Source organism: Falsiphaeobacter marinintestinus, from assembly GCF_007923355.1.
Lineage (GTDB): Bacteria > Pseudomonadota > Alphaproteobacteria > Rhodobacterales > Rhodobacteraceae > Phaeobacter_A > Phaeobacter_A marinintestinus.
In genome coordinates this window covers 1-115,343 of record NZ_VOGO01000004.1, presented here as the reverse complement: position 1 = coordinate 115,343, position 115,343 = coordinate 1, and the positions used below count along the sequence as shown (strand labels likewise).

The window sequence follows — 115,343 nt, the reverse complement described above, 5'->3', positions numbered from 1 at the left end:
GAAGCTGTCCGCGTCCAGAACGTTCTCTTTTTCCTTGCGCGGTTCGTCATCCGAGCCTGACAAAGTGAAGGTCTCAAGCCCTTCGATGGCCGTCGGGATCTTGGGCTCTGCGTCCATTTCCAACGATTGTTCGGTCGACACCAGCTTGCGACGCTCATCATCGCTCATGACGTTGCCATCAGCGGCTTTCTTGGCAGCGGCCTTTTGAACGGCAGCATCCAGTTCGGACTGTTTGCACAAGCCCAACGCCACCGGATCAATCGGCTGCATGTTGGAAATGTTCCAATGGGTGCGTTCGCGAATCGACTGGATCGTCGGCTTGGTGGTCCCCACCAGCTTGGCGATCTGGCCATCGGTCAACTCAGGATGGAACTTGACCAGCCACAGGATCGAATTGGGCCGGTCCTGACGCTTGGACAGCGGCGTATACCGTGGCCCGCGTCGTTTTTCTTCGCCCGTGGCTGCAGCATTGAATTTCAGCTTCATCTTGTGAAGCGGGTTTTTCTCGGCAGCATCGATTTCGTCCTGAGTCAGCTGGTTGTTGGCAATCGGGTCGAACCCTTTTACGCCCACAGCCACGTCACCATCGGCGATGCCCTGCACTTCCAGCTCGTGCATGCCGACGAAATCCGCGACCTGCTTGAACGTGATTGTCGTATTGTCTACCAGCCACACGGCGGTGGCCTTGGCCATCAACGGTTTTGCCATGCACGTCGTCTCCTTCAAACACATTTGTCCCGTCGCCTGGAGCCGGCGGTCCCGGTCTAAGCCGGAACGGGTCACCTTGTCGGGGAACATCTGGGCTATATAGTGCGCCAAAACACATAAGGAAAGAGAGAATGCGCGGGTTTACATTGTGGGTTCTGGCCATGGTTCTGGCCTGTCCGGTCTTCGCCGATGGCGAAAAATCGGGTGATTTCGACTACTATGTCCTCAGTCTCAGCTGGTCGCCGAACTGGTGCGCCACCGAAGGCGACCGGCGCGACTCGGATCAATGCGACGACCGCCATGATTTCGGATGGACGCTGCATGGCCTCTGGCCGCAATACCATCAGGGCTGGCCATCGTTCTGCCGTACCCCGCACGCCCCGCCGTCGCGCGGAATGACCTCCGAGATGGCCGATATCATGGGCAATTCCGGCCTGGCCTGGCATCAGTGGAAGAAACACGGCACCTGCTCAGGGCTGACAGCCCCGGCCTATTATGCCCTGTCCCGCCATGCGTATGAGCAAGTCAACCGCCCCGATGTGTTTCGCAAACTCGACCGGACAGTGAAATTGCCCGCCTCGGTTGTCGAAGAGGCGTTTCTGAAAGAAAATCCCCAGCTTGAGCCGAATATGCTGACCGTGACCTGCAAAGACGGCCACATCCACGAAGCCCGGGTTTGCCTGTCACGTGACCTGACACCGGTGCCTTGCGGTCGGGATGTGATCCGCGATTGCACGATGACAGACGCGCTGTTTACACCGGTCAGGTAAAAGCCGGTCAGCTGCCCATTTCGGCCTGACAGCTGCGCACATACTCCAGCGCCTTGGCGGTGCCGTGCAGATCAATCGCCATAACCTTTTGCCCGGTTTGGCCATAAACGGTCATCACCTTCTTCTGCGCGATGGCATGAACAAAGTTGCGATCCGTGAAAAACACCACGGCGCCGGGGACTTTGCCCTGCTTCATGCCAATCGCCACAGCGTCGAAAACCTGCCCATCCAGATCGAACTTGATGTTGTATTGCGTCCCCTGCTTGATCTGCCCCCAGGCCCTGTTCATAACCGCAAAGTATCCGCGATCATTCTGCGCATCATAGCCCAGGCGCACCACCGAGAGATCTTCATAGACCGTCTGAATCAGGCACCCGTTGCCAAACGCCGGGTCAACCATAAGGTTCCACCCGGCAATAAACCCCTTGTCGATCAACGTCTGCGCCGCGGCCTGCCCGGCACCAAATGCGATTGCCACGGCAACCGCGCATCCAGCTAAAGATCTCATTCTGCCACCCATTTTTCCGTTCACACTCAACCTACAGCGCGGCCCACAAGAGGAAACCCCGTTCTGTCTTTTGCCGCCAACAACACGTCTTCCCCAACGACATCCTCTGCAATTGCAGAGCCGACAGCGGCGCGGGAGGCGGGCTGGGCGCGCTGCGCCCAGCCCGCCTCCCGCGCCGCCTCCCAGCCTCAACCGTTACGCAACTTTCAGAACGATCTTGCCGATATGGCCCGAACTCTCCATCCGGGCATGCGCCGCAGCAGCCTCTTCCAAAGCAAATTCACTGTCCATGACCGGGGCTACTGTCCCGGCATCCAGCAATGGCCAGACCGCTTCGGCGAGGTCGGTCGCGATCCGGGCCTTGGCGAGATCGCTTTGCGGTCGCAACGTTGATCCTGTGATCATCAGACGGCGGGTCATGACCTGCGCGAAGTTCATCTCGACTTTCGGCCCTGTCAGGAACGCGATCTGTACCAACCGTCCATCGTCAGCCAACGTCCTGATGTTTCGTGGAATGTAATCGCCGCCGACCATATCCAGAATCAGGTCTGCGCCACCCATATCTTTGACGACCTCGACAAAATCCTCTTCGCGATAGTTGATCGCACGCTCGGCACCAAGGTCCAGGCAGGCCTGACATTTCTCGGCAGATCCGGCAGTCGTAAAGACCCGCGCACCAAAGGCATTTGCCAGCTGGATTGCGGTTGTCCCGATCCCCGATGATCCGCCATGCACCAGAAACCGCTCTCCGGCTTTCAGCCCGCCACGGTTGAACACGTTTGAAAAGACAGTGAAAAACGTCTCGGGCAGACATGCGGCTTCTTTCAGGCCCATACCTTTGGGAAGCCGCAGACAATGCGCTGCAGGGGTTGCCACGTATTCGGCATATCCACCACCGGGAAGCAGGCCGCAGACCTGATCACCGACCGCCCACTGGGTCACACCGTCGCCCACGGCATACACTTCGCCCGAAGCCTCAAGTCCGGGAAGATCGCTGGCACCGGGGGGCGGTGCATAGGCCCCTGCCCGTTGCAGCGCGTCCGGACGGTTGACGCCCGCATAGGCGACGCGGATCACGATCTGGCCGTGCTGCGGTTCAGGTATTGGGCGTTCCGTCACTTTCAGAACATCCGGGCCACCGGGTTCGGTGATTTCTACGGCGCGCATGGTTTTGGTCATATCAGTCTCCTTCGAAGCGGCACGCGCCGCCAGTTTGGTCGGGGAAATGGGGAGGGTTCAGAATCTGGTGTTATCGATCCCGGCGTTAGTCGGAACGGCTTGTGGTGCCCGGCAGGTCGTCGCCGAAGTCCCGACGGGGTGGGCGGATCTTTTCGGCCAACCAATCGGGCCCGGCCAGCAGCGGTTTCAGCAACGGGTTGCGGCGCACCTGCGCCTTGAAGCTTTCGAACTGCATCACATTGTCGATCCGGCGATCCAGAAACTCCCACGTTGCCTGATGGTCGGGGCTGTCGTCACCCAACCAGTAGAGCACCGTCGAGGAATAAACCGCCGACAATGTTCCGCGTTTGGTGTACCAATTGATATCATTGGATGAATCGCCCAGAGCGGTCCAGATCTTGTCGCAGGTTTCCCACATTGCGCGGGCACCGTCCGGTGCGTGTTGCGGCAAGGAAAACAGGGTCACACCGCGCCGCACGGCCTCTTTGTCCGGCACCGCTTCCAGACGAAAGCGCACGGCAGCAGCGATCTTGTCGCGAAACCGCATGCCCTCCAGATCCGCAGATTTCAACCGCTCAAGCATGGCGGCGTCGCCACGGCGATGAAAGGCAAGCGCCAGATCCACCGCGCCTCGTGGGCAGATTGCCCGGGCCACAACCGGATCAAGGCCGGTGTCTTGAAGGGCGGCCTGGAACGTCGCATCGCTCCACCCGTCGAAAACGACATGGGTCAGAGCGGCGTCAAGAAGCTGGTTTTTCACCTCTTCATTGGGCTTGGTCATCGAAATCTCCGCTGCGTCTCAGAGTACTGGACAGGTAGGGTAGGCTTTGCTATACGGCCCCTTCCTGCAAATCCTTGCAACTCTTACTCTAGAAAGGTGGTGACAACCACATGCAGGTTAGTGTTCGCGACAACAATGTCGATCAGGCGCTTCGTGCCCTGAAGAAAAAGCTGCAGCGCGAAGGCGTTTTCCGCGAAATGAAGCTCAAGCAACATTTCGAGAAACCGTCCGAGAAAAAAGCGCGCGAGAAAGCTGAAGCGATTCGTCGTGCCCGTAAACTGGCACGTAAGAAAGCACAGCGCGAAGGTATGCTCTAAGCACACCGCGGCTGATTTCAGACGCTAGAATTTGACGACCCCCGAGGCCCGGCCGCGGGGGTTTGTCGTTTTTTGGGGCCCTGTTTTGACCGTTTTGTACACGCCCAAAACCCCCGATTGACCGTTTTGTACACATCTTTTGCACGGCGGTTCCCTGTTCCCGCGCGCCCCTTGATCGGGTAGGCTTCGACGGATGGGACTTCGCAAGGCGGCGCCTGACCCCGTCACATCCAAAACCGAATCCATCAAGATACCCTCTGGGGTCAAGCGCCTGTGGCGGCGGTTTTCCTATTCCGACGACCCAACACTTTCGCCGCGCCACAAACGGGCGGTGTTGTTGATGGCGGCGTTTGTTCCGATCGCCACGTTGTCGTTCTGGAACTACGCCGTCTTCTATCTGATCTATGACGCGGCCAATCTCTGGCCTGCCACATTGACCTGTTTTGTGGCCGGAGTTCTCTTTCTGGGGCTGCCATCGTTTGTTCGGCGCAACGTCGTTGTCGGTTGCTTTGCGATGTTGCTGATCGGAGGCACCATTTTCGCGATATTGTGCTATTTCTTTGGCGCCGGATCGGGATTGAATCTTGGTTTCTTCACGGGTGCTGCGCTGGCTCTGATGATCCTTGGAACACGACGCCTGCGCGTTCTTGCCGCCGTGGCCGGACCCGCGCTGGGTCTGGCATTGATACTGCCGTTCGTGTTTCCCGACCCCGCTCTGCCCGGTGTCACACCCGATCTGCTGCGATTCATTTATCAATCGAACGTTGGGGCAATCATCAGCCTGACAATTCTGGCGCTGGTCCTTGCGGTTCGCCAAGTGGAAATCGCCGAATCCGCATTGGAAGTGGAACACGCCCGATCCGAGGCGTTGCTGGATAACCTGTTGCCACATGAAATCGCGGCCCGTTTGAAGATAGAGCCGGACAGGACCATCGCCGACAACCTGCCGCAGGTGGCGATCCTGTTTGCCGATATCGTCGATTTCACCCCACGCTCGGCAAAAATGGCACCTGAAGAGATCGTTAAATTTCTGAACCGGATTTTCAGCGCTTTTGACGCGTTGGCCGAGAAACACGGGCTGGAAAAGATCAAGACCATCGGCGATGCCTATATGGTGGCCGCAGGCATGCCCGAGCCTTGCGCAGATCCGGTGCACAAGGCAGCCGAGATGGCGCTGGACATGCTGGCCGCCACCGAGGGGCTGCCCGATGATGTTCAGGTTCGGATCGGGCTGCATGCCGGGCCTGCGGTGGCGGGCGTGATTGGCAACAAGAAGCTGTTTTACGATGTTTGGGGAGAAACGGTGAACACGGCCAGCCGCATGGAAAGCCATGCTGAGCCGGGCCGGATACAGGTGACGGCTGCCGCGAAATCCGAGCTGGACGGCAACTATGAATTTGACCGGCGCGGACCGGTCGAGATCAAGGGCATGGGCGCGGTCGAGACATGGTGGCTGAAGGGGCCTCTTGCCCCAAAGGCAGAGGAAACTGGACAGACTCCCGACGCATCGCCATCGTGACCTGAACATATTTCAACACAGAAAGATTTAGCATGCCGATCACTGCCCAAGCACTGACCCTAAAAGCCACCGAATATACGGCGGCCTGGAACTCGAAAGACCCATCCGCCGTTGCCGACCATTATGCCGAGGATGGCGCGATTGTGATCAACCGGGGCGAGCCGTCTGTCGGGCGGGCAGGTGTTGAGGCGATGGCGGCCGGGTTTCATGCCGATGTGCCGGACCTGACGTTGACCTGCGATTCGATTCGTCTGGCGGGGACACATGCGATTTATGTCTGGACCTTTACGGGCCACGACGCCACGACCGGCAACCCGCTGAGCATCGAGGGCTGGGAGGAGTGGGATCTGACCGATGATCTGCTGGTCAAAGCCTCGCGCGGGTGGTTCGACGCCGACGATTATGCCCGACAGGTTGAAGGCGGCTGATCGTTGTCGGCGGCGGCGCGTTTTGACCACTGCTGTCGGAAATACGGCATCTGACCGGCCGGGGTTCGCTTAGACTGATCTCATCAAGATCAGCAAAAGCGAGGATAGTCCGGACCATGCTTGAGGAAGCAAAAGCAAGAACCACGGTGCTTCAGGCCCGGTTGAAAGAGCTTGGCATCAGCCATGCGGTGTTCACCTCGGAAAGCTCTATCGCGTATCTCGCCGGTTTCTGGGGATACCTCGGGATCGAATTCGGTCGACCGACAATGTTGGTCGTGCCAGCGGATGCGGCTCCGATCGTCATCACGCCGTTGATGGAAAGCGAAATGGTGGCCGAGATGACCTGGGTCGAGGATGTTCGAACCTGGGAAGATATGGGACAGCGCAGTTGGGGCCGTGCGTTGGCCGGTGCGTTACCCGAAAGCCCATCCGCGCTTTGGATTGAGCGATCCGATATTCCGGCAATTGTGCGCAATTTTCTGGATGAACGGTATCCCAGTGTTCCCCTTGAGGATATCGGGCCGGTTCTGGGCGAACAGCGGATGATCAAGTCATCGCTGGAGATTGAGGTCATGGCGCAGGCCGGTCAGATCGCCGGGGCGATGATGAAGGCGGCGCATGGATCGCTGCAAGAAGGTGCTTTGGAGTACGAAAGCGCGCTGGCCGTGATCGACGCCGGAACCCGGGCCGCTGCGGGGTTTCTGACCGACAAGGGGTGGCACCGGTTCGTGTCGCCGATGATCCATAACCTCCAGATCCTGCAAAGCGGTAAGGACACGTCGATGGTGCATCGGCGGGCGTCTGTGAAACCATATGAACGGTTTGATCCGGTTTATTTCTGCTTTTGCAACATGGCGCAGTTTCAGCAGTACAAGCTGGGGTTTGACCGGATGTTCCACGTTGGCGCTGTGACAGACGAGGCCGCACGCGTTCAGCAGGCGGCCATTGATGCCCAGCAGGCCGCGATTGCTGCCATTCGGCCCGGTGTTGCGGCGCAGGATGTGGCGGCGGCAGCCAATGAGGTTTACGCCGAACGCGGGTATCAGACCGGGTATCGGACCGGGCGGTCCATCGGCATGGCGTATCTTGAGGCACCTGAACTGAAGACCGGCGACGCCACCATTCTGCAACCGGGCATGACATTTGCGGTGGATGGCGGGATTTCGATTGATGGCGTGACGGCGGGCCGGATTGGCGACAGCATCGTGGTGACGGATACGGGGTGCGAGTACCTGACCAGCTATCCGCGCGAATTGCTTGTGACGGAGCGCTAAATGCGGCTGGCGGTTGTTCAGGCCCCTGCGCAGTTAGACGGCAGCGCGGCGCGGTTGAATTGGCTGGAGGGGTGTCTTGGCGAGATCGCGCAGCAGGGGGCCGATCTGGTCGTGCTGCCCGAATTGTTTGCCTGCGGGTATAATATCGGGGACGCGTTGATCTCTGAGGCCGAGGCGGCGGATGGGCCGGTTTTTGCGGCCATGTCAGAAATGGCATCCCGGTTTGGAGTGGCCATCCATTATGGATTTGCAGAGCGCGACGGCGACAAGCTGTTCAACGCCGCCATCTGTGTGTCGCCTGACGGGGAAGTGCTGTGTCACCACCGCAAGCTGACCATCCCCCCCGGGTTCGAGTGCGATTATTTTACGCCCGGGCAAGGATGCCAGGTGTTCACGTATCGCGGGCTCAGGATCGCGACACTGATCTGTTATGATGTCGAGTTTCCCGAGACCGTCCGCCATGTCGCGGCAGAGGGGGCCGAGCTGGTTCTGGTGCCGACGGCACTGGGGGCGGATTGGTCCTGGGTCGCGCATAGCATGATCCCGACCCGGGCTTATGAAAACGGGGTGTTTCTGGCCTATGTGAACAGTGCGGGGGTCGAGAACGGCATGGAATTTCTGGGGGCCAGCGTGGTTGCGGCCCCGGATGGAGTCGAGGTTGTCCGGGCCGGGCGGGCCCCGGACATTGTCTATGCGGATCTGGACAAGGCGCGTGTCACCGCTGCTCAGACACTGTTGCCTTATCTGGTGGATCGCAAAGCAATCAGGTTCTGAAAAGCGGATCAGTTGCGGATGCGGCCAAACGTCGACAGGCGATTGATTTCGTCGAGACGGTCAAGGTTGACGACGGTCGACAGCATCAGGCGATCCTGGCTCCAGTCTCCGGGGCGTTGGATGGCAACGGTGGTCAGGGCCAGAACGGCGACAAGCGGGACCACGGTGGCAAAGAAGGTCAGCCGCTGATAGGCCAGCCGCTTGGCGTTGAGCACGGACATGATCCGGTGTTCCAGAAAGCTGTGCTTGCCATTGCCCGGAGAGGTCCGATCCGCGGTGACCAGCGTCACCTTGGGCACGGCGATCACAAAGGCGCGGTCGCGGCGCAGGGTTTTCTGGCACACGGACAACAGCGTGTCGCAATAGGCGCGCACGTCGATGCGGCCATGGGACAGAACCTGACTGTCGCAGTTGAGTTCGCGCAGGTGTTCGACCTGACGTTTCCACGCGTGATAGGCGGGGTTCAGGAAGAACAGCGGTTTCAGCGCCTCAAGCACGATCTCCCATTCCAGATCACCCTGCCGGATGTGCTGGAATTCATGCGCGAGCGAGACCTTGAGTTCGTCGTCCTGCCCCAGCATGTGCGAGGGGATGACCACGTAGTAATTGCGCAGGCCGCGGGTTGAGAACGGGACGAGGGTCCGGTCAGACAGGCGGATTCGCATACGGCCAAAGCTGCGCCAGTCATAGCCGTTGGCGACGATGCGCCAGAGGCAGAACATCGAATAGAACAGCCGCGAAAGGCCCAACGCGGCGCCAAAGACGAAGATGGCAATCACGGCTTGCGCAATAAATCCGTCGCCGTTCAGCACGTTGCGCGTAAAGGTGTCGCGCAGCATGATCAGGCCTTCGAAATCCGAGGCTTTCATTTCAAGCCCGCCGTTCAGGTAGTAGGACACCACCATGTCGGACAGGTTGACGTGCATGCCCTTGGCGACGCCGGTGTTTTGCAGCGCGTTGACGGCCAGCACCAGAAGCGGCGCGCAGAGAATGGCCACAAAGACCGCGTTCAGAAGTTTGAGTTGCGTCCCATAGGCATGTTCCAGTCCGACGCGGCACATCATGGCGCGCACGAGACGCCACAGAACAAAACCTATGCAAAACAGAATATTGGCATTGATGAATGCATCAAGCAGCGCTTCACCCGCTATCATGTTTCAACCTCCGATCAACAAGTGCCCGGATTTGCCCCAATGCTTCTTCTGTCAGTTCGTCATCATCGACAAGACGCGCCACCAGCGAGGCGGGCGTGTCGTCGAACAGCTTCATCGACAGGTCTTTCAGTGAGCGTGTCTGATAGGTGTCCTTGGACAAGGTCGGCCGGTAAACGTGGCTTTTGCCTTCTTTCCGGCTGGTCGCAAAGTCTTTCTGTTCGAGGATGCGCAGGATGGTGGCGCCCGACGTATACGCAAGGTTGCGGTCGTCCGGCAGGTTGTTCAGCACATCGCGCACGGTTCCTTCGCCCAGGGCCCAGAGTTCGGTCATGAACTCAAGTTCGACTTCGGTCAGCAGTTCGCTTTTCTTCTTTTTCATCGCTGTCCCATCCCGGGTGATCGCTCACTCGTCGCGCAAAATAAGTAAATACTAAGCATTTCGTTTTCCAAAGCTAAATTTCACACTTTCCGGAAACAGAATATACCCCAGGCGATGCTGATGGCCACAGGCCACCACACGGGCTGGCCGATGATGCCCAGCCACGCGAGGAAGATATAGGCGGTTCCCAGAAGCGAGATGAACAGGCGGTCACCAAGGGTTGTGGTCAGGCCAAGGATGCCTTTGCGTTCGATCCCATCGCGGTATTTGAACACCTCCAGCACGCCGATCAGGGCGATGGCGCTGAACAGCGCGCAGAACAGGGCAAAGGTGGCCGGGGTCCAGGCCATCCAGAAGCTGGGCCAGAGCGGGGCTGTCCAGGAGAAGCCGGTTTCTTCCTCTTTCTTGGCGACATTGCCCCAGCCTTGCGCGGTGGCGGAATTGGCCATCAGGGCGGCGGGGATCAGGATCAGACGGAACATCATACCCTTCCCAGGGCAAAGCCCTTGGCGATGTAGTTGCGGACGAAATAGATGACGATGGCACCGGGGATGATGGTGAGCGTGCCAGCGGCGGCCAGCAAACCAAGTTCGTACCCTGCCGAAGACGCGGTTTTGGTCATGGTCGCGGCAATGGGTTTGGCCGCCACGGCGGTCAGGGTCTTGGCAAGCAGCAGTTCGACCCACGAGAACATAAAGCAGAAGAACGCGGCAACGCCGACGCCGGCTTTGATCGTCGGCAGGAAGATCGTCGCGAAAAAGCGGGGGAAGGAATAGCCATCAACATATGCGGTTTCGTCCAGTTCCTTTGGGATGCCGCCCATGAAGCCTTCCAAAATCCACACCGCGAGCGGGATGTTGAACAGACAATGCGCCAGCGCCACGGCGAGGTGGGTGTCAAAAAGTCCGACCGAGGAATAGAGCTGGAAGAACGGCAGGGCAAACACGGCCGCCGGGGCCATGCGGTTGGTGAGCAGCCAGAAGAACAGTTGCTTGTCACCCAGAAAGCGATAGCGCGAGAACGCATAGGCTGCTGGCAGGGCAACACTGACCGAGATCACGGTGTTCATCGAGACATAGATGATCGAGTTGATGTAACCCCAGTACCATGTCGGATCGGTAAAGATGACGCGGTAGTTTTCCAGCGTGAAGGTTTGGGGAAACAGGCTGAAGCCTGACAGGATCTCGTTCGTGGTCTTAAAGCTCATCGCGACCAACCAGTAGATCGGCAGCAACAGGAACGCGATGTAGAGGATCGGGATGAGAGAGCGTTTTTTCATTGCGCATCATCCTTTGTCATCAGGGTGTAGAACAGCCACGACACCAACAGGGTGATCGCGAAATAGATCAGCGACATGGCGGCGGCGGGACCAAGGTCAAACTGGCCGAGGGCGATTTTCACAAGGTCGATCGATAGCAGCGTGGTCGAATTGCCGGGGCCGCCTCCGGTCAGCACGAAGGGTTCGGTGTAGATGTTGAAACTGTCCATGAACCGCAGCAGGACGGCGATGGTCAGGACGGTTTTCATCTTGGGCAACTGGATATAGCGGAACACTTTCCACGGGCTGGCACCGTCGATCTTGGCGGCCTGGTAATAGGCATCCGGGATCGACACGAGGCCCGCATAAGACAGCAGCACAACCAGCGAGGTCCAGTGCCAGACATCCATCACAACGATGGTGACCCATGCCGAGATCGGTTGTTGGGTCATGTCATAGTTCAGCCCGACGACATCGTTCAGGAAGTATCCAAGCAGGCCGATATTGGGCAGGGTAAAGATGTTCCACATCGATCCGACCACGTTCCACGGGATCAGCATGGGCAGGGCCATGGTGACCAGACAGACCGGCACCCACATCCCTTGACGGGGCATAGACAGGGCGACGATGATGCCCAGCGGGACTTCGATGATCAGGATCAGGAAGGTGAACAGGAACTGGCGGCCAAGGGCGGCGTGGAACCTTTCAGAGCGCAGGATCTGTTCGAACCAGTCCAGCCCCTGCCAGAAGAACACGTTGTTGCCGAAGGTTTCCTGTACCGAGTAATTGACGACGGTCATGATCGGGATCAGCGCGTTAAACGCCACAAGCGCCAGCACCGGCAGCACGAAAAACCATGCGCGTTGGTTTTCGGTTTTCATGAGAACGCCTCCGTTGTGATCCAGCCATCGCGGTAGAGCCGGGTCTGGTCAGGGCGGAAGGCAAGATGCACTTCGGCCCCCTGTTCGACATTTGCGCTTTCGACCACGGCCTTGACCGGGGTGTCGCCGACCATGGTTTCGATGACCGCGTGGCGGCCAACGTCGGACACTTTGCGCACCCGTGCGGCCACGCCGGTGTCGGCGAGCGCCACAAATTCGGGGCGGATGCCCAGTTCGGTTTTGCCGCCATCGCCCTGAACCGGGCCTTCGACGGTGACGGTCTGGCCGTTGAAGATCACCTGTCCGGCATCGACCGACGCTGGCAAGATGTTCATGCCGGGTGAGCCGATGAAATGGCCGACAAATGTGTGTTGCGGGCGATCAAACAGCTCAACCGGGGTGCCGATCTGGACGATTTCGCCATCCTGCATGACGACAACCTGATCGGCAAAGGTCAGCGCCTCGGTCTGGTCATGGGTGACGTAGATCATCGTGGCGCGCACCTTTTGGTGCAGTTCTTTCAGCTTTGAGCGCAGTTTCCATTTCAGATGCGGGTCGATCACGGTCAGGGGTTCGTCGAACATCACGACATTGACGTCATCACGCACCAGCCCACGCCCCATCGAGATCTTTTGCTTGTTGTCGGGTGACAGGTGCGAGGCGCGGATATCGAGCATGTCCTGAACTTCGAGCATCTCGGAAATCTCGGCCACACGTTCGGCGATCTTGGCCGGGCTGACGCCGCGGTTTTTCAGCGGGAAGGCGAGGTTCTGGCGCACGGTCATGGTGTCGTAGATCACCGGGAACTGGAACACCTGCGCGATGTTGCGCTGATCGGGGGGCAGATCGGTCACGTCGCGGTCATCAAACAGGATGCGCCCCTCGGACGGGGTCAGCAGGCCCGAGATGATGTTGAGCAAGGTGGATTTGCCACAGCCCGAGGGGCCAAGCAGCGCATAGGCGCCGCCATCTTGCCAGTCGAGGTCGATTTCTTTCAGCGCGTAGTCTTCCGGACCCTTGGGGTTGGGCAGATAGGAATGGCGCAGGTTTGAAAGGGTGATCTTGGCCATCAGGCAACGAGGCTCCCGTCCGGGGCGAAATAGAACGCCTTGCTGGTGTCCATGTAAAAGCGGTGGTCTTCACCGACTTGATAGGGGTGAACGCCGTGGGTCAGGGAAACCCAGCCGTCTTGTCCCATCTGGAAATGCGCGCTGGATTCCGATCCTGAGAGTTCTGTCACTTGCACGATCCCGTTCAGGGCGACGTCTTGCGGTGCGTTTTGCACGGGCAACACATGGTGCGGTCGGATCGCAACCGTGTAGGTGCCATCGGACAGGTTGGCCGCAGCGCCGGACATCTGCCATGTCACGCCCGTGGCAAGCCGGGCTTGGGTGCCGGTTTTGGTGATCTGGGCGGCATTGATCGGCGGGTCAGAGAACACACGTGCCGCCGTCAATGTGGTTGGGTGGCGATAGATCTCGGCTGTGGGACCGAACTGGGTGACTACGCCCCCATCCATCAGCGCTGTATGACCGCCCAGAAGCAGCGCCTCTTCCGGTTCCGAGGTGGCATAGACCACAACGGCCCCGCGCCCGGCAAAAAGCTCGGGCAGTTGTTCACGGAGTTCTTCGCGCAGTTTGTAATCAAGGTTCGCCAGCGGTTCGTCCAGAAACACCGCGCGGCTTTCTTTGGCGATGGCGCGGGCCAGAGCACAGCGCTGTTGCTGGCCGCCTGACAATTCTTGCGGGCGACGGTTCAGCATCGGGCCCAGTTGCAGGATATCGGCAGCCTCTTGCACGCGGGCTTCGAGTTCGGATTTCGCCATGCCTGCGACCCGCAAGGGGGAGGCAATGTTGTCGAACACGGTCATTTGCGGATAGTTTACAAAGAACTGGTGCACGAGGCTGATGTTGCGTTTCTGCGTCGACAGGCGCGACACGTCCTGCCCGTCCATGAAGATTTTCCCCGAGGCCAGCGGATCAAGCCCGGCCATCAGTTTGATCAGCGAGGTTTTGCCCGCTCCGGTCTGGCCCAGAAGCACGTTGAAGTGCCCGGTTTCCAACACCAGCGAGGTCGGTTTTATGTGGGTGATCCCACGGACCACTTTACTGGCCTCTTGCAACTCTACTGTCATGCGTTCCTAGCCCGGGTAGAAAGTGGCCGAAGCCCAGGAAAGCTTCGGCCTGAGGTTGGCCCCCCACAAAGAGAAACAGGGGGCCGGTGGGATACTACTGGTTCCAGCGCGCGACCAGATCGTCATAGTTGACGGTCTCGCCCTGAGGCTTTTCGTTATCCAGTTTCGCCTTGGCTCCACCTTTGCCGAGCCATTCCGAGGCGTCTTTTTCCGGGTTCAGACGCGGACCACAGCCACCATAGACACCGGCGGCTTCGTCAGCGGCCTGCATCCGGGCCATGGTGATGTCCATTTCCCCGGCCAGACGATCCATCGCCTGCTGTGGGGTGAACGCACCCGAGTTCACGTCGCCAATCTGCTGCCACCAGATCTGGGCCAGCTTCGGATAGTCCGGCACGTTGATGCCGGTCGGCGACCATGCCACGCGGTCAGGCGAACGATAAAACTCGACCAGACCCCCCAGTTTGGGCGCGCGTTCCGAGAAGCTTTCGTGGTTCACGGTCGAATCGCGGGTGAAGGTGAGACCCACATGGGATTTCTTCACATCAACCGTTTTCGACGTCACGAACTGCGCATACAGCCAGGCGGCCTGAGCGCGGTCTGTCGGAGTGGATTTAAGGAAGGTCCAAGAGCCCACGTCCTGATAGCCGACTTTCTGGCCTTCTTCCCAATAGGGGCCATGCGGTGACGGGGCCATCCGCCACAGAAGGTTACCATCGGCATCCACCGTGTTGTTGCCTTCGGACTGTGGTTTGACCATGTCGGCGGTAAAGGCGGTGTACCAGAAGATCTGCTGGGCCACGTTGCCTTGCGCCAGGGCTGGCAGCGACTGATAGAAGTCATAGCTTGCCGCACCGGGAGGTGCATAGCTGCGCAGCCATTCATCCCATTTGCGGATCGCATAGACCGCCGCCGGACCGTTGGCCGCGCCACCGCGTGACACGGATGCGCCTGCCGGATTACACGAGCCAGCCTCCATGCGGATGCCCCATTCGTCGATCGGTACGCCGTTGGGTTCACCCTTGGACCCGGTGCCCGCCATCGACAGCCACGCATCGGTCATCCGCCAACCCAGATCGGGCGCGCGTTTGCCATAGTCCATGTGGCCATAGATGCGGACACCGTCGACTTCTTTGACATCATTCGAGAAGAAATCGGCGATGTCTTCGTAAGCCGACCAGTTGACCGGCACGCCCAGCTCATAGCCGTACTTGGCCTTGAACGCGGCCTTGTTGTCAGCATCGTCGAACCAGTCCTTGCGGAACCAGTAGAGGTTGGCGAACTGCTGGTCGGGCAGCTGATACAGGTTGCCATCGGGGCCCGTGGTGAACTGGATGCCCATGAAGTCGTCCAGATCAAGCGTTGGTGACGTGGTCGCCGCCCATTCGCCGCCCATCTGTTCGGTCAGGTTATAGGCCAGCTGCAGGCGCGAGTGCGTGCCGATCAGATCGGAGTCATTGACGTAGCCGTCATAGAGGTTCCGCTGGGTCTGCATCTGGGTCTGCACGGCCTGCACCACTTCGCCCTCGCCGAGGATCTGGTGGTTGACCTTGATGCCGGTGATTTCTTCGAAGGCTTTGGTCAGCACTTCGCTTTCATATCCGTGGGTCGGAATGCCCTCGGACAGGACGTTGATTTCCATGCCCGCATAGGGCTGAGCGGCATTGATGAACCACTCCATCTCGGCCATCTGATCGCTTTTCGACAGCGTCGATGGCTGGAATTCCTGATCAATCCATTTCTGGGCTGCCGCTGAATCGGCAAAAGCAGTCCCAGACCCCGCGATGACGGCCGCAGCCGCAGTCGCGGAGAGCAGATACTTACGCATCGTGTCTCCTCCCAAAGATATAAGTGAGCCGGATTTCGCCAGCTTTCTTAACGCTATTCGGAGTCTCGCCGGGCTGTCAAACTAAATTTTTAGTAGACATATGGGAGGCTGACAGGATGAGCTGGCAAACAGCATATTGCGATGACGCGTGTCTTGGTGGTGGCCCCTGATCGATTTCTGTGCGGGCCTGCGTTATTGGATTTGGACTGTTTCAGAGCAGCGCAACAACCTGTCAAAAAATGCGAAACTGCTGTCTGATTGCGGCGTCTTGTTCGGGTGTAAGGTATTCTGGATGATGGGTTTTCAGGATCTCTTGCGCGCGCGCCCGGGCCACTGTCCAGGCATCCTTGGCCCCGTCTTCGGCCCAGGTCCGCGGCTCGGATCTGTCGGCCAGTGACGGGTAAAAATAATCCCGCTCCATCGCCGCAATGGTGTGGTCTCCGCCCAGGAAATGACCGGCCCCCAAAACCGCCTCGGTGATGGCGTCAAACCCAAGGTTTTCTTCGGACACTTCGATCCCGCGCAACGCGCGATAGGTGTTTGAGTGCATTTCGTCGTCCAGCACAAAGGCCTCGAAACTGGCGCCCAGCAACGACGCCATCATGCCTGAGCTTTCGTAAATCAGATTGCCGCCCGCCAAAGCCGCCGCCAGTGAGCTGATGCCTTTTTCGACACCGTATTGCGCATCAATGGCCTTGGCATCGGTCATCGAGCAGGCGACGCCGGACGGCAGGTTCAGCCAGTTCGACAATTGTGCCGATGCAGCGTTCAACACAGCGCCTTCCCCGCTGCCACCTGCAAAAGCGCCGGTGCGCAGATCGACCACCAGCGGCCAATTGGAAAAGACCATCGGATACCCGGGCCTGATCGCATGTACCATCACCAGGCTGGCAAGCGTTTCGGCCAAAGACTGCGCGAGAAAACCGGCCATCGTTGCCGGGGCGGTGGCGCCTGCCTGAGCGGCGGTAATGCACGATATCGGGATGTTGTGTTTGATACATTGATAGACCACGTCCACCGCATCTTCGCCGTAGCGCATGGGCGAAATGACCGGGCTGATGTGCGCCTTCATGAACGGGCGTTTTGAAAACGCGCCCTCTCCGCCCGCTGCGATATCCAGCATCTTGACGATTGGGTCGATGTTTTCTGCCAATGTGAAGGATGTGGCCGTCGGCTTGGTCGTATTGCGCAACAGCGCATAGGCCGTGTTGACGTCCAGATCGAAATTGTCAGACACGTCCGTGGCCACGCAGCACCGGGTGTACCAACTGACATTGGCGAGCGTGTCCTGAAGCCGCGTGAAATCATGCAGGTCGGCCAGCGTTGAGGGACGATATGTGCCCGTGTCCAGATCGAGGGTCTGAACCGCCGCGCCGCCTGTCCCGAAATAAACCCGGTTTCCGCCCACCTTGATCGAGCGGGCTTCATCACGGCCATGCAAGATGAACGTCTGGGCCGCTTGGGAAATCGCGTCTTCGACAAGGGGGCGGGGAAAGGTCAGCCTGCCATTGCCGCCGTCCTGCGCGCCGGCGGCCAGCAGGTCGCTTTGCAGCCGGCTGGGCACTTCGCCCATGCCCAATTCGGACAAGAGCCTGAGGGCCGTGTCGAAAATGCTGTGCAGATCGGGGTCAGAAAGCGGTTTGTAGGCCCCGCCTATTTGACCCGGGGGACAGGGATCAAAGCTTGGTTTCGCGGCACGTTGCGCATGTCGCGCCAGTCGGCCACCGCCGCGTCGTGTCATGTTGCAAGCCCTATGATTGCGTGACGCGCCAATGGTCCCAAAGCGTAAATCCCCTTGCGTGCGATCCGCGCTGTGCTTTGGATCGGCCAATTGCATCCGGATGGTTTAATCCGCACAGCGACCCTCACACGTCAGTATCGCAACATAAAGCCCAAAGCCGCCGCTGGCGCCAAGGCGTGCCCAAACTGCGCTCAGACACAACGCTATCTTGAATAGAAGAACGTCTTCAGTTCTTCGCGCATGCGCAACCGTTCGGGATAATCCCGCGCGAATTTTTCGGGTGGGATGCCTTCCCAAACCTGTGAAAAGACGCGCATCTTGTTGCCCCCATAAATCTTGGCCAGGTCTTCGTCCGTATACCCACGCGCCCAGAGATCGTCGGTGATGGCGGCAAGAATCTTGGCCAGTTCACCGCTACCGGTCGCGCCTTTGTTGAAGGCATCAATCATATAGCCTCCATCGTCGTACATGTCGGCATTGGCCGTGGCGAATTCGACCACGAGATCTTCAGTGAACATATCATCCGTTGCGATGCCGACGTGATCGACGCCAACCAGCTTGACGTAATAATCAATCATGTCGGCGGCCTGTTTGGGCGAGATGTCATCGGGCCAGATCCCGTCCATCATCCATTCGGTAAAGGTTGGTGACACATATCCACCAGACTTGGCGGCGCGCAGGGCCTCGTCATCCGGGATCGCGCGATAACAGCCGCGCGGCGTGGCGTTTGGTTCGTTCTTGTACAGACCGGCCGGGACGGAATGTGTGTAGACAAATGGAACCCCGGGATAGGTCTCTTCCATGTATTCCATGGCGTCGTTCGCAGTTTTTGACCCGGTGTGGCTGAGGTCAAGAAGAATGCCAAAGCGAACCAGTTCGTCGATCACCGATTTGCCCCAGGGTGTCAGGCCAATGTCGCGCCCGTTATAGGCGGCCAGCTGACCCGATCCGGTACGGAAAATATCATTATAGGCCAGGATCATGCTCTTGATGCCCATGTCCTTGAGCGTCGCCATCTTCTTCAGATCGCCATTCAGGATCGTGGCGGTCTGACTGTTCCAAAGCACGGCCGTTTTGCCATGAAGATGCGCGGCTTCGATGTCGCGGGTGTGGTTTACGATCTGGTAGTTTTCAGGCTGTTCCGCCATCGCCGCCCGGAAATGATAGTGCTGTTCCAGCAGCGTTTCGAACGACATGTCGGCGGCGCCCAACGTCATCTCATGGCCGGTCACGCCCGCGTCCCGCGCGCGCTGGAAATAGTCGTGCAGCTGACTGTATTCGGTCCATCCGGTGCCATAGGGGCTGGCCAACATGCCGATCACAATGGTGTCTTGGACGAATTGTTTTGCCTTGTCCGAGGCATCCCACGTCTTGCTGTTTTCGCTTGCGACGGATGCCGTTGCCAGCCCGATGGTCAGCGCGGCGGCGGACATAATGTGTCGTATCATGAAAACGTCTTCCCCCTGTGGCGCTGCCTGTTCAGGCTATGCGCTTCTTTTTTGCAGGCCCCCGGAAAGCAGGGCGAACCCGAATGCGGGTTGCCTGATTACCGACGATCTTCGGCTGTTGGGTCGTGATCTCAGTTTGCCCACCGCACGGGCATAGTCAACGGTCCTCGAAACGCCCAACCGCCGAAAGGCGTGTCTCCGTCAAGTTGCAGGTCGGGGATGCGATCAAACAGCATGGGCAGGGCGACGTCTCCGATCAGGGCCTTGGAGGCCCAGGCCCCGGCGCAGAAATGCGGGCCGGCGCCGAACGAGATCGCGGCGCTGCAGTTCTGGCTCATGTCGAAGGCATCGGGGTTGGTAAAGACAGCCTCGTCGCGGTTACCCGAGCCGAACATCAGGAACACGCGGTCTTCGGGGGCAAAGGTGACCGTGTCGACCTTATGGGGTTTCGCCACGCGGCGCGGCGACATGCCGATGGGCGACATCCATCGGGCGTATTCTTCGAACGCCTGCAGCCATGTGTAGGTGGCGTTGCGGGTTTGGGCAAGTTGGTCGGGATGGGTCAGCAAGGCCCAGACGGCCCCGGCGATGGCGTCACGCGGTTCGTTCTGACCACCCGAGATCGCCAGCTTGATATTGGCGCGCACCTGATCGTCCGGCAGACCGGCGCGGCGTTGAACGGACAAAAGCGAATGATCGGGGGCAGCATCGACAACCGGGATCATCGCGTCGATGTGGCGATCGATCGACGCGGTGCAGTCATGGCAATTGGCGGTCACAGCAGGGTCACCGGCATAGTTGGCACAGCCGTCGATCATGCCCTGACTGACGCGGTTCATTTCATGCGCGGTCATGTTGGTCAGGCCGGTCATCGCCTTCAGTGCCTCGGCAGAAACCGGCATGGCATAATCGCTTACCAGATCGCAGGCCCCCTTGGGCGCAAGGTCATCGAGGATTTTGGCGGTGGCGGCGCGGAACTGATCGGTCCAGACCCGATTCACAGTCTTTGGGGACACGGTGGGAAAGATCGCCTTGCGCTCGGCCATATGGGCGTCGCCATCCTTGCGCATCATGTTTTGCCCCATCAGCACGGTCATCAGGCCGTCGGGCTGATCGGACGAGAACACATCGGTCTTTTTCTCGTTGTCGAAAATCGCGTCGCGCCGGGTGATCAGGGTCGCGCCCAGTTGCGGAACGAAACAGATCGGGGTGTCGGCGCGCATCCGTTTGAGATCGGGATAGGGATCGGCCCAGAAGGTCGCAGGATCGATGTCATAGGCCGGGGCGTCGGACATGGGCTGGCTCCTTTGGCGTGCCTTGGAACGTTCGGAAATTGAACAGGGGCTGTCAACACGTGCGGAGTTTTGGCGCCCTGCCCTTTTGGAGTTGAGGGCCGCGAAAACCCGCCGATCTGGTCCACGCAGGCGGGCCGCGCAAAGGTCCGCGCATGCGGGCGCGCGGATCTGGCCTGATCCTGCCGAAAAGCGGTCACTGTGCTGACACCTGTGTCCACCAGTGTGCTGCAAGGGTTAATCGAATGTTCAGAATGCTGGATCATAAAACCGGCCAAGCAGGAGACACGACATGTCACAGGCAGACGACCTTGAACGCCAAATGCTGGACCTTATCAACGCCGAACGCGCAACGCGGGGGTTGGACCCGGTTCAGCTGGAATTGCGACTGAACGCTTCGGCCGAAGATCACAGCACATGGATGCTGGCGGTCGACATCTTTTCACATACCGGGTCCGGCGGATCGTCTGCAGGGGATCGTATGATCGATGCGGGGTTCGTGTTTTCCGGCAGCTGGACCTGGGCCGAAAACATCGCCTGGCAATCGGTGCGGGGCGCGCCGGGGCTGAGCGATGACGTCATCGACCTGCACACCAGCCTTATGAACAGTTCGGGCCATCGCGCAAACATCCTGAACCCGGACGTCACAGTCATCGGGATCGGCATCGAAATCGGCAATTTCGACGGCTGGAACGCGATCATTGTGACGCAGAATTTCGCGCGGACCTCGGCCCCAGTCGATCTGGATGTGATCGCAGGGCAGCCTCAGATCGTCCAGGCGGGCGCGAGCGGCACCGTTGGGGATGACTGGCTGGTCATGGCGGACGGCGTGGCCGGGCGTGTGTCGGGTCTGGATGGAAACGACACGCTGGAAGGGTCTGACATGGTCAGTATCCTGGTGGGCGGCACGGGAGATGACGACCTGTTCGGCCATGGTGGCAACGACCGGCTGTTGGGCGGGGCGGGGGCCGATACCGGCAACGGTGGGGCGGGAAGCGATACGATCCGCGGAGGCGCCGGGAACGATCGGCTGGAGGGCGGCGGTGGCAATGACCGGATCTGGGGCCAGAACGGGGATGATACCCTGTCGGGCGGCACCGGGAATGATGTGCTGAATGGCGGTGCTGGGGCGAACGTTTTAACGGGCGGCGACGGCGCGGATACGTTTGTGTTTACCCGGGGCAGCCAGCGCATCACGGATTTCGAAACCGGGGACAGGATTGATCTAGGATCAAGCGCAAGGATCGTGGATTACGGCGATCTGGTGGCCAACCACATGTCACAATCCGGATCGGACATGATCATCGATGACGGGGCGGGCAACCTGATGACGGTTGAAAACGCAAACCTGTTGACCCTGTCCGAAAGCGATTTTCTGTTCTGATCCTATGTCAGCAAAACGGGCGGCCAGGATCATCGGCCGCCCGCAGTTGTTTTTCGCTCAGACAGCTTAGCCGCCCTGATTGGTCTGCAGCTTGTCCAGAACCTGATCGATCGAGAAACTGCCCGGTTTCTGACGTGGCGGGTAGTCCTTGAAGGTGGCCAGGAACTCTCCCACAAAGGCCTGCGCAGGAACCAGCAGGAACAGCCGTTCAAAGCGCCATTTTCCGTAACTGATCGATTCATGATCGGCGAGCTCAAACGGATCGGAGAACAGGTCAAATATCTTCGGAAGTCTCAGAACTGTCAGCGGATCCTGCCACACGTTGATCCCGTGCGCACGCTGTTCGGCAAACACGATTTTCCACCGGTTATACCGCAGGTTCATCAGATTGCCGCCGTCCGAGAAATAGAAGAATTCGCGGCGCGGACCTTCGTCGACCTCGCCCTTCCAGCGCGGCAGGAAGTTGTAGCCGTCAAGATGCACCGGTTCGTTGCCTTCACCAAACGGGGCTTCGATCAGCATCCGCTCTTTCATGTCGGGATCACCATTGGCGGCCATCAGGGTGGGGAACCAGTCGAGATGACTGATGATGTCGCGCGACCGTGATCCGGGTTCGATGACGCCGGGCCATTTGACGATCAATGGAACGCGATAGCTGCCTTCCCAGTTGTCGTTTTTCTCGCCCCGGAACGGCGTGGTGCCGCCATCCGGCCAGGTAAAGACCTCGGCACCGTTGTCCGTGGAATACATGATGACAGTGTTGTCGGCGATGCCCAGCTCTTCGAGTTTGTCGAGAAGTTCGCCGACCATACCATCATGTTCGACCATGCCATCGGGGTAAATGCCCAACCCGGTCACGCCTTCGCTTTCCTCTTTGAGGTGGGTCCAGACGTGCATTCGGGTGGTGTTGTACCACAGAAAGAAGGGTTTATCCTGTTCTGCGGCTCGATCCATGAAGTCCAGCGCACCGGCGGTCACTTCTTCGTCGATGGTTTCCATCCGCTTTTTCGTCAGCGGTCCGGTGTCTTCAATCGATCCGTCAGCCGACGCTTTGATCACGCCGCGGGGGCCAAACCTTTCGCGAAATTCGGGGTCCTTGGGATAATCCGCGTTTTCCGGCTCTTCTTCAGCGTTCAGATGGTAAAGGTTGCCAAAAAACTCGTCAAAACCATGGTTGGTCGGCAAATGTTCGTCTAGGTCGCCCAAGTGGTTCTTGCCGAACTGGCCGGTCATATAGCCTTTGGATTTCATGTATTCGGCAATGGTCGGGTCTTTTTCCGACATGCCTTCCTTGGCGCCCGGCAGACCGACTTTCAGCAGGCCGGTACGAAACCCGGATTGGCCGGTGACAAACGAGGCCCGCCCTGCCGTACAGGATTGTTCGCCATACGCATGGGTAAAGATCATGCCATCTTTGGCGATCCGGTCGATGTTGGGTGTTTCATAGCCCATCATGCCCTGATTATAGGCACTGACATTCCAATATCCGATATCATCGCCCCAGATCATGAGGTAGTTCATCGGCTTGTCTTGGGCATATGCAGCCGAAGCGCTTAACAGCCCGACCGAAAGAGCCAAGCCAGCCGCGCGTCGCACGGCCCTTGTAAGTTGAAACATGAAATCCTCCCTTTGAAACGAAAACGGCATGGCGCATGGATGTGCCTGCTCTTGGTCCAGTCTGACCCAAGAGGGCAAACCGATCAATTGCCCCTTAGGGCAATACCGATCCGCAAGAAGGTCTCGCCCCCCTGCCGTGTCGATCAATAGATTTTCGGCACGTACAATTCGTCCGGCAGCACCTGACGTTCATATTCGGGGTTGTACTTGCGCTCGGGCAAATTGACCTTTTCGCTTTCCACGTCGGAATACGGGATCTTGGTCAGCAGGTGCTCCATACAGTTCAGGCGCTCGCGCTTTTTATCATTGCCTTCAACCACATACCACGGCGCTTCGGGGATGTTGGTGCGGGCAAACATGTCTTCCTTGGCCTTGGTGTAATCCTCCCACCGGATGCGGGATTCCAGATCCATCGGAGACAGTTTCCACTGCTTCATCGGGTCGTGGATGCGCATCAGGAACCGCATCTGCTGTTCTTCATCGGTGATCGAGAACCAGTATTTGAGCAGGATAATGCCGGACCGGACCAGCATACGCTCAAATTCGGGAACATCCTGCATGAACTGTTCGACCTGATCATCTGACGCAAACCCCATCACCCGTTCAACCCCGGCGCGGTTGTACCACGACCGGTCAAACAAGACGATTTCACCCGCCGCAGGCAGGTGCGGCACATAGCGCTGGAAATACCACTGACTTTGTTCGCGCCGGCTGGGCGCTGGCAGGGCGACAACACGGGCGACACGCGGGTTCAGGCGCTGGGTGATCCGTTTGATCACGCCCCCTTTGCCAGCGCTGTCGCGACCTTCGAACAGGATACAGACCTTGGCACCGGTTTCCTGCACCCAGTCCTGAACCTTGATCAGTTCGGCCTGCAGCCGCAGAAGGTTGCGGAAATAGGTCTTGCGATCCAGCATATCGGGATGCTGATCGCGATAAATCTTGCGGATTTCCAGCGACAGCATCGGCTCGGCAAATTCGATCTCGATATCTTCGTCGAATGTATCCTGCAGTTCGGCTTCCAGCCAATCCATTGCGTTATCGAGGGTGTTGTCGGTCAAAAATCCGCTCCTTGTTCCAAAAAAAATGTCGGGACAGCCATGCCGGAAGGTATTTTTCCGGCCTAGCCCGTCTTTGTAAATGATCTGTGTCAGACTCTAACGCGAGTCCTGCAAAATCATGGCACTGGCCTTTTCGGCAATCATGATCGTCGGCGCGTTGGTGTTCCCACTTGTTATAGCGGGCATAACGCTGGCGTCCACCACGCGCAGGCCGGACGCGCCGCGCAGCCGCAGGCGTGAATCGACCGGTGCGGCGTCATCGGCCCCCATCCGCACCGTGGCGACCGGGTGAAAGATCGTCGTGCCGATATCGCCGGCTGCGCGGATCAGATCATCGGTGTCATCCGACGCAGTGCCCGGCATGATCTCTTGCGGGCTGTATCGCTGCATCGGAGATTGCTGCATGATCGCGCGGGCCTGACGGATCGCATCGGCCGCCACTTGCCGGTCGCCTTCGGTCGACAGGTAATTCGGCGCGATGCGCGGCGCGGCCTTCGGGTCGGGCGAGGTGATCTGAACCGTGCCCCGACTTTCGGGGCGCAGATTGCAGACGCTGGCGGTAATCGCATCAAAGTCATGCAAGGGTTGCCCAAACGCCTCCAGCGACAGCGGCTGAACATGATATTCCAGATCCGGAGTCGCCAGATCAGGGCGCGAGCGGGCAAACGCCCCCAGCTGGCTGGGCGACATCGACATCGGGCCCGACCGTTTCAACGCGTATTCCAGCCCGATCTTGGCTTTCCCCCACAAGGTCGATGACAGGGTGTTCAGCGTTGTCGCCCCCTCCAGCCGCCAGGCGCAGCGCAGTTGCAGATGGTCCTGCAGATTGGCGCCAACCTGCGCCATGTCGTTTTCTACCGGCAGACCCAAGTCCTGCAACAAGGCCCCCGGGCCAAAACCCGAAAGTTGCAGGATCTGAGGGCTGCCAATGGCACCGGCCGACAGGATCACCTCCCCCTTCGCATAGGCCGTTTTTTCAACGCCGTTCTGGCGATAAACGACGCCGGTCACACGCCCGTCTTTGGTCACCAGCCGCTCGGTCTGTGCCCCGGTTTCAACCTTCAGCGTGTCACCGGTGGTGGTGCGCAGGAACGCCTTGGCGGTGTTCATCCGCCAGCCACCGCGCTGGTTCACCTTGAAATACCCCACACCTTCGTTGGACCCGGTGTTGAAATCGGTGACCTTCGGCAGCCCCCAGGCCGCCGCCGCGTCCATCCAGTGATCCAGCACGTCCCAATGCAGACGCTGGTTCTCAACCCGCCATTCGCCACCCACGCTGTGCATGTCGGACGGGCCATCGACATAGTCTTCGGATTTCAGGAAATACGGCATCACGTCGTCCCAGCCCCAGCCAGGATTGCCCATCTGCCGCCAGCCATCATAATCCGCCGCCTGCCCGCGCAGATACAGCATCCCGTTGATCGAACTGCACCCGCCCAGAACCTTGCCACGCGGATACAACAGCGACCGCCCGTTCAGCCCGGCCTCTTCAGCCGTGCGGAACTGCCAGTCCGTGCGTGGATTATCGATGCAATACAGATACCCGATGGGGATATGGACCCAGTGATAATTATCCTTGCCGCCCGCCTCCAGAAGCAACACGCGATGACCGGCTTCGCTCAGCCGCTTGGCCACCACACAGCCCGCACTGCCCGCCCCGACAATGATGTAATCCCAGTTCATGCCCACTCCTCTGTCGACCTCAGAATTTCCCACAACGCCGGCAACCGCAACCGACCTGCCCATTTCCTCTTGCTCCAAATATCCCGGGGGAGCACCGCAGGTGCGGGGGCAGAGCCCCCCTCCCGTTCAAACCGGCAAGGCCGTGGTCTTGAAAACGGTGCGCAACGCAAAGCTGGACTGCATCTGCGCCACGCCCGGCAAGCGCGCCAGATACTGGCGGTGGATGCGGGCGAAATCCTCGGTGCTTTCGGCCACCACCTTCAGAATGTAATCAGCCTTGCCGGCCATCAGATGACACTCCAGCACATCCGGGATGCGCTTGACCGCCGTTTCGAACGCCTCAAGCACGTCATCGGCCTGAGCCTGCAATGTAATCTCGACAAAAACGGTGGTGGGCACGCCAAGTTTGCGCGCATCCAATAGTGCAACATAGTCTTTGATATAGCCATCCGCCTCAAGCCGCTGCACCCGGCGATGGCAGGCCGAGGGTGACAGGTTCACCTTTTCCGACAGATCCGCATTCGACATCCGCCCCCGGATCTGAAGCGCCCCGAGAATCCGCCGATCAGTTGCGTCCAGTGTCATTCGCGCACATCCTTTGCGTAAACAGAACAGTTCTTCGAAGACCATTCGAACCACTCCCAGCCGGAAGAGGCAAGTTCGATGAATAATTTCACACAGCTTCGCCCAAAATATGGGCAATTTACAAACAGGGAGAACGGACATGAAAATCGGATGTCCTAAGGAAATCAAACCACAGGAATTTCGCGTCGGCATGACGCCCCATGCGGCGGCCGAAGCCGTGTCGCGGGGCCATGACGTCGTGATCGAAACCAGCGCAGGCGTCGGGGCGGGCTTTGCGGACGCCGACTATGTCGCGATGGGTGCGATGATCGCCGATACGGCAGAAGAGGTGTTCGCCACCGCCGACATGATCGTGAAGGTGAAAGAACCCCAGGCCAGCGAACGCAAGCGGCTGCGCGAAGGGCAACTGCTGTTCACCTATCTGCATCTTGCCCCCGATCCCGATCAGACCCGCGACTTGCTGGCAAGCGGCTGCACCGCCATAGCGTATGAAACTGTGACCGATGCCAACGGAGGCCTGCCACTTCTGGCACCAATGTCCGAGGTGGCGGGCAAGCTGGCCCCACAAGTCGGCGCCTGGACCCTGCAAAAGGCCAACGGTGGACGCGGTGTGCTTTTGGGCGGCGTGCCTGGTGTCGGCCCGGCCCGGGTGGTTGTGATCGGCGGCGGCGTGGTCGGCACCCATGCCGCCCGCGTGGCGGCCGGAATGGGCGCTGATGTGACCGTTCTCGACCGCTCCCTGCCCCGCATGCGCTATCTGGACGATGCGTTTTCAGGGCTGTTCAAAACCAAATTCGCGAGCGTCGGAAGCACGGCGGAAGAAGTCGCAATGGCCGATCTGGTGGTCGGGGCCGTGCTGATCCCCGGGGCTGCAGCGCCCAAGCTGGTCAGCCGGGCGCAACTGTCGACGATGAAACCGGGTGCGGCGATCGTCGACGTCGCGATCGACCAGGGCGGATGCTTTGAGACCTCGCGCGCAACAACTCATGAGGACCCGATCTATGAGGTCGACGGGGTCATGCATTACTGTGTCGCCAACATGCCTGGCGCTGTGGCGCGCACGTCGACCATCGCGCTTGGCAATGCCACGATGCCGTTTCTGATGGCCCTGGCGGACAAGGGCTGGCGACAGGCCTGCCAGGACGATCCGCACTTGCTGGCCGGTCTGAACGTCCATGCCGGGCAGTTGACCTATTACGCCGTCGGCAAGGCGCTGGGCATCGACGTGGTGTCCCCGTCTGTCATCGTCAAAGGCTAAACCCTCCCGCCCCCTTGTACAGCCGCTTGCGGGGCCGACAGGCGTTGGGCCAGGCACCGCGCGTCCCGCGCGGTGCGGTTTCGCCAGCCGAAACGGTCCTTTTAATCACACCCGCGCCGCGCGTAAGCGCGGCGCCCGGCCCAACCGAAGGCCGCGGCATCTTGATGCCGCAACGACGGGCGGGAGCGGCCCGTCGTCAAAAATCAGGCGGTTTTGTGGATTTCGACCGTATGCGGATAAGGGATCGAAATCCCTTTGGTATCGAAAGCTTCCTTGACCTGTTTGGTCAGATCGAACTTCAGATCCCAGTAATCCGCTGCCTGACACCACAGACGAGCGGTGATATCGACCGAGCTGTCGCCCAGATTGGTCACCCGGATCCACGGGGCCGGATCGCCCAGAACGCGTTCATCTGCACTTGCCAGATCCATGATCACCTGCATGGCGGCATCCGAGCTGTCGCCATAGTCGATGCCAAACACCAGATCAACGCGACGGGTGTCATGTGCCGAATAGTTGGTGATGACGGTGCCCCATGCCTGACCGTTGGGGACGATGATCTGCACATTGTCGGGAGTCGCCAGTTCGGTGGTGAACATCGAGATATCCTTGACCGTTCCCGCAGTCCCGCCGATGTCGACGAACTGGCCCAGTTTGTAGGGGCGGAAAATGATCAGCATCACACCTGCGGACAGATCGCTGAGCGTGCCCTGCAGTGCAAGGCCGATGGCCAGCGAGGCCGCGCCCAGGATCGCCACCAGCGACGTTGCCGGGATCCCGAAGATTCCCATAACCGCGACAAGCACAATCGCAAGGATCGCCCACTTGACCATGCTGGCAAAGAAATTGCCCAGCGTCGGATCAATCCGCGGCGTGGCATTGACCCGTCTGCGCACGGTACGCGACACGATCCCGGCAGCCATCCAGCCCACAATCAGAACCACCAGCGCCTTGGCCGCGCTGAAGATCAAGGGCGCAAAAGTGCCCAGTTGTTCCATCATATCTTCCATCGGTACTCTCCTGAACCAAACCTCAACATTATCGGGCCGATTAAAGAAAAAGGGCCTGCCGAAGCAAGCCCTTTCCCATTCGCGTGAGTGGTCTTTTTATTATTACGCTTTCTTCAGCGCGTCGCGAATTTCCGTGAGCAGATCAAGCTCCGAAGGGCCGGCTGGCTCTGCGGGGGCTTCTTCTTTCGGGGCTTCTGTGGCCGCCTTGGCCTTGTTGACGGCCTTCACCAGAAGGAAGACAACGAAGGCGATAATGAGGAAGTTGATGATGGCCATGATGAAGCGGCCCCATGCGAACACGGCGGCACCTGCTTCTTCGGCTTCGCCGATCGACGCGTATTCACCAGCGCCCAGCAGAACGTACTGACCGGCAAAATCGATGCCGCCCAGAAACAGGCTGATGATCGGGTTGATCAGGTCAGCGACCAGCGATCCGACGATCGCGGTAAAGGCTGCGCCGATGATGATACCGACGGCCATGTCCATGACATTGCCCTTGGCGATGAAGTCTTTGAATTCTTTGAGCATACTGTTGTCCCCTTCAGCCGGTGGAGCAGTTCGTCTGCCCACATTTTGTGCTTCGTGAGACCTATTGCCTCATTTCTGCAGGCAAACCGAGGGGAAAAACATCGCCACGCTCCCCTACTCCGCGATACGAATCGCAGGGGGTGTCGTTCTGGTTGAGACGGGTGGCGGCGTCAGGATCAGCGTTGCACTGATCAGCCTGGCAATGTGCCGGTCAGGACATAGCGCAGCATCTCGACCACCTGTGCGGGCTGTTCGGCAACGGCCAATGCGGCGGCGTGAACCTCTTTCAGGGCATGCTGATGTTCTGGAGGATTCAGCACAATCAGAGACTTGCCCAAAGCAGCGGCATAGCCCGCATCAAAGGCGGCATTCCACTGTTTGTACTTGTCGCCAAAGCGGATCACCACGACATCCGCGTCTTCGATCCCCTTGCGGGTGCGGATCGCGTTCAGCTTGGCGCCCTTGTGATCGTGCCAGAACTTGTTGTCTTCGCCGCCCAGTATCGTCACGCCGCAATCGTCGCTGGCCGCGTGATCGGTGACCGGGCTAGAAAATGCCACGTCAAGGCCTTTGGCCCCCTCGATGATCTGGTCGCGCCAGTCGGTGTGGATTTCCCCGGACAGATAGACGTTCAGAGTCATGGTGCGCTCCCTGCGTGTTCCTTTGGCCAAGGGTATATCGCAGCCGACACGGTTGGAAAACCGCGAAGCGCGCCTAGAACCCAAGATGCCAGAAAACCGGCTTGCGCGTGCCAAGTGACTTGCGCAATTCGCGGTGGCGTTTGCCCAGAAAGGCGGGGATATGCGTGGTTTCCCGGAAGCCGAAGGCTTTCGGCAGTGTAGAATACAACGATTTCGGCGGCTTGGCTCCGTGAATGTTTTTCAGGACGGCACCACTGTCGGGACGATGCATGTAAAAATCCGAGCATCCGACATGGTCGCGCATCAGTTCCAGCGCCACCAGCAGCATCACCTTTGGCCAAAGCTTGTCATATTGCTCGCGCAGCGCGGCCTCATACAGCATGGCCGAGCGGGTTTCGCGGGATCGCGGTTTGCGGGCGGCCAAGTCTTCGACCTCTTCGCGGACAAAGCGCAGCCAGTCTGACTGCACCTCTTCGATCAGCACGGTGCCGGTCTTTGGGTCCAGATCAACGCGGGCCCAGGCCAGCGTCGGACGACCGGTCAGGCGGATCGGGTGGGCCTCAAATTCGAACGCTTTGCGCCCGCCCGTGCTCAGATACCGCCCCATCAACGCGGCGTGATCAGAGGGAAACCCCAACTGGATCACCAGGTTGGTGCCCGGGCGGCTGGTCTGTTGCCAGGCGAAGTTTTCGGCATCACCCCAGGCTGAAAAGCTGAGTTCGAAATCAAGCCAGGGGTCGGCATAGATCGCGTTCAGTTGTGCAGCCCCCGCAGCGCTGAGGTTGTTCCAGTTCGGTGTATGTGTGGCATAGGCCAGCGCCAGCACATCCTGCAGCCGCAGGGTGCCGCCGCATCCGGCCACCAGAGGTTTGATCAGAGGGCGGTTCAACAGCTTGCCAAGGCCCATCCGGCGCAGATCGGCCACAGGCGTGTCACCGGGCATCAGGTGGGCCAGCAGCCATGCGTCTTCGCGCCCGGGGTAATAGGCATAGGCGATCCGCCGGGGCAGTCCGCGTAACAGGGTGGCGATGTCTTTGATCTGCATGGGCCGGGGTCCGTCGGGCGTTTCGCGCCCGCGGATCCGCGCGGGCAATTCAGGTCAGGTGGTGATAGCCGGTGTGTATCGGCTTGACTGTGAACTGGTTCATATTGAGATCCTTGAGGCGCAATGCGGCCTCTGGGTTGCGATGACGTTTGGATAGGACAGCGTCCGATTCGAGACAATCCCGTGTCTGGCAGGTCGCGTCGCCGGTGCATTTTCGCAACAAGGGGTGGGTTAGCCGCGCGACGCCTGCATCAGACGCACGACCTCGTCATCCGTCGTCTGCCCGAAGGTTTCATAATATGCGCCCACGGCGATGAAGGGATGCGGGACCTCAAGGCAGATCACAGTGTCCGCTTCGCGTTCCAGGACCTCAAGCGTGTCGGCCGGGGCGACTGGAACAGCCACCCAGATCGCTGCCGGGTCTTGACAGCGCAGGGCCTGAATCGCGGCCCGCACCGTAGCACCCGTTGCGACGCCATCATCGACAAGGATTGCTGTGCGGCCCCTGACGGGTGATGTCCGGTGATCTGACAGGTAAAGGGCACGACGTTGGTCCAACTCATCCTGAAGCTTGGCGATCTGCGAGTCGAAATCGGAACTGGCAAGACCGACCGAGTCAATCAGGTGCTGATTAAAAAGGATGGTCGGTTCCGGCCCATCAACAAGCGCACCCGCTGCGAGTTCGCGATTGCCCGGCATGCCGATCTTGCGAACCAGAACAAGGTCCAGCGGGGCGTTCAGACGCTGTGCCACGATGGCACCCAAAGGGACACCCCCGCGCGGAAGGGCCAGGACAACCGGGTCAATTGGTGCCGCAGCGGCCACGGCTTCGGCCAGCTTTGCTCCTGCGTCTGTGCGGTCCTTGAACATGGCGGCGCCCCTTGAATTGAAACGCCGTCATTATGCCATCGTCACAACGCAAGGGCGAGACCCAGCGCGGTGTAGGAGATTATTCGACGAATAATCTCTTGCGAAAATCTTCGTCGAAGATTTTCTAGCCGCGCAAGACGCCACCCGTGGCCTTGACAACCTTATCGACGATCTTCTGGCTGACAGCTTCGATCTCGGCTTCGGTCAGGGTTTTGTCGTTGGGCTGCATCCGCACGGTCACGGCAAGGGATTTCTTGCCGTCACCCAGCGAGCCGCCGATGAATTCATCAAACACCCGCACGCCTTCGATCAGGGTCTTGTCGGCCCCTGCAGCGGCGTTGACCAATGTGAGCGCTTCGACATCTGCATCGACAACAAAGGCAAAGTCACGTTCGACCGCCTGAAGGTCGCGCAACTGCAGCGCCGGACGGGATGCACCCGACTTGCGCGGTTGCGGCACCTGATCAGGCCAGATCGTAAAGGCCATTGCAGGGCCTTTGATGTCCATCGTCTGCAGCACTTTGGGGTGCAATTCACCAAAGATGCCCAGCACCTTTTTCGGACCCAAACAGATCTTGCCGTGGCGGCCCGGATGCCACCACGCATCGGCGCCACGCAGGATCTGAACCTTGGCGGGCGCACCAATGGCAGCCAGCAGGGCCTCGGCGTCAGCCTTGACGTCGAACACATCGACCGGGCGCGAAGCCCCGTGTACGTCTTTGGGGCCTGACCGGCCGACCAGCAGACCAGCGATCTGGTCGTGCTGTTGTTCTGGTTCGCCGCCATCAAAGGCCGGGCCGACCTCGAACAAGGCCAGATCCATATAGCCGCGCGCCTGATTGCGCGCTGCGGCCTGCAACAGGCCGGGCAACAGCGACGGGCGCATATGGCTCATCTCGGACGAGATCGGGTTTTCCAGCATGCTGCCGTCATCCCCGCCACCAAACAGCGCCGCGCTGGCCTGATCGATGAAGGTATAGCTGACGCATTCGTTGTACCCGAGTGCCGCACCGGTGCGCCGCGCCATCGCCTTGCGGCGTTGCTGCGGGGTCATCACCGGTTTGGTCACACCATCGGACAGGCGCGGCAGGGGTTTGCCCTGAAGCCCGGTCAGCGAGGCGATGCGCGCGACCTCTTCCACCAGATCGGCCTCGCCCTGCACATCAGGACGCCAACTGGGCACGTGGGCCATGTTGCCTTCCAGACGAAAGCCAAGGCGGGTCAGCGTCTGACGCTGGTCGCTTTCGGGGATATCCATACCGACCAGGCTTTGCACCCGTGCGGCATCCAGCTTGTAGGCGCGGGCATGGTTGGGCACATCCCCAGCGATCACGACCTCGGACGGCTCCCCCCCGCACAGATCGATGATCATCTGAGTGGCCAGTTCCAGCCCGTCCATAGTGAATTCGGGGTCGACGCCGCGCTCAAACCGATAGCGCGCGTCGGAGTTGATCTTGAGCGCCCGCCCGGTCAGAGCGATCTGGACGTTGTCCCAGAACGCGCTTTCAAGGAACACGTTCACGGTGTCTTCGGTACAGCCGGTTTCGGCCCCGCCCATGATGCCGGCGATGCTTTCGGGTCCGTTGTCATCCGAAATCACCATCATGCCGGGTTCAAGCGTGTATTCCTTGTCGTCCAGCGCAACGATCTGTTCGCCACCGGCGGCGCGGTGCACCCGCAAGGCGCCAGACACCTTGTCCGCGTCAAAGACATGCAGCGGGCGGTTGCGGTCATAGGTGAAGAAGTTGGTGATATCGACAAGCGCCGAGATCGGGCGCAGGCCGATGGCCAGCAGCTGATCCTGCAACCACTGCGGAGAATGACCGTTCTTGACCCCCCGGATCAGACGACCGGTGAACAGCGGGCAGCCATCCAGCGTGTTCTCATCAATGGTGACCTTGATAGGAGACGCGAAATCACCTGGCACCTGTGCGATGGGGCGCGATTTCAGCGTACCAAGACCACGGGCCGCCAGATCGCGGGCGATGCCTTCGACGCCCAATGCGTCGGGACGGTTCGGAGTGATCGCGATTTCGATCACGGGGTCGATCTTGGACGGGTCGTTTTCGGCCAGCCAGTCAACGAATGTCTCGCCGACTTCTCCAGAGGGCAGTTCGATGATGCCGTCATGTTCGTCTGATAACTCAAGCTCGCGTTCGGACGCCATCATACCGTGGCTTTCGACGCCCCGGATATTGCCGACTGACAGGGTCACGTCGATGCCGGGCACATAGTCGCCGGGTTTGCACAGGACGACAGTGATGCCTTCGCGTGCGTTGGGCGCGCCGCAGACGATCTGTTTTTCACCGTCGTTGGTTTCTACCTTGCAGACCCGCAGCCGGTCGGCGTCGGGATGCTGTTCCGCGTGCGTCACCTTGGCCAGCGTAAACGCGGCCAGCCGGTCGGCGGGGTTCACGATCTCTTCGACCTCAAGGCCAAGGTCGGTCAGGGCATAGGCGATCTCGTCCACGGTGGCGGTGGTGTCGAGGTGATCTTTCAGCCAGGAGAGGGTGAATTTCATAGCGCAGGGCCCTTTGGCAGACAGGATAGGTCGCCAGAGGCAATGACAAAGATTGGCGCAAGGTGCAAGCCTAGCGACTATGGCGCAGGGTTCGACGCGGAAACAAATCCGTTGCAGGTCGTTGGATCACTTGTCGAACCGGGTACCCTTGAGCAGTTTTCGTGTCTTCATCGTTTTCGCGAATTGATCTTTCCTGATCTCATCGCGCTTTGTCCAAACCTTACTGTGTGCAGGCATATAGATCTGAACACCGCCGATCACGACAACGAAATAGGAAACGAAAACCCAAATGGGTGCAAGAAACAGAGCAATTGCAAACCCTGAAAGTGCGATTGCGAGGATAGCGTTTCCATGCCACCGCGGGCTGCGTTCGGCGTGGTCCAGACACCGGTTGTAGATCCCGGTCATGAATGCACTGAGTTCATACATGGCCCGGCCTTAACAACTATTCCTTGAACTTGCGGGCCAGATCGTCGGCATCGCCCATATTGGCAAGCTTCAGTTCTCGTATCAGGCGCAGGGTTGGTTTCGCGGCGAACATCAGCGATCCGATCAGGAAAAGCCATGTGCCCGCATAGGTGAGGCTTTCATAGAAGAAAAAGATCGACCCCACTACGAAGAGTGCCGCCGCCGAAAAATCAATGATCGTATAGACGATTTCGAAAACCGCATACAGCCGCCGTTTTTCGGCGGTGTCATGTTGCGAGGTGTCTTCGAACAGCATTTATGGCCCCTTCGGAGTCAGTTCTTTTCGGAAACCGTGTTGGGCGTGCCCTCGGCCCCGGCGAACACGGCAAGGATGCGGGTGATCCCGTCGCCGGTATTCTGACCGTTATGTTCGCTTTCGAACGCTTCGACAAAACTGTCGCCGGTTTTATAGGTCTTGGTGCCGTTCGGGCCATAATCGACGGTGATCTCACCTTCGAGGATATAGGCAAACAGCGGGGCCTCGTGCTTGTGCCAGCCGGTTTTCTGACCGGGCTGCATGGTGACGATGGCGCCGGTGATCTTGGCCTGCCCTTCGGGATATTCAAAGGGCTGGCCAATGGTGGTTGTGGTGGTCGACAGCAGGACGTCAAGCGGCGGGTAGGTGTCTTTGGCGGTGGCCGTTGTGGCGGCAAAAGTCACTACCGACAGCGTGATGCCAACGTGCAAGGCGGCTTGGAACCTCATCGTGTTCTTCCCTTTTCGCAAGACCGGCTATGCGCCCGTCGTTATCGGGACAATCCCCCATGCAATGTCGGCACGTCCAGCGCCGAGAAGCCGTAGTGGCGAAGCCAGCGCAGATCGCTGTCGAAGAAGGCGCGCAGGTCGGGGATGCCGTATTTCAGCATCGCGATGCGGTCGATGCCCATGCCAAAGGCAAAGCCCTGCCATTCGTTCGAATCGATATTGCCCGCCTCAAGCACCTTGGGGTGGACCATGCCCGAGCCAAGGATTTCAAGCCAGTCGTCACCTTCGCCCACTTTCAGCGTGCCGCCTTCCCATGAACAGCGGATGTCGACCTCGGCCGAGGGTTCGGTGAAGGGGAAATGCGAGGCACGAAAGCGCAGTTCGACATCATCGACTTCGAAGAACGCCTTGACGAATTCTTCGAGCACCCATTTCAGGTTCGCCATCGAAATGTTCTTGTCGATGGCAAGGCCTTCGACCTGGTGGAACATCGGCGTGTGGGTCTGGTCGTAATCAGCACGATAGACGCCCCCCGGGCAGATCACGCGCAGCGGTGCACCGGCTTGCTCCATCGACCGGATCTGAACCGGTGACGTGTGGGTGCGCAGCACGTGCGGCGGGCGATTGTCGCCCTCGGCGCGGTGCATATAGAACGTGTCCATCTCGGCCCGCGCGGGGTGGTGGCCGGGGATGTTGAGCGCGTCGAAATTGTGCCAGTCGGTTTCGATGCGCGGCCCTTCGGCGACGGCAAAGCCCATCTCGGCAAAGATCGCGGTGACCTCTTCCGTCACCTGACTGACCGGGTGCAGCGTGCCCTGACGGGTGGCCCGGGTCGGCAGGGTCACGTCAAGCCATTCGGTGCGCAGGCGTGCATCCAGCGCGGCATCGGCCAGCCCGGCCTTTTTCGCGGCCAGTGCGGAATTGATTTCATCCTTCAGCGCGTTCAGCGCGGGGCCGGCCACCTGACGCTCGTCCGGGGTCATCTTGCCCAGTTCGCGCATCTTCAGCGACACTTCACCCTTTTTGCCGACGGCACTCACGCGGATGGTTTCCAGCGCGTTTTCGTCAGCGGCCTCGGCAATCTGGCCCAGATACTTTGCCTTAAGATCGTCCATGACGGTCCTCTGAAACTTGGTCACGTCCTGCTAGCCGGGCCTTTGCACGATTGCAAGCGGCGCAACGGCACATTGGACAGGATATCCTGCTCTGGCACAGGGTGAAGACCAGAGATTCGGGAGATTATCGAAATGACGAAGCTTGACGATGTGCTGGCTGATGCGGTCACAGCACGGCAGGTGCCCTTTGCGGTGGCGATGACCGGGACCGCCTCTGGCATCACCTATTGCGGGGCAGCAGGCGAAGCTGCGGCGGGGCGGTTGGCGGGCGAGGATACGGTGTTTCGCATCTATTCGATGACCAAGGCAATTGGATCTGTTGCCGCGATGATCCTGATCGACCGGGGACTGCTAAGCCCGGACACGCCGGTGGGGGATATTCTGCCCGCGTGGAACGATCTGCCGGTTCTGGACGGATGGGACGGCGACACACCTGTGTTGCGGCCTCAGAAAACCGTCGCCACGATCCGCCACCTGGCCACCCATTCCAGCGGGATGGCGTATGAGTTCTGGAACCCGGATGTGCTGCGCTATCTTGAGGCGACCGGTATTCCGACAGTGATGTCCGGGAAACGGGCCGGGCTGAATTACCCGCTGGCCAGCGATCCCGGCACGCAGTGGGGATATGGCGGGTCGATCGACTGGCTGGGGCAGATTGTCGAAGCCGTGGACGGGCGGCGGATCGATGCGTTCTGCTATGACGAGATCCTTGGGCCATTGGGCATGACGGATACACGATTTGAACCCGACGGGCTGGAGGATCGGCTGGCAGACGTGTCGATGCGGGTCGGGGCAGACGGGTTTCGTCCGACCAGAATGGGGCCGCCAAAGCACCCGGAATTCTATGGGATGGGCCACGCATTGTATTCCACGGCGCCGGATTACATGGCCTTTCTGAGGATGGTGCTGAACCGGGGAACGCTGAACGGGGTTCGGATCTTGTCGGACGACGCATGGGACCTGCTGGCAAACGACCAGATGCAGGGGCTGACCTTTGCCAAGATGACAGCGGCAGCCCGGGGCAGCACAGATGTGGATTATCCGGGCCGCACCATGACGCACAGCTTTGCATTCCTGCGCAATGAAGAGCCGTGGCGCGGCAAACGCAGTGCCGGTTCGCTTGGCTGGGCGGGTATTTGCAACACCCACTACTGGATCGATCCGGCGCGCGATCTATGTGCCGTGCTTATGACCCAGTCGCTGCCCTTTATCGAATCGCCCTTCCTGCAGGCCTATGACGCGTTTGAGCGGGCGGTATACGCCGAACTCTGAGCGGTCTGCGACTATGTGGATAGCGCCCTATACTATTGAACCCTTGAATATATGCGGTGTTTTCAAGAGAATTGACAAAACATGGCAGCAGACCAGCATGGGTTGCCTGTCGGCCCAGGTTGGCCCGGTACGAGTTTAAAATCGGATGTTCAGGACCAGCCCTTTGCTGCGATCTGAGCGGAAATGATCGGAAAAGACAATGAAGTCCATTTGGAAAACCCTTGCGTTTTGTGGTGCCGCTGTGATGGCCCTCAACCCCTCGTCCGTGCAAGCTTCGGATTGGGAGTATGAAGCCACAATTTACCTGTTCACTCCTGAAACCAAAACAGCCATCACATCACCCGCCGGGCGGCTGGAAGGGACTTTGAGCTTCAGCGATGCGCTGAGCAATCTGGACATGGCCTTTATGGGGGCATTCGGGGCCAGTAACGGGACATGGAGCGTGTTGGCAGATTACATGTTGACCGACCTGTCGTTCGGAAACGACACACCCGGCCCGGCGTTTTCGGGCCTGAACACCACGATGAAAACTCAGATCTTCAACGGCTATGTCGCATACCGGGTGTATGATACCCCGACCGTGCAATTGGATCTGGCCGGTGGTTTTCGCTGGTTCGACACCGAAACCGTTTTGACGCTGACACCCGGACTATCGCCCGGACGTACCAGCCGGGCACATGAGAACTGGATCGACCCGGTTGTCGGCCTGAGGGCGCGGTTCGACCTTTCAGACAGGTGGACGGCGACGGCGTTCTTTGACTATGGCGGGTTCAGCAGTGACAGTGAATCCTATCAGGTTTTGCTGACGGCCGATTATGCCCTGAACGATGCCTGGGTGCTGCGCGGCGGATATCGCTATATCTCGGTCGATCACACGATGGACAACGGCAATGATTTTGAGTTCAGCCAGTCCGGCCCGATCTTCGGCGCAACATTCCGGTTCTAAGCTGGCGGGTCTTTCAGGCGGGGGCTGGAAAACCGAGGGGCGGGTACTGTGCATAAGATTTTGTCTTTGAGGCGTCTTGCTGTGTTCCTTGGGTTCTGTGCCGGTTTTTTCGGTGTCTCGCATTCCGCGACAGCGCAGACCTATGGCGAACCCGCTTTCGGCAGCGAAACACGTCAGGACATTCTGGATGCGATCCGGCCCCAGGCGGAATGGAGCTTTGCGCCGCCCATCGCGTTTGTGGTTGGCGAAATCCGGGTGGCGGGTAACGTGGCCTTTGCAACCGTTCGCGCCCAACGCCCCAGCGGTGAACAGATCGACATCTTTACCACGCCCGATGCCCTGCGCGGCCAGTTGGACCCGCAGGCCGGCAACGGGCCGACGATGGAGGTCTTGTTGCAGAAATCCGGCCGGGTCTGGGTTGGGGTCCACTATGGCCTCAATTCGTCTGAAGGCTGGTGGTATGATCCGGTCTACTGCCCGATCTGGTCTGCCGTTCTTCCCGAAGTTTGCCAGTAACACTGTTGGCGTCACAGGACTGTGAATCCGGTATTGTTCAGGGAAAAGCGCCCAGTACCTTTTTCGCGGCGTTTTCAGCAGCGGCCCTGTCCTGATTGGGTGTCGGGCTGAAGATGAACATGACCCGACCCGCGCGATGCCACACGGTGAGCTGAGAGATATCGCCCGCCCACATGGCCGCATCGCCAAGATCAATCTCTTCGATGACAGCGGCAGCACCGATCGTCGTGCGCAACTCGTCGATTGCTTGGGCGCGCAGCGTCGTGGCATCGGGCACTTTGGCGGCCAGATTTTCGCGCACCATCAGCGTCATGCGCGCGGCCAGATCAGGCGTTTCGGCAGAGCACAGGCTCATGCGGACATATTTGTTTTCGTTGGCCGGACCTGGAACATAAGCCGCGTCTGCACCTAACGTTCCTGCCATATCGATGGCTTCGAGCACGTCACAGGCTCCGGGAATTGGCCCGGCAGCAGACGGTTTTCCCACGCCTGCCAAAGCCACGAACAAGATCAGAACAACAGCAAGACGTTTCATTGGATCACCTCTGCACCAGTTCGACGCGCCGGTTCAGCGCGCGCCCCTCTTCGGTCAGGTTTTCAGCGACCGGGGCCAACGGGCCAATCCCGGCGGCTTGCAGCCTGCTTGCTGCGACCCCGTACCGTTTGGTCAATGCCGTCACCACCGACGCCGCCCGCCGTTTCGACAGGTCGATGTTATAATCATAGCCACCGGTCATATCGGTGTGACCGACGATGAAAACCTGCCGGTCAGGGGTCGCGGCCAAAAACTTGGCGATCTCATTTAGCGTCGGATCGGACTCGGGCGTCAGCGCGTCGGAATCATGGGCAAACTGCACCCCGTAAAGAGAAACGCGCCCCTCCGCAGACAGGCTCAGGGCCATTTCCTCGGCCGAAACAAACTCCATCCGCCGGGTCAGCGGTTTACCGTCGATGACGTCCATCAGAACCAGCGTTTTCTCGTAGAGTTGGGGAAAGTGATCGAACGTTTCAAAGGCGGCATAGATCGACACAGATCGGCCGGTTTGGGGATGGGTGGCCAGCAGATACCGCTGATCATCGCGCGGCAGACTGAACACGGCTGCAGTCACGCGGCCCAGCGTTTTAAGCTGCGCATCGCGCGGATAAAGGTATTGCGACATCGCGCTGACAGGCCCGCACTCCTGCTTGCCGCAGCTATACAGTGTTTCATAGCCCGCCTCGGTCAGCTCAGCCTCGTAATTGCGGATGACTTCCAGCGGCGACCGGTCTCCGGGAACAAGGTAAATCACCCGCGTGCGCGGCCCCTCAAGCGTGGTGCTGCTTACCGGGCCGTCATAGGTGACCGTGCCGGTTGGGACTGACATATCGTCGAACCCGGATTGATCATAGCCGATGATCAGTGCGCCTTCGATGCGTTTCAGATCCGCCGGATCACTGGTTCCGGGTGCATCAGCCACAATGTCTTGCGCGAAAGCCGGGGTTGCCAGACTGGCGAGCAGGGCAAGTGTCGGGATAAGGCGCATGGCAGACTCCTTTAAGTCAAACACTGGTATCCGCAGATGCGGTTCAGGACGTCACAAAAGGCGCTGCGTCAGAGGCGTCGGGCGCAAGCCAGAACTGACGCACTGGATAGGACAGTACCAAGCAAGAAGAGACACGCAAGCGCGACAAGAGGCCCCGACTTCGGTGTCGCGTGATCCCGCTTATGACAGGTGAAGGACGCACGGGCCGTGCGCTTTGGCAGCCGGTCAATCCCGGTTCTGAGGCTTCATCGGACGATCCGGTTCGGTTCAGGTGTCCTTTGCCAAGCCTTCATCAGTTGGTTCGACCAACATCCAAAGCGCGTCGCGCGGCTTATTTCCCGCCCAGAAGCGCCAATGCCTCGGCTTCGACGTTTCGAACACGTCGCAACCAACCTTTGCCAAAGGTCGCAAAGGTGGGCAGACCCTGATAAAACTCTGTCCGCAGCTCGCTGAACCGGCGAATAATGTGTTCAGGGTCGACGGCAGCGACAGCCGCCAGGGTAATCGGGCCGACCACCCCGTCGTCCTTGACCCCGACCACACGCTGAAGCGTCTTCGCGGATCGTCCCGGTCCGGCATTGACGCAAAAATCAAACGCAACCAGATCGACCCCGTCCGGCAGGTCATCGCAGCTGAGCGCGTTCCAATAGTTCGCGCGGTAAATCTGCTTGGCTTCATCCTTTGTCAGGTTTCGGACGTCATCGACGGAAATACTGTCAGGGTGACGCCATGCTTTCAGCGTATTGAACGTGATGCCCATATTCGTCGCGCCGCCCGGGTCTTCCGGATGGTCCACGAACCCGCCTTCGGCCTCAAGAATTGGTTCGATACACCGCGAGAACCCCGTCTCATTCGCCAGTTTCCGTGTCCGCACCGTTGGTTGTGGCTGGGACAGCGGCGTTGGAATCTGGATGGTGGGGGCTTTTGCAACCTGCTCCAAAAGCCGTTGTTCGCGGCGTTCTTCCGACACCACGCGGCGGGATTCGACCGACATCGTGTCGATATCTTTTTGCTTCGACCCTTGCGACGAACCAAGCCAGAAACTGACAACAGTTGCAAACGCCGCCGTCAAAGCCCCAATCACAATATTAACAATTTGAAACAGGCGTTCGCCCTGAGCAGATTCAGCTTCAAGCAACGGCGTTTCGAAAAGCAGCAAAACCCCAAGGATCGAAAAAAATCCGGCCACAATGATTGTTGAAATGACCGGAGGTGCCCAAGCGAATTTGCTGCCGCTTATCGCAAGATCCTCGAAACCCCGACGGGCATCACGCACATCTGATAACCGTTCCTTGAATTCATTAAGCTCGTGTTGGCGCTTGGACTCGGCTGCGGCGAGGTCGGTTTTCAGCATTTCCATTGCCTGAGCATGCGATGCCTCAAGCTGGCCAAGCTCGAACTGCCGTTGATCCGCTTCCGCTTTACGTTCGGCTTCACGGTCAGCCTGCTCTACTTCGGCGGCAATTTCCGCCAAACGGATACGCAGGTCTGCGGCCACTTTGGGATTTTGCGCGATAACCTTGCTCGCACCGTCAGGATCGCCTGTGCTGGTGGCTTCTTTTACCGCATCCTCGATTGCAGTCGATACAACATCAACTGATCCGTGGTGTTTCTTTGAAAGTACAATTTTCAGAATTTCCGGCAGCACACTGCCGGCAATAGCAATAAATGGGCTCATCTCCAGCGTCCCTATTCAATTATTCTTTGAAAGCCCCTCAAGTAAAACACTTTTTTGCTTTTGAGTCACTTGCTTTCCAGCTTCGCTCGGGAAAGCAAGTGAAGACGTGATGGGGATTTATCAGGATTGGTCAATTTTCATTAAGCATTACAATATGATAGATTGAAGCTTAAATCAAATATGCACCTTCAGGTTGCAACACATAATCATACATTGGCTGCCTGACGAACGTACGCCTGCTGACGCTTGTGGGGCCTAACCCTCGGCCCCCCATTGGCCGATCAGGATCCCGGCTGAGGATTCCGAGCGTCGCATGGCAGTGACCCCGTCATCCGTCATGGTGACGCGGTTTTTGCGGCTGATCAGACGGTCAAGCAGGCGGGCATGCATGTCTTGTCGCTGGTCTTCATGGTCAGGACTGCGGCCCAAGTCGGTGAATTCGTCAGGGTCGGCTTTCAGATCGAACAGCTGTGGCGGGAACCCTTTGAAATGAATGTACTTCCACCGATCCGTGCGCAGCATATAGCCACGGGCGTCGGATGGTCCGACCTCCAGCGTTTCGCGGGCAGAATAAAACGCATAGTCGATTTCCGACAGGACGGCATCGCGCCAGTCGTCGGGCGTTTCGCCCTGCAGGATCGGCATCAAAGACCGGCCTTCAAGCCGGTGATCAGCGGTGGGGGCGCCGGTGGCGTCCAGAAAGGTCGGGACAAGATCGATCGCCTCGACCAGTGCGTCGCTCGACGTACCACGGGTGGCGTCGGCCTGCGCGCGCGGGTCGCAGATGATCAGCGGCACACGGACCGAGCATTCGTGAAACAGCTCTTTCTCGCCCATCCAGTGATCGCCCATGTAATCCCCGTGATCCGAGGTGAAGACGATCATGGTGTCCTTGTCCTTGCCGGTTTCTTCCAGCCAGTCGAACAGACGCCCCAGATGGTCATCGATCTGTTTGATCAGGCCCATATAGGCGGGCAGTACAGTTTCGCGCGCGCCTTGCATCGAAAACGTTTCGCTGACCTGCATCCCCATGAACGCCTCAAAAACCGGGTTGGGATCGGAGCGCTCGGATTCGTCGCGAACCACGGGCAGGAACGTCTCGGGCCCGTACATGTCGTGATAGGGCGCGGGCGCCATATAGGGCCAATGTGGCTTGATGAAACTGAGGTGGCAGAGCCACGGCGCATCGCCCATTTCAGAGATGAACTCTTTCGCGCGCATGGTCATATAGGCGGTTTCAGAGTGTTCCTCGCGCACGCGGGCGGGCAGGTTCGAGTTTTTCAGATGCCAGCCGGACAGCAATTCGCCGTCCTCGCCTTCGGCGCTGTTGGCATAATCGTTCCACGGGTTTTCGCCCTCGTACCCCATTTCGCGCAGCCAGTCGTTATAGCGCAGCTTGCCGCCTTTGCCGCGCAGCATCGGCGTGGGGTGCAAGCCATCGTCACGTTCATACGGATCAAAGCCGGGCTGGCTGACCTGAATGCCGATCTCGGTGCTGGCGTTCAGGCCCAGTCGCGCCATGCCATCGCGGTCAGGCACCATGTGCGTCTTGCCCACCACCGCCGTGCGCACGCCAAGTGGGCGCAGGTAGTCGCCGATGGTCAACTCTCCGATCGGCAGCGGCACACGATTCCACGTGGCGCCGTGGCTGAACACGGTCCGGCCCGTGTAACACGACGCCCGCGATGGGCCGCAGACAGGGGATTGTACATAAGCCCGGTCAAATCGTACGCCTTTGGCCGCAAGACGGTCTATATTGGGCGTGTCGAGATGCGGGTGGCCATAGCACCCAAGGTAATCCCAACGCAGTTGGTCAGCCATGATGAACAGGATGTTTTTCACATGGGTCATATGGCTTACCTCATCAGGTCGGGCAGTATTGGATCATACCATGTATGGCGAACCAGCAGTCAGAACGAAACCTTGTCCCCGCCTTTCAGTGCCAAAATATCCCGTGCTTCATCCGGTGTTGCGACTTCGCTGCCAAGCTCTTCGACGATGCGGCGGATCTTGGCGACCTGTTGGGCGTTGCTTTCGGCCAGCTTGCCGCGCGTGATGAACAGGCTGTCTTCCAGACCGACGCGGACGTTTCCGCCCATCTGCGCCCCGGTGCTGGCCAGCCCCATCTGCGCGCCCCCGGCCCCCAGAACCGACCAGCGATAATCGTCGCCGAACAGCCGGTCGGCGGTGCGTTTCATGAATATCAGGTTGTCGACCTCGGGGCCGATGCCGCCAAGGATGCCAAAGATGAACTGGATAAAGATCGGGGCTTTGAACAGCCCGGTTTCCATACAGAATTTCAGGTTATAGAGGTGGCCAACATCATAACATTCATGTTCGAACTTGATGTCATGCGGTGCCAGGGTTTCCGCCGCCTCGCGGATATCGCGGAAAGTGTTGCGGAAAATATTGCCGTCTGATCCGGCGACATAGTCCTTTTCCCAGTCGAATTTCCAATCGTCATAGCGTTTGGCCAGCGGGTGAAACGAGAAATTCATCGACCCCATGTTCATCGAACACATTTCCGGGCTGAACGTCTTGGCCGGTTTGATGCGGTCCTGGATCGACAGGGTCAGTGACCCGCCGGTCGAGATGTTCACGACAGCGTCGGTAGCCTGCTTGATACGCGGCAGAAAGGGCGCGAAATCGTCCGGATCGACCGAGGGCGCGCCGGTTTCGGGGTTGCGAGCGTGCAGGTGCAGGATCGATGCGCCAGCCTCGGCCGCATCGACCGCCTGTTTGGCGATGTCGTCATAAGTATAGGGCAGCGCATCGGACATGGTGGGCGTGTGGATCGCCCCGGTGATGGCGCAGGTGATGACGGTTTTCTTCTGGCGAGCCATGAGTCAGGTTCCCTTGTTTTGGGCGGGGGCGGAGTTCGAGGAAGGGGCGATCACGCGATAGCCCAGCGGAAAGAGTTGCAGATCAAAGCGGCTTCGTATCAGGCCCCAGATGCCTTTGGGGGCTTTCAGCATGACGACGATGGCGACCACGCCAAGCACGATCAGATAGATCGTGCCGAGATCGGCAAGTGTCTCACGCAAGGCGAAGAAGACCAACGTGCCGATAATCGGGCCTTCGATGGTGCCGATGCCGCCGATCACGACGATAAAGATGACAAACGCCGTCCAGTCATTGACGCTAAACGCCGCATCGGGCGAGATGCGCAGTTTTTGCAGGAAGATCAGCGCACCGATCATCGCCGTGAAGGCCGAGGTGACAACATAGACGATGAACTTGGTGCGCCAGATGTCGATGCCAAGGGATCCGGCGGCGAGTTCATTGTCGCGGATCGCTGTCAGCGCCAGCCCCTGACGCGAACGCAAGAACAGATACACGGCGGCGACAACCAGCACGGCGGCCCCCAGCGCCAGCCAATAGCTAAGCGATTCCCGCATCGCACGTTTGGACGCCAGCGATTTGACGATGGCCACCGGTAAGGACGACCCAGACCCGCCCCCCAGCGCCGTGACTTGCGCAAAGCCCAGCCGGAAGACCTCGGCAATCACCCAGGTGCCGATGGCGAAGTATGCCCCGCGCAGACGGAAGATCAGAACGGCCACCGGGATCGAGGCAAGCGCACCAAGGATACCCGCCAGTGCAATCGCTGCGATGGGATGCAGACCGGCGAACATGGTCAGGGCGAACAGCATATAGCCGCCAAAGCCGACATAGGCCTGCTGCCCGACCGAAACGAGGCCCGCATAACCCGCCATCAGGTTCCAGAGCGAGGCGAGCGCGAGGTAGAGAAACAGCTCGCCCATCAGCCGCATATCAGCACGGCCAGCCCACCAGGGCGCGGCGATCAACAGGACCAGAACAAGCCCGCCAAGTACGGCAGCAACCCGAGCGGCGCGCGAGGTACGAGAGACGTGATAGTCTTGCAAGGTCATGCCGAGATCCTTGGAAACAGGCCATTAGGACGAATGGCGAGGATAAGAAGAAAAGCCAGATGGCCCGACAGCACCTGCCAACCGGGATCAATCTTGGCCCCGATGGTCTGGGCAACACCAAGGATCACGCCACCGGCCAGCGTGCCCCACAGGTTGCCAAGGCCGCCGATGATCACCGCTTCGAACCCGAAAATCAGGCGCCCCCCGCCGATTGAAGGGTCAAAGCTGGTGCGGATGCCCAACAGGATTCCCCCAATCGCCGTCACGCCCAACGCAAGCGCCATGGCCAGACCAAAGATATGCCGCCGGTTCAGCCCCATCAGTTGCGCGATGTCCTGATTGTCGGACACGGCGCGAAAGGCGCGCCCCAGCGAGGTGTGATAGAACGTCCACTGCAGGCCCCAGATCACGGCAACCGCGACAGCGAAGGTCAGTACCGGCAGAACGCCCAGTTGCAGGCCGCCGACGGCGATGCTGGCGGTCTCAAGGGCTCCGGCGTTAATCTTCTGCGGGTCCGCCGTATAGATTTCAAGCAACCCGTTCTGCAGGATGACACTCAGCCCGAAGGTGACCAGCAGCGGTGGCAGCAGATCGTCTCCAAGGGTCTGGTTCAGCAACCCGCGTTGCAACGCATACCCGATCAGCGCCATTGTCGGGACAACAATGACCAAGGCGGCCAGCGGGTGCAGACCTGTCGCCGTTGTTACGGTCAACCCAAGATAGGCCGCCAGAATGATCAGGTCGCCATGGGCGATGTTGACCAGCCGCATGACGCCGAAAATCAGTGACAATCCGGCTGCGAACAGCGCATAAAGCCCGCCCAGCAACATGCCCTGCACAAGTGCATTCACCCAATCCATATCATTCGATCCCGAAATAGGCGCGCGAAATGTCGTCGCGCGAAACAGTGTCTGAGGCGCCTTCGAGCGAAACACGCCCCTCTTGCAGGCAATAGACGCGGGCCGAGACGGACAGGGCCTTGCTGATGTCCTGCTCGACGATGATCGCGCTCATCCCTGTCCCGATGATACCCGGCAGCGCCTTATAGATGTCTCGGATGATGATCGGAGCGAGGCCGAGGCTGATTTCGTCAAACAGGATCAGATCGGGGTTGGCCATCAGGGCGCGCCCGATGGCGACCATCTGTTGCTGACCACCGGACAACGAAGTTGAGGCCTGATCCTTGCGCTCTTCAAGGATCGGGAACAGCTTGTAGACAGCTTGCAGATCCCATGGGCCAGACCGCCCAACCTGTGCGCCGATCATCAGGTTTTCCCTGACCGAGAGAGACGGGAATAGCTGGCGGCCCTCGGGCACCATGGCCAGCCCGTGCACCGCGATTTCATCAGCCCGCAATTGGCTGATATCGTGGTCGCGATAGCGAACCTGACCCGGGCCGTTGGTCAAAAGGCCGGTGATGGAGCGCATCAGGGTGGTCTTGCCTGCCCCGTTGGCACCGATAATCGACAGGACTTCGCCCTGCTCAACGTGCATGTCGACACCATAGAGCGCCTGAAAGTCGCCGTAATGGGCATCAAGGCCCTGCATCTGAAGGATGGGTTCAGGCATCTGCTTCGATCCCCAGATAGATTTCTTTGACGGCGGGGCTGTCCATGATCGCCTTGGGTTCGCCCTCGGCGATTTTTTTGCCGAAATCGATGACGATCAACCGGTCGACCACGGCCAGCAGCGCATGCACGACATGTTCGATCCAGATGATCGTCACGCCCGAGGCGTGGATGTCGCGGATGGTCTGGACCAGCGACTGGCATTCGGCCTCGGTCAGGCCGCCAGCAATTTCGTCCAACAGCAGAAGTTTCGGTTTGGCGCAGAGCGCGCGGGTCAGTTCAAGCCGCTTGCGTTCCAGCAAGGTCAAGCTGCCCGCCAGCACGTTGGCCTTGGGCAACAGTTCAGTCTGGTCAAGAACGGTCAGGCAGAACCGCTCGGCATCGCGCCCGCGCATCCCGGCAGACTGGGTTGCGGCGATTAGCGCGTTTTCGAAGACGGTCATGCCCACGAAGGGCTGTGGCACTTGAAAGGACCGCGCGATACCGGCATGGCTGCGGCGCGCTGCACTCCACCCCGTCACGTTCTGTCCGGCGAATTCAACGGTGCCCGAATTGGGCGACAGGGTGCCGGTGATCAGGTTGAACATCGACGTTTTGCCCGCCCCGTTTGGCCCGATGACGCCCAGCGCCTCGCCCTGCTGCACCTCGTAACACTGGGCGTCGGCCACCGTGACCGCGCCGAACGCCTTGCTGAGGTTGTCGAGTTTCAGGATCGTCGTCATGTCGCCCTCGTTTGAAGACGCGGCGCCGGGAAGGCGCCGCGATAGGGGGTTAACCCAGCAGTTTCAGCTCACCCGTCATCGGGATCTCGGGCGCTGCCGAGTTCGCGACGATCTTGAGGTCGAACGCATCGCCCTCTTTCTGCCATTGCCCGGCAACCAGAGGAGTCTTGGTGACGTTGTTGATCGGCCCGTTGGCCCAGTTCACCGATCCGACGATGGTGTCGAGGTTGGTCGATGCGATGGCCGATACGATGGCTTCGGGGTCTTCCAGATCTTCCGACCGGTTGATGACGTTGGCCACAACTTCGAACAGCGCGTGCTTGAAGCCGATCGGCTGGGTCCATGGACGACCTGACGCGGCGGAATAGCCTTCGGCCAGTTCCCTGGCGCTGGCCCCTGTCAGCGAGGACGAGAACGGATGGTTCGGCGACCACCAGACTTCTGAGCTTAGCCCGTCGCCACGATCACCAAGGCTTTCGATGACGGATGGGAACAGCAGTGCCTTGCCGATGGTCACGATCTTGGGGTTGAAACCCTGCTGGGCGGCCTGGCTCCAGAACGTTGCGAAATCGGGCGGGATCATGTTGCCGGTGACGATCTCGCAACCGGCATCCTTGAACGCGGCGATGTAGTTCGAGAAGTCATCCGACAAGGGCTGGTAGCGGCCCGGATCAAGCAACGAATATCCGGCAGCGGCCAGCGGTTTGGGCAAGCCCAGCTCAGGGTGGCCCCATGCATTGCCGTCTGCATCGTTCGGGAACAGGCCGCCGACATTTTTGGCAACGCCGGACCCGCCCCACATATCAAGGAACGCGCCGATCACGTCCTCAAGGCCCCAGAAGAAGTGATAGGTCGATGCGAACCCTTCGCCCGGCACGCCGTTGCGGCCAAAGAAATAGGGCTGCCATGGGCAGTCGGTGGTGATGCAGGGCACCTCGTTCACCTCGGCCTGATCGGCGACGGGGTTCACGGTGTCGGGAGTCGAGGCCGCAACGATGATGTCGACCTCATCCCCCAGGATCAGATCAGCGGCGACTTCGGCGGCGCGGTTGGGGTTGGACTGGCTGTCTTTCGAGATGATCTCGACATTCCAGGTTTTACCGTTGTTCTCCAAGCCATTGGCGAACACTTTCTGGATCGCGCCCAGCACGTAATCGTCTGCTTCGGCAAACCCGGCCAATGGACCGGTGCGCGGGCTGACATGGCCGATCCGCAGGGTCGGTGTGGCCGCATAGGCGCGTGTTGCGCTCAGAAGGGCCGGGGTGGCGATGGCGGCCGAGGCGCTGGCCAGAAAGGCGCGGCGCGTCGGTGATGTGATGGTCTTTTTCATGGTATCCTCCCGAATTGCCGATCTTTGGACCGGCGTTTTGATTAGCTCTCCAGTATGGTTTCCAGCTTCTTGAGGTGGCTGGCGACACGGGCGCGGACAGCGTCCGCCTCGTCTTCGGTCCACTTGCGAAAACCCTCCCCGGTTTTCATGCCAAGTTTCTGATCCGCGACGAGCGTTTCAAGGTAAGGGGACGGGCCCTGACGGGCCTCGATATCGTGCAAAACGTTCTGGTGGATATCGAGCGTCAGATCGGTACCGACCAGATCGGCGTTTTCCAGCGGGCCCAGCACCGCCAAGCGGCGGCCAAAGCTGGACTTGATCACGGTATCAACCGCCTCAGCGTCGCAAATACCGTTTTCAACAAGGCTGATCGCCTCGCGCCAAAGCGCGTGTTGCAGACGGTTGCCGATGAAACCGGGAACATCTTTTTCGACCATGACCGGGGTTTTTCCGGCCTGTTCCAGCAGATCGAACATGGTCTGCGCGATGGCCGGGTCAGTCCATTCGGTCTTGATGACCTCGACCAGCGGGATCATGTGCGGCGGGTTCCACCAATGCGTGCCGAGGGCGCGGTTTTTCAGGCGCAGGCCCGACATAATTTCGGTGATCGGCATGACGGACGTGTTGGACGCAAGGATGCAATCATCGGGCGCGTGGGCTTCGATGTCGGCAAAGATCGCCTGTTTCAAGGCCATCTTTTCAGGTGCGGCTTCAAAGACAACGTCGGCCTTGGCGACCGCCCCTGCGGTGCTATCCGCCACCGCGATCAGGCTTAGAGCATCGACGATTGTCTGTTCGTCGTCCCCCATCGCCTGCATGCTATGTCGGATACGGTCGGCAACGCTGGCCCGCGCCTCGGCCACAGGGTCGGTGATGGTCACAGAGTGCCCGGCCTTGGCCAGCGTCAGGGCAATGCCATGCCCCATCAGACCTGCGCCGATCACGGCGATGTTGTATGTCACGCTCATCCCCTAGCCCGCCGTGTATCCGCCGTCGGCATAAAGGATATGCCCGGTGTAGAAGTCCGACGCTTTCGAAGCAAGGAACAGCAGCGGCCCGGCCAGATCCTCGGGTTCGCCCAACCGGCCCTTGGGTACGCGGGACAAGAACCCGGCGCGGACCTTTTTGGCCTCGTCCGTGTCTTCAAACATCCATGCGGTCAGAGGCGAACGGAAGACAGTGGGTGCGATGGCGTTGACGGTTATTCCGGTGGGGCCAAGTTCGCAGCCCAGCGCCTTGGTGATGCCATCGGTCGCCGATTTCGAGGCACAATAGGCGGTATAGCCCGCCGGATGGCCCAACAGACCGCGCGCCGAGCTGACCAGAACGATCTTGCCGTACCCTTGGGTCTTCATTTGTCCGGCGGCGGCACGGGCCAAAAGCCAGCTTTGGTTGACGTTGGCGTCCATCACTGACTGGAACGTATCCGGGGTCATGTCGTTGATCAGTGCGACCTTGTTCATACCGGACGCCACGACCAGAATGTCGAGCTTGCCAAATTCAGCGACGGCCTTGTCGACCAGAGCCTGACAGGCAGTTTCGTCCGAGGGGCGGGCGTTCACGGCAACAACCGCCGCGCCCATGCCGCGGCATTCTTCGGCGATCTCGTCCAGCGCTGCCTGATTACCGGCGGCCAGCACAAGATTGCACCCGGCCCCGGCCAATACACGCGCGGCGACCATGCCAAATGCACCCGAGGCGCCGGTGATCAGGGCGGTGTCACCTTTGACGTCGAACATCGAAAGAGGGTTGGCAAAGGACATGGCGCTTACTCCGGTCTTTGGCCGCCGGGATACGGGATCACGACAAGCATTTTGCAGATATGGTTGGAGCGGTTTTCGATCTTGCGGATTTCATCCGGCGGGATTGTGCAACTGTCCATCGGGCCCAGCACGGTGTCCTGACCATCAACGGTGACGGTCATTTCGCCCTCAAGCACGACATAGACCTTTTCAAACGGGGTCGCGTCGGGCCCGGCCCCGCCCCCCGGCAGAAATTGCGAGAATCCGACCCACTGGTTTTCGGGGCCACCATCTTCGAAGCCCTGCAAGCGCAGCCCGTGGCAGTCGAAATGGTTCGGCGCTTCATAGGGTTGCGCATCAGAAAAACGTTTAACGTGCATTGTGTCCTCCCAAGTTTCGAAAAGAGGCTGCCGGAACCCCCGGCAGCCAGTCGGGGAGTGTTCAGAATTCTTCGCCAGCTTCGATGCGGTACTTCTGGCCCTTGTCGATCATCGCGACGAGTCGGATGACGCAGCCATCGCCGCGGTCCCAGTTCCATGGGAAAAAGGCAAAGGTGCAGCGCTTGCCGGTCACGGCATCCAAATCGCCGCCGACGTTTTCAATGCCAAGGATCCCGTTCTTGAACAGTACGTTGTGGACGGGCTCCCACTCGGGGAAGTCGTCTTTCCAGTCGCGACCGCCGGACCATTCAAGGTATTCCTGCTCAAGATGCGGCATGATCGGGCCATTGCGCTGCGGGCCGATGGCCGTGGCCAGCGGGTGGTCGTTGGCTTGCGTGTCGTGACCGACAACCTTGATGCCCTTTTCGACCATCCATTCGCCAGCCGATTTCACCAGACCGGGGCAATAGGCAAAATAATCGCCGTCTTCATACTGCTTGTGCCAGCCGGTGTTGATGATCAGAACATCGCCCTTGCGGATCACGTGACCGCAGGCCTTTTCCAGATCTTCTGCTGTAATCGGCTCCCACTTTTCCTTTGGGATCGAAACGACGATGCCGGTGCCGAAGAAATGTGGCAGCGGGACTTCGTCGATGAACGGGGTACCCTGCACCACATGCGCGGGCGCATCGATGTGGGTGGTGACATGCATCGACGTTGTGATCGTCTGGCTCAGCACGCCGGACTTGGCCATATAGTGCTTTCTGTCAATCTTGACGTCTTCGAAATAGGGCCAGTTCGGGCACTGGAACCCGAAGCGGTGGCTGAGGTTGTAGAACTCCAGCCCCATGTCATTGTCTGTGTTTGATTGGAACTCAATGCCGCGGATTTCGACCATCGGGCACAACTCCTCTGTTCGCCGACCTGCGGCGTTTGTTGATCTGAAATGTCAGGATGGTTCCTCCCACCTGTCTTGCATATTGATGCAAACGCACCGCGATGCGGTCAAGTAAAAAATCACAATACGGTTGACTTGCACCGCAATGCGATACAACTTAATTTTTGAAAAATCACATAAATCAGCCGAAGATCGTTGGATAAGAACAGACATATGATTGAAACAGAGGATAAAAACTCACGATCCGGGATTCAGGTCATCACGCGGGCCGCTGCTGTCCTGCGCGTTCTGAAAGAAACACAAACCGGGATGAGTCTGGGCCAGATCGCTGCAAAGGTCGGCCTGCCCCGTTCTACGGTACAGAGAATCACAAGTGCGCTGATGGCCGAAAACCTGGTGATCAGCGCGCCGCAGGGCCGTGGACTGATCCTGGGTCCCGAACTGACCGCGTTGGCCAGCGCGACGCAGTACAACATCGTCGAACACTGTCGGCTGCTTTTGACAGAGCTGACCCAGAAGACCGGCGAAACCGCTGACCTTGCGGTGGTGCGTGGCGTCGGGATGGCGTTTCTGGATCAGGTGCCCGGCACCCATCGGCTGACCACTGTGTCCAAGGTAGGCGAGGTGTTCCCCCTGACCACGACGGCAAATGGCAAGGCCTGTCTGGCTGAGATGCCCGAAGGTGAGGCGATCAAGCTGATCGACAACGAATGGCAGCGTAATGGGATCAAGGGTGACCTTAAGGGCTATCTGGCCGGGCTTGCCGAGATCCGTGACGACGGTCTGGCCTATGATCTGGATGAACATTCATCCGGCATTTCGGCGATCGGATTTGCGTTTCGGGACTGGGCCGGGGCGCTGCACGCAATTTCCGTTCCTGTTCCATCAACGCGATTTGATGAGGTGAAAGAGACCATCGAAATCGCGCTGCGTGAAACCGCTGCGAACATTCAGCGGACGTTTACCTGACCCATTCATCACCCGACAGTCACTCAGGGGGTGGATAAATCAAATTCGGATGCTAGCATGTAAACCGAATTTCACACGGTCGGCGCAAGCCAAATACGCATATTAAACATATGTTTGGACTGCGCTGCCTCGTGTTTGGGAGGTGTGATGCGCTGGAGTCTTGTCGCCTTGATGGTCGCGGTGATTGCCGCTGTATCGCACGCGCCTGCCATTGCTCAGGATCGCGGCGTGATGCTGGATCTACGCTCGGCCGCCGACCCCAATGCTCCGGTGTCCGAACGGGTCGAGCTGTATCGCAACAGCTATGCCTTGGTGATTGGCAACGACGCCTATGACAACGGCTGGCCACGCTTGTCCAACGCCGTGGCCGATGCCGAAGAGATTGCCGGGTTGCTGGGCGAACAGGGGTTCGACGTCACACTGAAAACCAACCTCGACAGTGTGGAACTGCGCACCACCTTGCAGGAGTTCTTTGTCATTCAGGGCAAAGACCCCGACGCCCGCCTGTTGTTCTGGTTCGCCGGGCACGGGCATTCGGTCGATGACGAAGGCTTTCTGGTGCCAGTGGATGCCCCTGCCCCGTCGGCGCCGGAATTTGCCTTGCTGGCGCTGCATATGCGCAATTTCGGCAGCTACATGCGGCTGGTGAAGGCCAAGCACGTGCTGGCGATCTTTGATTCCTGCTTTTCCGGCACGATCTTTACAACCCGCGCAGGTGCCGCACCGCCCGCTGTCACGCGGGCCACGACCATGCCGACGCGGCAGTTCCTGACCTCGGGCGATGCGGGGCAAACGGTCAGCGATGATGGGACGTTCCGCAAGCTGTTCCTGAGTGCGCTGCGGGGCGAAACAACGGCGGATGCCAATGGGGACGGATACCTGACCGCATCAGAAGTCGGGCTGTTCATGGCCGATGAGGTCACCAATTATACCGAGCAAAGCCAGACCCCGCGCTATGGCAAGCTGCGCGACCCCGATTTTGCACGGGGCGATTTCGTGTTTGTCTTGCCCGGACGCTCGGCAGTTGGCGGCAGCAAGGCGGCTGTTGCAGGTCAGACCGCAGCGGTGGATATCGAAAGCCTGATGGCCGAAATGGTCCTGTGGACCTCGGTCGTGACCAGCGAAGATCCGGTGGTCGTCCGGACGTATCTGGATCAGTACCCTGAAGGAAAGTTTGCCGATCCGGCGGCGGCGCGGGTCGAAGAACTTGAGGCCCGGATTGCAGCCGAGGCGGCAGTTGCCGCCAGCGCCGGGGCGCAGGCATATGGCGCCACCGAAGCCCCGGCAGAAGCCGAGGTCGCCCCTGAAGACGCGACGCCAGCCCCGGTCGAGACTGCCCAAGACCCCGAACCGGCCGAACCGGCGAAACGTCTGCAGGGTGGGATCAACCTGACAACAGTCGAAGACACGGCAGATACCTCGTGGTTGCCCAATGTCACGGGTGGGCTGGCAGATGTTTTCCAACTGAGCGAACTGCGGCAATTGCGCGAAGGGTCCATCGGGTTTGGCCAGCCCGTCGACACCATGTCAAAGGCAGACAAGGCAGTGTTTGCCGATATGGGGCCGCAAGGATACACCGTTGCACCCGAGGCCTGGCAGTTTTCGGACCCGCAGGGTGACAGCCAGTACAAGATAGATGGCAATTGGGTGCATCTGCGCGCCCCGGCCAACCACAACATGTGGAATTGCGACCGTGGTCTGGCCCCGATCCTGTCGGTGCCTGTGCCTCAGACCGACAGCTGGTCTGTCCAGACCTGGTTCCAGCTGCCAGCGCGTATCGGGTCCAGTCATACCGGGCTTGTGGTCTGGAACGGCACTGACTCGGGCGCACCGACGCGGGCGCTGTATTTCGGACCAAGCGGAACCCGGAAACTGGAAGCGGCAGGATCTTATCGCGCCGACTGTACCGCTGGCGCAGGCGATATCTCTGGACAGGCCGGAAGCCGGGGACGGTTTGGCCTGGAATATGCGGGCGGGCGCGGCTGGTTGCGGATCTCAAAGCGAGGCGACCGGCTGACCTTTCATTTCAAATCGCCTTTCATGCACAACTGGCGCGAAGTCGGATCGATGATGACCGAAGGCAAGGACGGGCTGATGCATGTCGGGCTGATGGCCAAAACATGGGGCAACGAACCGCTGGTCGCGTCGTTTTCGGATCTGCGGATCGTTCCCGGCCATACCGCCGAAGCCCCCTGGAAACCGGCCTATTTTGACCGGCTTGCTCAACAGGGTGTCGCGTCTTTCAGTGGCGCGGATTTCGAAGATTTCGAATGGAGTGATCCGAACGGCGATTCCCTGCATGAGATCGAAGGCGACCGGATCAGAATCAAATCGAGCGGCGGGCGTGACATCTGGAATTGTGATCGCGGCGGTGCGCCAATCCTGTCGGTAGATGTGCCCGAAGGCGACCGCTGGGCCGCCGAGGTGGATTTTGATTTGCCCGCCCGGATCGGGAGTTCCTTAACCGGGCTTGTTCTGTGGAACGATGAATTCGAAGACGCACCGGTCCGGGCTTTGTATTTTGGCCCGACGGGGACAACTGCCCTTCAGGTCTCCGGGTCAAATGCGGTGGACTGCACGTCGGGTTCAAACGATCTGCGCAATCAGCAGGGCAGCACCGGATCGTTCAAGATCGATTACAGCCGGGGCAAAGGGCGGCTGCGGATTGCGCGCGACGGCGACCTTGTGTCGTTCTATTTCAAAGCACCTGAGCGGCGGAACTGGGAGCTGGTCGGATCGACCCTTGCAACCGCGCGCGACGATTTTCGCAAGATCGGACTGGTGGGCAAGACCTGGGGGTCCGAGCCACTGAACGCGGTGTTCGAGAACTTTCGCCTGATCGCGGACCAAACCGAGCCAGACCAGTGGGTTCCGTCCTATTTCGCCACCCTGAAAAACGGCGAACCGAAGACCTTTCAGGATGACGCTTTCAGCGATTTCGAATGGAGCGATCCCAACGGGAATTCGGTGCACGAGATCCGCGGCAACCGGATCAGGATGGAAACCACGGGCGGGCATTCGGGCGTCTGGAACTGCGACCGCAATACCGCCCCGATGCTGACCGTGCCAGTGCCGCCGCGTGACAGTTGGGTGGCGCAGGTGCGGTATCAGATCCCCGAGCGTGCGGGCGAAACCTCGGCCGGGCTGGTGTTGTGGAACGGCGCCGAACACGGCGCCGTCCGACAGATCAGTTTTGGACCGGGCGGTACCAAGGGGCTACGCGTGGCCGGAGCGTATTCGGACGATTGCACAGCCTCGGCGAACGAGATCGCGGGCGACGAAGGCAATTCCGGAACGTTCCAGCTGGACACCGGTGGCGATGCCGGGGTTCTGCAGATCTCGAAATCCGGCTGGCTTTACAAGTTCTCGTATTTCGATCCGGACACCCGTCAGTGGACCCGGCTGGGCACGATGGAGGCGACCGTGAAGGATGATTTCCGGCGCATTGGTTTGGGCGTGAGCAGTTGGGGCAGCAACCCGATTGCGGTCGAGTTCAGCGATTTCACGCTGGTGCCGGGGGTCTTCAACTAACTGCGCTTCGGGTCAGGACACTGAAACAAGGTGGTTGTCCCAGACCAGCGCGCCGGGCGTCGCGACGCGGTGCAGGTCGGGTCCCTCGGCCAGCGCGATACCCCCCTTGAAGGTCACGGCAAACGCGTCACCAAAGGCCGCGACACCGCTGGCAAGGGGCAACTTCTGACCGGATCTGGGGCTGCCATCCACACCATCGAACCGGATCAGGTGATCGCCCTTGGGACCGGTCACAAGGATCTCGGTGCCATCGCGGGTCATCGCGACCGAGCCTGCGTATTGTTTCAGGCGCACGGTTTCAGGGTGGTCCAGATACTGCAACGGGTCACCCCGTCGGTGCAGCGCCGCCAGCGGAACGGGGTCAAGCGGATGACCCTGCCATTGCATCGCAGCGACAATGCGGCCCGTGGCATCGCAATCAATGTGGCGGATCGAATTCTGGCGCAACGCTGCCGGGGGCTCTACCATGTCCAGCAGGGTTCCATCCGCCGCCAGATAAGCCAGATTTGGGCGCATGTCAGGCAGGTTCAGCTTGGCCCGGCCATAACCCGGATGGGTCTGGATGCCGCCATTGGCGACGGCGAAACTGCCATCGGGCAGGCGGATGATCTCATGCGGACCAATGCCGCCTGACGGGACCTCTGCGATACGTTCATAGCCATCGGCAACATCCCAGATGCCAATCCGGCCATCGCCGGTGTCATAGGCGTTTTCGGTGGTCAGCAGGTGCTGGCCATCTGCCGTGAATGCGCCATGGCCATAGAAATGACGCCCCTCGGGCAAGGTCAAACGCCCAAGTTCCTGCCCCGAAGCGCAGTCGAGGATCACGGCGAACTGGCCGGGACGGCGCGCAAAGGCCACGGCGACGGGACGATGCGGGTGCGCCGCAGCGGCGTGGCCGCGTGACGGGATCGGGCGGCGAAACACCTCTTGCCCGTCGCCGGACAACCCGATCAGCCAGGATCGGTTTCGCTCGTCGATGGCGGCGGTCAGCAGGCGGGGGCCACCGGTGTCAGCCCATGAGGGCTGTACCAAAAGCCCAGCCGCGATACTGGTCAGAAAGCTGCGGCGCTGCATATCAGTCGCCATCTGCGGGGCTGAATCCGGTATCGACGCCAAGGCCCGGGCCGACATCCTCGGCCAGCGCGTGCCGGATCTGGTCAACCTTGCTGCGCACCGCTTCGACCCGGATACGGGTTTGCGGGTCTTTCACGGCCTCGGGGATCGGCATGCCGATCTTGTCGATACGGGCGCGAGTTTGTTCGATCAGACGCAGCACCCAGGCCCGGTCAGGTTCGCGGATGTCCCCGGCAAACCCGTCGCGGATCATGACTGCGATCCCGGCAAGCTGCGCGTCGATAATCTCGGCGGTCAGGCCAGATCGCCAGCCTTCGGCGCGGGTCGGAAAGCTGCGTTCATAGGTACCCAGTGGCCGACCCAACCGTTGATCCGCCACCCGGATCAGCCCAAAATCAAGCGCGGTATAAAGCGTTTTGGTGAATTCTTGCGGGGACAGGTAAACCGGGTTGTCGGGCCCTGCAGCGCGCGCCAGATCGGCCCACCCGCCGTCATCGAACCAGTCGTGATACACCGTGCCGGCCATGTCGTTCAGAAAGCCCGAGATGCCGATGATCGCAGGGCATTCCGGCGCGTCAGTATAGAGCAACAGTTCAATCGCCGGCAGGCCCTGAGCGGCGGCAGACCCTGCGGCAATCACCGCAGGGTCGCGTTGAGCATTCTCCGGCTGGGCCAGGAGGTCACGCAAGGCCCGCCCGACAAAGTTCTTCTTGTCAGGCCAGAAATTCACGGCCAGCGCCGCGCCGTTGAGTTCAACCGGCCCGAATTGGTAACTGTCCAGCGGTGCCCAGCTAAGCCAAGTGTCGCGAAAGGCCTGTTCGACTGCGGCGCGCGGGGCGCCCTGATCGCAATAGGCCACGGCCGCATCGGTCAGATCGGCCGTGGCTTGTGAAAAGGCGGAATACTGGGTTTCCAGAACCACCAAAGATCTGCGGCGCAGCGCATCGTGATCAACCTGGCCCCGGCCCGGTGCCCAATAGGGCAAGCCCAGTTCTTCGTTGTACTCATCCTTGACCTGCGCCACGGCAGGCGCGGCGGCCAGCGCGGCAATCAGGCAAAGTATCAGGCGGGTCATGTCACAGTGACTCCAGATAGGTGATAAGGGCTGCACGATCCGCAGCCGACAGGGTTCGCACGGTTTCGCGGGCGGGTTCGGCTTCACCGCCGTGCCACAGGATCGCCTCTAGCAAAGACCGCGCGCGCCCGTCATGCAAGAAATAGGAATGTCCGCTGACCGTTCTGGTCATGCCAATCCCCCAAAGCGGCGCGGTGCGCCATTCCTGCCCATTTGCGTCCCATTCCGTACGATTGTCGGCCAATCCCGGCCCCATGTCGTGAAGCAAAAGGTCGCTGTAGGGCCAGATCAACTGGAAGCTTTGTTCGGGCTGATCGGTCAGGCGGTGCGTAACGAATTTGGGACGGTGGCACGAGGTACACCCGGCGGCATAGAACAGCGATTTGCCCCTCAGAACCTCAGGAGCGTCAGCGGCACGGCGCGCGGGCACAGCCAGGTTGCGTGAATAGAAGGTCACAAGGTCCAACACCTGCGTCGACACTTCCACCTGTTCATCGCCACTGTTGCCATTGGGGGCTTGGCGGCAGTTATCTTGCGCGGGCGAACAATCGCCCCAGCTGTCGGGCGTCAGCGGGGTCGACAGGCCCATGTCGCCCAGAAACGCGCTGGCGGATTGCGCTTTGATCGTCGCCTCTCCGGCCTTGTGACCAAATCGGCCAAGCATCCATTGCCCGTACTCGTTCGACCAGACGCGATTGGGGCGACCACTGATCCCGTCGCCATCCGCGTCTTCGGGATCTGCGGCGGCAAGGATGTCAGCCTCGGGGATCGCTTCAAGCAGGCCAAGCCCGATCATTTGCGGCGCGATCCGGGGGCTGATCTGGACGTCGGGATGCAAGTCGCCGTAAGCAGGCGCGCCGACCGAATAGGTCGGTTTGCGCAGGTTCACCACGGTGCCGTCGCCCATCGTCACCGGGACAGTTTCATAGTCGATATGCAGGCGGCCTTCGGCGGCAATTCCCGCGATGGATTTGTCCTGAAGCTGGATGCCATAAGTCGGCTCGGGCGCGTTGGCGCTGAGGTCATGCTCCCCGTCGACCTTCGGGATCGACAGGCGCAGCACCATGGACACGCCGGGATCTTCGTTATCTTCGGGTGGGTGCCCGCGCCCGTCGCGAATGTGACATTGCTGGCAGGCGCGGGCATTGAACAATGGCCCCAGCCCGTCGCTGCTTTGGGTCGACGCCGGAGCCGTGACCCAGAGTTTCTTGAACAGACCGTTGCCGACGGCAAACTCAAGCTCGCGCTCGAACGACATATTGGCGCTGGGGAAGGAAAACGCATCCTGTGTGTCCGGTTCAAAACTGGTGGCCGCCCCGGCGGGGTGGGTTTCGAACTGTTCCGGCGCGGTGAAATCGCTTGTGGGGGCCGTGACACTAGCCACCCGGTCGGCTTCATTTTCAGATCTTGAAACGATTGCGAGATGGGGTTCCCCCCATCCCGCTGCACAGGCTGATGATGTCCAGACCATCAGGGCAAAGGCAAGCGCCCCTGCCCTGCCCGGTCTGATCAGGCCGGTGTCATTTAAAGACTTCAGATTCGTTATCAAGTGAATCGGACCCTTCTACGGATACGCCTTCCAGGCCGACAACTTTGACGGCGCGTTCGATGTTGCGGGTTTGCGCGACCAGCCCGTCAATTCCGGCCTGGATCAGCGCGTTCCCGGCGTCATTGCCTGCAGCCAGCATCTGGTCATAGGCGGTTCCGGCCTCGGCTGTGGATTTGATCGCGCCCAGCGCCATCATTGTCATGTTCATATCCGACAACAGGGCGTCCGCCAGTGCGGCATCGCGCTGCGCGACGTAGTCATACAGCGACGGGCCTTCGACAACCGAACCATCAATGCGGACGTAGCGACCAGTATAAACATTCCGGATGCCCAGACCATCATAGTAGTGGCTGTTGTGAGTGTTGTCCGAGAAACAGTCATGTTCTTCTTCGGGATCGTGCAGCAGCAGGCCCAGCTTCATCCGCTCGCCCGCCTGTTCGCCATAAGACAGCGACCCCATGCCGGTGAAGGCCATCACCAGACCATCACCTTCGGCCAGATCAGCGCGGGCCTGACCACCGTCAACCCAGAGCGCGACGGCGTCTTCAAGGTCCGAGATCAGCAGATCGGCTGCGGCCACAAGGTACTGCGCACGGCGGCCGCAATTGCCGCCGGTACAGTTCGCGGTGTCAAAATCGGTCGCGGGGCGAGCGCCTGCGCCAGCGTCGGTGCCATTCAGGTCTTGCCCCCACAGTAGGAATTCAATGGCGTGATACCCGGTGGCAACGTTGGCTTCGATCCCGTCGAATTCATGCAACTGTTGCAGCAAGGCCGGCGTGATCTGTGCGGCATCCAGCTGAGCGCCCGAGATTTCAATGGCAGGGTTGGCGACGATATTGGCAAGCGAGAACGGGTTTTCGTCATTGCCACCCAGCAGCGGGTCAACATAGTCGATCAGACCTTCGTCCAGCGGCCAAGCGTTTACCTTGCCTTCCCAAGCGTCGACCGACGGGTTGCCAAAACGGAAGGCTTCGGTCTGCTGATACGGCACGCGGGCTTCGACCCAGGCTGCTCGTGCAGCCAAAAGCGTGGCATCGCCCGGCGCAGAGACAAGTGCGTCGATGGCACCTTTCAGCGCGGTCGCCTGAACCAGACTGTCCTGATATCCGGCCAACGCGATATTGGCGTAATTGTCGATGACCGCCTCTTTGTCGGCGGCATGCACGGCGGTGCTGAACGCCAGCACCAGTCCGAGAGAGGTAAGCGCGTTCTTCATGTGTCTGTCCCTAGATCAAGAGTTTAGCTGCTGCGAGAGGCGAACGATCACAGGCCCTGGCCCGATCTGTTTTTTCTCTGCGGATCGACAACGACGGGCTGCCCATAGGGCGACCGGGCGCTGCTTTGATTGAGCCCCTTTTATCTTGACTGTTTTAGTATGACAACATTTACCGAGTAAAAAAGTCAGGCTTTGGCAAGCTTGCGTAAAAGAAGGGCCCAAAGGCCCCTCTTAACTACGCATCTTGAGGCGTGTTTTACTTGCGCCAGATCCACATGGCGTTGTTTTCATGGTTGCCCGTGTCCTCGCCGATCACCACGGCCCCGTCAGCCAGAACGATCAGGTTGTCAGGGTTCGACACCGACCCGACCGGGCAGGCGTTCGGCTTGTTGTCTTTGTTGTACCCGTGACCGGCCACAACCGGGACCATTTTGCCGACGTTATAGTTGGCATCCAGCTTCATCTCGTAAACAACGCCGCACTTGTTCTCGGCCAGATCGATATGACCTTCGCCATCGGACATGGTTTTACCGATCGACGACATCGCCATGTACATGAACGGCACGGAGCCGTTGGCCGCCCCTGCATAGTTGATGTTCACGCCTTCCATCTTTCGGAATTCGCCGGTTGCGCCCTTGGCGACAGCCGCTTTACGCGACTCAAGGAACGGCACGCGGTTGTCAGCGGCGTCGCCCGCGGCCCAGGCCGCAATCTCGGCGTCGCTGATATAGTTGGTTTCACCCGCCTTGTAGTCGTCCATGCCGATGCCGTCATAGTCGCGGATCCAGCCTTGGATTTCTTCGTTGGTGCCATGCGCCAGCTCTATCCATGATATCTGCAACTCGGTGTCAGCACTGGCGGCACCCGCGCCACCCAGTTGGGTGATCCTGGCGGCATACAGTGTACCCGAAGACAGGTCGCCAGCGGTGTCTGCAATGAACTTATAGAACACAACGCCCGTGCCATCATCTGACAGATAGGCAGTTTTCATGTCGGGCATGACAACTGTGTTTTCGTGGCTATAGCGGCCCATGGCGAACTGCTTGACCGGCGTGGCCGACCCGGCGGGATCCGTGATTTCGACGATATAGCCATAGTCATAAGGGTTCGGATACTGGCCGTTGCCCAGATATCTGGCCAGCATCTTGTTGTCTTCGATGTATTTGTATTCAGGGTTGTTCCAGTCTGCGGTGGAGTCGAAATACAACTCCTCCGACGTCAGCGGTGTGCTCCACGGCGACATCGTGCCAAAGCAATTGACCCAGGTGCCTTTGACCGACGCAAAGTCGATCATATCGGTCTTGTTCATGTCGACCGACCATGTGCCATCGCCAGCGCGACTCATCATGGCGCGGGACATGCCGCCGGGGCGGTTTTCCCAGTTGGTGAACAGAAACCCGGCGTCGTCGCCCGTCGGCAGGAAGCCGTTGAAATCAGGATCGTTCGACACGATCAGATCTTCGCCAGCGATCGATTTGATGACACCGATTTTGCCGGCGTCGCCTTCCTGCATCAGGATCTGATAATCGCCCAGAGTCGACAAGACAACGGATTTGCCTGCGTCATCGGTCGGTACGGGCTGTTCGCCCGCAGCCCAGTTGACGTTTGATATGACGCCGACCGACGCCTTGGCGTATTCGTTCCCCAGATCTTTGAGCGGGTGCTGGATGTTGAAGAACAGGTCAGGCCCAACTTCATACATGCCAGTGATCTCTGCTTTCAGCGGCACGGTGGCCACCCGGGTCAGGGACTCCGCGTAAGCGGTGGTGGCTATCAAGGTGGTTCCCAGCAAGACTGCTGCAACGGATGCGCGATGGGCCTTCATTGGCTATCTCCAGATACATAAGTGACGCCCCCGACATGTGCCGGGTCATGCCGTGGTCTGATGCCAGCATCATATAACGGTGTTGTGACAATCCGACCGAAAATATGCGTACCCCCGAACCTGTGCCTGCTTAGCCGTTGTGCAGTCTGGATATCTCGCAGTGCAAACTGGCCCCGAAACACTTTGCCGCGCCTAGGTGCGTCAGCCAATCGTGGTACGGTCAATATGCATAGCGGATATTCCAAGCGCGTTCTTTTGTGCGCCGTGACACAGGCGTAAGGACCACGTCAGTTTTTCCCGATGCATCACATATCGCCGGTGCGCTACAGATTTTAAGGCCAGGGAGTGAAGGACGATGCTTTCAACTTGTGAAATGACTGATTTTCTTAAGCCAGGGCAGCGCTTGACCCGTGGTGCCAAGACAATTGCCCGCTGGTCCCTGATTGCTGTGCTTTCGGTGTTTTCAACCGGCCTTGTGACCAGTGCCCCGGTCGCTGCCGAATCGCCCTTCGAAGCGATTCTGGAGAAATTTGGGAAAAGCCGCGAACAGGACGGAATTTATCATTCCAACGGTCGGGTCGAAGTGCAGACCGTGAACGTCGCAACGAAGTATGCCGGGCGTATTGACTCTGTGAACGTACGCGAAGGCGATATCGTCACGGCGCAAGAGGTGATCGCTCAGCTGGACACCGCAGATGCTGCGGCCAAGGTAAACGCGGCCAAGGCCGCGATTTTGCACACGAAAGCAACCAAATCAGTGGCCGAAGCCACGCTGATGCAGGCCGAAAGCGCGCTGGCCGTGGCGCAGACGAACTACGACCGCACCGTCAAACTGAAATCCAGTGGGACAGTGGCGCAGGTTCTGCTAGACGACGCGACCAACACGCTGACCAGTGCCAAGGCAACGGTGGCGATGGCCAAGGCGCAGATCACCGACGCCGAAGCCCTGATCGCCGTCAGCGAGGCCGACGCAGAACAGGTTGTGCTGGCCCATGATGACCTGACAATCAAATCGCCGCTGCGGGGGCGCATCCTGTACCGGTTGCAGGAACCCGGAGAAGTCGTGGCCGCTGGCACGCCCATCGTGACCATGCTGGATCTGTCGGATGTGTACATGAATCTGTACCTGCCTGCCGCCGTGGTGGGCACCCTTGCCATTGGTGACGAAGCACGGCTGGTCATGGACCCGGTTCCGGAATTTGTCATTCCGGCACAGATCACCTTTGTATCACCGCTGTCTCAGTTCACTCCCAAAAGTGTCGAGACCGAAGAACAGCGCGAAGAGCTGGTGTTTCGGGTCAAGCTGACCGTGCCGCGCGACCTGCTGGCCAAGTTCGAACAAGAGATCAAGACCGGTGTGCGTGGCATCGGGTTCGTGCGGACAGATACCGGCACGCCCTGGCCGGATCACCTGACTGTCAATCTGCCGGACTGATCCGAGCATGGAGCATGTCGCCCGGATCGAACAGGTTTCGCATGTCTACGGCGGCGTGAACGCCCTGCACGACGTGTCCATCGATATCCCGGCCGGGCAGATGGCTGGGCTGATCGGGCCGGATGGGGTTGGAAAGTCGACCATGCTGGGGCTGATCGCGGGTGTGCGAAAACTGCAGCAGGGCCAGATCTCGGTTCTGGGTCACGACATGGGCGACCGGCAGGCCCGCAGCGCCTTGGGGGCACGGGTTGCGTATATGCCGCAAGGCCTGGGGCGAAACCTGTATCCAACGCTCAGCGTGCGCGAGAACCTTGATTTCTTTGGGCGGTTGTTCGGGCAAAGGCCGCAGGAACGCGCCGACCGGATCGATATGCTGCTGGACGCAACCGGGCTGGCGCCGTTTCCTGACCGCCCGGCGGGCAAGCTGTCGGGGGGCATGAAGCAAAAGCTGAGCCTGTGTTCGGCGCTGATCCACGACCCCGAACTGCTGATCCTTGATGAACCCACCACCGGGGTCGACCCGCTGTCGCGCCGCCAGTTCTGGGATCTGATCAACAAGATCCGGGACCAGCTGGACAACATGAGCGTGCTGGTCGCCACCGCCTATATGGAAGAGGCCGAGCGGTTCGACTGGCTGGCCGCCGTGAACGACGGCGCGGTCATCGCCACCGGCGCGCCTGCAGAGTTGCGCCAAAGTACGGGCAGTGACACGCTGGAGCAGGCATTTGTGCGGCTTTTGCCGGACAGTGATGGGAAGGATGCCGGGGTCACTCTGCGTCCACGACAGAAGTCGGATAGCGGGCCACCCGCGATTCAGGCCAATGGGCTGACGCGCAAGTTTGGCGATTTCACTGCGGTGGATAATGTCAGCTTTACCATTCCCGAGGGCGAGATCTTTGGTTTCCTGGGGTCGAACGGCTGCGGCAAATCCACGACGATGAAGATGCTGACCGGGCTTTTGGCCCCAACCAGTGGCACGTCCGAGTTGTTTGGCGAACCCCTGCTGGCCTCGGATATGGAGGCGCGACAGCACATCGGGTACATGTCGCAGGGGTTTTCGCTGTATGGCGAACTGACCGTGCGCCAGAACCTTGAGCTGCATGCCAAGCTTTATGGGCTGCCCGCCAGCGCCCGCGCCGGGCGGATCAAGGCGGTGCTGGAGGAGTTCGAGCTGGACGAGGTGGCCGCCTCTGCGCCGGAAAGCCTGCCGCTAGGCATCCGTCAGCGCCTGCAACTGGCGGTCGCCGTGATCCACGAACCGCGCATCCTGATTTTGGACGAGCCGACATCCGGCGTCGATCCGGTGGCGCGGGATGCCTTCTGGCGAAAGTTGATTTCACTGTCGCGCGACGACGGCGTCACGATCTTTATCTCGACCCACTTCATGAACGAAGCTGAACGCTGCGACCGGATTTCTCTGATGCATGCCGGGCGGGTTCTGGATGTCGGCAGCCCTGCCGAGATCGTCGAACGGCACGCAGCGGCGTCGCTTGAGGATGCGTTTGTCGAGCGGCTGAAAGAAGAAAGCCCTGACGAAGGTCGCGATACAGAATTGCCTGTGATCACGTCGCAAACAGCTCCGGTCGGGGCCGTGCGCGAGTCGGCAACGCGGTTGTGGGCGCACACGTGGCGCGAAACACTGGAACTGATCCGCGATCCGATCCGGATGTTCTTTGCCCTTGCCGGGCCTGTCATCCTGCTGGTGACCATCGGTTTCGGGATTTCATTCGACGTCGACAAGATCAGCTTTGCCGTCAACGATCAGGACCGCAGCCCCGAAAGCCGCCGCCTGATCGAGGCGTTTTCGTCGATCCCCCAATTCGAACAGCAAGATGATTTCGCAACCAATGCCGAGCTTGACCAGAGGATGGGGCGCGGCGACCTGACTGTCGCGATGGAAGTCCCCGATGGGTTTGGCAAGGGCCTGTATCAATCCGATTTCACCCCTGAAGTCTCCTTGTGGATCGACGGGTCAATGCCGTTCAGATCAGACACTGCGCGTGGGTATGCGATTGGGCTGCTCAGCTGGTTTTCCGGAATTCTGACAACGGAATCGGGTGGGACCGAAACCAGTTCGGCGTCGATCGAGACACGATACAAGTACAATCAGGCGTTCAAAAGCGCCTATGCCATGGTGCCGTCTGCTCTGATGCTGGTGTTGATGCTGATCCCGGCGATCATGTCCACGATCAGCGTGGTGCGGGAAAAGGAAACCGGCACCATTGCCAATTTCCGCTCGACCCCGGTACGCCGGTTCGAATTTCTGATCGGCAAGCAATTGCCCTATGTCGCGGTATCCTGGTTCAGCTTCTGGGTGCTGTATGCCATCGGTCGCGTTGTGTTCGGCGTGCCGTTCACCGGCTCCTTTCCGGCGTTGGCTTTGGCGGCCTTGCTGTATGTGACCGCGACCACCGGATTTGGTCAGGCGATGTCCTCGATTACGCGCACGCAGGTGTCGGCGGTGTTTGCAACCGCAGTGCTGTCGATCATTCCGACGGTGAATTTCTCGGGTCTGATCCTGCCGGTGTCGACGCTGGACACATCTGCGCGGCTGATCGGGCTGTCCTTTCCCGGCGCGTGGTTCCAGCAGGTGTCGGTGGGCACGTCGCTGAAAGCGTACGAATTTGCGGATGTTTCGGCCAATCTGATCATGCTGGGGGTCTTTTGTCTGGCCTATCTGGCCGTTGCAGTCGTCGGACTGCGCAAGCAGGAGGCGTGAGGATGCGAAATTTGCTGAACACGCTGCGCCTGACCATGAAAGAGCTGCGTGCGATCCGGGGCGACACGCTGATGATCGTGCTGATCATCTATGTGTTTTCGGCCGCCGTCTGGCTGGTGTCACAGGCCGCATCAACCGAGGTGCGCGATCTGTCAGTCGCCGTTGTGGACGAAGATCACAGCCAATTGTCGGCCCGCCTGATCGATTCCATTCAGGCGCCGCTGTTTACGACCCCTATTCTGCTCAGCCCCAAAGAAGCCGATCAGGCGCAACTGGATGGAAAATATGTGCTGGTGGTCAGCATTCCGCCCCGGTTCGAACGCGATCTGCGGGCAGGTAAAGAAGCGACCGTGCTGCTGCTGGCCGATGCGACTGCCGTTGCCTTTGCCGGGACCGGATCGACCTATATGGCGCAGCTACTGGCGCAGGAAATCACAGAATACCTGACACCAGGTGAAAGCGACAGTTCCTTGGTGGATGTGGTGTTTCGCAACCGCTTTAACCCCAACACGACGGCCATGTGGTTCTCATCCGTCATGCAATTGATGAGCAACGTGACTGTGCTGATGCTGATCCTGTCAGGGTCCTCGATGATCCGCGAACGTGAACACGGCACAATCGAACATGTCATGGTAATGCCAGTGCGCCCACACGAGATCGTTCTGTCCAAGATCGCGGCGACAGGTCTGGTCATTCTGGTGGCGTCGGTGCTGAGCCTGATCATCGTGGTCGAGGGACTTATGGGCGTCCCGGTTTCGGGATCTCTGGCGCTCTACGTCCTTGGGGCCGGTCTGTACGTCGTCGCGGTCGGGTCGCTGGGCCTGATGGTGGCCAGCTTTACCCGCAACATGGGTCAGTTCGGATTGCTGGTGATCCCGGTGATCATCATCTTGTACCTTCTGTCGGGTGGCGTGACTCCGCTGGAGTCCATGCCCGACTGGCTGCGCATCCTTATGCAATGGGTCAATCCGGCCACGCATTTCGTATCGTTCGCGCAATCGGTTCTGTATCGCGGCAGCGGGATTGAACTGGTGTATCCAGAGCTGCTGGCCATTGCCGCGATGGCGTCGGTTGCCGTTGCTCTGGTCCTTGTGCGGTTCCGCAAGATCCTGTCCTGACGGACGGGCCGCGTTCACGTCGCCTTGGTCTTTGCGCGCTTCAGGATACCGGACAGCTTCACCAGTTCCGGCACGATGATCACAGGCAGGGCCAGCAGGCCAATCTTCGCCAGTTGTGACACCGTCAGCGGCACCGTGTGCAGCACCGCCTGAAGCGGCGACCAGTACAAAGCAGCCAGTTGAAGGCAGAGCATGACACACAAAGCCAAAAGCAACGGCACGTTCGACAAATAGCCGATCCGGTACATCGGCAGCCGGAACGAGCGGAAGGCGAACACACAGGCCTTTTCAAAAACCACCATGGCCGTAAACGCCATGGTCCGTGCCAAATCTTCGCCCTGCGCCAGATTGCTATAGAACACCCACAGGCTGACCGAGCCTGTGTACAGCCCGAACATAAAGATCAGTGCCAGCCCCGGCGCATCCAGGATCGGTTGATCCTTGGCGATGGGCGGTTGCTCCATGACGTCAGGGGACGATTTCTCCATCCCCAACGCGACCGCCGTTACCCCATCGGTGACAAGATTCATCCACAGGATCTGCGTCGCCAGAAACACCAGCGGACCGCCAAGAAACAGGTTGGCCAGGATCGCCACAACCTCGCCCGCATTGGACGACAAAAGATACCGGACAAACCGCTGAATGTTGGCAAACTGGCGGCGGCCTTCTTCGATGGCGTTGACGATGGTGGCAAAGTTGTCATCCAGCAGCACAAGGTCGCTGGCGTCCTTGGCGACATCGGTGCCGCGCGTGCCCATCGCGATGCCGATATCGGCCTGCTGCAAGGCCGGGGCGTCGTTCACACCGTCACCTGTCATCGCAACAAGCTGTTCTTGCGCCTGCAGGCATTTGACGATGCGCATCTTGTGAGCGGGCGCGGTGCGGGCAAAATGGACGTTCCGGGCAAGCCGCGCGGTCAGTTCGTCGTCCGATATCTGATCAAGCTGCGCGCCGGTCAGCACCTCGTCGACATCGAGACCAATATCCAGCGCAATGGCGCGAGCGGTTTTCTGAGCATCTCCGGTGATCATGATCACCCGAACGCCGGCATGGCGGCACAAGCGCAACGCGCCGTGGATCTCAGGGCGCGGCAGGTCGATCATGCCGACAAGGCCCAGAAAGATCAGGTTTTCTTCTGCCGTGTCGTCGGCTTGCGCCGGTCGCGCGGCCAAAGCCAGAACCCGGCGACCCTTGGCCGCCAGCGCTTCGGCGGCCTGTTCAATATTGGTTCTTGCCTCGGGCGTCAGAGGGGCGGGGTCAGCGTCCTTTGCGATAACAGACGAACACACATCCAGAATAGATTCAGGTGCGCCCTTGGCCATCAGCGTCAGCGTGCCTGCGTCGCGCATGACCACGCTCATGCGTTTTCGGTCAGCGTCAAAGGGGCGTTCGGAGACGCGGCTTGCGGCATCCGGCAGCGGGGCCCAGCCCTTATAGGCCAGCGTCACCAAAGCGCCCTCGGTCGGATCGCCCACCATCTGCCATTCGGTATCAAGCCGATAGATCTCGGCATTGTTGCAAGCGATGGCCGCGCTCAGCAGGCGGGCAAGATGCGGATCATCGCCGTGCCGGACCCGCGCGCCATCGCGTGCAATATGTCCTGCGGGGTCATAGCCCGTGCCGGTGACGTCATAGCGGTCGATGGGGGTCCAGACCTCGGACACGGTCATGGCGTTTTCGGTCAGGGTTCCGGTTTTGTCGGTACAGATCACCGTGGCCGCGCCCAGCGTTTCGACCGCTTGCAATCGACGCACCAGCGCATGCCGGCGCAACATGGCCGTCGCACCAAGGGCCAGCGTGATCGTGACCACAGCAGGCAGGCCTTCGGGCACCATGGCGACAGACAGTGCGATGGCGGTTATGAACATCTCGTCAATAGGTTTGCCCACCAACACGCCCGCCAGAAGCACCAGCGCGGCCAGACCAATGGCAACGGCCCCCAGAAGACGCGCCAATCGGCTAAGCTGGGCCTGAAGGCGGGTCTGGTTCACATCGATCGAGGCCGTGAGTTCGGCAATCTGGCCGAACTTGGTGGCGGTTCCGGTCGTCGTAACCCCCCCTTCGGCACGACCGGCAACGATACTGGACCCCATGAACAGCACGCGATCATCGCCATCGTTTGTCTTGAGGACCGGCACGGATTCCCCGGTCAGAACGCTTTCATCGACCTTGAGCCGCTGCGCCGAGATCAGATCCATATCGGCGGGCACCTTGTCGCCGCTTTCGAGGATGACAAGGTCGCCGGGCACAATCTTGCGCGCGTCCAGAACCACCTGATGCCCGTCGCGGACAACACGGGCTTCGGTCGTGAGCATGCGTTTCAGGGCGGCCAGCGCGGTTTCGGTCCGCCATTCCTGCACATACCCCAGCACGCCATTTAGCAGCACAACCAGCAGAATGGCCCCGGCGTCAATCAGCTCTCCCATCGCTGCAGCGATACCGGCGGCGATGACAAGGATCACGATCAGAAGGCTGGTGAACTGCCGCGCAAAAATCGCCAGCCGCGACACGCGGCGGGTTTCGGAAATCTGGTTTGGGCCGAATTCGGCAAGCCGCTTTTCAGCGTCTTGCGTGGTCAGCCCATATGAGGTCACTTCGGTATCAGTCACCATGGTGCACCTGTCTTGGTGCCGCGGCGGGGCAGCAGGCTGCACGAATTGGTGGTGCGACGCAGCCAACGACCGGTATCACGCGGAATCGGGGCGATGATCTGCCGATACCGGGGGGATCACAACCTGCCAGCGAGAGACAATTTGACCTGTGCGACAAGGTGTTCAGCGATCTGCCCGATTTTTGGGGTTCCCGTTTCATGTGCTGTCGCATCCAGCGACGCAACAAATCCAACCGGGGTGTCGGCATGGTGCGCGTTGAGGAATAAACAAACTCGGGGTGGCTCATATGTTTAACTTGTTGTTCAATGCCCGTGATCGACTGCGTTTCGACTGGAAGGACGGACATCATGGGATTGCGCTTCTTTTCAACAAAGGACCGCCCATTTCATCTGGGCCCCTATCCGCTGGAACGGTTGAGCCGGACCGACGTCGCCCCGGATCTGACCAACGTACCGCCTGCTTTGACGCTGGACTTCCGTCGTTTGGACACGCCGCATTCGCTGGTCAACGCGATGGGCGAATATCAGGCGATGATGGATGTTATCCGCGACGGGCTGGTCAATCCAAACCCCGCTGCTGCGCCTACGGACCCGGTCGAGCGGGCCAATCACATGAAGTCGTTCGGTTACTTTCAGGACGCCGCGATGATGGGGGTTTGCCGCCTGCCCGATGCCGCGCATCTGGACACGCCAACGCGCAACCCAGACATTGACCGGCTGGCCGAGGATATTCGCACCAAGCAGACCAAGACGCTGGCCTCGGGCATTGACGAAATCATGGCGGGGCTGAAGGATTCGATCGAACAGCCACCGACTCCGATCGATACGCATACCCATGCGATCGTGTGCCTTTATGAGCAAAACCGCACCCCCCGCGCGGATGAGCCGGGCGGATCATGGATTGCAGATGCACAAGACCACCGGTCTGCGCTGCGCGCCACCGAGACGGCCGTTATCCTCAGCAGCTATCTGCACCTGCTGGGGTTCCGGGCCAAGGCGCACAGCGCGACCTCGTCTGATGTTGATCTTAACATGCTGGCGGTTCAGGCCGGATTGGCCACCGTCGAAGATGGCCGCCTTGTCGCGCCCTGGATTGGAGAAGGCTTTGGGCTGGCCGTCGTGACGACGAATATGGAAATGACGATTGATCAGCCCTTGTCCGCGATGAGGGACCAGCCGTGGTTCAGCACGCGCGGGCCGTCCTGGTGGCTGGGCAAAGGATCGATCCGGGGGGCGTTGAACGGCGATCCTTATGCGCGGCGCGACTACGTGCAGGGCGCGCATCCGTTCGAAAAGCTCAAGCGGGTCGAGACGCCGACAACCTACATCGACGAAGAGCGGGTCGCACGGGTGCCCAAACGCACCGACATGTTTGCCCGCGGCCAGTTCGGAGAGCTGGGCAAAAAGGTGCAGGAAAGCGCCACAGGCGGCTGGTACGCCCGCAAAAGCGCACATGCCTTTGCCCAACGACGGATGCTGGGCGCGTTCGTGTTGTTGCAAGACGGAGAGCCTGAGCAGGTCGCTTCCAAACCGACCGAGGCCGAGCAGAACGCGATCAACGTCAAAGCCGCCAGCTATTTTCTGGGCGTTGATGCAGTCGGGATTTCGCGATGCCCCGACTGGACGTGGTACAGCCATGACGCCACTGGCGCCGAACTGATCCCGCCGCATGATCAGGCCATCAGCATGATCATCGATCAGGGGTATGAAACGATGGAGGGTGCATCGGGCGATGACTGGATCGCTGTTGCCCAGTCGATGCGTGCCTACCTGCGGTTTTCGCTGTTGGGCGGCGTCATCGCCAAACAGATCCGCAACCTGGGCTATTCGGCCAAGGCACATAGCGTGATGGATGGCGAAGTCTTGCAACCGCCACTGTTGCTGTTGTCGGGTCTGGGCGAGGTCAGCCGGATTGGCGAGGTGATCCTGAACCCGCTGCTGGGGCCACGTCTGAAATCCGGCGTGGTGACCACCGACATGCCGCTGGCACACGACAAGCCGATTGATTTCGGTCTGCAGAACTTTTGCGAGAACTGCAACAAATGTGCCCGCGAATGCCCGTCGGGCGCTATCACCGCCGGGCCAAAACGGATGTTCAACGGTTATGAGATCTGGAAATCCGACAGCCAGAAATGCACAACCTATCGGGTGACAACCGAAGGCGGCGCGATGTGTGGCCGGTGTATGAAAACCTGTCCTTGGAACCTTGAGGGGTTGTTTGCGGAAAAGCCGTTTCGCTGGCTTGCCTCGAACGTGCCCAGCGCCGCGCCGGTGCTGGCCAGGCTGGATGACAAACTGGGCCATGGCGGGCTGAACGATGCCAAGAAATGGTGGTGGGATCTGGAGCTGAAACCAGACGGCGCTTACAAGGCACCCGCTCAGCCGATCAACCGCCGCGACCTGCAAACCGATCTGGACCTGAAATTCGAAGATCAGACATTGGCTGTCTATCCGGCCAACCTTGCCCCGTGGCCGTGGCCTTATCCGTTTCCGATGGATCGCGAGGCCGGCATTCAGGCCTATCAGGATATGATCAGCGCCGATGAGTACCGCGAGCGGCTGGCGCGCGGCGACACCGACGGGCTGGCCCATGAACGCCCAACTTTCAGTGACCCGCCGGTGGTCATGGCGCGGGTGTCCAAGGTCGACCGGATGTCGGCGGATGTCACGAAATATGAGTTCACCGCATGGGATGGCAGCCCCCTGCCCGACTGGACCGCAGGCGCGCATCTCGACGTGGTGGTCACGCCGGAATATCTGCGGCAGTATTCAATGTCGGGTAATCCATCCGACACCTGCACCTATCAGATCGGCGTGTTGCGCGAAGACGAAGGGCGTGGCGGATCGAAGATGCTGCACCGGATCTTTACCGAAGGACGACGGGTGTTCATTTCAAAACCCATCAACCATTTTGAGCTGGATGAGACAGCGACAAAAACCTTCCTCATGGGCGGCGGTATCGGGGTCACGCCGATGATCGCTTTTGCGCATCGACTGCACGCGCTGGGGCACGACTTTGAGCTGCATTATTCTGCCAGTCGCCGCGCGGATGCCGGGTATGTCGCAGACCTGCAAGCGATGCCCTGGGCCGACAAGGTACAGTACCATTTCTCGGATGAAGGCAACCGCGCCGATCTGGACAAGGTCTTGTCCGGGTATAAGGCGGGGTGGCATGTCTATACCTGCGGGCCGGATCGCTACATGGATGGGGTGATAGAGGCGGCTGATCGTCAGGGTTTTCCCGACGAGGCCAGGCATCTTGAGTATTTCTCGGTTCCGGAACAGCCAGACTATGTGAACCATGCCTTTACCATAAAGCTGGCCCGCACGGGCAAGGAACTGGCGGTGCCCGAAGACAAGACGATCGCGGATGTGCTGAACGAAAACGGCCTGCATGTGGACGTAAAGTGTTCGGACGGCATCTGTGGTGTGTGCAAATGCGGCCTTCTTGAAGGCGAGGTCGAACACCGCGATTTTGTTCTGTCCAATGCGCAACGGGAACACGAGATCATAACCTGTCAAAGCCGCGCCGCCGAAGGGGTCGAGACGATCACGCTGGATCTGTAAGGCTATTTCGACTCAATCGGCAGATCGAAGCTGCGCTTGGACAGGTTCAGCGCGGCAGGGGCGGCGGGGAACTGACCGGCACGCTTGACGGCATTCAATGCCACCCGGTCGATCTGACCGTTGCCGGACGATTTAACCAGTTTTGCGCCCAGCAACTGCCCCTGACCTGACACGGTGATCCGCACAACGGCTGTGCCGCGCCCTGCCCCCTTCGGAACCCGGCGGGCGACGCGGGCACGGATCTGACTGCCCCATTTCCTCACAAGCGATGTGCGCTTAGATTTCGACAAGGTCGCGGTTTTGGCGGTGCCATTGTCGCCCTTGGCCAAGGCACCACCGCTGCCCTGCGCCTTGCGTGCGTTGATCTGAATGGAGTCTTGGGACGCGGACTTCTTCGCGGGCGTTTGTTTGGCTTGTTTCGGCTTGCTCGGTGCCGGTTTGGCCGCTGCCGGACGCTGTTTGGGCCGAATTCCCGGGGCTGGCGGCGTTGTTTCCATATCCGCCTGGGGCATGGCATCCGGCGTTAACATGGCCAACGTCGCAGGCGCGGGTGGCGGCGGCGACAGTTGCGGCGCAGCCGGTCTGGGCGGCGTAGTCGCCGAACGCAATGGCGCGGGGCTTTCAGCATTTGGCGACACGTCGGCGACATCGCGCGGGGGCGGTGACGATATGTCTGGAACCGGCGAGTCAGCCTGTGGCGACATCGGGGTGTGCCCCGGCAGGGCGGTCAGGGTCGGGATCGACATCATGGGCTTTGGCATATCCGGCAGTGACGCGCTGGGCTGCGCGGCAGGAGCTGTCGGGTGAACCGGTGCGGCTTGGGTTTGCACAATGTCAGCGGGGGCTGGTGAGGCGACCTTGTCCACAGACGGTTCCTGAGACGGTGCTGTAACCGCCTTTGGCGGTGGCCGTGTGGCTGTCGGGCGTTGCGTCGGTTGCGGCGGAACTGGAAGCGCGGTCTTCACAACCGGGGTTTCAGGCGCTGGGGCAACAGCGTTTTGCATTTCGGGCGGGGTGTCCCAACTGTCGACCATGTTGGCGACTGACGCGTTCGACGCCATCAGTTGCACCAGATCTTCGCCACCGTCCCCCGCGCTGACCAGACCGTCATCCTGATCTGGCGTCCAGACCGCAAAGTGCAGACCAGCGGCGATCAGAGCAAAGGCGGAAACTTCAAAAACCGTGCGCATCTGGTTACCTCGTTGCGGACACAAGTTTGACCTGCCGAATGCCGACTGAGGCCAGTTTCGGCAGGAGTGTCGCAATGACTGCCCCCTGCACGGTTTTGTCAGCGCGCAGCATCAGCGGTTCGTCCGGATCAAACCCGGCCAAAGCTGCCAGAACGGCCTCTTCCCCCTGCGCCCCGCCAAAAGCAAGGTCCCCTTCTGCCGAGATATGGAGGATACTTTGACCTTCGGCAGGGGTCTCAACAGCAGCTTCGGGCAACTCGACCGCGAACGGTTCAGGCGGTACGATGCGGGCCGTCATCAGGAAAAAGATCAGCAGCAAAAACACCACGTTGATCATCGGGATGATGCTTTCGCCCTTGGGCCTACGGCGGGGGCGTGCGAACCGCATGGCCTAGTCCACCAGCACAAGCGTGTCGAAGCCAGCCGCAGACAGGTGTTCCATCACCGTCACGACCCGCTGCAGATCGGCCTGATCGCGCGGACGCAGGATCACAGCATCGGTTTTCTCGGCCACCATCGCCTCTAACCGGGCGGTGGCGCCATCAAGGTCGGTGGGCACCCCGTTCAGGGCCAGCCCGTTCGGTAGGATCGTCAACAGGCGCGGTGGGCCCTGATATGGTTTCTCAGAGGCCCCCGTTAGCGGCAGGTCGATCACCACGTCCTGCCCGAACCGGGCCGCCAGCATGAAGAATACCAACAGCAAAAACACCACATCGATCATCGGCGTGAGGCTGGGCTTGCGCCGGATATGGGTGGGACCAAGTTTCACCGGGTCACTCGGCAGCAGCAGCCATGGCGGGCGGGGGCGTGTGGCGGGTCAGGATACGGGTCACCGCGTCTTCCATATCGGTTTGCGCGCGGTCCGCGACGCTTTCAAACCACGTCAGCGCAACACCGGCCGGGATGGCCACCGCCATGCCTGCAGCGGTGGTCAACAACGCCTCCCAGATACCGCCAGCAAGGGCTGAAGGGTCGGCCTTGGCCCCAGCTTGCTGCAAGGTCTGGAAAGCCGCGATCATGCCCAGAACGGTACCGAGAAGACCCAGCAAAGGCGCGATGGTCGAGATCAGTTCCAATGCGCGCAGGCCCGTTCGGGCGCGGGCCAGCTGGCCGCTGGCGACGCGTTCAACCTCTTCCCGGATCTCGGTTTCGGAATACGCGCCCCCCATCCGCGCGGTGACGGCTGACCGTGCCACTACAGCCCGCACAGAGCGACGCCCGTCCAGCAAGGCCCGTGCGCCGCTGCGGTCGCCAACCGCCCAGCGTTGCACGGCTTTTTCAGTGGTCCGCCCGGCCCAGGCCCCCATCAGGATCAGTCGCCAGACCTTCCACAGGATCAGGGCCGTGGTCAGAACTGACAGGATCGCGATCGCCCAGATGGCAGGGCCACCCTTGTTCAGAAAGGCTTCGATTTCGGTCCAGCGTGAAAGCAGGTCCATTCCTTGGTTACTCCGTATTGGGTTGGAAATCCGATGGCAGCTCATCCGTGCTCATCCCGAATTTGAGCAGGTTGCCGTGTGGATCATGCAGGTAAAATTCAGTCATGCCCCAAGGGCGGCTGACAATGTCGGACAGTTGTGCCGGGTTTCGGGCGCGCAAGGCTGCGTGCAGGGCCAGAATACCGCCACCACGCACATAGCAGCTGGTTTCGCTGCACACCTCGGGGCGAGTGGTAAAGCTGTAGTGAAGCTCGATCCCGTGGCCACGCAGGACGGCATAGCCATCGCCGAAGGATTCGACGTCAAAGCCAAGTGTTTCGGCAAAGGCGCGCGTTTCCGGGATCGACGGCGTCAGCAAGATCGGGATGGCCTGAAGATCGGTCATGTTATTGTGCTGCCATGGTTGCGGCGTGCGGCAACAGATAGGTGCCGCGCAGCGGAGCGGTGTTGACACGCACGCTGCAGCGATACGCGCGGCTCAGAAGGTCATCCGTGACGACCCGCTCCGGAGCGTCCTGCCCCAGAATATGCCCCTCGGAAATCAAGGCAACGCAATCGGCAAACATTGCTGTCAGGTTCAGATCGTGCATCACGGCAACAACGCCGCCCCCTGTATCGGCATAGTCACGGGCGATCTGCATCACTTGCAACTGATGCCCGATATCCAGCGCCGACACCGGTTCATCCAGAAACAACCAACGCGGCTGGCTGTTTTCAACCGGCTGCCAGACCTGCGCCAACACGCGGGCCAGTTGCACGCGCTGCTGTTCGCCGCCCGACAGTTCCTGATAAAACCGCCCGCCAAATCCGGTCAAACCGACACGGGCCAGCGCCTGCGGGATCAGGTGGTCCTGCGCTGCGGTCACGCCGCTGGTCAGGCCCAGACGCACCACTTCGACCACGGTAAACGGAAACGACAAGGGCGTCGCCTGAGGCAGGACGCCCCTTACAGCCGCCAGTTGCCATGGCTTCAAGGTCGTAATGTTGCGGCCGTTCAGCAGAACCTCGCCCCGATAGGCGGTTTCACCCGTCACGGCGCGCAACAGCGTGCTTTTTCCTGATCCGTTCGGGCCGACAATGGCCGTGATCTGCCCCGGCGCGGCGGTCAGCGTGACGTCATGCAACACGTCGCGACGGCCATAAGAGACGGTGATGTTTCTGGCATTCAGCATAGCATCACATCTCAAGAATGCCGCGACGGCGCAGCAGGATCCACAGGAAGAACGGGCCGCCTATGGTGGCGGTTACGATACCGATGGGCAGTTCGGCAGGCGCAATGACCGTCCGGCTGATGACATCCGCCACCAGCAAAAGCGCTCCGCCCAGAAGGGCCGAGTTGATCAGCAGAAAGCGGTGATCCGGCCCCGAGGCCAGCCGCAGAAGATGCGGCACAACGATGCCGACAAAGCCGATGCCTCCGCTCACGGCCACGGCAGCACCGGTGGCCGCCGCAACGGCAAGGATGGCTGTGTTCTTCAGCCGTTGCACAGGTACTCCCATGTGACCGGCGGCCGCCTCGCCCAGCGCCAGCCCGTTCAGACCGCGCGCCAGAAAAGGTGCAGCCGCCATTCCGATCAGGATCAACGGGGCGGCGGCCAGAACTTTGGACCATGTGGCCCCGGCCAGCGAGCCCATCGCCCAGAACGTCAACGTCCGCAGTTGCGCATCATCGGCGACATAGATCAGCGCACCGGACAAAGCGCCTATCAATGCGGCCAAAGCGATCCCGGCCAAGAGCATGGTGGCAACCGATGTGCGACCCTTGCGCGTCGCAACCCGGTACAGGATCAGGGTGGTGACCCAACTGCCGCCAAAGGCTGCAATCGGGACAAGGTAATACCCAAGCGAGACACCAATCGCGGCAGGAAGCAGGCCACCAAGGACAATGGCCGCAATTGCACCCAGCCCGGCCCCCGCGCTGACGCCGACAATGCCGGGATCGGCCAGCGGATTGCGAAACAACCCTTGCAGCACCGCCCCGGACACGGCCAATGCGGCCCCGACCAGCGCGCCCATGACCGTTCTTGGCAGGCGGATATCGAACAGAACAACCGAATCCCGCAGCGACAGTTCATGGCCGTTTGCAGCTTGCGCAAGCGCCGTCCAGAGCGATGCGCCGGATGCGCCGACGGCCAGGCTTAGCAGGCAGGATGCGGCCAGACCGGCGAGCAGAATCCCGGTCAGCGTCCGCGCCGTGTGGCTGCGGTCGCCGGGCAAAGGCGCTGCCGGGATTATTTCGCTCAGAACCGCCACGTCAACTTCCGGTCGCCTGAAGCGCTTTGGCCAGATCGCGCACCGCGTCAGCGGTTCGCACCGAAAAGCCAAGCATATACATGCCGTCCATGCGCACGACCGAACGGGTGGCGGCAGCCGGTGTTACAGCCAGCGCAGGGTGTGAAAACAGCATATCATCCGTGATGCCGTGATCGCCGGTGCGGTCCATCAACAACACGACCTCGGCACCGCTTTGGGTCAGTGCCTCATCCGTCAGCAGCTTGTATCCTTCAAACCCGGTCACAGCGTTTTCGCCGCCCGCCATACCGATAAGGGCGGCTGCTTCGGTATTGTTGCCCGCCGCCATGATGCGCCCGCCCTGCATGGACAGAATGAACAGAACCTTGCGGCTTTGCAGATCGTCGGCCCCGGCAAGGGCCGCATCCAGTTGATCGCCGACGCGCGCGGCCAGATGTGCGCCCTGATCTGGCACGCCCAGCGCCTTGGCCACAGCGTTGATCTTGGCCAGGATCGCGTCGCGTGTGGTGCCGCCGGGGATTTCGATCATCGGGATCGAGGCCGCGCGCAACAGATCGATGGCTTCGGGCGGACCTGCGCCGTCTTCGGCAAGGATCAGATCAGGATTGGCGGACAGGATGCCCTCGGGGGACAGCCGGCGAATGTATCCGACAGATGGCAGATCCAGCGCCGCTGGCGGGTGGTTCGAGGTGACGTCGCGCGCCACAAGGCGGTGCTCCTGACCCAGCGCATAAACGATCTCGGTCACCGCCCCGCCGACCGACACGATACGCTGCGCGGATGGTTCCGCGCGGGCAGCGATAACTGTCAAGAACACCAAAGCCACGCTCATGGCGGCCTGAAGCAGGGCCAAGGGTGAAAACCGGATCATGCGTCGATGCCCTTCGTGAGTTCGATGTCGGCAACCACCTTGGCCCATTGCGCGGCTGCGTCCGGGTCTTTCAACACGCCAAAGAATTGTGCGATCACCCAGCCTTCGGCGTCAAACGCCTCGACTGAAATCGCGGGACCACGGCGGGTGCTTTTGGTGACGGCCCAAACCTCGGCAATATGGTCCTTACGCAGGTGCAAATCGAAACCGGGGTCCAGAACATTGATCCACGGCCCCATTTCAACCACGCGTGTGATCGGACCGGTGTGGATCTCGATACAGCCGGGGTTGCCGACAAAGACCATGATCGGAACAGCCGTTTCAGCGGCCTGATACATCAGCGCTTCAACCGCATCCGTCGACAGCCTGCGCGCGTAGGGCGCACCGGCGATGTGGTACGCGCCCAGCCGGTTCATTTTCAGCTTGCGGGTCATCTGCAGGAACTGATGGGTGTCAGTCAGTTTGTCCCATTCAGCGCGCAGTTCATCCGCGCGGGCCGGGTCGCCTTTCGGGGGTTCGGTCGGGGTGCGGCGCTCAACGCTGAGCGTGTCGCTTTGATCTGCAATGCGCAGCGCTTCAACAACGCCGTCCCATTCTTCAACGATCGAGGCGGGGCGCAGATGCACCTTGTGGATGGCATCACCCGCCGCGTCAAAGATCTGGATCGACCGCTGCAGGCCCTTGTCGGTTTGCTTTTCAACGGCAAACCCGTGCACCCAGTGGCGCGGGAACATCCGCATGTCGATCTCGCCGTTCACGATCATCGATGCGTGCTGACCCGATGTGAACTTGTCATAAGTCCCGACCTTTTCGATCACGCAACTGGCATTGCGGGTCAACGCCATAACCTCGCCCAGACGCAGGATGGCCGGCATCAGCGCCTCCATGTCCGCCGTGATCCGGGTGACGCCCTGCCCGACATGTGCGGCAACCAACTGGGCCTCGGACACGCCGAGCTTTTCGGCCAGATCGCGTTCACGCAGCTTTGCATCATCACGGCGCGCCGCACGAATTTTCTCAGACGACAGTACGTCTTCCATAGTCATGGAAGTCTCCTTGGTGGTTATTCGATTGTCAGGATGCGTCTGGCTGACGGGCAAAGAGGCCACGTTTGCTGGTGCGGTGATCACAGGTGAATCACTTTAGTTGACAGAAATACTCGGAATTCGTAGTGAACGCAAGTCAGCCGACGACTCGGCCACAAAATAATCAGATAATACGCCAGCTTATCCCGCCAGCAGATCAGAACATGACACTGGAAAGGGACAAGAATGCGCGCGCGAACGCCACTGAGGGCCGCACTGATGTGCGGCGTCGCAACACTGATCGCCATGCCGGCCTGGGCCGAAGATGACGACGATATCATCGCACTGGATCCGATTTATCTGGGCAAAAGCAAACGCGAGGTCCAGACCGACATAGCCGAGTCGGAAACGATTATCGGACAGGAAGAGATGAACGACAGGCAGGCCCGGACCGTCGCCGAACTGGTCGATTCCGTGCCCGGTGTCACGCTGATCAACGGGGCTTCGCCGCAAGGGTCGGGCATCAACATCCGCGGGTTCGGGGCCAATTCGACCTATGGCAACGACCAGAAGGTTCTGGTGCAGATCGACGGCGCGTCGGTCGGATCGGAAGAGTTGTACCGCATCGGCACGCAGCTTTACACCGACCCTGAGCTTTACAAGCAAGTCACAGTTTTGCGCGGTATGGGCGGGTCGTTCGAATACGGCTCTGGTGCGATTGGCGGCGTGATCCTGCTGGAGACCAAAGACGCGTCGGACTTTACCGGCGGCGAGATCGGCATGCGCCTGCGGCAAACGCTGCAGTATCATTCCAACGGAGACGGGTTGGTTTCATCGACGATCATGGCCTGGCAACCAACTGAAAACATCGAAATTCTGGGCAACTATACGTGGCGCCAGCAAGGTACGATGCAGGACGGCAGCGGCAACGATATCGGCAATTCGGCCTTTGAACTTCCGTCATGGGGATTGAAAGCACGCGCCTACCTTGATCCGGACCGCGAACATCGGATGGAGTTGTCGCTGACCGACACCAACGCCGAAGACCGCGACGTGCCCTATGACAGCTTCGGCACCACCGGCGGGTCGTTCGGGAATGTCGACCGCGATACGCATACCCGCACCGCCGTTGTAACCTATGGCTATAACCCGGTCGACACTGACCTGGTCGATTTCACGCTGCGCTATTCGTATGCCGATCAACAGATCGATCAAAGCTATGTCCCCGGCAGCTCCCCGCTGGAACCAACCCCGACCTGGCCGTTTCTTGAACCCCTGCTGAACACCGACCATCGGTACGAAACCAGCAAGTTGACGGCCAAGAACGTATCGTATTTCTCGACCGGCGGGATCAGCCACAACATGCGTGCCGGGCTGGAATGGAGCGAACGCACGCGGCTGGACGCATCATCGGCCCCGGGCGGCACGGATGAACGGATCGCGCTGTTCGTCGTCGACGAGATGGATTTTGGAAATGGCCTGACCGTGACACCGGGCCTGCGCTACGAAAGCCAGAATATCGGCGATGGCGTGACCGACTATGACAACTCGGCCCTGATGGGCGGCGTGTCGGCGTTTTATGCGTTCTCAAGCGGCTGGGGCATTTTCGGCAGCGCCGGATACACCGAGAACATGCCGATCATCGATGACCTCGGTACGCCCCTGTATATGACGCAACCCGAAAAAGCCCGCAGTTACGAAATCGGGTTTTCCTATGCCGGTACTAGCATTTTCACAGAGGCCGATTCCATCGCCTTCAAGGCGACGGCCTATGTGACGGATGTCTGGGATGTGACGTCGTATACAACCACCGTTTTGGGCGTGAATTACCCGATCGCCGATGTCGAGACCAAAGGCCTGGAGATCGAGGCCCGGTATACCATGGACACCGGGTTCTACATGGACGTGAACGCCAACGCCCAGCGCGGCACGTATTCGGCGCCTGCAGCTCCGACAGGATCGCAGACCGGCGACTGGAATAACATCCCGGCGGACCAGTTGCGCGTCACCTTTGGTAAACGCTGGGGCGAGGAAGTCGATCTGTCATGGGAGGTCGTCGCAGACGCCGCCATGACCCGTTCGACCAACCCCAGCCCGTCCAACGTGGTGAACAACCTGCGCGCCACGTACAAACCGCAATCCGGTGTTTTTGAAGGGGTTGAGATCAGGGCAAGCGTCGAGAATGTTTTCGATCGGACCTATACGCAGCATCTGGCCACCAGAACCGCACCGGGGCGTAACTTCGTTCTGTCCTTGGCCAAAACGTTCTGAGGCCAAAGCCGTGGGCGGATTTTTCAGCCGCCCACGGCCAGTCAACACCGGACCACATCGCGATATCGACGAAAGCCGCCATCCGGCAACGCCGGGCAAAACTGGGCGCAAATGGCGATACCAATGACCCTAGAAAACCGGCGGGATTACCAGGCACCCACCAGGCATCAGTGAGCGTCTCTCCGCTCGCCAAAAAAATGATTCGGAAACAGTGTGTTCCCATCTGGTTCTTTGTAATCCAAACGCCATCTGTAATAAGCGCTTTCCACCAAGCGGTTGCCTCAAACGGTACAGAATGGTCAAAACCCTTCTGTGTCATCCGGTCGGGCATTAAAGTGAAAACAGTGTTCGCTGGATCGTCACCGATTGAAGCGCTCCGAATAGCCAGAGGGTAGATCATGGTCAACTACGTGGGTGATGCCGTCATCACGGACGTCATAACTGACTCAAGCCAAGCACCCGAACTTGATGGTGCCTTTCGCGTGACCAGCGTCGTGATCGACGATCAGGTCTATGTGTATGCATCGGGATTTGACGATAACGGCATTCAGATCCTGCAGATGGAAGCTGATGGCCAACTGACTTCCGTCGGGTTTGTCCGGGGGGCACCCGGCAGCCCGCTTCTTGACCCCACTGACCTGGATATTGCGGAGGTTGACGGGAACCTGTTCCTGATCGTTACAAACAGCCGCAATGACACCGTCATTTCGTTCGAGATCGCGACAGACGGGCCGGGTATCGGCCTTCTGACCATCGCGGACAGCGTGCAAAACGGATCGCCCGATCATGATCTGGACCGGCCCGACCATGTCGAAGCCTTCGAGACCGCAAACGGCAGCTTTGTTGCCATCGCGGCGAAAGACGGCAGCGCGGTCTTTGTCTATCAGATCTCGGACACCGGAGAGATGACGCTGGTGGACAGTGCGGATACCAGCGATGGTGCCAGCGACCTGACGCTGCACACAATCGGAGCGCGGACTTTCCTGTATGTCTCGGGTGCGGCAGACCATGGCATTGCAGCCTTTGAAGTCGCTGCAGACGGGACCCTTACAAGCGTTGCAGAGCTAAGCGTTGACGGCACGGTCGGGGAACCGTTGAAAGCCGCCACCGTCGATGGCACCGATCTGTTGGTGAATGCCAACAGCGAAGGCGTCTTTTCGGTGTTCAGTCTGGCCGAGGATGGCACTCCTGCATTCTTGTCCAGCTATGACTCCATGGCCAACGATGAGATTCTGGACCTGCGACATTTCCAGATCGTCGCGATTGAAGGCGCGACGTTCATCCTGTCGGTCATCGGGGATGGGGTTGGCATCTATTCGCTGGACTCAGATGGCACGATTGAACTGGTCAAAACCGTTGTGTCGGCTGCCGATCTGAGGTTCGCGACCGGGCTGGACTATCAGGAAATCGACGGGCGACACTTTATTGTCGTGACCGCCTTTGAGGCGGATGCCGTGACCACCATCGAAATCGGCGGTGGCGACGATGAGATCTTTGGCAGCCCCGGTGACGATACCGTTCTGGGGTTCGGCGGCAACGATACGATGTCAGGCGCGGACGGCAACGACGCGCTGTTCGGCGGCACCGGCGACGACTTTATCTTTCCGGGCTTCGGGTCGGATCACGTCGATGGCGGTGAGGGCAGCGACACAGTCGATTACACAAACACATGGGCCGTCACTGTCCGGCTGATTGCCGGTGTGGCCACGTCCGAGATTTTTGAGGACAGCCTTGTGTCCATCGAGAACATCACGGGAAGCATTTACAACGACGTTCTGAGCGGGAATGCGCAAGCCAACGTGATCGACGGCCAGGATGGCAACGACCGTGTCGCGGGCCTTGCCGGTGCGGACGTGTTGCGCGGTGGATTGGGCAACGACTCACTGCGCGGCGGGGCGGACAGCGACCAACTGGACGGCGGCGAAGGAAACGACCGCCTGATGGGCCAGATTGGCGATGACACGCTGCTGGGCGGCGCCGGAGAAGACTTCCTTTTGGGCGGCATAGGCAGTGACGTGCTGAACGGCGGGGCGGATGATGACCGCCTGCTGGGCGGCGGGCAGTCGGATACCTTTGTCTTCGAAAACGGCAGCGGATTTGACCAGATCCTCGACTGGCAGGACGGGTCTGACAAGATCGACCTCAGCGACTTTGAATTCGTTGCCTTTCGCGCGGTCCTGTTGCGGGCGACCGAAGTTGCTGCAGGTGTTCAGATTGAATTCGATGGCGGAGACGTGTTGCAGATCAACGGGATGACCCTTGATCAACTGTCATCAGATGACTTCCTGCTGGCCTAAACACTCACCCATCCAAAGAACCCGATAATAAAGCGAACAGGAATGAACCCTGCTCGCTTTTTAATCAGTCGGCGTGGATTACTTTTGCCAGATCCCTGATCTGTCCTGAGTCTTCGGGAAAGGCCTGATCGACAACCATCCAGGGCTGGCGTTTGAACCTGCCAATCGACAGCAACCCGGTGGTTTCAGTGCCACCCAGCTTTGAATGATCGACTGCAAAGATCACCTGATGCGCAATCGTTCCCATCGCCTGGGCCATGTCGGCCTCGCATTGCTCGGCCACCAGAAACCCGCGGTCGGGGTGGACATGGGCCGCTGTCAGCACACAAAAGTCGACCTGCAGTCTTTCGACCGTGTCAAAAGCAGATCGATCATAAGACGCGCCATCATAAGCCCTCAGCAACGTTCCGGCAAAATACACCCGGTTGCCTTCGATCATCGACAGCGTGCTGGCCACAAAGGCTGAATTCGTGACGACGGTCAGCTGGCGGCGCATTTGCAGGGCCTGCGCCACATATCCGCTGCTTGATCCGGCATCGATTGCGACGGACGCCCCATCGGGGATCAAGTCAAAGATGCGCGATGCGATCTTGGCCTTGGCGGCCCGGTTGTGTTGGAACCGCACCTGAAATGGCGCTGTCATCGGGTTGCTGACGCTCTGGATCGCCCCGTGGATCTTGTCGACCTTCCCGGCATCGACCAGCGGCTTGACGATCCGCCGGATGGTCTGGTCCGATACGCCAAGCATGTCGGACAATTCGCTTACCGATAGGGTGCCGCGCAGGGCGACCGCGTTCAGGATTTCCTGGTCATATTTGGTCATATGCCTTGCTTCCCAGAAACCCGAGGAAGAGGCAACTGTACCTGTTTTTGACCAACGCTTTACGCGTGAGTCCAATATTCAACATATTTCCACACTTAGTGTTGCTTTTTGTTGATTTTATGGCAGGCTGATCCTGAAACCTCCGGGGACACACCTTATGACCGCTCATTCCGCGAAACATCTGATCATCGGCGGGGGCATCATCGGATGCTCCATCGCCTACCACCTCGCGCGCAACGGCGAGGCCGACGTGGTTCTGCTGGAAAAGGCATCCCTTACCGAAGGGGCCACATGGCATGCTGCTGGCCTTGTCGGGCAATTGCGGTCCTCGCGCAACACGACCCGCATGCTCAAGAAATCCGTTGCCATGTATGACCGGCTTGAGCAGGAAACCGGCATGGCGTTTGACTGGAAAAAGGTCGGCAGCCTTCGACTGGCCGCCACCAAAGAACGGATGCTAGAAGCAAAGCGCCTGACCACCATGGCCCGCAGTTTCGATCTGGACATGGAGATGATCACCGCAGCCGAGGCCAAGGCGCTGTTTCCCTATATCGACGACACCGGGCTGTTGGGCGCGGCCTTTATCCCGTCGGACGGGCATGTGGACCCGGCCAGCCTGTGTCAGGCGATTGCCGCCGGTGCGCGCATGTATGGGGCCGACATCCGCCAGGGCGTGACCGTGCTTGATTTCGACATCACCGACGGGCGCATCACGCGGGTGATGACCAGCGAAGGCGATTACGAGGCGGAAACCATCGTAATGGCCGCAGGTATGTGGAGCCGCGAATTGGGCGAAAAGCTGGGGATGCACGTGCCCGCCTGCGCGGTCGAGCACCAGTACATCGTGACGGAACCCCTACCCGATATCGATCTGGTCAAAACATTGCCCACCCTGCGCGACCCCGAACGGCTGGTGTATTACAAACCCGATGCCGGCGGGCGCCTGGTGATCGGTGGCTACGAAGAAAACACCCTCCCCTTCGGCGACACTGGCATCCCCGGCGATTTCGTCCGGCAATTGCTGCCCGACAACCTTGACCGGTTCGGCCCGCTGGCTGAACTGGCGGCACAGGTTACGCCGGTGCTGAACGAGGTGGGCATTCGGTCGGTCATCAACGGCCCGATCCCCTATTCCGCCGATGGTGATTTTGTTATGGGCTGGGCCCTGGGGTTCGACAACCTGATGATGGCGACCGGTTTTTTGTATGGCATCGCCGCCGGGGGCGGTGCGGGTGAAATGATTGCCGAATGGATCATTGATGGCCGACCCAGCCTTGATCTATGGCCGCTGGATTGCCGCCGTTTCGGGCCACATCACGGCACCAAGGCGTTCATGTACCCCCGCGCGGTCGAACATTACGCCCACCACTACAAGATGCGCTATCCCGGGCAGGAACATGAAAGTGCGCGCACTCTACGCCTGTCGCCTCTGTATGAGATCCTCAAGGAAAACGGTGCGGTCTATGGGTCAAAGAACGGCTGGGAACGTCCGTTGTGGTTTGCTCCGCACGGGGTAGAGCCTGTCGATCAGTTGGGTTTCATCGATGCGGGCTGGCACACATACGCGGCAGAAGAACACAGTGCTGTGCGGACCGGTGTTGCGCTGATCGATCAGTCCAGCTTTGCCAAGTTCGAAATCTTTGGCCCCGGCGCGCTGGATCTGTTGCAACGGCTGGCAGCCTGCAACATGGACAAGCCAGACGGGTCCGTGATCTATGCCCAGCTTTGCAACGAAACAGGCGGGATCGAGGCGGATGTGACCATCACCCGTCTGGGGCGCGATCATTTCTATCTGGTCACCGGATCGGGCTTTGGAACCCATGATACCGACTGGATCCGCCGCCACATGCCGAACGACGGATCGGTTCACCTGATCGACGTGACCTCGGGGCGGGCCGTGATCAACATCTGCGGCCCCAAGGCGCGCGACGTGTTGCAGGCGGTGTGTGAACAGGATGTCTCAAACGCCGCGTTTCCCTTTGCCACCGCGCAGGACATCACCGTGGGCTGCGCCCCGGTGCGGGCCGTGCGGATCGGGTTTGTCGGCGAACTGGGGTGGGAGCTTCATGTGCCGACCGAATTCGGCGCGCATGTCTATCGCGTGTTGCGCGACGCGGGCGCGGCCCACAGCATCCGCGATGTCGGATACCGCGCCATCGATTCCCTGCGGTTGGAGAAGGGGTATGTGTATTGGTCCGGCGATATCTCACCCGACTATACCCCGTATGAGGCTGGGCTTGGCTTTCGCGTGCATCTGAAATTAGGCGGTGATTTCATTGGGCGCAAAGCACTGGCCAAGCAGAAGGCAGACGGGCCCGAGCGAAAGCTTTGCACCTTTACGACGCCCACCAATCTGCCCTTGTTTGGCGGAGAAACCATCCTGAAAGACGGCGCGACCGTATCGCTGGCCACCAGCGCGGGCTTTGGTCACTCGGTCGGGCAAACCATCATTTTTGGTTATCTGGACCGCGCGCTTTGGACTGAGACCGAATTTGACGTCGAAGTTTTTGGCGACCGGCATCCGATCACACGGGTCGACGGGCCGTTGTTTGATCCGCAGAATGAAAACCTGAAGTCCTGAGGAGTCGACATGACCGAACACACAGACACCATCCTGTCCACGCTTCGAAAGGCCCCCGGGTTCAAGGAAGTGACAGCCGATCAGGTGACGATCACGCGGCTGGGCGGATTGACCAACCTTGTGCATCTTGTCGAGACCCCGACCGCAAACGTGGTCGTCCGCATCCCCGGCGACGGCACGGAAGACTACATCGATCGCGCGATCGAGAAAACCAACGCCATCGCCGCCTGGCGGGCCGGGATCTCGCCCGAGGTTCTGTGGGCCGACGCCGAAACCGGCGATATGGTGATGCGCGCTGTCGATAACATTGAAACCATGACCCCCGCCTTGTTCAAAACCCGCGCAGGATCGCCGGAACGGGCCGGTCAGGCGCTGGCCAAACTGCACACCTCGGGCGAAACCTTTGACTTTCGGTTCGAACTGTTTTCGATGATCGGCGACTATCTGGGCGTTCTGTCGACACGCGACGTCGATCTGCCCGACGGCTATCATGACGTTGTCAAAGCCGCTGAACCCGTGAAAGCGGCAATTGCAGCCAACGACATCCCGCTTGCCCCCTGTCATTGCGATCCGCTGTGCGAGAACTTTCTGGATGACGGGCAGACCATGTGGATCGTCGATTGGGAATACTCTGGCATGAACGACCCGCTTTGGGACGTCGGCGATTTGTCGGTCGAGGCCGAAATGAACGGAGATCAGGAGGCCGAGTTGTTGCAAGGATATTTCGGGCGCGCGCCAACAGATGCCGAGATGGGCCGCGTGGTGATCTATAAGGCGATGTGTGACTTGCTCTGGACGCTGTGGGGGCTGATCCAGCATGCCGACGACAACCCGGCGGAAGATTTCTGGGCCTATGCCACAACCCGGTTCGACCGCTGCAAGGCGTTGATGAACAGCGACAGCTTTGCGGGCCATGTTGCGGCAGTGAAAGCCGGTTAATCAGGCGTTCAACACACCCAGCATCTGCTTGTGCAACGCAGGCGTGGCGGATGTCAGAACGCGCCCGTCGCTGTCCAATGTCAGAACGTTGCCATCCCAGTCGGTAATCACGCCACCTGCGGCCTGAACAAGGCCGACCAGCGGCAGGTAATCGTAAGGTTCTAACCCGCAATCGACAACAGCATCGATCTGCCCGGATGCGACCAGCGCGTGCGGGTAACAATCATACGCCATGCGCCGCGTGTGCCCCGTCTGACAGAGCCGCGCGAACAGATCAGGGGCCGTCTGCAACAGTTTTTCGGCCTCGTTCACATAGATCATTGCATCGCTCAGATCCTGGGTGGCCCGGCACCTGATCGCTACATCATTCAGAAAAGCCCCGTGCCCCGGCATACCAACAAAGGTTTCCCCCAACGCTGGCATCCGAACCAGCCCAAGTTGCGGCACCCCGCCAACCAGATAGCCCAGCAACATTCCGAACAGGGGCGAACCTGTGATGAACGACCGGGTGCCATCGATGGGGTCGATGATCCAGGTTTCACCTTCCAGCGACCCGCTAACCCCATATTCTTCACCAAAGATCCCATGGTCGGGAAAGGCGCTCAGCAGCGCGTCGCGGATAAAGCGTTCGGTCTTTTGATCGGCCACGGTCACCGGGCTGTCGTCAGCTTTGGCTGAGATATCCAGAGGCGCGCGGAAATACGCCATGGGGATGTCGCTGGCGTCACGCGCGATACGCTCCGCCACATCGCGGATCTGGCTGATTGCGGTGGTCATGGCATCTCCTACTTGGCGATCTGGATGTCAGTGTTCCAATCGGTGCGCGCAACCGAGGCGACATCGTCGGGCGGCGCCTGGTCGCACACCAGATAATCGACGCGCGAGGGGTGCCCGATGTCAATCGGCGCAACGCGGCCAAACTTGCTGGAATCAGCAGCCATGATGCATTTTTCGGCCTGCTGCATGATCAGGCGTGAAAACCGCGCTTCTTCCAGATCGAACAGGAAATAGCCCTTTGCGTTGATCCCGGCGGACGACAGCACCGCATAATCTGTGTTGAAATTCGCAGCAAACTCCATCGCATCCGCGCCAAAAGCGCCGCCGTCATGGCCGCGCAATTCGCCTCCTGCCATAAACACCCGGTTGTTATTTCGCGTCGCCAGTCGAAAGGCCACGTAGACCGAATTTGTTACGACCAGAAGCCGCTGATGATCCCGCAGGGCGTCGGCGATATGGGCGGTTGTACTGCCAACATCCAGAAACAGCGAGACATCGTCTGGCAGCATTTCGGCCACGTGTTTTGCGATCTTCTGCTTCGCAACCGGATTTTCCCGATAGCGCGCGTTGAAATCAGCCTCGGCGGTGTCGCCGGTAATCCGCACACCACCATGCATGCGTTCAACCAAACCGTCCTTGGCCAGGGTTTTCAGATTTCGGCGAACCGTTTCTTCCGTCACATCCAACGCCTGCGCCAGGGCATGAATCCGCATCGACCCACCGGAACGGCGCAGCTTGTCCAGAATGGCGTTCTGTCTGTGGTTCGCCCGGGCTTCCATGGTTCTGCTCCAATTCAACGCACCTTGACCGACACATGTCTATCAAACCGTCAACACCAATAAAACTGCACGTTGATTTCAGTATTTGCAACAATTTCCAACCTTAAGTGTTGCTTTTTGTTGAAACATGCCAAACCATCCTTCCATTCCCGCATTTTCGGACACTGCCGGGCGTGCGGCTTTAAGGAAGTTCAACAGCTGGGAGGCTGATAAATGACCAAACTGACGATACTTTCCGCCGCGCTGCTCACAGCCGTCTCGGCGACAACCGCACTTGCCGAGGTCGAATCGCTCGACCCGATCAAGCTGACCACGCATGACTGGACCGGCCAAATCATCACCACGACCATCATGGGCGAAGTGCTGAAGAAAGCCGGGTATAACGTTGAATATGTGCAGGCCGATTACATTGCGCAGTTTGCGGGCCTGAAGACCGGCGATCTGCACGTCGCGATGGAGATCTGGGAAACCACGGGCCGCGAAGCCATGGATGACGCCACCAACAGTGGCAATGTCGTCAACATGGGATCCACCGGCATGGATGCCGTCGAAGAGTGGTGGTACCCCGCCTATATGGAAAAGGTCTGCCCGGGCCTACCCGACTGGAAAGCGCTGAACGATTGCGCCGCCGAATTCGCCACCCCCGAAACCGCGCCGATGGGGCGCTATCTGGGTGGCCCTGTAACCTGGGGCGGTTTTGATGACGAACGCGTCGAAGCCTTGGAGATGGATTTCGAAGTCGTCCACGCGGGCACCGATGCCGCGCTGTTCGCAGAATTGGAATCGGCATATCAGCGCGAGGCGCCGATTGTGCTGTGGATCTATTCTCCGCATTGGGCGACTGCCAAATATGATGGCAAATTCGTACAGTTTCCGCCCTATTCCGCCGAATGTTACAGCGACCCATCAGTCGGCATGAACCCCGACGCCGCCTATGACTGCGGCAAGCCGACCGGCCCGATCTGGAAGGTTGCGTGGACCGGTGTCGCTGACAAATGGCCCGGCGCCGCAGACGCGATCAAAGCGTTCGACATCGACAATGACGCGATGGGCACGCTGGTTGGCCGGGTCGATCTGGATGGCGAAAGCATCGACGCCGTGGTCGCCGACTGGATGGCCAACAACGAAGCCAACTGGTCAAGCTGGATCAAGTAAGCTTTGAACAAGGTGCGGGAAGGCGCTGCGCAAGTGGCGCCTTCTTCACCCCGAATACCCCCAATCCCGAGGTGACAATGGAGCGTTCCGTCAAGCTGGAGTGCCGTGGTGTCTGGAAGGTCTACGGCGCCCAACCCGAGAGCTTTCTGGCAAAACACAACGGCGCTCCGACCACCGCGGATTTTGAATCCGAACGTATGATCGGTGCCGTGCGCGACGCCAATGTGCAGGTCTATGAGGGTGAAATTTTTGTTATCATGGGCTTGTCGGGATCAGGCAAGTCAACGCTGGTGCGCTGCCTGTCGCGTCTGATCGAATCCACGGCGGGCGAGATCAATTTTGAAGGCCGCAACCTGCTGACGATGACCGACGCCGAGCTGATCGAGGTGCGTCGCAAGAAGATGGGTATGGTGTTTCAGCACTTCGCCCTGTTGCCGCATCTGACCGTATTGCAAAACGCCGCCTTTCCGCTGGAAATTCAGGGAGTTTCCCTAAAAGACCGCGAAGCGCGGGCGCGCCAGATGATCGAACTGGTCGGGCTGCAGGGGCGCGAAGATTATTATCCTCGCCAGCTGTCCGGTGGCCAGCAGCAGCGTGTCGGTATTGCCCGCTCGCTGGTGGCTGAACCCGACCTGTGGTTTCTGGACGAACCGTTTTCGGCGCTTGATCCATTGATCCGGCGCGAGATGCAGGACGAATTCCTGCGCCTGCAGTCGATGCTGCATAAAACCATCGTGTTCATTACCCATGATTTCGACGAAGCCATTCGTCTGGCCGACCGGATTGCCGTCATGAAAGACGGCAGCATCGAACAGATCGACACGCCCGAAAACCTCGTGATGAACCCGGCCACCCCCTATGTCGAAGAATTCACCCGCCACATCCCGCGCGCCAAGGTCATGAAACTGCAATCGATCATGTCCAAGGGTGTCCCGGACGGGGATTATGCCGGAGATCTGGCCGGCCACCTGACGGTCGCCGATACTGTGCTTCAGCTGGATCAGGCCGGGCTGCCCTTTCGGGTACTGGACCAAGACGGCTCCCCTGTTGGCACCGTCGGATCAAAAGACGCGGTCGATATCATGATCGGACGGACCGTCGGATGACGGGGATCGTCACTTTCCTGACCAAGGGCTCCAGACCCTTCTGGCTGGCGTTGCTAGTGATCACATGGGCGCTGTCGACATGGTCATTCCCGCTGTACAAGGCCCTTGGTGCGCGCTGGATCATCAAGTTTCCAAAGAAATATGAACTGTCGCTGGATACGTGGATCTCGAACGCCATGACCTGGCTGGTCGAAGACGCCCATTTTATCCTGTTCACCTTTCGCGATCTGACCCGGTTCATCGCCGCAATGATCGAGATCCCGTATCGGATCATGCGGTCATTGCTGATCGACGGGTTTTCATTGGGTCAGGGGCAGCAAGCCATCGAAATTGCCCCATCGATCAGCTGGATCGCGATTATCGGCGCAATGGCCGCGCTGGCGTTCTATGCCAAGAACCGCGCACTCGCCTGGCTGGCCGGGCTGTGTTTCGCCTATCTTGCGGTGTTCGGCCAATGGGAAAGCGCCATGGTCACGCTGGCCTCGGTCTTGATCGCGGTGCCGATCGGGGTCGGCGGAGGTCTGGCGCTGGGCATCCTGTCGTATCGCCATCCCTGGTTCGAACGCCTGTTGCGCCCCTTGCTGGACCTGATGCAGACCGTGCCGGTGTTTGCCTATCTGGTGCCGATCCTGTTCCTGTTCGGGTTCGGGCCGGTCTCGGCCCTGGTGGCGACGGTGATCTATGCCATGCCGCCGATGGTCCGGGTGGCGACTGTGGCCTTGCATAGCGTGCCAGAAGAGATCATCGAAGCCGGTCGGATGGTCGGCAGCAAACCCCGCCAACTGATGTGGAAGGTGCTGGTGCCAACCGCGCTGCCGTCACTGATGGTCGGCGTCAATCAGGTGATCATGCTGTCCCTGAACATGGTGATCATCGCGTCGATGATCGGCGCGGGCGGTTTGGGCTATGACGTTCTGACCTCCCTGCGCCGTCTGGATATCGGCGGCGGTATCGAAGCCGGGCTGGCCATCGTGGTGATGGCCATTGCCCTGGATCGGGTCAGTCAGGCTTTTGCCATCCGCCGCGTGCGCCCGCGCCCCGATCCCTCAAAGCCATTGTATCTGCGATACCCGCTGCTGAGCTTTGTCATGGCCCTCACGGTCATCACGACGCTGCTGGGGCTTTGGATACCGGCGTTTCGTTTGTATCCCGAGGCGTTGACCATCACGACCGGGTCGATTTGGTCCACGATAATGGAATGGATCAACGTCACCTTTTTTGACACGCTCGAAGCGATCAAGACGTTCTTTCTGACCTACCTTCTGCTGCCGGTGAAACGCTTTTTCACCGGCATTCCCTGGGCTTGGGGCATTATCGTGATGGGGCTGATCTCGGCCCGGCTGGGCGGGTGGAAGCTGGGCCTTATGGCCGCCCTGATGACCCTGTTCATCGCCGCAAACGGGCTTTGGGCCAAGGCCATGATCACCGTTTATCTGGTGTCGGTGTCGGTGCTGATCGCCAGTGCAATCGGCATTCCGCTTGGGGTTTGGGCCGGTCAGAACGCACGGGCCAATACCGTGATCGGGACGCTGATCGACACGCTGCAAACCCTGCCCAGCTTTGTCTATCTGATCCCGGTCGTGATGCTGTTCCGGGTTGGCGATTTTTCGGCCATGATCGCGGTTGTGCTTTATGCGCTGGCCCCGGCCGTCAGATACGCCGCACACGGTATCCGGTCAATCGATCCGGAACTGATCGATGCCGGCAAGGCAGCCGGCTGCACAGATCGTCAGCTTCTGGTGCGGATCAAGATGCCGCTGGCGGCTCCATCACTGTTACTGGGCCTGAACCAAACCATCATGCTGGCGTTGTCGATGCTGGTCATCACCGCACTGGTCGGCACACGCGATCTTGGGCAAGAGGTCTATATCGCGCTGACCAAGGCCAACACCGGCCAGGGTATCATTGCGGGCCTTTCCGTGGCGTTTATCGCCATCATGGCAGATCGCATTGTGACCGCGCTGGCCCGAACATCTCAGGAAAGGCTGGGTGTGAAATGAGCTCACTTGAACAGACCATCGCGCGCGCCGCCGCCCTGCCCTGCTGGACCGGGCAGCCCCGGGTCGCGCCGCTGGAAGGCGGCATCACCAACGTCAATCTGCTGGTCACTGACGATGCAGGCAAATTCGTCGTGCGGTTTGGTCAGGACATCCCGGAACATGGCATCCTTCGGTTCAACGAACTGGCAATTTCGCAGGCGGCTCACGATGCAGGCGTGTCGCCCGGCATCCACCATTCAGAACCCGGCATTCTGGTGCTTGAGTTCGTCGAGTCGGCTGCGCTGACCGAAAACGATCTGCTTGACGCCGATACACTTGTGGAGACGACCCGCCTGATCCGCAAAGTGCATATGGATGTGACCCAAGAGGCCCGCGGACCGGTGCTGGCCTTCTGGGTGTTTCACGTCCTCAGGGATTATGCCGGGTTTCTGACCCGCACCAAATCACGCCATACTGGCAAGCTTGCAAACCTCATGACCGAAGCCGCCAAACTGGAGGCCGACGTCGGCCCCATCAACCTTGTCCTTGGCCACAACGACCTGCTGCCCGCAAACATCCTGCGCGCCCCTGATCGCCTGTGGCTGATCGACTGGGAATATGGCGGCTTCAACTCTCCACTGTTCGATCTGGGCGGGCTGGCGACGAACTGCGGCCTGCCCCCCGAAGCCGAACATCTGATGCTGGAAACCTATTTTGGCGCCTCCCCCGACCCCGCCCTGATGCGCAGCTACGGCGCCATGAAATGCGCCTCGCTTCTGCGCGAAACCATGTGGAGCATGGTGTCGGAACACACGTCTGACATCGACTTTGATTATGCCGCCTATACCGCCGAAAATCTGGCACGGTATCGGCGGGCCTTCTCTGAATTTTACTCCCAACGAGGAACAAGATGAGCGATTTTCCGAACACCGCACAGGCCGTCATCATAGGCGGCGGGATCGTTGGCTGCTCGACCGCATATCACTTGGCCAAGCTGGGCTGGGATGTCGTCTTGCTGGAACGCAAGAAACTGACCTCGGGCACGACCTTTCACGCGGCTGGGCTGGTCGGCCAGCTGCGCTCCAGCGCCAATATCACCCAATTGCTGGGCTATTCCGTCGATCTGTACAACAGCATCGAAGAAGAAACCGGACTTGGGACGGGGTGGAAGATGAATGGCGGGCTGCGACTGGCCTGCAACCCCGAACGCTGGACCGAGGTGAAACGTCAGGCCACCACCGCGCATTCATTCGGCCTTGATATGCAGCTTCTGACCCCGAAAGAGGCGCAGGATCTTTGGCCGCTGATGACCATCGACGATGTCATCGGCGCGGCCTATCTGCCGACCGACGGTCAGGCCAACCCATCCGACATCACGCAAGCTTTGGCCAAGGGCGCGCGGATGGCGGGTGCGCGCATATTCGAAGACACCAAGGTGCTTTCGGTCGAGATCGAAAAGGGCGTGATCAAAGGCGTCGAGACCGAAAAAGGGCGCATCGAAACCGCCATCGTGATCGCCTGTTGTGGCCAATGGACCCGGTCTTTTGCCAAGACAGTTGGCGTAAACGTGCCTCTGGTGCCGATGGAGCATCAATACATGGTGACCGAGCGGATCGACGGCATGCCCGCCAATCTGCCCACCCTGCGCGACCCGGATCGACTGACCTATTACAAGGAAGAAGTCGGCGGTCTGGTGATGGGCGGGTACGAGCCCAACCCAAAGCCCTGGGCGGTGGATGGTATTCCGACCGGGTTCCACTATACCTTGCTCGACAGCGATTATGACCATTTCGAACAAATGATGGAGCTGTCCTTAGGCCGTGTACCTGCCTTGGAACACGCGGGCATCAAAGAACTGGTGAATGGCCCGGAAAGCTTTACGCCGGATGGCAATTTCATCCTTGGCGAAGCGCCTGAACTCAAAAACTTTTTCGTTGGTGCCGGGTTCAACGCCTATGGCATCGCGGCGGGTGGTGGGGCTGGCATGGCGCTGGCCGAATGGGTCGCAAAAGGCGAGCCACCGTTTGACCTGTGGCCTGTCGATATCCGCCGCTTTGGCCGCCCGCATTTCGACGATGACTGGATTCGGACCCGCACGGTCGAAGCCTATGGCAAGCATTACACCATGGCCTGGCCCTCGGAAGAACACGACTCGGCCCGTCCCTGCCGCAAGTCGCCTTTGTACGATACGCTGAAGGCAAGCGGCGCGGTGTTTGGCGAAAAGCTCGGCTGGGAACGCCCGAACTGGTACGCAGATTCGGCTGCGGGCGAAGAACAGCGCGACATTTATACGTTTGAGCGCCCAAACTGGCACGGCCCTGTCGGGCGCGAACATATGGCCTGCCGCGAGGCCGCGGTACTGTTCGATCAGACGTCTTTCGCCAAGTTCGCCCTGAAAGGTCCGGATGCCGAAGCCGCGCTCAGCTGGATCGCCTCCAATGACGTGGCAAAGCCGGTCGGGTCGCTGATATACACTCAGATGCTCAACGATCACGGCGGGATCGAATGTGACCTGACCTGTGTCCGGGTGGCCGAAGACGAATATTACATCGTGACCGGAACCGGCTATGCCACCCATGATTTCGACTGGATTTCAAAGACCATTCCCGACGGCCTGAACGCTCAATTGTTCGACGTCACATCGTCCTATTCGGTCCTGTCCCTGATGGGTCCACGCGCACGGGATATCTTGCAGACCGTGACCCGCGACGACGTATCGAACGACGCATTCCCATTTGGCACCGCCAAAACCATCGGCATCGCCGGATGCCCGGTCAACGCCCTGCGCGTGACCTATGTGGGTGAACTGGGGTGGGAACTGCACCTGCCCGTCGAATACGCCACAACCGTTTATGAGGCCCTGCATGCCGCAGGTGCCAAACACGGCCTGATCAATGCCGGATACCGAGCGATCGAGACCTTGCGCCTGGAAAAGGGCTATCGCGCCTGGCCATCGGATATCGGCCCCGACCATACCCCGGACGAGGCCGGGCTGGGCTGGGCGGTCAAGATGAAACGCAACATTCCGTTCAAAGGCCGCGACGCCATTGCCAGCCAACGCACCGACGGTCGCAAGAAGATGCTGGCCACCTTTACCACGGACAACGATGTCATCCTGTCGGGGCGCGAAACCATCTATCGCAACGGCGAACGGGTCGGGTATATCAGCTCGGCCGGCTACGGTCACAGCATCGGCAAATCCATCGCAATGGGATATGTGCGCAACGACGCAGGCGTTGACCGCGACTTTGTCCTGAACGGTGAGTACGAACTGGAGGTCGCCACAGTGCGGGTCCCGTGTTCGGTCACGCTCGCCCCGCTTTATGACGCAAAGATGGAGCGGGTGAAGTCATGATCCCCGCCGATTGAAACCGCCCACAGCGCGGCCACCTTGTCAGAAGCGCGTTGGTACTCAAAAACATGCCCACCCGCTTGGGCAGGCGGCAGCAAGAGCATCCACAGATCGCTATTACTGCGCTGCCAAGGGTAATAATCTGGCTGAGGCGGCACGCGTATTGCCTCGTCACATCCCCACCACTTGCGCCATCGGCGGCGCTGGAAATATCTGATTTTACGGGAGAAACGTGAGGGCGCGCGGATCATCCACATTCGTCACATAAGTCCCTAATTTAATCCGCTTCATCCGGATCGCCAGACATTCCCGGCTGTGTTCGTCCAGGATGTTCAATTTCCTGAACGCCCGGCCATCGTCTGTTCGATGATGCACGAAGTCGTACGACCAGACATGATTGCGATACTCGGGGCGCAGCCGAACACAAGATCCATCCTCAGCCAGAGCCGTCCCTTCTTGGGTTGTTTCCTTGGCACTTTGAGCCCCTCGCGTTTCCACAAACGCTCGACACGTTTGTCATTCACTTGCCAGCCAGCGTTCCGCAACAGGGCAAGCGCGTCATCAATGCAGACTTGCAGGTTCTCAAGACCATTCTCGATATGCGCAGTTCCCTCTGCCGTCTGATATCTCTGAACGCAAAGCTGGATGCGAAGACCATCGTCAATCACGCCCGGCACGGAGTTGACGCCTCGCGCACAGCTATGATGATCGAAGCCGATGATGATAGTTTGCTCGCCTCATAGCTTTGGGCCGGAGCGTCGAATGGCAACTTTCAGAGGATATTCTGGAGGCCGAGAGAGAGGCAAAAGCCTTATTGAACGGCTCCGTAAACTGAAGAATGTATTCGTAGCATCTGACGGCGAAACACTGATAACCACTTTTAGCTGACATTTCGCAGCACTGTCCCGAGAGGCTGTCGTGATCCGTACCGGGGCGTTTCCAGGAATTGCTTGTCCCTCTCGGCAGCCTCCTACGCATGCACCTGCCGGGCATTTATCCACGCCATACTTCTTTGCAAGCTCTGCCAGTCGTGATGTCTTCACGGATCGCCTCACGTGCAACCTTGGCTTTGGAGTCCGATAAGTGGTTCTTTCTCTTCGACATTTGGGTCATCTCTTTCACACGTCAATTCACCTTGGCGACTGGCCCGAAATCCCGAGACCACCTCTGCGGCAGCCGGATCACATCCAGTCGTCCGGGCCGTCAAGGAGATAGCTAAATGAATTCACGAGGGATCTCGGATCCGAGATCCCAAGTAGAGTGACGCTGGCATGGCCAAAATCGAACACGGTGTTGCCATCGACGACCGAGGCATAGTTGCGAACGATCCCTGCCCCCCGCATGAAATCATAGGCAAGCAGGTCGGAGTCGAAAGTCAGCGTATCCCCTCCCACCTCGAACCCACGGATAACGTCGTGTCCAACATCGTCAGGCGCGTCGTGATTGAATTCGAAATGGTCGCGCCCTCCGCCACCGAACAGTATGTCATTGCCGGGACCACCAAACAGGTAGTCGGAGCCGCGACCACCGACGAGGTGATCATTCCCCGAGCCGCCGTACAGAAAATCGAGATCAGTCCCGCCGTTCAGGCGGTCATTGCCATCGTTTCCGTAGATCCAGTTCCAACCATCCCCTTCCGGACCAAAGATGAGGTCGTTGCCTGGCCCACCTTCGATATCGCCTGTCCTGGGTGGATTAAGGATCGTGTTATCAAAGCGTGCTGTCTCCCAAACGATCGGGGTGTTTGCTGCGATTGCCACCCTGCCCTCGCTCTCGGCCATGGGCAAAATACTATGTATCCGGGCACTGAACTGGAATCCGTCCGCGCCAAACGCATTGCGTGTCATCGTTGTCTCCAATTTCAATTTTTTAACAAATATCTTGAACTGACATCTCAACCGACATTCCCCAAATAGAACACCGATTGGTTGATGTTGCCGCCATTTTGCGCTCCGATCAAGATTCTTGGACAGGCTGTACCGTTGGTTGGGCGTCTTGCACGCGAACCGAGGGTGTTTTCTGTCCTTAGCGACCGGTTTGGTCCAGCTTTCGGTCTGATCAACACCTGTTTGGACATACCAGTTAAGCCGCTTTCCTACCAGTTTTGTCGCTGTCGTCCTCATGCTGGACACGGAGGTGCACGCAGCCCATGAATGACTGCGAGAATACGGTTGAACTGGTTGACACTGACGCCAGCTTCGGCCAGTTGGAATGTGATGGCCCGAGCATGACGCACCGCTCTCGCTCCAGCTTTGATTAGCCTCGTTTGGAGGCTGGTCAGCGACCAGTCAGCCAACTCTTAGGGGAGTTCGGTCCCTTGCAGGAAGACACCCAGATTTTAGGCCAGTGCATGAAGTTGCAGACGGACCTCGTTCTGCGCCATCCCCTGCATGACAATCGCGTCCAGTTGTTCGCCTGCTTACATTCCTTGATGTATTGCTCGGCCGTGCCGCGTTGGTTGTAGAAGCGGAAGATCCAGTCTGGCTCCATCGGCAGGTTGGTGACCACGAAGCCCACGCAAGGGAACAGCTCACCCGGATGCCATTCCACCTTGGCGATGACGCGACGGGGCTTGTCCCAGGATGCCGCCTGATACTCGAAGTCGCCGTAGATGCGCTTCACGCCTTTTGGCGGACGACCCACAGGACGCTTGAGCAGATACGCAATCTTGCCCTGAAGAACGCGATTAGCCCCAAGGCGGATGGCGTAGAAATAGCTTTCCGCTTCCAGAGTTTTGTATAACTCCGGGATGGCGAACGCAGCATCCCCCCGGAAGAAGCGCATCAGATGACGGTCCGCGTATCGCGCGATGACTGGCTTCAGAACCGCCTTCCATCCGTCGGCGCTGTGAACCTTGCCGGGGCGCAAGGCACAGCGTTCGAGGTGACCAAACTGGGTGAAGACGAACAGCGGGTGATAGCACATGCAGCCGAAATGCCCGTTCCAGGCCATGCCCTCCTGCCCGCCATGGGTCGGGCTGACCGAACTATCCATGTCCAGCGTAATCCACTTGGGCGGTTTGCGATTGTGAACCCGGTCGATCCAATGTCCCGGCATGTCAGCCAGCGGTGTGCGATTGTCAGCCGTCGCCAGAACTTCAGTCTCGAACCTGCCCATCTGGCTTGCGGACGCGGCCTTGGCATCTACAGCCCATCCTCCAACCACGTGCCGCATCACCGGATCGAGCGCCAGACGATCCGCGTCATTCACATCATCAGAGCCGGCCAGCCGACCGAAGACAGACTGGCGCAACATACCAACCGGAGAATGCAGTCGATTGTGGCCCGTTCGCGTGTCTCTCAGAAATCCACCCGCAATGTCGTGCAGGCCCAGAACCTCATCCAGTTCCCGGAACAACAGCAATCCGCCGGCAGAACTGATCTTGGAACCATGGAATTCCAGACGCACCCGCCAATCAAAACCAAGCTGCTACCACCCGTTTCGCTTGCACCCTTTGGGTGATCCATAATCCGCCGCCTTCAGCCCAATTAACATGCTGAAATATAACGCATTACTGGCAACCTGAGGTGCGAAAACGTCAGTCTACTTGGGGAATGCGGGTTTAATTCTAGCACCCGCATCTCTCAACCTGCCGACGAAGCACAAGTTTGGCAAGCTCCCCCCCCCAAAATGGTGATATGGAGAATCGAAGCCTGCCAGAGCGAAAAACGCATCGGGTGAGGGTGTGGACCACGACGGCTATTTGGCCCATCTGTCACAGCCGGAACCAATTGACCGGGAAGGGCGAATGATTGAGCGCCGGACCAAGTTGGAAAAGCTCCCCGCCATTAAAAGCCTCGACAGCTTTGACTTCAAAGCCATCCCCAGCCTGAACAAGATGATAGTGCTGGAACTGGCGCGCTGTGAATGGATCGAAACCTTCAGCACTGAACGCCCGACCGGTGCGCTTCTGGACCGGTTGACCCAACAGTTGAATATCCCAGGATCCAAACCCATTGATTTTGTACTGCACAAATCATTCCCTTCCAATTTGCACAGTTTTGGGTTTGTCTGAACGAATGGAAAGACGCCTGACCACTATCGTCGCTGCTGACTTGGTTGGGTATTCTCGCCTAATGTCTGACGACGAAGAAGGCACGCTAAACCGGTTCAAGAGCGCCCGTGCGGCGATTATAGAACCGGAACTAAAGTTGGCTGGCGCGCGCTTGATCAAGACAATGGGGGATGGCTTGTTGGTGGAGTTTTCTTCGCCTGTGGCGGCCGTCAGAACATCTCTGGCCATTCAGAACGCCATGATCACGCGGGAGGCCGATGCGCCCGAAGCACAAAAATTGAAGTTCCGGATTGGGATCAACCTTGGCGACGTAGTCATTGATGGGGATGATATATTGGGTGACGGCGTCAACATCGCCGCCCGGCTCGAAAGTCTCGCTCCTCCGGGCGGCATCTGCATTTCACGCGCAGTCCACGATCAACTTCGGGGCAAGATACCTCAACCAATGACCGCAATAGGTCTGCAAAGCGTCAAGAACATACCTGATCCGGTCGATGTCTGGCGTGTCGAAGTCGAAGGGGTCTTGGCCGTTGACGCACCTGCCTCACAGGCGACCGAACGGCCCTCAATCGCTGTCTTGCCGTTTGAAAACATGTCGTCGGATGCCGAACAAGAATACCTTGCCGACGGGATCGTCGAAGATGTGATCATGGAACTGGCGCGATTTCGAAGCATCTTTGTGATCGCTCGAAATTCGACGTTTTCTTACAAAGGCACCCACAAGGACGTGCGTGAAATCGCGGCAGAACTTGGCGTGCGCTATGTGGTTGAAGGCTCTGTTAGGCGGGCCGGAGACAGATTGCGCGTCAGCGCGCAATTGATCGAAGGGACCACCGGCAATCACCTATGGGCAGAAAGATGGGATCGGACAATGGCCGATCTGTTCGACGTTCAGGACGAACTGACACGCGCTATCATTGATGGAATCGAACCCGAACTAGGGGCCCATGAACGGGCCACGGCTCGGCGCAAGCCAACTGAAAGCCTAACCGCGTGGGAACTCTATCAGCGGGCATATTCAGAATACGTCTCGGATGACGAAATGCAGAGTTATGAGAACTGCTTTGATTACCTGACCGCGGCGATCAAGGCTGACCCGGACTTTGCATTACCTCATGCATTGCTGGCCCGCTGGTATTTCTATCACATTGTCTCGGGCCTTACGAAGGGAGATCGCGATGCCTTTGTACAGGCGGGTCTTTTTCATGCCGATGCTTCGGTACATTTGGACAAAAGGCTACCATTGGCGTTCGCCGGGCAAGGCCTGATGCTTATGGTGTCGGGCCGAATGAGAGAAGCTGGTGAGGCGCTGGATAAGGCAGAGACGCTGAGCCAAAACGAGCCTGTCTTATACTTTGCGCGTGGCGTCTGGCATCAGTTTCAGTCCGATCCCGATGCGTGGGAAAAGGCGTGCCTGATGGGCCTGAAACTCAGTCCCAAGGATCCGCTGCAATGGGTCCATTATTGGAATTTGGGACATGCGCGGTATGTGCGCCATTTCGATCTGACTGATCCTAGCGTCCGAGAAGCCTATGAAACTGCGGCAAGTTTCCATAATGCCGATTATCACTGCCAAATGTTCGCCGCCTTGGCAGCCCTTGCCCAAGGAGACTTGGCAGATGCACGGCATTATGTGGCAAAAGCCTTGAAAAGGTATCCTGAAATCACGCTGAAAAACTGGATTTCTTACGATACCCCACACATGGACAGGTTCTTGCGCGAAACCACGGCTGAGCAGGAAAGCCTGATCGCTCTGGGGTTACCTCGGGGATAGACAGGTGGCTATCCACTCCCGCTTCCACTGTGACTTGCTGGAAAATCTGCGACCACGAACGGCTCTCAGCACCTCGGGTGGCTCTGTTCCGTCATGCCGACCTGTCCCATCGAACAGCAGCTTTCGAACTTCGCATGTCAGATGTCCCTTTGTGCGAATCGGATTCCTGACGTAGCGTTAACCATCCGGGTGCCGTGTATTTGAGCGTGTTCGGAGAGCGATGGATGGCAAGGCCCAGGGACGGTGACTTGCAGATATTTTTATAAGCAGTTTGTGCGGGCACCCTCTGATCCTGCCCGTCAAAGCATAATGCGGGAGCGTTTCCATGTTGACGACAGAAGAAGCCGCACAAAACCTGATCGACTACGACGCGGCACTGACAACCAGCCTGAACAATGTCGGCGAAATCCGCGACGAAGTTGGCGACGCGCTGGACACGTTGGAAACCGTTGACCGGGTCATCGACAAGATCGAAGGCTTTCGCGACGAGATTGCCGGGTTCAACGACGACATCGGGAAGCTTCGAACAGTTTTGAGCCTGATGGAAAAAGCCGCCGCTTTGCGCCCCATTGCACGGGTTGGTGAAAGTATCGTCAACAGCGTTCAGGATGTGCTGAACAAATTCGAAACCGAACTGAACAAAGCCATTGCCGCCGTCGATGACAGTGCGATCAAGGGGCTTCTGGATCGCGTTGTTGACTCGGTCTCGACCTTTGACGGGCAGCTTGCCGCTGTCGAAAGCGAAATCAGCGATCAGCAGGACGCGTTCGGAACCATCGTCAGTTTTGCAGCAAAAGCGGCGACGCTGGCGGAAGAGCCGATACAGCTTGCCGGGACGCTGGTCGAACAACCCCTCGCGCTGGTGGATGCGATCAACGCGCTGTATTTTGACAATGACAGTTCGGATCTCGACAGCGTCAAAGAGCTTCTGACTGACTTTTCCGGCGATCTGCCCTCGGCTGACTTTTCGGCGTTTCTGTCGTTAGAGGCGGCAATGGACGACGTCTTTGATGCGCTCGACTTCATCCGCAAACCGCTGGATGCCGTGTCCAAGGTTCTGGAACCCATCGAACCGCTGTTGTCTGCCGTCGACTTTGTCGCTTCACTGACCGTCGATCCGGTGATCGAGTTCGTTCTGGACAACCTTGGCATCGATCAGGTGATCGACGCCGCCGAGGCCAAAGTCAGGGCGCTGTTGCCGGACGCCGATGCGCTGGACGGGTTCGACGGCGTGTTCAACGCTATGGAAGAGGCGTTGGCCCGGTATGATCCGCTGACCACTTTACGTACCTATGACCACGACCGCTCGGACACAACGGACGAGCGGGCCGATCCGTTTGGCCTCGGCGAATGGGTGGTCGAGAACCTGCAGGCCAAGCTGATGGAAGCCGCCGTTGAAACCATCAACGGCACGATCCTGAACACCAAGATTGGCGAATTGTCGGCAGAAGGCATTGGTGTGGCCATCGAAATCCCTAACGGTGTACGCGGCGCCGATGATGATGATCTGCTCTATGCCGAAATTGACCCCGACGGGCCGGACAACGGCGTTAATCCGATTGCGGATATCCATGACCTTCTGATGATCGGTGATGACAAGGACAACACGATCAAGGCCACCGGCGGCGTCAACGTGCTGTATGGTGCGGGCGGCGACGATCTGTTGATCGGATCGGATGATCCTGACCCCGACGCCGAAGATATCGCCGTATTCAGCGGTACAATTGACCAGTACCGGTTCAGCCGCTCCGATCTTGAGTCGCCGGTGATCATGGAACATGTCTCGCCCATTCCCGGGCAGTCGCTCGACGGGCGGGACACATTGATTGGAATCGAGAAAGTCACCTTTCTGGGCGGGTCCACAGGAACTGTGCTGACCTTGTCTGTCGATGATCTGTTCGATCAGGTCGAAGCCGTCGATGCGGGCGGTACCGTCAACCGGTCGCAGGAAGGTGACGCAAACGGCGATGGCGAAATCGACTCGGTCTTTCTGTTTGGTCGTGACACGATTCCGCCCGCAACCACCCAGACTGTTCTGGTTGGCGGAGCGGGCGACGACCTGATCTCGGGGACAACTGGCAACGACCTGCTGGTCGGTGGGCGCGGCGATGATGATTTCCGTATTCGGGGCGGCGTGGACGTTGTCAACGGCGGTGGCGGATCCGACACCCTGTCTTTGTTCGATGACAACGGGGTCAGCAATTCCAACGTGTATATCAACCTCAAGGATCGAGAATTTGTTGTATCAGGCACATTCAAAGCCACGCTGATCAGCATCGAAAACGTGCTGATCGACGACGAGCGAAATATCTTTGTTTTTGGTGACGCCAAGAACAACATTCTGACCACCGCCGGGCGTCAGGATCTGGTGTTTGGCGGGCGCGGTAGCGACACGATCTTTGGCCGCGGCGATGCGGATATCCTGATTGGCGGCATCGGATCGGACCAGGTCTATGGCGGTGACGGTGGCGACTATCTTTTTGCCGGTGATCGCGCCCTGCGCAGCGCCAGTGACTTTTATGATGGTGAAGAAGGCAAGGACACGCTCAGCTACAGCGGCGACAATCAAAGCGTGTTCAATCAGCAGTTCATCGAGGATGCCAAGAACAGCGTTACCGACATTCAGCAAACCCAGGCCTATCTCAGCCAGAACAACTCGCGCTCGGTTATCATCTATGCAGGCGACGGTCGGGTCGAACGGCTGAACCGAGAAGGCGGCATTGTTGTTTCGGTCGACACCTTCCAGAATATCGAAAACTTCCACGGCTCTGACTTTGCCGACATCCTCTATGGCGGTCTGGGCGAAAATTCGATCGTGTCAGATTTGCTTGGCGGCGCTGGCAACGACGTCATTCACGCCGAATTGGCCTCGGGCAGTATTGACGGAGGAGCGGGCAATGACCTGATCATCGCGGATGTCGACCGGTCAGCCGCTTATGGGTTTGCCAGTGCCGGTGTGAATTACATCGGTGGCGGCGGAGTGGACACTCTGGATCTGACCAAGAATGACGATATGCGCTGGGAAGTGGTCGACACAAATGCTGACGAAGGCGGCGATGCGGGCCTGTGGTATTATCTGGCATCCGAGTCCGAAACATCCTCGGCAACCAGTTCATCAAAACTGAGCCTTGACGGGTTTGAACATTACATAGGCTCGGACAATGCCGACTTGTTCCACCTGTCCCAGGACGCCGCCGTGACGGTGGAAAGCGGCGACGGCAACGACTTTATCAAGGTCGAGTATGATAGCGGCGACAGCCACTATACGATTGATGCCGGGTTGGGCGACGACCTGATCGAAATGTGGGGCGACGGGACTGTTGAAGGCGGCGCAGGCGAAGACGAGATCCGCGTGTACCTGACCCAGTCTGGCGATTCAGTGGACGTTGATGGCGGGGCCGGCAATGACATCGTCTTCATCCGCTCGGGCCGGGGCCATCTGGATGGCGGCGAAGAACGCGACGCTGATGGGAACCTGATCATCGACAACGACATCTTGTCGGCCTTTGTCACCAATGACGCCCGGTACGGCACGACATTCAGCCCCTATGGTGGGCTTAACGTCAATCTGATGACCGGCACCGTGAGCGAGCTTTCGGGGAATGACGTTAACTTTACCATCGCTAATTTCGAAACTATCATCGGCTCGGATCTGCATGGCGACATCCTTGGCGGCGGCACCGCAGATGACCGCCTGATCGGGGCCGGGGGCAACGACATTCTCGAAGGCCGGGCAGGCTTGCACGAAAACCCGAACCTGAAGACGTTCTTCCAAATTCCCGTTGAGGACAGCCTGACCTTTAGCGGCAGTTGGACGCTGGAAGCGGTGGTATCGACCAACAAGGATGACAGTGACTATCAGCGGATCGTGTCCAAACCGGTTGACGGAACCCAGACCTTTTCACTGGCCGTACACGAAGGACAGGCGCACGTCCGCTTTGACAGCGCCAGCGTTGGTGCGCGGTTTGTCGAAGCCGGGTTTGTCGCGGATGGCGAAAACCACCATATCGTCGGACGGTATGATGCCGTGACACAGACGCTGTCGCTGTTTGTCGATCAGGTGAAAGTGGGCGAAATCTCGGTCGCGGGGGCGGTTCCGCGCACGATCTCCGGGCCGGTGAGCGTTGGCAACTTTTCCGAAGAACGCAACACCCAGCCCTTTGCGGGCGACATCACCGGAGTCCGCGTCTGGAGCGTTGCGCGCAGCGATGACGAGGTCATGCAGCCCTATAGCGCGGTCAATCAACCTCAGACCGAGGATAACTTGGAAATCGCGCTCAGGATCCGGGGCGATATTGCTCAGGACCTCAGCGCCAACGCCTATGACATCGATGTTATTGACTGGTCGTCGGGCAATGATCTGCTTTACGGCGGCGCAGGTTACGACCGCATCTATGGCGGTGACGGCGATGATTTTCTGCATCCCGGTGGCGGCTCGGGTGATAGCCTGTATGGCGGGCATGGGAACGACACGGCCAGTTTTGCCTTTGGCGCCCCTGGTGCGGACCGCGCGCAAGCCGAATTTGCCTTTGCATCGCACGACTATGACAATGTGCACGCAGATCTTGCATTGGGTGTCGCGTACCAAAGCGGTCCGGAAGACAAGATTACGTATCTCGACAGCATCGAAAATCTTGTTGGCACCTCGCTGGACGACATATTGCGCGGCGACCATCAGGACAATTCGTTGTCCGGTGCCCTTGGTGCCGACCTGATCGAGGGAAGGGGCGGCAATGATACAATTGCCATTCTCGGCGACGATACCGCAGATGGTGGCGACGGCGATGATTATTTCAGCCTTGGGTTCGGCAATGCGACGATTATCGGTGGCGAGGGGGAGGACACGCTGGCCTTCGATGAAACCGGCATCGTTTTGTACGATTTGGCCCTGAATCAGTACCGTTCAGAATTTGCAGTACAGGTTCCGGTCTGGGCAGATGGCGGCACCGAGATCCGTTTCGTTGAAAACACGACCGTCGGCTACACGCCGCAGGATGTTCTGGAAACCGATCCGGCTTATGCTAATTCACTTGACGACGCTGGTCGCGCAATTCCGGATGATCCTCAGTTTCAGATCGTTCTGGAAACGGAAATTCGTCAGTATTCCGGCAGCTTTACCGGCATTGAAACCCTGATCGGCGGCACCGCTGTCACGTTCATCGCAACACCGGGCGATGATCTGATGATGGGGCTCAGCGCCGCTGACACCCTGAACGGGGCGCTGGGGAATGACACCTTGATTGGCGGCGGCGGAGCGGACAACTTACTCGGCGGTCAGGGTGACGACACGCTGGAAGGTGGCGCCGGCAGTGACATCCTGAACGGCGGCGACGGAGATGACGTCATCGACCCCGGGGCGGGCGGCGATGAAATACAATTTGCACGCGGGGAAGCCGGCAATGATACATACAGGATCGGATCAGACGCCGGACGTGTCGTCATCGACATCCGTGCCGAGGCCTTTGGCGGCGGAACCGATACCGTCATCCTGACCGATCTTCTGGTCGATGACATCACGGTCGAAACCCGCCAAACAACGTCGGCAAATGGCAGGTTTCTGGAGATCACCTGGGACTCCGGGACTGAGGCGGGCGTTATCAGCGTCGCTCAGCTTGGGCGCTTTGTTGAGACCTTCGAATTTGCCGATGGAACAATCATGACGTCGGACGAATTGTTGCTGCTCTAGCGTCCTCAAAACACCGACCCGGCGACCTTGGTTCAGGGTCAGGCCGTCCGAGGAGAATGCAGTTTCATTGGCACTTTCAGCCCCTCTCGCCGCCATAACCTTTCCACGCGCTTGTCATTCACCCGCCGGGCAATGGACGACGAGCGGGGCTAAAAAGTTTCCCTTTGCGGCTTCGGCCACGATCAGCTGGTCCAGCGTCAGATCTGAAACAGCTTTGCGAAGCCGCTCGTTCTCTTTCTGAAGACGCTTCAGCTCCTTCAATTGGTCCGTGCCCATTCCACCGTACCCTCAGCATCGCGCTCGGACCAATGGCGCTGCGACGCTTCGATCTTCCAGCGGTAGAACGTTTGTTCAGTCACGCCAATCTGCCGGATCGCATCCAGACGCGGCATGCCTTGCCCCGTCAGGATCTCAACCTGCCGTAACTTCGTGACAATCTCTTCCGGTTTCGGTCGCTTGTTGGCCATGTATCTCCTCCGTCTTCCTAAACATAGCGGAGGACCACTTCAGTGGCGGAAGACCAGCCGGTGGATCGGGGCTACCTCGACAACAATTACTTGGCTGGCATGTCGAACCTCTATTCCTCGAGCCGCGCTGAGATCATCTAGACAACCGATGAGATCGCGCTGTTCTGCAATGGGGATGCAGAGCGTGGCGTTCCGCCCGCTCCGGCATGGCTGGCCCGTATCTTGATCGTGGCGACCGAAACCGGGATGAGACCCGGCGACATGATCCGCCTGTCGCGCAACCATTTCGAATCCACGCCAACAGGCCATCGCATCCGGATCAAGACCAACAAGCGCCAGCGTGTCGTGTCGATCCCGGTCACGAAGGCAATGGCGCGTGTGCTGGCGGAAACCCCGCGCGACCAGATGATGATCCTGGTCGGAGAGAAGGGCCGCCCCTTCGCCGCCTCGCGCTCATTAGGCCAAGCCGTGCAGCGCAGACGCGACACCTGCGGCATTCGAAAAGAGCTTCGTTTGTACGATGCGCGCGGCACCGCCGTTACTCGGCTGTTCGAGGTTGGAGCGACGTTGCGCGAGCTGACTTTGCAAATGGGGTGGTCGCTCCCGTATGCGGCGACCATGCTTCAGACCTATGCGGCCATGACTCCAGAGAGCGCAGATGCGATTCTGCGTCAAGCTGGCTGAGGCCGAAAGAGGAACGAAACTGTAAACCGGCTGTAAACCGACCCTAAATCAGAGAAAAATTGAAATGCTTTTTTTCTTAGGTTAAGTCTATGATTTTGTTTGAGATTTAAGTGGCGAACCGAGGGGCCTTCATGAAGAGTATGCAACCAAACGCAAACCGAAGCTTAAACCCAAATAATAAATGGATTTTTCCGAACTTCCTGCCCACCGCGCTATGCTATCTTGCACAATTCCATGCATCTAATTGCAGTATTTATGTTGGGTAGGATGTTGGATATACAATGCCGAAAGTCACGACCGAGTTAACCGCGCTGGATGTAAAGCGCCTTATTCATCCCGGCGGGAATCGAAATGTCCTGCGTTCTGTCGGTGGCGTTCCCGGCCTTCATTTGCAACTAACCCCTAAAAAGGGCCGCTCTTGGGTACTGCGCGTGAAGGTTGGTGCGGTGCGTCGTGATATCGGGCTCGGAGGATTTCCTGCGGTGACGCTGGCAAAGGCACGCGTAAAGGCCCGTGAGTTTTGCGAAAAAATCAGCGATGGCGTTGACCCGATAGAGGAACGCAAAGCCGCCAAGGCCGCGCTTGCAGCAGCGCAAAGCCGTGGCCTGACCTTCGCGGATGCAACGGATAGATACCTTGCCGCTAAACTGGACGCCTTCAAAAACGCCAAACATCGGCAGCAATGGCAGAACACTTTGGCGACCTACGCCAAGCCTGTGTTGGGCAAGATGCTGGTGCAGGATATCACGGTGCAGGACGTGTTGCGCGTGTTGCAATCGATATGGAGCGACAAGACAGAAACCGCGTCACGCGTTCGGGGTCGGATTGAAGCGATGCTATCATGGGCGACAGTGGCGGGGCATCGCACGGGCGATAATCCAGCACGCTGAGCGGGCAATCTGAAAGAGCTTTTGCCAGCGCCTTCGAAGGTGGCAAACGAAGAACATCACCCGGCTGTGCAGATCGAAGATGCCCCCCGCTGGTTTGCGGCCCTTCGGAAACGCGAAGGCTTTGGCGCGCGGGCGTTGGAGTTTGTTGCACTGACCGCGCTACGGTCACAAGAGGTACGCGGCGCACTGTGGGAAGAAATCGACTTTGACAAGGCAATGTGGATCATCCCGGCGTCACGGATGAAGATGAAGATGAAGAAGGAACACCGCTTCCCGCTTGCGGCAGAGGCTGTGACGCTGTTGAAATCCCTGCCCGGGCTGGAAGGAAACCCGCTTGTGTTTCCGGCGGCGCGCGGTGGGCAACTGTCCGACATGACGCTTTCAGCGGCAATGAAGCGGATGCACAAGGCGGATTTCGAGGCAGGTGGCACAGGCTTTGTTGACCGCGAGAACAAACGCCCTGCCGTGCCGCATGGGCTGCGCAGCACGTTCCGCGATTGGGTGGCAGAACGCACCGCCTATCCGGACGATATGGCCGAAGTCGCACTTGCGCACCGGATCGGCAACGCAGTGGAGGCGTCTTATCGGCGCGGTGACATGATCGAAAAGCGCCGCAAGATGATGGGCGATTGGGCGGGGTATTTAGCCGGGGCTAGTTTGGTACGATCCGGTGCAGAGATTGTGAAGATTGGATGAGTTATGGCGATTCGGAAGATTGGATTCGCGGCGAAGATTTGGAAGGTTTCAGCAGTGATATGGACCATTGGCGTTGGTGCGAATGAGCCTCCCCCTTTGAAGTGGTCCGCCCCTATGATTAGGAAAGCTGAGGATCAGAGATGGCCATTAAAAGACCCAAGCCCGAAGAGATTGTCGTGAAGTTGCGGCAGGTTGAAGTTCTGATGGGGCAAGGGATGCCCCGGATTGATGCGATCAGACAGATCGGAGTGACGGAACAAACCTATTACC

At 59.4% G+C, this 115,343-nt stretch carries 92 protein-coding genes and 5 pseudogenes (1 of these 97 running past the window's edge); 33 read left to right on the top strand and 64 right to left on the bottom strand.

The window, feature by feature from the left end; translation table 11 throughout:
* Window positions 1-708: the 5' portion of a DUF1013 domain-containing protein gene (locus tag FOY56_RS10345; RefSeq protein ID WP_146345770.1), read on the bottom strand. 66 nt of this gene lie to the left of the window's left edge; only the first 708 of its 774 coding nucleotides appear in the window; the start codon lies at window positions 706-708; its stop codon lies beyond the left edge, outside the window.
* Between the two features lie 131 nt (window positions 709-839).
* On the opposite strand from FOY56_RS10345, the gene FOY56_RS10340 reads away from it, so the two are divergent.
* Window positions 840-1,478: a ribonuclease T2 family protein gene (locus FOY56_RS10340; RefSeq protein ID WP_146345769.1), complete on the top strand. Its 639-nt coding sequence runs from the start codon at window positions 840-842 to the stop codon at window positions 1,476-1,478.
* Between the two features lie 7 nt (window positions 1,479-1,485).
* Here the strand turns inward: FOY56_RS10340 and FOY56_RS10335 are convergent, their stop codons facing one another.
* The 3 genes from FOY56_RS10335 to FOY56_RS10325 all read right to left on the bottom strand — a co-directional run bounded on the left by FOY56_RS10335 (window position 1,486) and on the right by FOY56_RS10325 (window position 3,946).
* Window positions 1,486-1,986, bottom strand: coding sequence for a hypothetical protein (locus FOY56_RS10335; RefSeq protein ID WP_246139453.1), 501 nt, complete (start codon window positions 1,984-1,986; stop codon window positions 1,486-1,488).
* 195 nt (window positions 1,987-2,181) lie between these two features.
* Window positions 2,182-3,165, bottom strand: coding sequence for an NAD(P)H-quinone oxidoreductase (locus FOY56_RS10330; RefSeq protein ID WP_146345768.1), 984 nt, complete (start codon window positions 3,163-3,165; stop codon window positions 2,182-2,184).
* An 85-nt stretch (window positions 3,166-3,250) separates the two neighbouring features.
* Window positions 3,251-3,946, bottom strand: coding sequence for a COQ9 family protein (locus FOY56_RS10325; RefSeq protein WP_146345767.1), 696 nt, complete (start codon window positions 3,944-3,946; stop codon window positions 3,251-3,253).
* A 110-nt stretch (window positions 3,947-4,056) separates the two neighbouring features.
* On the opposite strand from FOY56_RS10325, the gene rpsU reads away from it, so the two are divergent.
* The 5 genes from rpsU to FOY56_RS10300 all read left to right on the top strand — a co-directional run bounded on the left by rpsU (window position 4,057) and on the right by FOY56_RS10300 (window position 8,258).
* Complete coding sequence (rpsU, locus tag FOY56_RS10320) at window positions 4,057-4,263, top strand: 30S ribosomal protein S21 (protein ID WP_008207378.1); 207 nt, start codon at window positions 4,057-4,059, stop codon at window positions 4,261-4,263.
* Window positions 4,264-4,456: 193 nt separating this feature from the next.
* Window positions 4,457-5,782 carry an adenylate/guanylate cyclase domain-containing protein gene (locus FOY56_RS10315; RefSeq protein ID WP_146345766.1) on the top strand — a complete coding sequence of 442 codons (1,326 nt, stop codon included), beginning with the start codon at window positions 4,457-4,459 and terminating at the stop codon, window positions 5,780-5,782.
* Window positions 5,783-5,814: 32 nt separating this feature from the next.
* A complete protein-coding gene (locus FOY56_RS10310) occupies window positions 5,815-6,210 on the top strand; it encodes a nuclear transport factor 2 family protein (protein ID WP_146345765.1) in 396 nt (131 codons plus the stop codon).
* A 116-nt stretch (window positions 6,211-6,326) separates the two neighbouring features.
* Complete coding sequence (locus FOY56_RS10305) at window positions 6,327-7,484, top strand: M24 family metallopeptidase (protein WP_146345764.1); 1,158 nt, start codon at window positions 6,327-6,329, stop codon at window positions 7,482-7,484.
* Window positions 7,485-8,258 carry a carbon-nitrogen hydrolase family protein gene (locus tag FOY56_RS10300; protein WP_146345763.1) on the top strand — a complete coding sequence of 258 codons (774 nt, stop codon included), beginning with the start codon at window positions 7,485-7,487 and terminating at the stop codon, window positions 8,256-8,258.
* Window positions 8,259-8,266: 8 nt separating this feature from the next.
* On the opposite strand, the gene FOY56_RS10295 is transcribed toward FOY56_RS10300, so the two are convergent.
* The 11 genes from FOY56_RS10295 to FOY56_RS10245 form a co-directional block, all read right to left on the bottom strand.
* On the bottom strand, window positions 8,267-9,412 hold the full coding sequence (locus FOY56_RS10295; protein ID WP_146345762.1) for a M56 family metallopeptidase: 1,146 nt from the start codon (window positions 9,410-9,412) through the stop codon (window positions 8,267-8,269).
* Complete coding sequence (locus tag FOY56_RS10290; protein ID WP_146345761.1) at window positions 9,399-9,791, bottom strand: BlaI/MecI/CopY family transcriptional regulator; 393 nt, start codon at window positions 9,789-9,791, stop codon at window positions 9,399-9,401. The genes FOY56_RS10295 and FOY56_RS10290 overlap by 14 nt, the downstream gene beginning before the upstream one ends.
* A gap of 80 nt (window positions 9,792-9,871) precedes the next feature.
* Window positions 9,872-10,273 (bottom strand): DUF2160 domain-containing protein, encoded by a 402-nt coding sequence (locus tag FOY56_RS10285; protein WP_146345760.1) that lies wholly within the window; start codon window positions 10,271-10,273, stop codon window positions 9,872-9,874.
* Window positions 10,273-11,070, bottom strand: coding sequence for a carbohydrate ABC transporter permease (locus FOY56_RS10280; protein WP_146345759.1), 798 nt, complete (start codon window positions 11,068-11,070; stop codon window positions 10,273-10,275). Before FOY56_RS10280 ends, FOY56_RS10285 begins: the two co-directional genes overlap by 1 nt.
* Window positions 11,067-11,930, bottom strand: a complete 864-nt coding sequence (locus tag FOY56_RS10275) for a carbohydrate ABC transporter permease (RefSeq protein ID WP_146345758.1) — start codon at window positions 11,928-11,930, stop codon at window positions 11,067-11,069. The genes FOY56_RS10280 and FOY56_RS10275 overlap by 4 nt, the downstream gene beginning before the upstream one ends.
* Window positions 11,927-13,000, bottom strand: a complete 1,074-nt coding sequence (locus FOY56_RS10270; protein WP_146345757.1) for an ABC transporter ATP-binding protein — start codon at window positions 12,998-13,000, stop codon at window positions 11,927-11,929. Before FOY56_RS10270 ends, FOY56_RS10275 begins: the two co-directional genes overlap by 4 nt.
* Window positions 13,000-14,064 carry an ABC transporter ATP-binding protein gene (locus tag FOY56_RS10265; protein ID WP_146345756.1) on the bottom strand — a complete coding sequence of 355 codons (1,065 nt, stop codon included), beginning with the start codon at window positions 14,062-14,064 and terminating at the stop codon, window positions 13,000-13,002. The genes FOY56_RS10270 and FOY56_RS10265 overlap by 1 nt, the downstream gene beginning before the upstream one ends.
* Window positions 14,065-14,158: 94 nt before the next feature.
* A complete protein-coding gene (locus FOY56_RS10260) occupies window positions 14,159-15,892 on the bottom strand; it encodes an ABC transporter substrate-binding protein (protein ID WP_146345755.1) in 1,734 nt (577 codons plus the stop codon).
* 232 nt (window positions 15,893-16,124) lie between these two features.
* On the bottom strand, window positions 16,125-17,633 hold the full coding sequence (locus FOY56_RS10255; protein WP_146345754.1) for a trimethylamine methyltransferase family protein: 1,509 nt from the start codon (window positions 17,631-17,633) through the stop codon (window positions 16,125-16,127).
* Window positions 17,634-17,836: 203 nt separating this feature from the next.
* Window positions 17,837-19,081 (bottom strand): membrane dipeptidase, encoded by a 1,245-nt coding sequence (locus tag FOY56_RS10250; RefSeq protein WP_146345753.1) that lies wholly within the window; start codon window positions 19,079-19,081, stop codon window positions 17,837-17,839.
* 131 nt (window positions 19,082-19,212) lie between these two features.
* The gene (locus tag FOY56_RS10245; RefSeq protein WP_146345752.1) at window positions 19,213-20,376 is read right to left on the bottom strand and encodes a cytochrome P450; all 1,164 of its coding nucleotides are present in this window, start codon (window positions 20,374-20,376) and stop codon (window positions 19,213-19,215) included.
* Between the two features lie 289 nt (window positions 20,377-20,665).
* Here FOY56_RS10245 and FOY56_RS10240 point away from each other — a divergent pair, with 289 nt between their 5' ends.
* Window positions 20,666-21,757 (top strand): CAP domain-containing protein, encoded by a 1,092-nt coding sequence (locus FOY56_RS10240; RefSeq protein ID WP_146345751.1) that lies wholly within the window; start codon window positions 20,666-20,668, stop codon window positions 21,755-21,757.
* A 66-nt stretch (window positions 21,758-21,823) separates the two neighbouring features.
* On the opposite strand, the gene FOY56_RS10235 is transcribed toward FOY56_RS10240, so the two are convergent.
* The 4 genes from FOY56_RS10235 to FOY56_RS10220 form a co-directional block, all read right to left on the bottom strand.
* On the bottom strand, window positions 21,824-23,374 hold the full coding sequence (locus tag FOY56_RS10235) for an arylsulfatase (RefSeq protein ID WP_146345750.1): 1,551 nt from the start codon (window positions 23,372-23,374) through the stop codon (window positions 21,824-21,826).
* Between the two features lie 143 nt (window positions 23,375-23,517).
* Window positions 23,518-24,408: a polyphosphate kinase 2 gene (gene ppk2, locus FOY56_RS10230; RefSeq protein ID WP_146346022.1), complete on the bottom strand. Its 891-nt coding sequence runs from the start codon at window positions 24,406-24,408 to the stop codon at window positions 23,518-23,520.
* Between the two features lie 123 nt (window positions 24,409-24,531).
* Window positions 24,532-26,118, bottom strand: coding sequence for a GMC family oxidoreductase (locus FOY56_RS10225; protein WP_146345749.1), 1,587 nt, complete (start codon window positions 26,116-26,118; stop codon window positions 24,532-24,534).
* Window positions 26,119-26,244: 126 nt separating this feature from the next.
* Complete coding sequence (locus FOY56_RS10220; protein ID WP_146345748.1) at window positions 26,245-26,703, bottom strand: Lrp/AsnC family transcriptional regulator; 459 nt, start codon at window positions 26,701-26,703, stop codon at window positions 26,245-26,247.
* A 139-nt stretch (window positions 26,704-26,842) separates the two neighbouring features.
* Between FOY56_RS10220 and ald the strand changes: the two genes are divergently transcribed.
* Window positions 26,843-27,961 carry an alanine dehydrogenase gene (ald, locus tag FOY56_RS10215; RefSeq protein ID WP_146345747.1) on the top strand — a complete coding sequence of 373 codons (1,119 nt, stop codon included), beginning with the start codon at window positions 26,843-26,845 and terminating at the stop codon, window positions 27,959-27,961.
* 203 nt (window positions 27,962-28,164) lie between these two features.
* On the opposite strand, the gene FOY56_RS10210 is transcribed toward ald, so the two are convergent.
* From FOY56_RS10210 to pheS, 9 genes are all read right to left on the bottom strand, one after another.
* Window positions 28,165-28,971 (bottom strand): mechanosensitive ion channel family protein, encoded by an 807-nt coding sequence (locus tag FOY56_RS10210; RefSeq protein ID WP_146345746.1) that lies wholly within the window; start codon window positions 28,969-28,971, stop codon window positions 28,165-28,167.
* Between the two features lie 102 nt (window positions 28,972-29,073).
* Window positions 29,074-29,499, bottom strand: a complete 426-nt coding sequence (gene mscL / locus FOY56_RS10205; protein ID WP_146345745.1) for a large conductance mechanosensitive channel protein MscL — start codon at window positions 29,497-29,499, stop codon at window positions 29,074-29,076.
* Window positions 29,500-29,690: 191 nt separating this feature from the next.
* Window positions 29,691-30,140 carry a YtoQ family protein gene (locus tag FOY56_RS10200; protein ID WP_146345744.1) on the bottom strand — a complete coding sequence of 150 codons (450 nt, stop codon included), beginning with the start codon at window positions 30,138-30,140 and terminating at the stop codon, window positions 29,691-29,693.
* Window positions 30,141-30,213: 73 nt separating this feature from the next.
* Window positions 30,214-31,185: a hypothetical protein gene (locus FOY56_RS10195; RefSeq protein WP_146345743.1), complete on the bottom strand. Its 972-nt coding sequence runs from the start codon at window positions 31,183-31,185 to the stop codon at window positions 30,214-30,216.
* Between the two features lie 231 nt (window positions 31,186-31,416).
* Entirely contained in the window at window positions 31,417-32,055 is a 639-nt protein-coding gene (locus FOY56_RS10190) for a phosphoribosyltransferase (protein WP_146345742.1), read from the bottom strand.
* 124 nt (window positions 32,056-32,179) lie between these two features.
* The gene (gene pheT, locus FOY56_RS10185) at window positions 32,180-34,576 is read right to left on the bottom strand and encodes a phenylalanine--tRNA ligase subunit beta (RefSeq protein ID WP_146345741.1); all 2,397 of its coding nucleotides are present in this window, start codon (window positions 34,574-34,576) and stop codon (window positions 32,180-32,182) included.
* Window positions 34,577-35,021: 445 nt separating this feature from the next.
* Complete coding sequence (locus FOY56_RS10180) at window positions 35,022-35,300, bottom strand: YrhK family protein (protein WP_146345740.1); 279 nt, start codon at window positions 35,298-35,300, stop codon at window positions 35,022-35,024.
* 17 nt (window positions 35,301-35,317) lie between these two features.
* Window positions 35,318-35,749 (bottom strand): cupin domain-containing protein, encoded by a 432-nt coding sequence (locus tag FOY56_RS10175; RefSeq protein ID WP_146345739.1) that lies wholly within the window; start codon window positions 35,747-35,749, stop codon window positions 35,318-35,320.
* A 41-nt stretch (window positions 35,750-35,790) separates the two neighbouring features.
* On the bottom strand, window positions 35,791-36,864 hold the full coding sequence (gene pheS / locus FOY56_RS10170; protein ID WP_146345738.1) for a phenylalanine--tRNA ligase subunit alpha: 1,074 nt from the start codon (window positions 36,862-36,864) through the stop codon (window positions 35,791-35,793).
* A gap of 132 nt (window positions 36,865-36,996) precedes the next feature.
* Here pheS and FOY56_RS10165 point away from each other — a divergent pair, with 132 nt between their 5' ends.
* From FOY56_RS10165 to FOY56_RS10155, 3 genes are all read left to right on the top strand, one after another.
* Window positions 36,997-38,136 carry a serine hydrolase domain-containing protein gene (locus FOY56_RS10165; RefSeq protein ID WP_146345737.1) on the top strand — a complete coding sequence of 380 codons (1,140 nt, stop codon included), beginning with the start codon at window positions 36,997-36,999 and terminating at the stop codon, window positions 38,134-38,136.
* 199 nt (window positions 38,137-38,335) lie between these two features.
* Entirely contained in the window at window positions 38,336-39,082 is a 747-nt protein-coding gene (locus FOY56_RS10160; RefSeq protein WP_146345736.1) for a porin family protein, read from the top strand.
* 66 nt (window positions 39,083-39,148) lie between these two features.
* The gene (locus FOY56_RS10155; RefSeq protein WP_146345735.1) at window positions 39,149-39,598 is read left to right on the top strand and encodes a hypothetical protein; all 450 of its coding nucleotides are present in this window, start codon (window positions 39,149-39,151) and stop codon (window positions 39,596-39,598) included.
* Window positions 39,599-39,635: 37 nt separating this feature from the next.
* Here FOY56_RS10155 and FOY56_RS10150 read toward each other — a convergent pair whose 3' ends face one another.
* From FOY56_RS10150 to FOY56_RS10085, 14 genes are all read right to left on the bottom strand, one after another.
* A complete protein-coding gene (locus FOY56_RS10150; RefSeq protein WP_146345734.1) occupies window positions 39,636-40,133 on the bottom strand; it encodes a hypothetical protein in 498 nt (165 codons plus the stop codon).
* Window positions 40,134-40,137: 4 nt separating this feature from the next.
* Window positions 40,138-41,121: an OmpA family protein gene (locus FOY56_RS10145; protein ID WP_146345733.1), complete on the bottom strand. Its 984-nt coding sequence runs from the start codon at window positions 41,119-41,121 to the stop codon at window positions 40,138-40,140.
* A gap of 331 nt (window positions 41,122-41,452) precedes the next feature.
* The gene (locus FOY56_RS10140; RefSeq protein ID WP_146345732.1) at window positions 41,453-42,799 is read right to left on the bottom strand and encodes a glycoside hydrolase family 108 protein; all 1,347 of its coding nucleotides are present in this window, start codon (window positions 42,797-42,799) and stop codon (window positions 41,453-41,455) included.
* A gap of 255 nt (window positions 42,800-43,054) precedes the next feature.
* Window positions 43,055-44,650 (bottom strand): alkaline phosphatase family protein, encoded by a 1,596-nt coding sequence (locus tag FOY56_RS10135; RefSeq protein WP_146345731.1) that lies wholly within the window; start codon window positions 44,648-44,650, stop codon window positions 43,055-43,057.
* Between the two features lie 59 nt (window positions 44,651-44,709).
* Window positions 44,710-45,642, bottom strand: coding sequence for a 3,5-dioxohexanoate:acetyl-CoA acetone transferase (gene kce, locus FOY56_RS10130; RefSeq protein ID WP_146345730.1), 933 nt, complete (start codon window positions 45,640-45,642; stop codon window positions 44,710-44,712).
* Between the two features lie 3 nt (window positions 45,643-45,645).
* On the bottom strand, window positions 45,646-46,692 hold the full coding sequence (locus tag FOY56_RS10125) for a branched-chain amino acid ABC transporter permease (RefSeq protein ID WP_146345729.1): 1,047 nt from the start codon (window positions 46,690-46,692) through the stop codon (window positions 45,646-45,648).
* Entirely contained in the window at window positions 46,689-47,552 is an 864-nt protein-coding gene (locus tag FOY56_RS10120) for a branched-chain amino acid ABC transporter permease (RefSeq protein WP_146345728.1), read from the bottom strand. The genes FOY56_RS10125 and FOY56_RS10120 overlap by 4 nt, the downstream gene beginning before the upstream one ends.
* Before the next feature lies 1 nt (window position 47,553).
* Window positions 47,554-48,261 (bottom strand): ABC transporter ATP-binding protein, encoded by a 708-nt coding sequence (locus FOY56_RS10115; RefSeq protein ID WP_146345727.1) that lies wholly within the window; start codon window positions 48,259-48,261, stop codon window positions 47,554-47,556.
* The gene (locus FOY56_RS10110) at window positions 48,254-48,982 is read right to left on the bottom strand and encodes an ABC transporter ATP-binding protein (protein WP_146345726.1); all 729 of its coding nucleotides are present in this window, start codon (window positions 48,980-48,982) and stop codon (window positions 48,254-48,256) included. Before FOY56_RS10110 ends, FOY56_RS10115 begins: the two co-directional genes overlap by 8 nt.
* Window positions 48,983-49,031: 49 nt before the next feature.
* Window positions 49,032-50,312: an ABC transporter substrate-binding protein gene (locus tag FOY56_RS10105; RefSeq protein WP_146345725.1), complete on the bottom strand. Its 1,281-nt coding sequence runs from the start codon at window positions 50,310-50,312 to the stop codon at window positions 49,032-49,034.
* A 41-nt stretch (window positions 50,313-50,353) separates the two neighbouring features.
* Window positions 50,354-51,274, bottom strand: a complete 921-nt coding sequence (locus FOY56_RS10100) for a 3-hydroxyacyl-CoA dehydrogenase family protein (protein WP_222434976.1) — start codon at window positions 51,272-51,274, stop codon at window positions 50,354-50,356.
* 9 nt (window positions 51,275-51,283) lie between these two features.
* Window positions 51,284-52,075, bottom strand: a complete 792-nt coding sequence (locus FOY56_RS10095) for an SDR family NAD(P)-dependent oxidoreductase (RefSeq protein WP_146345723.1) — start codon at window positions 52,073-52,075, stop codon at window positions 51,284-51,286.
* A 5-nt stretch (window positions 52,076-52,080) separates the two neighbouring features.
* A complete protein-coding gene (locus FOY56_RS10090) occupies window positions 52,081-52,434 on the bottom strand; it encodes a cupin domain-containing protein (RefSeq protein ID WP_146345722.1) in 354 nt (117 codons plus the stop codon).
* Between the two features lie 61 nt (window positions 52,435-52,495).
* Window positions 52,496-53,332: a cyclase family protein gene (locus FOY56_RS10085; RefSeq protein WP_222434975.1), complete on the bottom strand. Its 837-nt coding sequence runs from the start codon at window positions 53,330-53,332 to the stop codon at window positions 52,496-52,498.
* A 213-nt stretch (window positions 53,333-53,545) separates the two neighbouring features.
* Between FOY56_RS10085 and FOY56_RS10080 the strand changes: the two genes are divergently transcribed.
* Together FOY56_RS10080 and FOY56_RS10075 are read left to right on the top strand one after the other, a co-directional pair.
* Window positions 53,546-54,301 carry an IclR family transcriptional regulator gene (locus tag FOY56_RS10080; RefSeq protein ID WP_146345721.1) on the top strand — a complete coding sequence of 252 codons (756 nt, stop codon included), beginning with the start codon at window positions 53,546-53,548 and terminating at the stop codon, window positions 54,299-54,301.
* A 147-nt stretch (window positions 54,302-54,448) separates the two neighbouring features.
* Window positions 54,449-57,832 (top strand): caspase family protein, encoded by a 3,384-nt coding sequence (locus tag FOY56_RS10075; protein ID WP_146345720.1) that lies wholly within the window; start codon window positions 54,449-54,451, stop codon window positions 57,830-57,832.
* Window positions 57,833-57,844: 12 nt separating this feature from the next.
* Here FOY56_RS10075 and FOY56_RS10070 read toward each other — a convergent pair whose 3' ends face one another.
* The 5 genes from FOY56_RS10070 to FOY56_RS10050 form a co-directional block, all read right to left on the bottom strand.
* On the bottom strand, window positions 57,845-58,909 hold the full coding sequence (locus FOY56_RS10070) for a DUF1513 domain-containing protein (protein ID WP_186766304.1): 1,065 nt from the start codon (window positions 58,907-58,909) through the stop codon (window positions 57,845-57,847).
* Window position 58,910: 1 nt separating this feature from the next.
* Window positions 58,911-59,984 carry an imelysin family protein gene (locus FOY56_RS10065; RefSeq protein ID WP_146345718.1) on the bottom strand — a complete coding sequence of 358 codons (1,074 nt, stop codon included), beginning with the start codon at window positions 59,982-59,984 and terminating at the stop codon, window positions 58,911-58,913.
* Between the two features lies 1 nt (window position 59,985).
* On the bottom strand, window positions 59,986-61,455 hold the full coding sequence (locus tag FOY56_RS10060; protein ID WP_146346020.1) for a di-heme oxidoreductase family protein: 1,470 nt from the start codon (window positions 61,453-61,455) through the stop codon (window positions 59,986-59,988).
* A 49-nt stretch (window positions 61,456-61,504) separates the two neighbouring features.
* Window positions 61,505-62,749 carry an imelysin family protein gene (locus tag FOY56_RS10055; RefSeq protein WP_146345717.1) on the bottom strand — a complete coding sequence of 415 codons (1,245 nt, stop codon included), beginning with the start codon at window positions 62,747-62,749 and terminating at the stop codon, window positions 61,505-61,507.
* A 256-nt stretch (window positions 62,750-63,005) separates the two neighbouring features.
* A complete protein-coding gene (locus FOY56_RS10050; protein WP_146345716.1) occupies window positions 63,006-64,574 on the bottom strand; it encodes an alkaline phosphatase PhoX in 1,569 nt (522 codons plus the stop codon).
* Window positions 64,575-64,977: 403 nt separating this feature from the next.
* Between FOY56_RS10050 and FOY56_RS10045 the strand changes: the two genes are divergently transcribed.
* The 3 genes from FOY56_RS10045 to FOY56_RS10035 are packed head-to-tail and all read left to right on the top strand — an operon-like array spanning window position 64,978 to window position 69,846.
* Complete coding sequence (locus FOY56_RS10045; protein WP_246139452.1) at window positions 64,978-66,009, top strand: HlyD family secretion protein; 1,032 nt, start codon at window positions 64,978-64,980, stop codon at window positions 66,007-66,009.
* A gap of 7 nt (window positions 66,010-66,016) precedes the next feature.
* Window positions 66,017-68,728, top strand: coding sequence for a ribosome-associated ATPase/putative transporter RbbA (rbbA, locus tag FOY56_RS10040; RefSeq protein WP_146345714.1), 2,712 nt, complete (start codon window positions 66,017-66,019; stop codon window positions 68,726-68,728).
* 2 nt (window positions 68,729-68,730) lie between these two features.
* On the top strand, window positions 68,731-69,846 hold the full coding sequence (locus tag FOY56_RS10035) for an ABC-2 transporter permease (RefSeq protein ID WP_146345713.1): 1,116 nt from the start codon (window positions 68,731-68,733) through the stop codon (window positions 69,844-69,846).
* Window positions 69,847-69,860: 14 nt separating this feature from the next.
* On the opposite strand, the gene FOY56_RS10030 is transcribed toward FOY56_RS10035, so the two are convergent.
* Window positions 69,861-72,458, bottom strand: coding sequence for a cation-translocating P-type ATPase (locus tag FOY56_RS10030; RefSeq protein ID WP_146345712.1), 2,598 nt, complete (start codon window positions 72,456-72,458; stop codon window positions 69,861-69,863).
* A gap of 347 nt (window positions 72,459-72,805) precedes the next feature.
* On the opposite strand from FOY56_RS10030, the gene FOY56_RS10025 reads away from it, so the two are divergent.
* Window positions 72,806-76,024, top strand: coding sequence for a reductive dehalogenase (locus FOY56_RS10025; protein ID WP_146345711.1), 3,219 nt, complete (start codon window positions 72,806-72,808; stop codon window positions 76,022-76,024).
* A 2-nt stretch (window positions 76,025-76,026) separates the two neighbouring features.
* Here FOY56_RS10025 and FOY56_RS10020 read toward each other — a convergent pair whose 3' ends face one another.
* From FOY56_RS10020 to FOY56_RS09980, 9 genes are read right to left on the bottom strand one after another with little or no spacing between them, the layout of a single operon-like run.
* Window positions 76,027-77,214, bottom strand: a complete 1,188-nt coding sequence (locus tag FOY56_RS10020; RefSeq protein ID WP_146345710.1) for an energy transducer TonB family protein — start codon at window positions 77,212-77,214, stop codon at window positions 76,027-76,029.
* Between the two features lie 4 nt (window positions 77,215-77,218).
* A complete protein-coding gene (locus FOY56_RS10015; RefSeq protein ID WP_146345709.1) occupies window positions 77,219-77,602 on the bottom strand; it encodes an ExbD/TolR family protein in 384 nt (127 codons plus the stop codon).
* A gap of 3 nt (window positions 77,603-77,605) precedes the next feature.
* Entirely contained in the window at window positions 77,606-77,983 is a 378-nt protein-coding gene (locus FOY56_RS10010) for an ExbD/TolR family protein (RefSeq protein WP_342779787.1), read from the bottom strand.
* Between the two features lie 4 nt (window positions 77,984-77,987).
* On the bottom strand, window positions 77,988-78,653 hold the full coding sequence (locus FOY56_RS10005; protein WP_246139451.1) for a MotA/TolQ/ExbB proton channel family protein: 666 nt from the start codon (window positions 78,651-78,653) through the stop codon (window positions 77,988-77,990).
* 7 nt (window positions 78,654-78,660) lie between these two features.
* The gene (locus FOY56_RS10000) at window positions 78,661-79,038 is read right to left on the bottom strand and encodes a DUF8817 family protein (RefSeq protein ID WP_146345707.1); all 378 of its coding nucleotides are present in this window, start codon (window positions 79,036-79,038) and stop codon (window positions 78,661-78,663) included.
* Window position 79,039: 1 nt separating this feature from the next.
* Complete coding sequence (locus FOY56_RS09995; protein WP_146345706.1) at window positions 79,040-79,825, bottom strand: heme ABC transporter ATP-binding protein; 786 nt, start codon at window positions 79,823-79,825, stop codon at window positions 79,040-79,042.
* A 4-nt stretch (window positions 79,826-79,829) separates the two neighbouring features.
* Window positions 79,830-80,906, bottom strand: a complete 1,077-nt coding sequence (locus FOY56_RS09990; protein WP_425468360.1) for a FecCD family ABC transporter permease — start codon at window positions 80,904-80,906, stop codon at window positions 79,830-79,832.
* Between the two features lies 1 nt (window position 80,907).
* Window positions 80,908-81,777: a heme/hemin ABC transporter substrate-binding protein gene (locus FOY56_RS09985; RefSeq protein WP_146345705.1), complete on the bottom strand. Its 870-nt coding sequence runs from the start codon at window positions 81,775-81,777 to the stop codon at window positions 80,908-80,910.
* A complete protein-coding gene (locus FOY56_RS09980; RefSeq protein ID WP_146345704.1) occupies window positions 81,774-82,823 on the bottom strand; it encodes a hemin-degrading factor in 1,050 nt (349 codons plus the stop codon). The genes FOY56_RS09985 and FOY56_RS09980 overlap by 4 nt, the downstream gene beginning before the upstream one ends.
* A 225-nt stretch (window positions 82,824-83,048) precedes the next feature.
* Between FOY56_RS09980 and FOY56_RS09975 the strand changes: the two genes are divergently transcribed.
* On the top strand, window positions 83,049-85,073 hold the full coding sequence (locus FOY56_RS09975) for a TonB-dependent receptor domain-containing protein (protein WP_146345703.1): 2,025 nt from the start codon (window positions 83,049-83,051) through the stop codon (window positions 85,071-85,073).
* Between the two features lie 398 nt (window positions 85,074-85,471).
* Window positions 85,472-87,370 carry a beta-propeller fold lactonase family protein gene (locus FOY56_RS09970; RefSeq protein WP_146345702.1) on the top strand — a complete coding sequence of 633 codons (1,899 nt, stop codon included), beginning with the start codon at window positions 85,472-85,474 and terminating at the stop codon, window positions 87,368-87,370.
* 64 nt (window positions 87,371-87,434) lie between these two features.
* Here the strand turns inward: FOY56_RS09970 and FOY56_RS09965 are convergent, their stop codons facing one another.
* Window positions 87,435-88,193, bottom strand: coding sequence for a DeoR/GlpR family DNA-binding transcription regulator (locus FOY56_RS09965; RefSeq protein WP_146345701.1), 759 nt, complete (start codon window positions 88,191-88,193; stop codon window positions 87,435-87,437).
* A 157-nt stretch (window positions 88,194-88,350) separates the two neighbouring features.
* Here FOY56_RS09965 and FOY56_RS09960 point away from each other — a divergent pair, with 157 nt between their 5' ends.
* Window positions 88,351-90,774 (top strand): GcvT family protein, encoded by a 2,424-nt coding sequence (locus FOY56_RS09960; protein WP_146345700.1) that lies wholly within the window; start codon window positions 88,351-88,353, stop codon window positions 90,772-90,774.
* A gap of 9 nt (window positions 90,775-90,783) precedes the next feature.
* A complete protein-coding gene (locus tag FOY56_RS09955; protein WP_146345699.1) occupies window positions 90,784-91,713 on the top strand; it encodes a choline/ethanolamine kinase family protein in 930 nt (309 codons plus the stop codon).
* Here FOY56_RS09955 and FOY56_RS09950 read toward each other — a convergent pair whose 3' ends face one another.
* Together FOY56_RS09950 and FOY56_RS09945 are read right to left on the bottom strand one after the other, a co-directional pair.
* On the bottom strand, window positions 91,714-92,490 hold the full coding sequence (locus tag FOY56_RS09950) for an inositol monophosphatase family protein (RefSeq protein WP_146345698.1): 777 nt from the start codon (window positions 92,488-92,490) through the stop codon (window positions 91,714-91,716).
* Between the two features lie 8 nt (window positions 92,491-92,498).
* Entirely contained in the window at window positions 92,499-93,269 is a 771-nt protein-coding gene (locus tag FOY56_RS09945; RefSeq protein WP_146345697.1) for a DeoR/GlpR family DNA-binding transcription regulator, read from the bottom strand.
* A 213-nt stretch (window positions 93,270-93,482) separates the two neighbouring features.
* Here FOY56_RS09945 and FOY56_RS09940 point away from each other — a divergent pair, with 213 nt between their 5' ends.
* The 5 genes from FOY56_RS09940 to FOY56_RS09920 all read left to right on the top strand — a co-directional run bounded on the left by FOY56_RS09940 (window position 93,483) and on the right by FOY56_RS09920 (window position 100,864).
* Window positions 93,483-94,424 carry an ABC transporter substrate-binding protein gene (locus FOY56_RS09940; RefSeq protein ID WP_146345696.1) on the top strand — a complete coding sequence of 314 codons (942 nt, stop codon included), beginning with the start codon at window positions 93,483-93,485 and terminating at the stop codon, window positions 94,422-94,424.
* 77 nt (window positions 94,425-94,501) lie between these two features.
* On the top strand, window positions 94,502-95,530 hold the full coding sequence (locus FOY56_RS09935) for a quaternary amine ABC transporter ATP-binding protein (protein WP_146345695.1): 1,029 nt from the start codon (window positions 94,502-94,504) through the stop codon (window positions 95,528-95,530).
* Window positions 95,527-97,530, top strand: coding sequence for an ABC transporter permease (locus FOY56_RS09930; protein WP_146345694.1), 2,004 nt, complete (start codon window positions 95,527-95,529; stop codon window positions 97,528-97,530). Before FOY56_RS09935 ends, FOY56_RS09930 begins: the two co-directional genes overlap by 4 nt.
* A complete protein-coding gene (locus FOY56_RS09925) occupies window positions 97,527-98,423 on the top strand; it encodes a phosphotransferase (protein ID WP_146345693.1) in 897 nt (298 codons plus the stop codon). The genes FOY56_RS09930 and FOY56_RS09925 overlap by 4 nt, the downstream gene beginning before the upstream one ends.
* Complete coding sequence (locus FOY56_RS09920) at window positions 98,420-100,864, top strand: GcvT family protein (protein WP_146345692.1); 2,445 nt, start codon at window positions 98,420-98,422, stop codon at window positions 100,862-100,864. Before FOY56_RS09925 ends, FOY56_RS09920 begins: the two co-directional genes overlap by 4 nt.
* 279 nt (window positions 100,865-101,143) lie before the next feature.
* On the opposite strand, the pseudogene FOY56_RS09915 reads toward FOY56_RS09920, so the two are convergent.
* From FOY56_RS09915 to FOY56_RS09905, 3 genes and pseudogenes are all read right to left on the bottom strand, one after another.
* Window positions 101,144-101,412 (bottom strand): annotated as a pseudogene (locus tag FOY56_RS09915) (IS3 family transposase); the annotation flags it as partial.
* Window positions 101,413-102,042: 630 nt separating this feature from the next.
* Window positions 102,043-102,708: a calcium-binding protein gene (locus tag FOY56_RS09910; RefSeq protein ID WP_186766303.1), complete on the bottom strand. Its 666-nt coding sequence runs from the start codon at window positions 102,706-102,708 to the stop codon at window positions 102,043-102,045.
* A gap of 272 nt (window positions 102,709-102,980) precedes the next feature.
* Window positions 102,981-104,328 (bottom strand): annotated as a pseudogene (locus tag FOY56_RS09905) (IS1380 family transposase).
* Window positions 104,329-104,537: 209 nt separating this feature from the next.
* Here FOY56_RS09905 and FOY56_RS23950 point away from each other — a divergent pair.
* The 3 genes and pseudogenes from FOY56_RS23950 to FOY56_RS09890 all read left to right on the top strand — a co-directional run.
* Window positions 104,538-104,738: pseudogene (locus tag FOY56_RS23950) on the top strand (ATP-binding protein); the annotation flags it as partial.
* Window positions 104,739-104,880: 142 nt separating this feature from the next.
* A complete protein-coding gene (locus tag FOY56_RS09895) occupies window positions 104,881-106,650 on the top strand; it encodes an adenylate/guanylate cyclase domain-containing protein (protein WP_146345690.1) in 1,770 nt (589 codons plus the stop codon).
* Window positions 106,651-106,975: 325 nt separating this feature from the next.
* A complete protein-coding gene (locus FOY56_RS09890) occupies window positions 106,976-112,336 on the top strand; it encodes a LamG-like jellyroll fold domain-containing protein (protein WP_146345689.1) in 5,361 nt (1,786 codons plus the stop codon).
* A 62-nt stretch (window positions 112,337-112,398) separates the two neighbouring features.
* On the opposite strand, the pseudogene FOY56_RS09885 reads toward FOY56_RS09890, so the two are convergent.
* A pseudogene (locus FOY56_RS09885) lies at window positions 112,399-112,803 on the bottom strand (transposase); the annotation flags it as partial.
* 153 nt (window positions 112,804-112,956) lie between these two features.
* On the opposite strand from FOY56_RS09885, the gene FOY56_RS09880 reads away from it, so the two are divergent.
* From FOY56_RS09880 to FOY56_RS09870, 4 genes and pseudogenes are all read left to right on the top strand, one after another.
* A complete protein-coding gene (locus tag FOY56_RS09880) occupies window positions 112,957-113,487 on the top strand; it encodes a tyrosine-type recombinase/integrase (RefSeq protein WP_146345688.1) in 531 nt (176 codons plus the stop codon).
* 281 nt (window positions 113,488-113,768) lie between these two features.
* Window positions 113,769-114,377, top strand: a complete 609-nt coding sequence (locus FOY56_RS24110; protein WP_342779786.1) for a tyrosine-type recombinase/integrase — start codon at window positions 113,769-113,771, stop codon at window positions 114,375-114,377.
* 39 nt (window positions 114,378-114,416) lie between these two features.
* Window positions 114,417-115,073, top strand: a complete 657-nt coding sequence (locus FOY56_RS24105; protein WP_342779785.1) for a tyrosine-type recombinase/integrase — start codon at window positions 114,417-114,419, stop codon at window positions 115,071-115,073.
* Window positions 115,074-115,213: 140 nt separating this feature from the next.
* A pseudogene (locus tag FOY56_RS09870) lies at window positions 115,214-115,343 on the top strand (IS3 family transposase); the annotation flags it as partial.

Bases quoted from the DNA above. Each gene is read 5' to 3' on its own strand.
- FOY56_RS10340 (WP_146345769.1), top strand. From the start codon at position 840: ATGCGCGGGTTTACATTGTGGGTTCTGGCCATGGTTCTGGCCTGTCCG.
- FOY56_RS10335 (WP_246139453.1), bottom strand. From the start codon at position 1,986: ATGAGATCTTTAGCTGGATGCGCGGTTGCCGTGGCAATCGCATTTGGT.
- FOY56_RS10330 (WP_146345768.1), bottom strand. From the start codon at position 3,165: ATGACCAAAACCATGCGCGCCGTAGAAATCACCGAACCCGGTGGCCCG.
- FOY56_RS10325 (WP_146345767.1), bottom strand. From the start codon at position 3,946: ATGACCAAGCCCAATGAAGAGGTGAAAAACCAGCTTCTTGACGCCGCT.
- rpsU (WP_008207378.1), top strand. From the start codon at position 4,057: ATGCAGGTTAGTGTTCGCGACAACAATGTCGATCAGGCGCTTCGTGCC.
- FOY56_RS10315 (WP_146345766.1), top strand. From the start codon at position 4,457: ATGGGACTTCGCAAGGCGGCGCCTGACCCCGTCACATCCAAAACCGAA.
- FOY56_RS10310 (WP_146345765.1), top strand. From the start codon at position 5,815: ATGCCGATCACTGCCCAAGCACTGACCCTAAAAGCCACCGAATATACG.
- FOY56_RS10305 (WP_146345764.1), top strand. From the start codon at position 6,327: ATGCTTGAGGAAGCAAAAGCAAGAACCACGGTGCTTCAGGCCCGGTTG.
- FOY56_RS10300 (WP_146345763.1), top strand. From the start codon at position 7,485: ATGCGGCTGGCGGTTGTTCAGGCCCCTGCGCAGTTAGACGGCAGCGCG.
- FOY56_RS10295 (WP_146345762.1), bottom strand. From the start codon at position 9,412: ATGATAGCGGGTGAAGCGCTGCTTGATGCATTCATCAATGCCAATATT.
- FOY56_RS10290 (WP_146345761.1), bottom strand. From the start codon at position 9,791: ATGAAAAAGAAGAAAAGCGAACTGCTGACCGAAGTCGAACTTGAGTTC.
- FOY56_RS10285 (WP_146345760.1), bottom strand. From the start codon at position 10,273: ATGTTCCGTCTGATCCTGATCCCCGCCGCCCTGATGGCCAATTCCGCC.
- FOY56_RS10280 (WP_146345759.1), bottom strand. From the start codon at position 11,070: ATGAAAAAACGCTCTCTCATCCCGATCCTCTACATCGCGTTCCTGTTG.
- FOY56_RS10275 (WP_146345758.1), bottom strand. From the start codon at position 11,930: ATGAAAACCGAAAACCAACGCGCATGGTTTTTCGTGCTGCCGGTGCTG.
- FOY56_RS10270 (WP_146345757.1), bottom strand. From the start codon at position 13,000: ATGGCCAAGATCACCCTTTCAAACCTGCGCCATTCCTATCTGCCCAAC.
- FOY56_RS10265 (WP_146345756.1), bottom strand. From the start codon at position 14,064: ATGACAGTAGAGTTGCAAGAGGCCAGTAAAGTGGTCCGTGGGATCACC.
- FOY56_RS10260 (WP_146345755.1), bottom strand. From the start codon at position 15,892: ATGCGTAAGTATCTGCTCTCCGCGACTGCGGCTGCGGCCGTCATCGCG.
- FOY56_RS10255 (WP_146345754.1), bottom strand. From the start codon at position 17,633: ATGACACGACGCGGCGGTGGCCGACTGGCGCGACATGCGCAACGTGCC.
- FOY56_RS10250 (WP_146345753.1), bottom strand. From the start codon at position 19,081: ATGATACGACACATTATGTCCGCCGCCGCGCTGACCATCGGGCTGGCA.
- FOY56_RS10245 (WP_146345752.1), bottom strand. From the start codon at position 20,376: ATGTCCGACGCCCCGGCCTATGACATCGATCCTGCGACCTTCTGGGCC.
- FOY56_RS10240 (WP_146345751.1), top strand. From the start codon at position 20,666: ATGTCACAGGCAGACGACCTTGAACGCCAAATGCTGGACCTTATCAAC.
- FOY56_RS10235 (WP_146345750.1), bottom strand. From the start codon at position 23,374: ATGTTTCAACTTACAAGGGCCGTGCGACGCGCGGCTGGCTTGGCTCTT.
- ppk2 (WP_146346022.1), bottom strand. From the start codon at position 24,408: ATGGATTGGCTGGAAGCCGAACTGCAGGATACATTCGACGAAGATATC.
- FOY56_RS10225 (WP_146345749.1), bottom strand. From the start codon at position 26,118: ATGAACTGGGATTACATCATTGTCGGGGCGGGCAGTGCGGGCTGTGTG.
- FOY56_RS10220 (WP_146345748.1), bottom strand. From the start codon at position 26,703: ATGACACTGGACGCAACTGATCGGCGGATTCTCGGGGCGCTTCAGATC.
- ald (WP_146345747.1), top strand. From the start codon at position 26,843: ATGAAAATCGGATGTCCTAAGGAAATCAAACCACAGGAATTTCGCGTC.
- FOY56_RS10210 (WP_146345746.1), bottom strand. From the start codon at position 28,971: ATGGAAGATATGATGGAACAACTGGGCACTTTTGCGCCCTTGATCTTC.
- mscL (WP_146345745.1), bottom strand. From the start codon at position 29,499: ATGCTCAAAGAATTCAAAGACTTCATCGCCAAGGGCAATGTCATGGAC.
- FOY56_RS10200 (WP_146345744.1), bottom strand. From the start codon at position 30,140: ATGACTCTGAACGTCTATCTGTCCGGGGAAATCCACACCGACTGGCGC.
- FOY56_RS10195 (WP_146345743.1), bottom strand. From the start codon at position 31,185: ATGCAGATCAAAGACATCGCCACCCTGTTACGCGGACTGCCCCGGCGG.
- FOY56_RS10190 (WP_146345742.1), bottom strand. From the start codon at position 32,055: ATGTTCAAGGACCGCACAGACGCAGGAGCAAAGCTGGCCGAAGCCGTG.
- pheT (WP_146345741.1), bottom strand. From the start codon at position 34,576: ATGAAATTCACCCTCTCCTGGCTGAAAGATCACCTCGACACCACCGCC.
- FOY56_RS10180 (WP_146345740.1), bottom strand. From the start codon at position 35,300: ATGCTGTTCGAAGACACCTCGCAACATGACACCGCCGAAAAACGGCGG.
- FOY56_RS10175 (WP_146345739.1), bottom strand. From the start codon at position 35,749: ATGAGGTTCCAAGCCGCCTTGCACGTTGGCATCACGCTGTCGGTAGTG.
- pheS (WP_146345738.1), bottom strand. From the start codon at position 36,864: ATGGACGATCTTAAGGCAAAGTATCTGGGCCAGATTGCCGAGGCCGCT.
- FOY56_RS10165 (WP_146345737.1), top strand. From the start codon at position 36,997: ATGACGAAGCTTGACGATGTGCTGGCTGATGCGGTCACAGCACGGCAG.
- FOY56_RS10160 (WP_146345736.1), top strand. From the start codon at position 38,336: ATGAAGTCCATTTGGAAAACCCTTGCGTTTTGTGGTGCCGCTGTGATG.
- FOY56_RS10150 (WP_146345734.1), bottom strand. From the start codon at position 40,133: ATGAAACGTCTTGCTGTTGTTCTGATCTTGTTCGTGGCTTTGGCAGGC.
- FOY56_RS10145 (WP_146345733.1), bottom strand. From the start codon at position 41,121: ATGCGCCTTATCCCGACACTTGCCCTGCTCGCCAGTCTGGCAACCCCG.
- FOY56_RS10140 (WP_146345732.1), bottom strand. From the start codon at position 42,799: ATGAGCCCATTTATTGCTATTGCCGGCAGTGTGCTGCCGGAAATTCTG.
- FOY56_RS10135 (WP_146345731.1), bottom strand. From the start codon at position 44,650: ATGACCCATGTGAAAAACATCCTGTTCATCATGGCTGACCAACTGCGT.
- kce (WP_146345730.1), bottom strand. From the start codon at position 45,642: ATGGCTCGCCAGAAGAAAACCGTCATCACCTGCGCCATCACCGGGGCG.
- FOY56_RS10125 (WP_146345729.1), bottom strand. From the start codon at position 46,692: ATGACCTTGCAAGACTATCACGTCTCTCGTACCTCGCGCGCCGCTCGG.
- FOY56_RS10120 (WP_146345728.1), bottom strand. From the start codon at position 47,552: ATGGATTGGGTGAATGCACTTGTGCAGGGCATGTTGCTGGGCGGGCTT.
- FOY56_RS10115 (WP_146345727.1), bottom strand. From the start codon at position 48,261: ATGCCTGAACCCATCCTTCAGATGCAGGGCCTTGATGCCCATTACGGC.
- FOY56_RS10110 (WP_146345726.1), bottom strand. From the start codon at position 48,982: ATGACGACGATCCTGAAACTCGACAACCTCAGCAAGGCGTTCGGCGCG.
- FOY56_RS10105 (WP_146345725.1), bottom strand. From the start codon at position 50,312: ATGAAAAAGACCATCACATCACCGACGCGCCGCGCCTTTCTGGCCAGC.
- FOY56_RS10095 (WP_146345723.1), bottom strand. From the start codon at position 52,075: ATGTCCTTTGCCAACCCTCTTTCGATGTTCGACGTCAAAGGTGACACC.
- FOY56_RS10090 (WP_146345722.1), bottom strand. From the start codon at position 52,434: ATGCACGTTAAACGTTTTTCTGATGCGCAACCCTATGAAGCGCCGAAC.
- FOY56_RS10085 (WP_222434975.1), bottom strand. From the start codon at position 53,332: ATGGTCGAAATCCGCGGCATTGAGTTCCAATCAAACACAGACAATGAC.
- FOY56_RS10080 (WP_146345721.1), top strand. From the start codon at position 53,546: ATGATTGAAACAGAGGATAAAAACTCACGATCCGGGATTCAGGTCATC.
- FOY56_RS10075 (WP_146345720.1), top strand. From the start codon at position 54,449: ATGCGCTGGAGTCTTGTCGCCTTGATGGTCGCGGTGATTGCCGCTGTA.
- FOY56_RS10070 (WP_186766304.1), bottom strand. From the start codon at position 58,909: ATGCAGCGCCGCAGCTTTCTGACCAGTATCGCGGCTGGGCTTTTGGTA.
- FOY56_RS10065 (WP_146345718.1), bottom strand. From the start codon at position 59,984: ATGACCCGCCTGATACTTTGCCTGATTGCCGCGCTGGCCGCCGCGCCT.
- FOY56_RS10060 (WP_146346020.1), bottom strand. From the start codon at position 61,455: ATGGTCTGGACATCATCAGCCTGTGCAGCGGGATGGGGGGAACCCCAT.
- FOY56_RS10055 (WP_146345717.1), bottom strand. From the start codon at position 62,749: ATGAAGAACGCGCTTACCTCTCTCGGACTGGTGCTGGCGTTCAGCACC.
- FOY56_RS10050 (WP_146345716.1), bottom strand. From the start codon at position 64,574: ATGAAGGCCCATCGCGCATCCGTTGCAGCAGTCTTGCTGGGAACCACC.
- rbbA (WP_146345714.1), top strand. From the start codon at position 66,017: ATGGAGCATGTCGCCCGGATCGAACAGGTTTCGCATGTCTACGGCGGC.
- FOY56_RS10035 (WP_146345713.1), top strand. From the start codon at position 68,731: ATGCGAAATTTGCTGAACACGCTGCGCCTGACCATGAAAGAGCTGCGT.
- FOY56_RS10030 (WP_146345712.1), bottom strand. From the start codon at position 72,458: ATGGTGACTGATACCGAAGTGACCTCATATGGGCTGACCACGCAAGAC.
- FOY56_RS10025 (WP_146345711.1), top strand. From the start codon at position 72,806: ATGGGATTGCGCTTCTTTTCAACAAAGGACCGCCCATTTCATCTGGGC.
- FOY56_RS10020 (WP_146345710.1), bottom strand. From the start codon at position 77,214: ATGCGCACGGTTTTTGAAGTTTCCGCCTTTGCTCTGATCGCCGCTGGT.
- FOY56_RS10015 (WP_146345709.1), bottom strand. From the start codon at position 77,602: ATGCGGTTCGCACGCCCCCGCCGTAGGCCCAAGGGCGAAAGCATCATC.
- FOY56_RS10005 (WP_246139451.1), bottom strand. From the start codon at position 78,653: ATGGACCTGCTTTCACGCTGGACCGAAATCGAAGCCTTTCTGAACAAG.
- FOY56_RS10000 (WP_146345707.1), bottom strand. From the start codon at position 79,038: ATGACCGATCTTCAGGCCATCCCGATCTTGCTGACGCCGTCGATCCCG.
- FOY56_RS09995 (WP_146345706.1), bottom strand. From the start codon at position 79,825: ATGCTGAATGCCAGAAACATCACCGTCTCTTATGGCCGTCGCGACGTG.
- FOY56_RS09985 (WP_146345705.1), bottom strand. From the start codon at position 81,777: ATGATCCGGTTTTCACCCTTGGCCCTGCTTCAGGCCGCCATGAGCGTG.
- FOY56_RS09980 (WP_146345704.1), bottom strand. From the start codon at position 82,823: ATGACTATGGAAGACGTACTGTCGTCTGAGAAAATTCGTGCGGCGCGC.
- FOY56_RS09975 (WP_146345703.1), top strand. From the start codon at position 83,049: ATGCGCGCGCGAACGCCACTGAGGGCCGCACTGATGTGCGGCGTCGCA.
- FOY56_RS09970 (WP_146345702.1), top strand. From the start codon at position 85,472: ATGGTCAACTACGTGGGTGATGCCGTCATCACGGACGTCATAACTGAC.
- FOY56_RS09965 (WP_146345701.1), bottom strand. From the start codon at position 88,193: ATGACCAAATATGACCAGGAAATCCTGAACGCGGTCGCCCTGCGCGGC.
- FOY56_RS09960 (WP_146345700.1), top strand. From the start codon at position 88,351: ATGACCGCTCATTCCGCGAAACATCTGATCATCGGCGGGGGCATCATC.
- FOY56_RS09955 (WP_146345699.1), top strand. From the start codon at position 90,784: ATGACCGAACACACAGACACCATCCTGTCCACGCTTCGAAAGGCCCCC.
- FOY56_RS09950 (WP_146345698.1), bottom strand. From the start codon at position 92,490: ATGACCACCGCAATCAGCCAGATCCGCGATGTGGCGGAGCGTATCGCG.
- FOY56_RS09945 (WP_146345697.1), bottom strand. From the start codon at position 93,269: ATGGAAGCCCGGGCGAACCACAGACAGAACGCCATTCTGGACAAGCTG.
- FOY56_RS09940 (WP_146345696.1), top strand. From the start codon at position 93,483: ATGACCAAACTGACGATACTTTCCGCCGCGCTGCTCACAGCCGTCTCG.
- FOY56_RS09935 (WP_146345695.1), top strand. From the start codon at position 94,502: ATGGAGCGTTCCGTCAAGCTGGAGTGCCGTGGTGTCTGGAAGGTCTAC.
- FOY56_RS09930 (WP_146345694.1), top strand. From the start codon at position 95,527: ATGACGGGGATCGTCACTTTCCTGACCAAGGGCTCCAGACCCTTCTGG.
- FOY56_RS09925 (WP_146345693.1), top strand. From the start codon at position 97,527: ATGAGCTCACTTGAACAGACCATCGCGCGCGCCGCCGCCCTGCCCTGC.
- FOY56_RS09920 (WP_146345692.1), top strand. From the start codon at position 98,420: ATGAGCGATTTTCCGAACACCGCACAGGCCGTCATCATAGGCGGCGGG.
- FOY56_RS09910 (WP_186766303.1), bottom strand. From the start codon at position 102,708: ATGACACGCAATGCGTTTGGCGCGGACGGATTCCAGTTCAGTGCCCGG.
- FOY56_RS09895 (WP_146345690.1), top strand. From the start codon at position 104,881: ATGGAAAGACGCCTGACCACTATCGTCGCTGCTGACTTGGTTGGGTAT.
- FOY56_RS09890 (WP_146345689.1), top strand. From the start codon at position 106,976: ATGTTGACGACAGAAGAAGCCGCACAAAACCTGATCGACTACGACGCG.
- FOY56_RS24110 (WP_342779786.1), top strand. From the start codon at position 113,769: ATGCCGAAAGTCACGACCGAGTTAACCGCGCTGGATGTAAAGCGCCTT.